Here is a 115,343-nt window from a genome sequence, read left to right on the forward strand (position 1 = left end):
GGTAAAATTCTACGGCTTTTTGTATCGATTCTTTTTATCCAGTGGATAATTAGCGACAAAAACAACAAACGCCCCTACTTCGAACGGGGTTTTCTTTTTTACTATCAATATTTTAGAGGAAGGTTATGGTAACCATTCGTTTATCTCGTGGCGGAGCTAAAAAACGCCCATTTTATCAAATTGTCGTTGCAGACAGTCGTTGCCCACGCGACGGCCGTTTCATCGAACGTATCGGCTTCTTCAACCCAATCGCTTCTGGTAAAGCAGAGCGTTTACGCATTGACTTAGATCGCGTAAATGACTGGGTTAGTAAAGGTGCATCTTTATCAGATCGTGTTGCATCTTTAGTTAAAGAAGCACAAAAAGCAGCTTAATTTTGTAAGCAATAGGTGGCGAGAATGGAGCAGCAAAAAATCGGTGTCGTAGGTAAACTTGGTTCGACTTATGGTATTCGTGGTTGGTTGCGTGTTTATTCTTCTACCGAATATGCAGAAAGCATTTTTGATTATCAACCATGGTTTTTGAACATTAAAAACCAATGGCAACCTGTAGAAATTGAGAGTTGGCGTCATCATAGTCAAGATTTGATTGTGAAATTAAAAGGGGTTGATGATCGTGAGCACGCACAGACGTTAGCCAATATTGAAATTGGCGTGGATTTGAATCAACTACCTGAATTGGACGAAGGTGATTATTACTGGCATGATTTAATTGGTTGCCAAGTGATCAATCTACAAGGCTATCAATTAGGCAAAGTTACCGAATTGATGGAAACGGGTTCCAACGATGTATTAGTGGTTCAAGCCAATGCAAAAGATGCTTTCAGTAAACAAGAACGGTTAATTCCGTACATTGATACAGTAGTTAAAAGAGTAGATCTCAGCACCAAAATAATTGAGGTGGACTGGGACGCTGGTTTCTAACCTCAGGTAATCCTGTTGGCTTAATGAACATTGAGGTATCCATATGTGGATTGGGGTAATTACACTTTTCCCAGAAATGTTTAAAGCTATTACAGAATTTGGGGTAACAAGTAGAGCCATAAAGCACAATCTTCTGCAGGTAACTTGTTGGAATCCGAGAGATTTCACTCATGATAAGCATAAGACAGTAGATGACCGTCCTTATGGTGGTGGTCCAGGTATGCTGATGATGGTGCAGCCATTGCGAGATGCGATTCAGGCAGCAAGAGCAGAAGCTGGGGCTGGTGTAAAGGTTATTTATCTCTCTCCACAAGGGCGTAAATTAAATCAAGCAGGTGTTGAGCAGCTTGCACAAAATCAGAAAATGATTCTAGTGTGTGGGCGTTATGAAGGCATTGATGAACGCTTGATTGAAACCGAAATTGATGAAGAATGGTCAGTTGGTGATTACGTCTTAACAGGAGGAGAATTACCTGCCATGACGTTGATTGATGCCGTATCACGTTTTGTGCCAGGAGTGTTGGGCAAGCAGGCTTCTGCTGAGGAAGATTCTTTTGCAGAGGGATTACTGGATTGTCCGCACTATACTAGACCTGAAGTGCTTGATGGTATGACTGTACCGCCAGTATTGATGTCTGGCAATCACGAAGAAATTCGTAAGTGGCGATTAAAACAGTCGCTAAAACGAACGTGGTTACGCAGACCTGAGCTATTAGAAAGCCTAGCTCTGACTGACGAACAAAGGTTGCTGTTACAACAGGCTCAACAAGAGCAAAAACAGCAAAAATGATAGATTCAGTTACATCTAGGAATAAAAGGTAATTTTATGAGTAACATTATTAAACAACTTGAACAAGAACAATTAAAACAAGACGTACCTAGCTTCCGTCCAGGGGACACATTAGAAGTTAAAGTATGGGTTGTTGAAGGTAGTAAAAAACGTCTGCAAGCGTTCGAAGGCGTGGTTATTGCAATTCGTAACCGTGGCTTGCATTCAGCATTTACCTTACGTAAAGTGTCTAACGGTGTTGGTGTTGAGCGTGTATTCCAAACTCACTCACCAGTTATCGACAGCATCACTGTGAAACGTAAAGGTGCCGTTCGTAAAGCTAAACTTTACTACTTACGTGAACGTAGTGGTAAGTCTGCACGTATTAAAGAACGTTTAAATTAATTTATACTCAAATAATAAACCCTTGCTTTGGCAAGGGTTTTTTTATGGGAGTAATTGATGATTTATACTTGTAAGCAGAATGTTACTGGACCGTCATTAGTTAATGAAACCTGCATATCTGCTGCGAACTTCCCAGTTTGTACTGGCACGGTTTGGCGGCATTTTTCAATAAAATAGTGATAGAGTTGTTCTGCTAATTCTGGGCTGCCTGAGCGACTAAAACTAGGACGTAAACCCTTTTTAGTATCAGCGGCTAAGGTAAATTGCGAAACCACCAATAACTCACCTTGTACTTGTTGTACATTGAGATTCATCTTGCCATTTTCATCACTAAAAATACGATAATTTAGTACTTTCTCGATTAAGCGATCAGCTTTACTTTGATCATCTTCTTGTTCGACGCCAAGTAGTACTAAAATACCTTGTCCAATTTGCCCAATCATTTGTTGATCAACAACGACATTCGCTTGGGTAACACGTTGAATAAGTGCGATCATCTTTTTTCTCCAGAGAAAGTTTTGGTGATGAGTTTTTGATAAAAAGAATTTAAGTCAATATCTTGTGATTCATCACGATGAATCCGTTGTAAATCATCAAGCACCGCCGTGAGTTGAGCGCCAAGTAAAACAAAAGTCCAACTAAGATGAATCCACAAAATCATAATTGGTAAGGTTGCTAATGCCCCATAAATCAGTTGGTAAGAGGGGAATGCTTGCATATACCAAGTAAAACAGGCTTTGCCTAATGTGAAGAAAATGGCGGCGATTAATGCCCCACAAGCAGCGTGTTTGATGTTGACTTTAGTATTGGGAACAATAGTATAAATACAGGTAAAAGCTAGCCAAGCTAATAAAAATGGAATAAAGCTGAGGAGTTTTAAACCAAAGGGAAGTCCTGTTTTATAGGTAAAAAGGCTGCTTGAAAAAAGATAAGAGCTTACTCCAATACTGGTTGCCATAAAGATAGGACCAAGCGTCAGAATTAGCCAATAAATCGAAAAAGAGTAAAATGCAGGGCGTTTTTTACTATTTGCCCAAATATCATTGAGCGTTGTATCAATCGATTTAATCAACATTAATGCCACAATAATTAACCCAACAATACCGATTGCACTCATCTTTTTGGTATTGGCAATAAACATTCGTATATAGTGTTCAACTGTGCTGCTGACAGAGGGAGCAAAATTGGTAAACATAAATTGCTCAAGATCTTTAATTAGATCATTAAATACAGGAAAAGCGGCAAAAAAGGCAAAAATGACCATAAATAGCGGCACGATTGCTAACATCGTACTATAAGTGAGAAAACCAGCCGCTTGCGAAAGTTTATTTTGTTTAAAACGGAATGCAAAGATTTTAATCAGAATGGTTAAATTCTGTATAAATTTTAGTGCAAGTTTTTGCATTAATTACCTCGAAACAAGTCAGGGCGAATGGCTAGCCAATTACGCAATAGTGTTTCGCCATATTCAGTCATAAAAGATTCTGGGTGAAATTGTACTCCATAAATAGGGAGATGACGATGTTGCATTGCCATAATCACCCCCTCTTCACATTCTGCCGTGATGTCTAATTCTGCAGGAAAATCTTGTTTTGCCACTGCCCAAGAGTGATATAAACCAATTTGGCTTTGTTGTGGAATATTGTGCCATAAAGGTGAGTTTGCCGTTTGATGTAATTGTTTATTTTGCCCGTGGCGAACATCGGTCAAATTATAGAGTGTCGCACCGAAGTATTGACAAAGTGTTTGATGACCAAGACAAACGCCTAATATGCTCATTTGATGTTTTGCTTGCTCAATCAACGAAAATAATTGTGGATAGGCACTTGGGACATCAGGACCTGGAGAGAGTAATAAGTGCGAATAAAGATCTAATTTATCAAAAGGTATCTGTTCGTATTGCACAACCTCAAATGCAGACAAGGGCAATAGTTTACGTAATAAATCGACGAGGTTGTAAGTAAAAGAGTCGTGGTTGTCGATCAGTAATAACATAGAATTTTAACGATCAAGATAAAGAACATTATTTTAATCTTATCTGTGGAGAAAACAAAATAGAGAACTTTGTGTAAAAATTAGATAGTATGAATATATTCCAGTCGAGAGAGCAAAAAATGAAAGATAGACATAATTTAATATTAGATATTCTAAATCAACAGGGTGCAATACGTGTCAATGAGTTAGCGGAAGTGTTAAATGTTTCTGTGGAAACAGTTAGGCGGGATCTCTCTTTATTATCAGATCAGAAGCGTTTATATCGGACTCATGGTGGAGCATTAAGTAAACAAACTAATGATATAGGTAGTTCTTTTCAACTTAGGCAAAAGAATAATGCAGATGCGAAAAAAAGCATTGCCGAACAAGTGATAGAGTATATTTATGAGGGGGCAGTGATAGGACTAGATGCAAGTTCTACTAGCTGGTATGTAGCACAATTATTACCAGATATTCCGTGTTCTGTGGTAACAAATTCTATGCATAATATTACAGCGTTAGTGAATAAACCAAATGTGAAAACGATTGCTACTGGTGGTGTATATTCAGCAAAATATGATGCTTTCTATGGTCCTTTATCTGAATATTTACTTTCACGCTTGCATATACATATTGGCATTTTTTCTTGTGTTGGCGTTGATGATAGCGGTTCTATTTGGGAATCAAATGAATTGAACGCTGCAATTAAACGAAAAATGATGGACGTATCTGGACAAAAATTATTATTAGTTGATCCATCAAAATTTGGTAAACAAAATTTAATTCAATTAGGCAATGTATCGCAAATTGATATGTTATTTACTCAAGGAAAGGTTCCTGAAAAGTTAGAGCAGTATTGTATAAAAAATAATGTAACTATTTTCGGATAAATTGACCGAATTGACCGTTTGTTTTATTTTTTCTCTAAAATCAGTCATATTTTCATCTATTATTGGCTAAAATTTGCCTGTTTTATGTGATTTTCCTCACAAAAATTTATTGAAAATCAAAAAAATCTTTTTACTTTTTCTTCACTGATAGATGATTTTCTTTAGCTAAAAAATGAATTTGAAATCATTTTTCAAGTTTGTGAAATATTTCAATCTAAAGGAGACATCGTTATGCAATCAACAAAAATTAAAATTGGTATTCGTCCTACTATTGATGGTCGCCGTATGGGCGTGCGTGAATCACTGGAAATTCAAACCATGAATATGGCGACCTCGGTAGCGCAGTTATTACAATCGGAGGTTCGGCATACAGATGGGGAGTTTGTAGAGTGTGTGATTGCTGATACCTGTATTGGTGGTGTAGCGGAAGCAGCTGAGTGTGCGGAAAAATTTAAAGCAAATAATGTGGGGCTGGTGATTACGGTTACACCATGCTGGTGCTATGGGTCTGAAACGATTGATATGGATCCGCATATGCCAAAAGCAATTTGGGGATTTAATGGGACAGAAAGACCTGGTGCGGTTTATTTAGCGGCTGCTTTAGCAGGGCATACTCAGATGGGCTTACCTGCTTTTTCTATTTATGGTACTGAAGTTCAAGAGGCGAACGATACAACAATCCCTAGTGATGTGAAAGAAAAATTACTCCGTTTTGCAAAAGCTGGATTAGCGGTTGCTACTATTCGTGGTAAGTCCTATTTATCAATCGGATCAGTGTCAATGGGAATAGCTGGTTCGATTGTAGATCAAGGATTCTTCCAACACTATTTAGGAATGCGCAATGAATATGTTGATATGACAGAAATTAAGCGTCGTTTAGATCGTCAAATTTATGATCCTGAAGAAGTGGAATTAGCGTTATCTTGGGTTAAACAATATTGTAAAGAAGGGGTTGATACCAATAAACCAGAGTTTCAGCGTTCGGCAGCCGAAAAAGAAGAACTTTGGGAAAATGTGGTGAAAATGACGATTATTGCCCGTGATTTAATGGTGGGCAATCCAAAATTAGCTGCATTAAATTTTGGTGAGGAAGCGTTAGGGCATAATGCGATTGCTGCAGGTTTTCAAGGGCAACGTCATTGGACAGATCATTTACCAAATGGCGACTTTATGGAAGCAATCTTGAACTCAACTTATGATTGGAATGGTGTTCGCCCACCATTCATTATGGCGACCGAAAATGATTCGTTAAATGGCGTTACCATGTTGCTCGCTCATCAATTAACAGGACAAGCTCAGATTTTTGCCGATGTACGTACTTACTGGAGTGAAGACTCCGTTGAAAGAGTAACAGGATTCCGCCCAGAGTCTGGTTTTCTACATTTATTAAATTCAGGATCAGCTGCACTCGATGGTACAGGACAACACATTGATAGTAATGGCAATCACTTGATTAAACCTGTTTGGGAAATAACAGAAGAAGATGGTAAACGTTGTGTTGAAAATACACGCTGGTGTGCGGCTGTACATGAATATTTCCGTGGTGGTGGCTTATCTTCACAATTCCTGACCAAAGGTGGATTACCATTCACAATGAGTCGGATTAATTTAGTGAAAGGTTTAGGACCTGTTCTCCAATTAGCAGAGGGGTGGTCGATAACGTTACCTGAGAATGTTCACGAAACATTAAGTAAACGAACAAATGAAACGTGGCCTTGTACTTGGTTTGTACCTCGTCTGACTGGCAAGGGGGCATTTAAAGATGTGTATTCTGTCATGGCGAACTGGGGAGCAAATCATTGTGTAGTAAGTTATGGGCATATCGGTGCAGATTTAATCACGTTGGCATCAATGCTACGTATTCCAGTTTGTATGCATAATGTTGATGAACAAGCTATTTTCCGCCCAAGTGCATGGAATGCCTTTGGACAAGATCCAGAAGGGCAAGATTATCGTTCCTGCCAAAATTTTGGACCTTTATATAAATAATTTTTACCAAGAGTGGCTTCTCAATTTTGTTTGGGAAGCCTTATATAAAGGAGAAAGTTATGGCAACTGTACTTATTTTAGATTGTGGTGCGACAAATGTACGCGCGATTGCAATGGATCATCAAGGGCATATTCTTGCATCACATCATCAATCTAACCAAACACTTGTCGATCCACAAAATTCACATTATCAGCTTTGGGATTTTGCACAAATTATGCAAAAACTATTTCATTGTAGTAAGCAGGTAATTGAACAACTGAATCAGCAGGAGATCATAATAGAGGCGATTGGTGTAACGACATTTGGGGTAGATGGTGCGCCATTTATTGGTGGTGAGCAGTGTTATCCAGTGATTTCTTGGAAATGTCCTAGAACAATTCCTATTATGCAAAATCTTGCAACAGAGTTTGATGTTCAACAACTGTATCAACGGAATGGTATTGGGCAATATAGTTTTAATACTTTATATAAATTACGTTGGTTACAACAGCATGAACCCTCTCTTTATGCAAAAATCGAAAAGTTTGTCTTTATTTCATCAATGTTGACCTACCACTTAACTGGGGTAATGACCACTGATCGCACGATGGCTGGGACATCAATGATGACCAGTTTACAAACAGAGCAGTGGGATCCAACAACGTTATCACTTCTTGACTTAACACCTGAACAATTCCCGCCTATTGTCCAAGCAGGTGAACAAATCGGAACGTTATTACCTGAAATTGCCAAAGAATTAGGGTTGTTGGCAGGTATTCCTGTGATTTCTTGTGGTCATGATACGCAATTTGCCATTTTGGGTTCAGGGGCGGGGTTAAATCAACCTGTTCTGAGTTCTGGAACTTGGGAAATCTTAATGGCGAGAACGCAGCAAGCGATGGTAGAACAGGACTATCAAAAGCAAGGTTTAACGACGGAATTTGATGCCGTAGCAGGCGTTTTTAATCCTGCCGTCCAATGGGTGGGATCTGGTATTTTAGAGTGGATTGGGCAGTTACTCTTCAGTGATTGTTATCACAAACCTGAATATTACCAAACGATGATTAGAGAAGCGATGGCTGTGAATGTTGAAACGAGCCAAGCGTTACTCCAAGGAGAATTTACTTTTAATGATCAACAATTTGGATTAGGGCAATTTTCAGGATTATCGATTCATACCACGAGAGGCGAGCTATATCGAGCCGCACTTGTTTATATGGCAAAAAAATTAAAATCTGGTTTAGCACTATTACAACAAGTGGGTGATTTCAAAGCAGAAAAATTAATCTGTGTTGGTGGTGGTTCAAAAAATACATTCTGGAATCAATTACGTGCCAATGAAATTGGAATACCTATTGATGTAGTACAAGTTGCTGAAGCGACAGCATTAGGTGCTGCAATGACAGTGTTTACTGGAATTGGTGTTTATAGTGATCTTCAGGTGGCACAACACGCAATGCAAGCGACGTGTAAGCGTGTCATGCCACAGAGTTAATACAAAGGAGGAAATAATGTTAAAAGGTATTCAACCCGCTATTTCACCCTCATTACTCAAAGTATTAGCAGAGATGGGGCATGGCGATGAGTTGGTATTAGCAGATGCTCATTTCCCTGCTCATCAACTACATCAAAATGTATTAAGAGCTGATGGAGTAATGATCGATACATTGCTTACAGGGATCAGCGAATTGATTGAATTTGATCAGTATGTTGATGCTCCGTTGGTGATGATGCAAGCCGTTACAGGAGATCAGCTAGATCCTCAAGTAGAAGTGAAATATTTGGCAGCAATTTCACAATCTATTTCACCTGTACCAAATTTGATTCGTATTGAGCGTTTTGCTTTTTATGAACGAGCAAAGCAAGCTTTTGCCATTGTGGTAACTGGCGAAACAGCAAAATATGGAAACATTTTAATTAAAAAAGGGGTTACCCCGTTTAAGGATAAATCATGAATAGAGAACAACTTTCAGAAAAAATTATTGCCACTTGCTTAGAAATGACACGTCTAGGCTTAAATCAAGGAACCGCAGGGAATGTGAGTGTTCGTTATAAAGAGGGAATGTTAATTACTCCAACTGGGACACCATATGACAAGATGACCATTGATAGCATTGTCTATGTTGATAGTGAAGGACATTATGAACAAGGAAAACTACCTTCTAGTGAATGGCATTTTCACTTAGCAGTATATAAAGCACGCCAAGATGTTAATGCGGTAGTACATAATCATGCCGTAAATTGTGCAGCGGTTTCGATTTTAGAAAAATCTATTCCAGCAATTCATTATATGATTGCCGTAGGAGGAACAGATCATATTCCATGTGTTCCTTATGCAACATTTGGTACCCATCAATTAGCTGAATATGTTTATCAAGGTATTCAAACGTCAAAAGCGATTTTGTTAGCTCATCATGGATTAATTGCCACCGAACAAAATTTAGATAAAGCACTATGGCTAGCTCACGAAGTTGAAGTATTAGCGAGTTGGTATATGAAATTATTAGCGACAGGCTTACCGATTCCAACCTTATCAACAGAAGAGATGGCAGTTGTATTAGAAAAATTTAAATCATACGGGCTGCGAGTTGAAGAATAGATCAATGCAATCTATTACATAAAAGGAGACAAATTTATGAAAGCAAAAGTATTAGAAAAACAATATGTTATCCCCTTTATTTTACTAACTTCATTATTTGCATTATGGGGATTTGCAAATGATATTACTAATCCTATGGTAGCTGCTTTCCAGACGGTGATGGAAATTCCAGCATCAGAAGCGGCATTAGTTCAATTCGCTTTTTATGGCGGATATGGCACGATGGCAATTCCTGCTGCTTTATTTGTGAGTCGTTATAATTATAAATATGGTGTGTTATTAGGTTTAGCACTTTATTGTATTGGTGCGTTGTTGTTCTATCCTGCTGCGAAATATGAGATGTTTTCATTCTTTTTATTTTCACTCTACATCTTAACATTTGGTTTGGCTTTTCTAGAAACAACAGCCAACCCTTATATTTTATCTATGGGCGATCCACAAACCGCAACACGCCGCTTAAATTTAGCACAGGCATTTAACCCATTAGGATCTATTTTAGGAATGTTTGTTGCTTCACAATTTGTATTAACACATTTAGATTCAGATAAACGAGATGCCGCAGGAAATCTTATTTTTCCGACACTTTCTGCCGCCGAAAAGACAGTGATTAAAACACATGATCTTGCCATTATCAGAGATCCTTATGTCATACTAGGTTTTGTTGTCTTAGCGATTTTTATTTTGATTGCTCTGTATAAAATGCCAAAAACAAAAACAGAAGAACAAGCAAAAATTACATTTGGTGAAGCAGTGAAACGTTTAGTTGCTCGAGCGAAATATCGTGAAGGAGTGATTGCTCAAGTATTTTATGTTGCAACGCAAATTATGTGTTGGACATTTATTATTCAATATGCAGAACGTTTAGGTTTTACTAAAGCGGAAGCACAACAGTTTAATATGTTAGCAATGGGATTATTCATTATTAGTCGTTTTGTCAGCACTGCATTAATGAAGTATTTAAAAGCAGAATTGATGTTAATGTTGTTTGCATTAGGTGGTTTGCTAGCTATTCTTGGTGTGATTTTTATTGATGGCGTATTAGGTTTATATTGTTTAATTCTTACCTCTGGTTTTATGTCATTGATGTTCCCAACGATTTATGGAATTGCCTTGCATGGATTGAAAGAAGAATCTACTTTAGGTGCGGCAGGTCTTGTGATGGCGATTGTTGGCGGTGCTTTAATGCCTCCACTTCAAGGGGCAATTATTGATATGGGAGAAGTAGCAGGGTTACCAGCAGTTAATGCTTCATTTGTATTACCATTGATCTGTTTTATCGTGATTGCTATTTACGGTTATCGTTGTTGGAAAGTTTTAGAATAATCTAACAGATAAGAGGTATAGTAGTGCTGTTGACTACTATACCTATCAACTAATCAGCAATAATGACTTGAATGCCTTTCTCTATCATAGCTTGGTGAAATTTTGGATCTAACAAGTTGTCAGTAATCACAATATCAATTTTTTCTAATGGACAGACAATATTTGGGCTTCTCCGCCCAAATTTAGACGAGTCGGCTAATACAATAATTTGTCTTGCTGCATTTGTCATTGCTTTGCTAACACCATGAACTTCATTAAAAGTCGTTAATCCGAGTTCTAAGTCAAAGCCATCTGTACCAATAAACAACTTATCAAAAGAAAATTTATCAAAAGTTGATTCCGCTAAAATGCCATGAAATGAGGCTGATCTGGTTCGATAAGTTCCGCCACACATCAATAATTCGTGTTCCTTTTCTATCGCAACTAAATTATTAATGATATGTAGGCTATTGGTCATAATCGTTAAATTATTAAGTTCAGCCAACAAAGGGATCATTTGTAGAACCGTACTACCAGAATCAATAATAAGAGAATCACCATCTTTTAATAATTTCACTGCGGCTTTAGCAATTTTCTTTTTTTGCGGCAAATTAATGAGCGTCTTATTAGTCATAGGTAATTCTGTATCGACATCTTTTTCATGATCAACCAGAACAACACTCCCATAAGTTCGTAAGACTTTTTTGTCGGCCTCTAGTGCGGTTAAATCTTTTCGAATAGTTGTACCTGTGGTGGAAAAATACTCTGCTAACTGATCTACGGCAGTTTTTCCATGGGATTGTAAATAATCTAGAATAGCAAGTTGTCTTTCTTTTGGTTTCATAATAAGTCCGTATGAGAGGATTTATTGCAATCGAATTGCTTCCATTAAGGCTTCTTGACTATGCCGATCATTAGGGAAAATAGCCTCTGGTACAATTTCATTGTGCAACAATCCTTGTAATTTTGTAATTGTTTTAGGACGAGAGAAAACGGTCAGTCCTTTTAAAATGATAGAATTTACAACACGATGATTCTGATCAAAAGCGATGGCAATGACTACTTTTGGTTTAAATCGCCCTTTTGTACGACCAATACCTACATTCCCTTGCTTACATAATTTCTCAAATTCTTGATTAAATTTAGTTACTTGCCACCAACCTAAGATGATTTGTAATAGCCAAGCAATAATTGCAACCACAATGAGAGAATTTGTTATATTTTGCATAAATTATTCCATATTTAAAATGTTTTTATTGCACTATTTGAAAGAATTAAAATAAAGTTTGATGAAAAGCACTGTTCCAATCTTGTTCAAATTGATCAATAGCAGCAAAGACAGCAGGATCAGATAAAAACGCTTGGGCAATTTCTGGAGTAACAGTAATTGCTTTGCAACCAGTTAGCATTGCGTCTAGTACTTGACGAGGAGTTTTAAAGCTGGCTGCAAGAATTTTTGCCTCGGTACGATGTAAATCAAGTAATGTTTGTAATTCTTGTACCACTTTAACGCCATCACCACCTTGGCTATCAATACGATTAACATAGGGCGCAATATATTTTGCACCTGATAATGCCGCTAAGAATCCCTGAGCAGAACCATACACAGCAGTACCTAACGTCGGGACATTTTGTGCAGTGAGGTGTTTAATTGCGGTTAATCCTTCCAAGGTAACAGGAATTTTAATCACCAATGTAGGAAACTTTTCTCGTAACTGGAGGGCTTGTTCTATCATTTCTGTATGGCTTTTGGCTAAGACCTGAGCAAAAAGTTGTCCTTGCTCACCGAAAATATCTTGTAATGCTTGTAATACATCAAATAATGGTTTTCTTTCTTTGGCGATAATACTGGGATTAGTCGTTACCCCAGCTAAAGGTAATGAAGCGTGTAATTTTTTAACGAAATCGATATTTGCTGTATCAAGGTAAAATTCCATGATATTTCTCCTACAAAAATAAAAGGTACAAGATAATGTACTTGTACCTACTATGTTATTAAAACATCACTTGTCCACCAGTAATATTAATGGACTGACCTGTACAATATTCAGCTTTATCGCTAGCATAGAAGAGTAAAATATTTAAAACATCTTGATACTCACAACCACGCTTTAATGGTACTTTGTCGATATAAACTTGCTCGACCTGATCTTCAGGAATACCTAATTTTTGTGCATATTGTGGAATTAATGATTGGAACATAGGTGATTTTAATAAATTTCCTAACATCAATGAATGTACGGTAATACCATGTTCAGCAAGATCTAACGCAAGCGATTGAGTTAATCCTACGCCACCAAATTTTGCTGCACTATAACCTGAGTTATGTTTACTACCGACTTTACCTGATTTTGAATTGATTTGAATAATGCGTCCTGCAATATGATCGCGAATCATTAATTTGGAGAACTCTCTTGCACATAAGAAATAGCCAACTAAATTGACTTGTAATGAAGTGTTAAAATCATTCATTTGAAATTCTGTGATAGGTGCAGCTTTCGCCATACCTGCACTATAAACTAATAGATCAACACGACCAAATACGTTATCAATATTTTGTGCTAACGCTATAACACTTTGTTCATCTGTGGCATCGACTTGGAAACCTTGCGCCACTTGTTTTCCTAATTTTTGATTAATTTCATTAGCAGTGTTAATCGCGTTGTCGCCATTTAAATCTGCTACCGCAACACAATAGCCATTATCGGCTAACCCTGCACATAAAAATGCCCCTAAAGTTTGTCCTCCACCAACGACAACAGCAACTTTTTTTGTCATTTTTGATACCTCTTAATTTCTAATAATTGTTAAAACACTATTTACATCAATTTGTTGTGGAACCTCTCCTTGTAGGTGAATAGTTCCTGGATATTCTGCTTGGGTTGCACTATCAAAACGAAAAGTGATATGACCTAATTGTTTTAAATTGAAAGATGCAACCTCACCAATAGCAGTAATGATAAATTCTGCTTGATCGATTTTGACGATATCTCCAACATTTACATCATCTTGAAGTTCACCATGGGAGTGAATAAAACAGTAATCTTCAAGATCTACTGGTGCTCCCTCTTTAAACGTGATGAGCATATTGTCTTCTAACGCTTCTCGAGCAAAACGACCGATTTTTTTGAAAGTGGTTTGATAAAGTAATGTCATCATCAGTTCCTATTTTTGAGTTGTGCGACAAGCATTGCCGCACGATTTAATATGGTTAATAAATAAAGGCAGAAACGAACCAAGCAATAAGCACTGTTGGCGCACCAGTTAAGAAACGGCTAACGAGGACTGATGGGACACCAACACGAACTGTATCTTGTTTGGCTTCAGCAAGGGATAAACCAACAGGAATAAAATCGCACGCCGCTTGAGCATTAATAGCGAAGAGTGCTGGTAATGCTAAGTGAGGTGGAATATTACCTAACCCGATCTGTACCCCAACTAATACACCAATCACCTGTGCAATTACGGCACCAGGTCCTAAGAATGGCGATAAAAAAGGGAAAGAACAGATAAGTGCTAAAATAACGAGTCCAACAGGGCTACTTGCTAATGGCGTTAATCCATGAGCAATCCAATCACCTAAACCAGATGCAATGATGATTCCAATGAGTGCAGAAACGAAAGCCATAAATGGCAGAATTGTTTTTAGGACGGTATCAATCGTATCTCGACCAGCTTGGAAAAAGACCGCCACAATAGATCCCATACCCATTCCGATTTTTGCTAATAAACCATCACTTTGTTCAGTAATCTTTTTCGATGAGTCGTAGTCTTTTGCTAACGTTACAGTATTATTTGCTTTAGCCTCTTCAGTGCTTGGTAGTGCTTGATCAATTAAACGAACGTTATTTTCTTTTACGGCAGAAACATAAATATCTTCTACGATAAACTCTGCTAATGGTCCCGATTTCCCTGTTGCATGGATATTGATTGTTGGAATACGGCGTTTTGGATAGAGTCCACAACGTAAGACACCACCACAGTCAATAATTGCGATCCCAATTTCTTCTGTTGCTGGTTCGCCTTGTTTAAAGCCATCTATTGCTTCCCAACCAGTTAAATTTACAAGGTGATCAACAATACTTGGACGTGTTCCCGCTGTCATATAAAGAATTTTTTTGCCAGGAACGACAGGAACAGTAAGCGGTCCACCCCAACCACCATTACCTTTTTCGATATAAATTGCATTAGCCATAGTATTTCTCCTTTTTATAAGTGGACTTCACGTTCAAGTTTGATACCCATACGTTTTTCAAATAACGCTGTGGTAAAGTCTGTAACCCAGCCACGGAAAAAGTTTGTTACCATTCCTACGAGTAAATAACTTACGGCAAGCGGGGCGAGTGGGACACCAAGAGTGGTTAAACCATTGGCAATGCCTAAATAGACAAACAGTTCACCTGGATTAATATGTGGAAATAAGCCGTTCATGGAATGACAGCTATAAGAGGCAGCTGCATAATAGCTTGGTTTGTAACGTTCTGGTAAGAATTTACCTAAGCTCAGCGTCATTGGATTACAGAAAACGAATGTTCCAATAACGGGAAGAATTAAATAACGAGAAATTGGATTGCCCGCACTACGTTGAGCAAGGCGCTCGATTCTTTCTTGACCAATAAATTTGATCAGCGCATTCATAACGACTAACAGTGAAATTAATAGTGGAAGAATACCTGTTACCATACTGACAAAGGTTTCCCCACCTTTTTGAAATAGTCCAATGAACCATTCTGCACCATGTGTAATAAATTCCATATTTACCTCTCAAAATGAAAGTTTTAAGTTTTGTTTCTGACTAAATGATTAATCATTAGAATAAATAATATTTTATTTTGAAAGATTGATATGTGATTTTGATCTCATTTTTAATAAAAAGTTTTAAAGTAAAAGAAATTTTGTTTGTTTTGAAATTTTATGTGTAGAGTAGTGGAGTGGTAAGTAAAAGAAATTTTATATTTTTCAATAGTATAAGTTAATTGATGAAGATAATAAATGAGTTAGCATTTTAAGTTTGGATTAAACAACTTATCCTTAATTTATTTTTGTTTTTATTTTAAAAGTTTTGCTAAAAGAAAATTTAGATCGTGCATTCAATTCGTCAATATATGCTCAAGTTCACAAATTTTTACATTAACAGTTGTTTTACATTTTATTAATATTAAGATAATTGCCGATGTTATTGATATAAAGGTTATTATTATGATTACGATTAATGTAGGAATGTTTCAAACACTCGCGCTATCAGTGATTGCTATTTACGTTGGGGAGTTTATTCGCAATCAATTCCCAATTTGGAAGAAGTATTGTATTCCTGCTCCTGTTATTGGTGGGACATTGTTTGCGATTATTACCACTTGTTTATATTCATTTGATTTATTTTCCTTTCAGTTTGATTACAAAACCATAAATACCTTTTTTTATAATGTTTTCTTTGCGGCAATGGGGTTTGCGGCTAGCTTTGCGTTATTAAAGAAAGGTGGCAAGTTAGTGATTATATTTAGTATTTTGGCTGCGGTATTAGCGATGTTGCAGAATGTGCTTTCTCTTGGTTTGGGCGTGCTTCTTGATATGAATCCATTAGTTGCTTTAATGTCAGGCTCAATTCCATTGACGGGCGGACATGGAAATGCGGCGGCTTTTGCACCTATTGCAGAACAAATGGGCGCAAGTGGGGCGATTGAGGTAGCGGTTGCTGCGGCAACGTTTGGTTTGATTGCAGGCTGTATTCTTGGCGGACCACTCGGCAGAGGGTTGATTAAAAAACATCGGCTCAATGAGCAATTAGTTGAAGAATTATCGCAAACTGAAATAGAAAAAGAGGCATTACCAAAGATTAGTTACCGTCGTTCTAGCCAAGCAGCATTTTTATTATTACTGGCGTGCGGTATCGGGCAGACCTTATTTTTACTGAATAAAGCAATTTTTCCTCAAGTAAATATTCCAATTCATGTGATGAGTATGTTAGGCGGGTTAATTCTTCGCCTGATATTAGATGCAACAAAACGCGATCATCAGGCACTGTATGAAAATATTGGTATCATTGGCGAGATTTCTTTAGCGGTTTTTGTTTCTATCGTGATTGTTACGATGCAATTATGGAAGTTAGCGGATTTAGCGTTACCACTGATTATTATCCTCACCTTACAAGTCGTTCTATGCTATCTGTTTTGTGTCTTTATTACTTTCCGTTTATGTGGTAAGAATTATGACTCTGCGATTATTGCAACAGGGCATTCTGGTTTTGGTTTAGGGGCGGTTCCTGTCTCAATGGCAACAATGACCGCGGTGTGTTCTCGTTATCATTATTCAAAGTTAGCCTTTTTTGTGGTTCCGTTGATTGGTGGGTTTATTAGTAATATTAGTAATGCGCTGATTATTACGTTATTTTTGAATATTGCGCAAGGAATGGGCTAACCATAATCTTTCATTCTAAAAGACAACCGCAAGAAATTGCGGTTGTTTTAGTTTGAAGATAAAGACATATCAATTAATCTTTAGTTTATTTTTCCACTCACATTGAGATTTAGGTTTCGCCCTAAAGGGCGACCCACTATTATTCACAAGTTCGCTCGGCTCACATGCTCACTCTTCGGGTCGCTGCAAGCGGCGCTCAAAAAGCTATTGCTTTTTGTTTTGTTCGTGAAAAAAATTAACGGAACAGGAAAAGGTTCCCTTGTGCCTTGCCCGAAAAATCTTGACGGAATGAGGAAATAGCAAGGCACTAGGGCGTGTTTTTTTGCCCACTTTTCTTTGCACGAGCAAAAAAAGTGGGTCGCCCTTTAGGGCGAAACCTAAAGGTACTATTTTAGCAAAAAACAAATTAATGTGATTTTGCCTGCAAAATGAAACAACCGCAATTTCTTGCGGCTGTCTTTTAGAATGAAAGGTTATTGTTCTGCAATCATCTTGCCATCAACAAAACTAATCTCAATCGTTTTTTCTGGTAATAACGCACCAGATAAGATTTGTTGCGCTAATGGATTTTCTACCAAGTTTTGAATGGCGCGTTTTAATGGTCTTGCACCATACACAGGGTCGTAACCCACATTACCTAAGTAATCCAATGCTTGATCACTGAAATGTAAGTGGTAACCATGCGCTTGCATACGGTTGATTAAACGACCTAACTGGATCGACGCAATCGCACGAATATTTTCTTTACCGAGAGGGTGGAAGACCACCGTTTCATCAATACGGTTAATAAATTCAGGGCGGAAGTGTTGCCCAACCACTGACATCACTAACTCTTTCATTTCTCCATAGCTAAGTTCCTCAGTGTGTGATTGAATTAAATCGGAACCAAGATTTGAAGTCATAATCACCACAGTATTGCGGAAATCAACCGTGCGCCCTTGCCCATCGGTTAAACGCCCATCATCTAAAACTTGCAATAAAATATTGAAAACATCACGATGTGCTTTTTCCACTTCATCTAATAAGATAACCGAGTATGGACGACGACGAACTGCTTCAGTTAAATAGCCGCCCTCTTCATAGCCAACATAGCCTGGAGGCGCACCGACTAACCGAGAAACGGAATGTTTTTCCATAAACTCAGACATATCAATACGCACCATCGCCTCTTCGCTGTCAAACATAAAGTTTGCTAAGGTTTTACAAAGTTCTGTTTTCCCTACTCCAGTTGGTCCTAAGAATAAGAATGAACCAATCGGGCGATTAGGATCAGCTAGCCCCGCACGACTACGACGGATCGCATTAGCCACGGCTTCAACTGCTTCATTTTGCCCAATCACCCGTTTGTGCAATTCCTCTTCCATACGCAATAATTTTTCTTTTTCCCCTTCCATCATACGCGCAACAGGGATACCTGTGGCACGAGAAAGCACTTCGGCGATCTCTTCGTCGGTAACACGATAACGCAACAAGGTCATCTCTTTTCCCTCAGAAGATTCTGCTTGTTCGAGTTGTTTTTCCAAATTTGGAATGGTGCTGTATTTTAACTCTGACATTTTGGCAATATCGCCTGCACGATACGCCTGTTCCATTTGCGTTTTAGCATTATCCAATTCCGCTTTGATATGCTGTGCGCCAGAAAGGGCAGCTTTTTCGCTTTTCCAAACTTCTTCTAATTCAGAATAGGCTTTCTCTTTTTCGCTTAACTCTTTTTCCAACATGGCTAAGCGTTTTTGGCTCGCTTCATCTTCCTCTTTTTGCAAGGCTTGTTGTTCCAGTTTTAATTGAATAATGCGGCGTTCCAATTTATCCAACGGTTGTGGTTTTGAATCAATTTCCATACGGATACTTGATGCGGCTTCATCAATTAAATCAATCGCTTTATCGGGTAACTGACGATCAGAAATATAACGATGAGATAAGGTTGCCGCGGCGACAATCGCTGGGTCAGTAATTTGTACATGGTGATGAATTTCATAACGTTCTTTTAAACCACGCAAAATGGCAATCGTATCTTCCACGCTTGGTTCATCAACCAATACTTTTTGGAAACGGCGTTCTAAGGCAGCGTCTTTCTCAATATATTGACGATATTCATCTAACGTTGTCGCACCAACGCAATGCAATTCACCACGCGCGAGAGACGGTTTTAATAGGTTTCCTGCGTCCATGGCGCCATCGGTTTTTCCTGCGCCCACCATCGTATGAATTTCATCGATAAAGAGAATGATACGCCCCTCTTCTTTCGCAAGTTCATTGAGTACTGCTTTTAAGCGTTCCTCAAATTCACCACGATATTTTGCGCCAGCAATTAATGCGCCCATATCTAAAGAGAGGACGCGTTTATGGCGTAAGCCCTCAGGCACTTCACCGTTGACGATGCGTTGCGCTAGCCCCTCGACAATCGCGGTTTTCCCGACCCCTGGTTCCCCGATTAATACAGGGTTATTTTTGGTACGACGTTGTAAAACTTGAATGGTACGGCGGATTTCATCATCACGCCCAATCACAGGGTCTAACTTGCCGCTTTCTGCTCTTGCGGTTAAATCGATTGTATATTTTTGTAATGCTTGGCGAGTTTCTTCTGCGCCCGCATCATTGACGTTTTCACCACCACGCATTTTATCAATACTCGCGGTTAAATTTTGTTTCGTCAGTCCACTTTTCTTTAAAAGATCACTCAGTTTGTCAGAACTTTCCAATGCAGCAAGTACAAACAATTCCGATGAAATAAATTTGTCATTCCGCTGTTGGGCAAATTTATCGCAGAGATTTAACATTCTGACTAAAGCAGGGGAAACTTGTACATCACCACCATTACCCGATACTTTCGCTAAACGGGCGATTTCTTGCTGAATGGTTTGGCGTAATGCCGCCACATTAACATTTGCCGCGGTTAACAGTGGGGCGATGGAGCCACCCTCTTGGTGCAATAGCGCACTCATCAGATGAAGCGGTTCAATATATTGTTGATCATTACCGATCGCTAATGATTGTGCTTCCGCTAAGGCTTGTTGAAACTTCGTGGTAAATTTTTCGATATTCATAAACTCCTCCTCGACGATCATTCGTCATTCACGAGGCATAAAATGGGTACCGCTTAATCACTTTCAAGGGTGAAATAAAAAAATTATATGCAAAAAGTTGAATATAAAAGAGGAAAAGGTTTAGCTAGATTCAGCATATAAAACATGGCGTTTACGCTAAAAAAGCAGCTATTTGTGGGTAAGCGTTGTCGCTAAAAAATTTGCGCGGAGGGTTACTGCGTTGTTGCGCAACTTAAATTACGGTCAATTTATTTTTACGTCAATAAGTAAGATTAATGTAAATTTTGATTTACATTAATATGTAAACAAAGCTAAATTTTTCTGATTTTTTGCATAAAACACGCATTTATTACTTCTTTTTGATTGTTTATTGCACATTGATTGTTTTTTGTTATTTTATTAATAGGTTTTAACATTGTTGAAATTTGATCTAGATCACTTCCCCCCCCCCCCATAGAGATTTTATATACTTTGCGCTCCGTTTAACTTAAATAAGGAAACTTTACAAAAATGAAAAAACTAATTTTAGCAACGCTTATTTCTGCGGGGGTGGGTTTTGCAGCGCAATCTGCAATGGCAGAGAGTGGTACAGGTGCTACTGGTTCCAAACAAGGTGGGACTATTATTTTTGAAGGGCGTATTGTAGAAACAACTTGCCGTATCAAAGATAACGAAGGAAATAAACGTGTAACCTTACCAACAGTATCTACAAAAGCATTTTCTCAGGCAGGAAGTACTGCTGGCATGGTTCCGTTCACGATTGATTTAGAAGGCTGTACGCTTACAGGCAGTGGACCAAAATTCATTAAAGCTTATTTCACTGTTAATGAAAAAGTTAATGCTCAAGGACGTATTAAAAATGTCTATAAACAAAATACTACTGCGACTGCGACAGAGCCAGCTATGCAAGATACTGCTTGGAATGATGCAATGCCTAATCCTGCATCAACATTAAATGATACCATTGCACCAGCGGCAGCAACAGGCGTTGATTTACAACTACTTGATCTAGATGGAACAACTCCACTTGTTATTACTGGAGACGGGCATAATACAACTGGTCAAGCTGGACAATATGTTGCTCTACCAACAAATAAATTACGTTATGCAGTTCGCTACTATGCAACTGCAGCAAGCGTTACTGCGGGCGGCGTACGTGGTTATGTAGATTACATTCTTTCTTATAAATAATTGATATTTACATACTTATCGAACGCATTGCCGTTCGATAAGTTATTTTTCGCTTCACTCGTTGCAAGGTATTATGATGTTCCGTTTTATCCAAAAGTTTGTTTACCTTATCTTACTTTTCACTCCCTATTTTATTGCTCAGGCGTCGGCAAATGTGATTATCATTGGGACACGCATTATTTATCCCGCAGATCAACAAACAGTAAGTGTACAATTAACCAATCAGGATCCATTACCTGCGTTAATTCAAGCATGGATTGATAATGGCGATCCAAATGTTCCTCCTGAACAAGTCAAAACCCCGTTTGTGATTACGCCACCGATTTCACGGATTGAGCCGAATAAAGGGCAGACATTACGCCTCACCTATACTGGCGAGCCATTACCAAATGATCGTGAAAGTGTATTTTATTTTAATTTATTAGATATTCCGCCAAAACCAACGGCGCAACAACAAGCCGAACACCCAAATTATTTACAAATTGCGTTTCGTAGTCGCATTAAATTATTTTTCCGCCCGACTTCGTTACCGATGGAGCTGGACGAAGCTTATACAAAAGTTAAATTTCATTTAAGTAGTGAAAAAGGGAAAAGTGTCATTGTGGTGAATAACCCTACCCCTTATTACATCACCTACGCCACGTTAGAGGTACAACAAGGTGGCAACAAAGCCAGCGCTAAAGAATTTGATATGGTTGCGCCATTCTCACAAGTGAGTTACCCGCTGTCAAAAGCGATTAAAGGGAAAGCTGTCGTTAATTGGTCGATTATTAATGATTATGGCGGCACCCAAAAAGGTATGAGCCAAACGCAATAGTTAGAGATACTGATTAAGGAAACATATGAACAGCCCTCATCGCGACATCATTTCGCTGCCAAATAGCTTAATAAAAAGAACATTACTGAGTATTGTGGTGGCGTTAACCTTTTCTGCCGCAAGCCAAGCAGATGATTTTGCGGAATTTGATGCTGAATTTCTCAGTGGTAATGTGAAAGAGTCTATTGATATTAGCCGTTTTAGTTACGGCAACCCAATTCCAGCAGGGAATTATGTCGCTGATGTGTATATTAATAATCAGTTGCGAGGGCGTACTAATTTGCGCTTTGTCGATTTTCCAGAACAAAAGCAAGCGTCGCTCTGCCAGCAGGATAGCTTGGTAACCTTGTTAGACTTAAAATCTGAGGCATTGGTGGATATGGAAAAATTGTCGCATGAGAATTGCCAGCCGTTGCAGTTAGTCCCCGAAGCGAAGATGAATTTTGATATTTCAACGTTACAACTGGATATTGATATTCCACAAGCCTTTGTGGAACAACGTCCGCTAGGTTATATCTCACCAGCGCAATGGCAACAAGGGGTACCCGTCGCCTTTGTTCGTTATGATGCTTCACACTATCGTTATCGTTATGACGGCGAGCAAGATCAACAAAGTAATATCAGTATTGATGCGGGTGTGAATTTATTTGGTTGGTCAATCCATCATCGAGGTTCACAAAGCTGGCATAACCAAAAACGGCAAGATTATCAGCGGATTGCAACCTATGCGCAACGTGATGTGCCGTTTTTACGTGCGCAGCTGACAATCGGTGATTTTTATACACGTGGTGGGTTATTAGACAGTTTGCCACTGCGTGGGGCGCAATTAACTTCGGACGATCGTATGTTGGCAACCTCATTACGTGGTTATGCGCCAATTATTCGAGGGGTGGCAAATACCAACGCTCATGTGATTATTCGTCAAAACGGTAATATCTTGCGAGAAGTGAATGTGCCACCAGGGGCGTTTGAGATAAACGACCTTTATCCAGCAGGGTACGCAGGGGATATTCAGGTAGAAATTTTAGAAGCCAATGGTGAGCGTCGCAGTTTTGTGGTGCCTTATACGGCAGTCGCCGAACTGGTGCGTCCGGGGTATAGCCGTTATCAACTCTCTGTTGGGCGGTTTAAATATGATAATAAATTGTCGAAAAATAATGTGGCACAAGCCATTTGGCAATATGGATTAACGAATAATATCACCCTCAACCTCGGGGCAAATTTAGCTAAACAGTATCACGCAGAGTTAGTGGGGCTTTCTTTTAATACCCCAATCGGTGCCTTTGCGACTAATGCGATTTTCTCGAATGCACAATTTGTTAATTCTGGGGTGAAAAAGAAAGGTTATAGTCTCTATGCCAGCTATAACACCCATATCGAACCTACTAATACTAATGTAACCTTTGCCGCTTATCGTTATTCATCAAAAGATTTTTATAGTTTGCAAGACGTATTAAGAGCAAATGATAGTGAAGATATTGATGAGGTATTTATCGATTTTGGGGTATTTAATTATCGTCCAAAACACCAATTCCAAGTGTCGATTAGCCAGCCGTTTAAAAATGGTTGGGGCGCAGCGTATGTAATCGGCACAACACGTACCTATTGGCAAACAAATCTCCGCCAAAATGAGTATCAAATTGGGTACGGGAATCAGTATAAACGACTAAATTATAGCCTTTCTTTTACACAGACTCGGGATAGTAATGGCAATAAAGATAACCAGTTTTATCTGAATTTATCCCTGCCATTAGGCACGAAAAATCCTGTTTACCTATCACAGAGTGTAACCCATAGCAAATCGTACGGTTATACCAGTAACACCTCGTTGTCAGGTTCATTAGGTGAAGAATATCGTTATAACTATAACGTTAGCGTTACTAAACAAAAAGATTATAGCAACTTCTCGTTAAGTAATAGTTATTACGGTTCGTTAGCGCGCATTGGCGCATCGTGGAGCCAAGATAATCAACAAAACCAACAAATGTCGTTTAATATGTCGGGCGCAGTGGTGGCGCACCAAAAAGGTGTTACGCTAGCAAATGATTTAAGCGACAACTTTGCGATTATTCACGCCAAAGGGGCGAGAGGCGCAAGAATCAAAGGTTCGGTTGGTAATGAACTCGATTATTTTGGTAATGGCATTGTGCCATATATTGAGCCATATGCGATTAACTATATTGGTATTGATACTAGCAAAATTCCTGATCGTGTTGAGCTTTCTTCTACGGAGCAGCAAGTTATTCCACGCGCGAATAATGCAATTTTAGTCGAGTTTTCGACAAAAGTAGGTAGCGTGGTGTTCTTTGAATTGCAAAATCTTGACAGCTATCCGCCATTGGGCACAGAAGTGTTTGATCAAGAGAATCAGTCTGTGGGGATTGTCTCGCAAGGTGGGCGTATTTATACCCGTGGGGTAGCTAATAAAGGTACATTACGTCTTAACTGGGGTGATAAACAGTGCCAATTTGATTATCAAATCTCAAGTGATAAAGACAATGGGCAACCGATAATTATGCCTGTGCAGTGTCAAGTGAAATAAAGGGAATAAGATGAAAAAAGTAAAAAGAATAATTGCAATAGGGATACTCGGTTTTGTGGTAAGCCAACAGACGTTGGCTGCCCAACAATTTATGGAAGTAGAAAAACTAGTAGGGCAAAGACAAGAAAATGGAGAAATTGTTTTTATAGGTAAAGTTAAATATCCAGAACGAGCTTGTAATTATTCTGGAGATTTCCCATATGCACTTAGATATAAAGGAATTAATCCAAATTATGCTTCTTACTATACACTAAAATTCGAGGCTTCAAGCCCAAGATCTCCTAGTTTTACCGAAATACAAGGAAATAATTCAGGCAGACCATTGGTTTGGGCTAATGGTGATAGTTACCTGACCCTAAAATTAACATTCACGCCTAAGGGAACAGGATCATATCAAGATAACATTATAAGAGCAGGAGCAAATCCAATAGATGGTGAACTTCATATTTATTGTCATTTTACAGGTTCGGCTGCTGAGTATGGTCTTTGGGGAGCTGTAAATTTAGGAACTGCTAATGACGTCAAGATCGATGAAACCTGTTCATTAGCTTTAGACGCAGATAGAACCGTAAGATTAGAAGATATTTACTTATCTAATTTAATCAGCAATGGACAAGTACATGGCGCAGATTTCCCAATTCAACTACGTTGCCCAAATAATGCGACCGTGAAAACGGCTTATATTGGTTATAGCGATGGTGGTTCGCCAAGTAATACAGGGCAAATTCTCTCCACCGATCAAAGTGTAACGGGTGCCGCACAAAATGTTGGGCTAAAAATTTATGACCAAGCTTCTCCTGCCACGCCGATTACTTATGGGCAATTACCAACCACCCAGTTTTTTACGCCAACGGGGAGCAATATTACCACTTTTGCTAGTGTTAGAGCGGGACAAACCTACACGAAAAACTATAAGGTTTATTACGTTAAAACGAATAATGCACCAACTGCTGGCTCGGTAACAGGGAAACTGAAATATAATATTTATTATCGTTAATGAATGGATAAAAATGTCGGAGAAATCCGACATTTTTATTTGGTTTAGGTTTAGATTTAAGTTTAGGTTTAAGGTTTAGGTTTCGCCCTAAAGGGCGACCCCATTTTCTTTGCTCACCCAAAGAAAATGGGGGAAAAGAAAGGGTGCCCTAGTGCCTTGCTATTTCCTCATTTCGTCAAGATTTTTCGGGCGGCAAAAAACTGATATTTTTCTTCGCATAGCTCAGAAAAATTAGACGTTTTTTGCCTAAAAATCTTTCCTGCATTCGGGCAAGGCACAAGGGAACCTTTTCTGTTCCGCTAATTTTTTTACACGAGCAAAACAAAAAGCAATAGCTTTTTGAATGTTGCTTGCAACGGCTCATTAGCGTCAGTAAGATTGCCCACAAAAAAGTGGGTCGCTCTTTAGGGCGAAACCTAAATCTAAACCCTCTAAAAAGATAATCCTTTATATAACTTTTTCAATAAACTTATATCAGTTATGATCCCCGCTATAATTTCATCACACTAACATACTATGACGGAACCACAGCTACGCCATTTACACCTACAAGTTAACCGAAAATTATCGCAATGCTTGCAATTAGCAGAACAGCATTTTCACTGCCAATTCCCACGCCCTACAATTAGCTATAAGTTACGTGGCGTCAAAGCAGGCGTTGCCTATTTGCAACTATGGCAGATCCGTTTAAACCCGATATTGTTATTGGAAAATCAGCAGGTATTTATCGATCAAGTGGTACCTCATGAATTGGCGCATTTGTTGGTTTATCAGCAATTTGGACGAGTGAAACCTCATGGGCGAGAATGGCAAATGGTGATGACTCAGGTGTTTGGCGTTCCTGCGGAAACAAAACATCAGTTTGCGGTACAGCGGGTGCAAGGAAAAACATTTCCTTATCGTTGTGCTTGTCAAATTCACCATTTAACCATACGCCGACATAACAATATTATGCGAGAGGGAATAGAGTATTTTTGTAAGAAGTGTAAGACAAAATTATTTTTTGTGGAAAGTCAGGATAGTACTGTTAATTTAGAATAATCGTGCTATATTTTTGCGGATTTTTTTAATCACTTATAGGAGAAAAATATGAAAAAGCTTTTTGTTATTGCGTTAGGTGCATTAGCTGTCGCTTCAGTAGCAAGTGCAGAAGTATATGTACAAGGTAATTTAGGCTATTCAAAGCTTAAAACAACAGGTCTTGATTATAGTGATTTTAATAAAAGTAATTTACAACCGAGTGTTGCCGTTGGTTACAAAATGGGAGATTGGCGTGCTGCGCTAGATTATACGCATTATGGTAAAGCGAGCAGCAGCTATCAAGATGATGACGTAAAAGGTCAAGCAAAACTTAAAGCGCAAGGGGTAGGGCTTTCTGCTATTTATGATATTGATGTTAATAGTGTAGTGAAACCTTATGTCGGTGCACGTGTATCAATTAATAGTGTAAAAATCACAGATACATATGTTAAGAATAATGTAAATTATCATGTTACAGAATCTGCAACTAAATTAGGCTACGGTGCAATGGTTGGTGCAAATTACGGTTTAGCGCCAAATTTAGATCTTGATGCTGCGTTAGAATATAACCGTTTAGGTAATTTTGAAGGGGTGAAATTAAACCAATATGGTTTAAAAGTAGGTCTTAAATATTCATTCTAATATTTTTTAAACGTCTGTATATAAAGTGCAAACTTAGCGGTTTGCACTTTTTTCTTGCCTAAAATCTTGAAATTTCTTTTTTTACACCTATTTTACCCAACCGATATTTGGCGATAATTGCCACGATGTAGTTTGATAATCAAAAGGGAAAATATATGAGTAAGAATCAAGAAACGAGAGGCTTTCAATCAGAAGTGAAACAGCTTCTGCAATTAATGATCCATTCACTTTATTCAAACAAAGAAATTTTCTTAAGAGAGTTGATCTCTAATGCGTCAGATGCGGCTGATAAATTGCGCTTTAAAGCATTATCTGCCCCAGAGTTATATGAGGGGAATGGTGATTTAAAAGTTCGTATTAGTTTTGATGCGGATAAAGGGACATTAACCATTAGTGATAATGGGATTGGAATGACCCGTGAACAAGCGATTGAGCATCTCGGTACGATTGCGAAATCAGGTACGAAAGAATTCCTTTCTTCATTAGGAGCAGAACAAGCAAAAGATAGCCAACTTATTGGACAATTTGGTGTCGGTTTCTATTCTGCGTTTATTGTGGCGGATAAAGTTAACGTAAAAACGCGTGCTGCGGGTGTTAGCGCTGATCAAGGTGTGTTATGGGAATCTGCTGGAGAAGGTGAATTTAGTGTTGCAGATATTGAGAAGCAAGATCGTGGTACAGAAATCACCCTCCATTTACGTGAAGATGAAAAAGAATTCCTCAATGAATGGCGTTTGCGTGAAATTATCGGTAAATATTCAGACCATATCGGCTTGCCAGTTGAAATTTTAACGAAAGAGTATGATGAAGAAGGGAAGGAAACTGGCGTTAAATGGGAAAAAATTAATAAAGCGCAAGCACTTTGGACACGCTCAAAATCAGACATTAGTGATGAAGAATATAAAGAATTTTATAAGCATTTAAGCCACGATTTTGCCGATCCAATGTTATGGGCGCATAATAAAGTAGAGGGAAATCAAGAATATACCAGCTTACTTTATTTACCAGCGAAAGCGCCTTGGGATCTTTTCAATCGTGAACAAAAACACGGTTTAAAACTTTATGTGCAGCGTGTGTTTATTATGGACGATGCTGAACAGTTTATGCCGAATTATTTACGCTTTATCAAAGGATTAATTGATTCCAATGATTTGCCGTTAAATGTTTCACGTGAAATTTTGCAAGATAACAAAGTTACTGCCGCATTGCGTAAAGCGTTAACAAAACGTGCGTTAGGTATGCTAGAAAAATTAGCCAAAGATGAAGATCAAACTAAATATCAACAATTCTGGCAAGAATTTGGCTTAGTCTTGAAAGAAGGTCCAGCAGAAGATCCTGCGAATAAAGAGGAGATTGCTAAATTATTGCGCTTTGCCTCAACGCATAACGATAGTAGTGAACAAACGGTTTCCTTGCTAGATTATGTTGCCAGAATGAAAGAGGGGCAAAAAGCCATCTACTATATTACGGCAGATAGCTATATGGCAGCGAAAAATAGCCCACATTTAGAGATCTTTAACAAGAAAGGTATCGAAGTTTTATTACTTTCTGATCGTATTGATGAATGGATGTTGAGCTATTTGACAGAGTTTGACGGTAAAGCGTTACAAACGATTACGAAATCAGATCTTGATTTAGGTGATTTAGCTGATAAAGAGGAAGAGGATAAGCAAAAAGAAGAAGCACAGGAATTTGCCTCTTTTATTGAACGTGTGAAAACATTATTAGGGGAACGTGTGAAAGATGTACGTTTAACCCACCGTTTAAGTGAAACACCTGCGATTGTTTCAACGGATAATGATCAGATGACAACACAAATGGCAAAATTGTTTGCTGCAGCAGGACAAAAAATGCCAGAAGTAAAATACACATTTGAACTCAACCCTGAACATCGTTTAATTAAGAAAGTCGCTGATATTGCAGATGAGCAACAATTTGCAGAATGGGTAGAACTCTTGTTTGATCAAGCATTACTTGCTGAACGAGGTACGTTAGAAAATCCAGCAGCGTTTATTAAACGTATTAATCAGTTGTTAGCATAATAAGATGTTATAAACCCACCGTTTGGTGGGTTTAGTTTATTAATACAGTTTTTTAATCTGTTTTTTGTGTGGATTGAGATTTAGGTTTCGCCCTAAAGAGCGACTTCATTTTTTTGCTTGTGCAAAAAAACGAAGCAAAAAAAGCACGCCCTAGTGCCTTGCTATTTCCTCATTTCGTCAATATTTTTCGGGCGGCAAAAAACTGATATTTTTCTTCGCAAAGCTCAGAAAAATTAGACGTTTTTTGCCTAAAAATCTTTCCTGCATTCGGGTAAGGCACAAGGGAACCTTTTCTTTTCCTTTATTTTCTTTGGGCAAGCAACGATAAAAAGCGATCGCTTTTTGAGTACTGCTTGCAGCGACCCAAAGGGTGAACAAGTGAGCTGAGCGAACTTGCGAATAAAAAGTAGAGAAAATAAAAATACTCCCTACCCCATTAAACCCTCTTCACAAAATGAAAAAACTTTATTCTTACCAACAATTAAATGATCTAATACCTTAACATCAATTAATTGGCATATATTTTTAATTTCTTTCGTTATTTCAATGTCTTGTGTGCTGGGTGTAACAATGCCTGAAGGGTGATTATGAGACAGAATTAGCGCAGCAGCATTATGTTGTAATGCCGATTTAATAATTTCTCGTGGGTGAATTTGCGTACTATTAATAGTTCCCTGAAATAATACTTCTTTTTGGATAAGGTGATGTTGATTATCTAAAAAGAGAACCACAAATATCTCTCGTTGCTGCATACTTAGTTCACTTTGCATATACAGTTTCGCAAATTCGATATTATTAAACACAGGTTGTTGCTTTAATTCTTCTGATAAATAACGTTTTGTCATTTCAATACAGGCTTGTAGTTGAATATATTGAGTAATGCCCAACCCTTTGACTTGGCAAAATTCTATTTCTGATGCACTGAGTAATTCACGTAAAGATCCAAAATGTGTTAATGCTTGTTCGGCTAATGCCATGACAGAACAATTTTTAAATCCAGTACGTAGAAAAATAGCGAGTAGTTCTTGATCGCTTAAACTTGTTGCACCTTGTTGTAATAATTTTTCACGAGGCATTAATTTAGACATCATAGATCCTTATAAAAATGGATAAAAAATAAATGTAGGTGAAGCTAAATTGTGTGAGGTAGAGATAAACTTTTTTTTGTGAAGAGGATCGTAAAGTTGAAAAAAATCATATTTTGTTTGAATAACCCCCGCAGTAAATTGGCAGGTTAGGAAATATCCAGTAGAATGGCTTATCTTTTGTTGATTTTTCTAGAGGTTATCAACGCGTGGATAATTATCTCCAACAGAAACGTATTCTTGTCGGTATTACTGGTGGAATTGCGGCTTATAAAACGATTGAATTGATTCGTTTGTTACGCAAGCAAGATGCAGAAGTCAGAGTCGTTTTAACTGAAGCCGCTGCGCATTTTGTTTCCCCTCTTACACTACAAGCGATTTCAGGTAATGCGGTATCGCAATCACTTTTTGATCCACAAGCTGAGTTAGCAATGGGACATATTGAGTTAGCTAAGTGGGCTGATGCGCTCATCATTGCTCCTGCGACAGCCGACTTTTTAGCACGTTTAAATTTAGGCTTGGCGAGTGATCTCTTAACGACATTATGTTTAGCGACTAAAGCGCCGATTTTTATTGCACCTGCAATGAATCAACAAATGTATGCACAATCAGTGGTGCAGCAACATTTAGCTAGTTTACGCCAACGAGGCATTAATATTATTGGTCCGAATAGTGGTGAACAAGCGTGTGGTGATGTTGGTGCTGGTAGAATGTCAGAACCAGCTGAGATTTTTGCTGCATTATCTGCAAGTTTTGTTACAGCAAAACCATTATTAGGATTAAAGGTGGCGATTACCGCAGGTCCAACACAAGAAGCGATTGATCCTGTTCGTTATATTTCTAATTATAGTTCTGGCAAAATGGGATATGCGATAGCAGAGGCGTTTGCAAAACAAGGGGCGATAGTAACGTTGATTAGTGGACCAGTAAATTTAACTCCACCTCAAGATGTGAATGTCATTAAGGTAACAACCGCACAACAGATGTGGGAACAATCAATGAGTGCAGCAGTAACACATCAGATTTTTATTGGTTGTGCAGCGGTCGCAGATTATCGGGTTGCAGATATTGCCCCTCAAAAAATTAAGAAGAGTGGTGATGAAATAACATTAAAATTAGTGAAAAATCCTGATATTATTGCCGACGTTGGTCATCTTACTGCACAACGTCCATTTACTGTTGGGTTTGCTGCAGAAACACAAGATGTTGAAAACTATGCTAAAGATAAGTTAGTTCGTAAACGTTTAGATTTAATTTGTGCGAATGATGTATCGATTGCGGGGCAAGGCTTTAGTAGTGATCATAATGCGTTACAGCTCTTTTGGGCAGATGGTAACGTTAGTTTACCGTTAACGGATAAACAGCACCTCGCAGAACAATTAGTCAACCTTATTATTAATCTCTATCAAAAAACAAACCATAATGATGAAAAAAATTGATGTCAAAATTCTTGATGCACGTATTGGCAACGAGTTTCCGTTACCAAGTTATGCAACTGAAGGATCGGCGGGTCTTGATTTGCGTGCTTTAATAGATGAAAAAATTATTTTACAACCAGGGGAAACTCGCTTAATTCCAACTGGACTCGCTATTTATATTGCGGATCCAAATTTAGCAGCAGTGATTTTGCCTCGTTCTGGATTAGGGCATAAGCACGGTATTGTATTAGGCAATTTGGTCGGATTAATTGACTCAGATTACCAAGGTCCTTTAATGATTTCAGCATGGAATCGTAGTGAGCAACCTTTTACGATTGAAGTAGGAGATCGTATTGCACAGCTTGTTTTTGTGCCAGTAGTGCAAGCCGAATTTAATATTGTAACTGATTTTGAACAAACAGAACGAGGCAATGGTGGATTTGGTCATACAGGAAAATAAACCGAAAAAGACAGTTGAAAAACGTTCTTTAGCAGCAAGGCGACAACAAGTATTAACGATTGTTGCCCATTTGCTCCATTCAGAACAAGGTATGGAGCGAATTACAACGGCAAAATTAGCAGAAGCTGTCGGTGTATCTGAAGCCGCACTATATCGTTATTTTCCGAATAAAACAAAAATTTTTGAGGCATTGATTGAGCAAATTGAAACTGTATTGTTGCAACGTATTACGCAGTCAATGAAGATGCAGACGGATACCAAAATGCGTGTACACGATATTTTGCAGATGGTATTAACTTTTGCTCAGAAAAATCCAGGATTAACTCGTATTTTAACTGGGCATGCCTTGATGTTTGAAGATAAGTCGCTGCAACTAAGAGTTGCTGCTTTTTTTGATCGTTTGGAATTGCAATTAGTCAATGTATTGCAGATGCGTAAGTTACGAGAAGGACGAGGATTTAACGTTGATGAACGAGTTATCGCAGGGCATTTAGTATTGTTATGTGAAGGGCAGTTTATGCGTTATGTCCGTTCTAATTTTCGCCATTCTCCAAGCCAAAATTTTGCAGTACAGTGGCAATTAATTGAACCGCTTTTTGATTAAGTAAAAATGATTATTCCTTGGGAACAGCTAAGCGAAACGGCGTTGCGTAATATCGTACAAAGTTTTATTTTACGTGAAGGTACGGATTATGGGGTACGAGAGTTGAGTCTATCTGAAAAAGAAGGGCGATTACTCAAACAGATTAAATCTGGTCAAGTTGTGATTGTGTGGTCTGAGCTACATCAATCACTAGACCTTAAAGAAAAACAGGTATTTTTAAGACAAGCTGAGAAAAATATGCTATAAAAACAGAGTTTTAAAGTTTTATTTAATTTCAATAGTGTTGGTGGTATGGATATGAAAGAAGAAATTGAAATGCAACATGATGATACAGGAATTACTCATGCAAATGATCCAACGTTAGAATGGTTTTTATCTCATTGCCACATTCACAAATATCCCTCAAAAAGTACCCTGATCAATGCAGGTGAAAAAGCAGAAACACTCTATTATTTAATCAAAGGATCGGTTGCGGTTTTGGTAAAAGATGATGAAGGCAAAGAGATGATCCTTTCCTATTTAAGTCAAGGGGAGTTTTTTGGGGAACTGGGGTTATTTGATGAGGTGAAAGTTCGTACTGCATGGGTAAAAGCGAAAAGTACCTGTGAAGTTGCGGAAATTTCTTATAAGAAGTTTCGCCAATTAATCCAAGTCAACCCAGAAATATTGATGTATTTAACCGCTCAGTTAGCACGCCGCTTGCAAAATACCTCTAAACAAGTGAGTAATCTTGCCTTTTTAGATGTAACGGGCAGAATTGCACAGACATTATTACACCTTGCTAAAATGCCAGAAGCAATGACCCACCCAGAAGGAATGCAAATTAAAATTACTCGGCAAGAGATAGGACAAATTGTTGGTTGTTCTCGTGAAACGGTTGGACGTATTTTGAAAATGTTAGAAGATCAAGGTTTGATCTCTGCGCATGGTAAAACGATAGTTGTTTACGGTACAAGATAAAAGAGGATTGTGTTTATCTAACAGTAAGGAAATATTGATGAAAAAAGATGAAATAGGCCATAATTTTTTAGCTCGCTTAGGTAAAACACGCCTCCGCCCTGGTGGTAAGCAAGGGACTGATTGGTTAATTGCAAATGCTGATTTAAATCAAGACAAAAAAGTACTTGAAGTTGCTTGTAATATGGGAACTACTGCTATTGCATTGGCAAATCAATTTGGTTGCCAGATAGAGGGTGTCGATTTAGATGAACAAGCATTAGCGAAAGCACAGAAACAAATTACAGAAGCAAAATTAGATCATTTAATTCATGTACAACGAGCAAATGCGATGAAATTGCCTTTTGCAGATAATTCGTTTGATGTGGTGATTAATGAAGCAATGTTGACGATGTTGCCGTTAGAAGCAAAGCAAAAAGCAGTTGCCGAATATTTTCGCGTTTTGAAACCAGGTGGCTTTTTATTAACACATGATGTGATGTTATTAGAACAAAATGTTGATGAAATTTTGGCAACATTGCGTAATGTGATTAATGTTAGTGTAACACCTTTGACCAAAGAAGCTTGGAAATCATTATTTAATGATGCAGGTTTTAGTAATGTTGATACCTATTCGGGTGAAATGACATTATTATCGCCAAAAGGTATGATTCACGATGAGGGGGTGTTAGGAACACTAAAAATTGTGCGTAATGCCTTGAAATCAGAAAACCGAGCGACTTTCCAAAAGATGTTTAAGTTCTTTAATGATCCGCAAAATAAACTACATTTTATTGTAGTATGTAGCCAGAAATAAATGCAGAGAAACGGTCTTGATTATTCAAGACCGTTTTACTACTAACAAACCTAGATTTAAGTAAGATCTTTATAAAATACTCAAAGGGTTCCCTTGTGCCTTGCCTGAATGTAGGAAAGATTTTTAGGCAAAAAACGTCTAATTTTTCGTAGAAAAATATCAGTTTTTTGCCGCCTGAAAAATCTTGACGGAATGAGGAAATAGCAAGGCACTAGGGCGCCTTTTCTTTTCCTTTATTTGTTGCGAGCAATGACAAAAAGCAATAGCTTTTTGAGCGCTGCTTGCAGCGACCCGAAGGGTGAGCAAGTGAGCCGAGCGAACTTGCGAATAAAATGAAGTCGCCCTTTAGGGCGAAACCTAAAGATACAATTTTAGTGAAAAAATAAACTAAAAATTAATTAAGATGGCTTGTGTCAACAAACTAGTGGTCTTGATTATTCAAGACCGTTTTACTTTGTAGTGTTAGCCAAAGAAACAACTTCAATGATCTGTGCTGAATACATTCGCCATTGAATATTAATATCCCACAATGTCATTCCATAAATTCTGTCTGTTACTTGTGTTCTTTGATAAGCAGGACGAGGATCTTGTTGTAATACTTCCGTAATTAATGCTGGCAGTGTAGGGTAATGCTCAATGAATACACTAAGTTGTTGCTGAGCTTTAGGCGTGAAATTGACATCTAGTAATCCCTCTGGTTTAGTTTGGGCAAAACCAGACTGAGCAAAAGGTTCGCTATCTGCATAGGTAAGGTAGGGTTTGATATCAAAAATAGGGGTGCCATTCACGAGATCAACACTGCCTAAATGTAATAAGACTTTATCTTTGTTAATTTCAATATGATCTAAACGTACTTTGGAAAGCCCCAGTGGATTGGGACGATGTGTCGCACGAGAAGCAAACACACCAATACGTTGATTACCGCCTAAACGAGGTGGACGTACGGTTGGCGACCATTTGCCTGTCGGAATACGATCAAATTGAAAGATGAGCCATAAATGTGAAAATTGTTCTAATCCTCTCACACATTCAGGCACATTGTAAGGCGGAATCAGTTCTAAAATACCCGTACCATGTTTAACTAATTCAGGTTGCCGTGGTACAGAAAATTTTTCTGTATAGGGCGTATGAATAATAGCGACAGGTTGTAATTCAAGCGACATATCTGACCTCTTATGCCAATAAATAAGTAGTTATCGTAAATCTCATTCTAACCTGAATTGACTTACTTTCTTGCGTTTGGGATTTGTTCGGAATTCACTATACAATCCAATCAATTAGGGTAAAATGACCAACTTGTTTTATGGAACACTTTCCTTTTGCGTGCAGAGGCGCAACAAGATTAATAAGTTTAGAGAAATGAATGAAATCGAGCAAATGTAAAATGTGGTTTGAAACCGCAAGACCTAAAACGTTGCCTTTAGCGATAGCCTCTATTGTTACAGGTTCTGCATTAGCCTATCATCATCAACATTTTAATGGAATGGTTGCTTTATTGGCATTACTTACGGCAACATTACTACAAATTGTATCTAATTTTGCGAATGATTATGGTGATCATATCAAAGGCTCGGATACAGAAGAGCGTATCGGCCCATTAAGAGGCATTCAGCAAGGCGTGATCAGTTTTGCCCAATTACGAATTGGATTAATTTTGGTAACGGCAGCAAGTATGGTGTCTGGATTAGCATTAATTTTTGTGGCTTGTCAGACATGGAATGATGTTATTGCCTTTGCATTACTTGGTGTACTAGCGATTATTGCTTCTATTACTTATACCGTAGGGAAGAAACCATATGGGTATATGGGATTAGGTGATCTTTCTGTTTTTATCTTTTTTGGGCTGCTTGGGGTGGGGGGAACCTATTATTTACAAGCTCATCAAGTGAGTAGCAGTATGTTTTTGCCTGCAATGATGTCTGGTTTCTTAGCGGTTGCTGTGTTGAATATCAATAATTTGCGTGATGTTGAGCAAGATAAGAAAGCGGGTAAAAATACGTTAATTGTGCGTATTGGAGCGAAATATGGTTGTTATTACCATGTTGTATTATTAGCTTTAGCAGCAATTTGTGCATTAGTATTTGCAGTTAATCATTTTAAACATTGGTATAGTTTCTTGTTTGTGGTGATATTACCATTACTTGTTAAACACGCTATTTTTGTGTTACGTCATAAACAAGCATTAGAATTACGCCCAATGCTTGCACAAATGGCTAAATTAGCACTATTATTTAACATTATTTTTAGTTTAGGGCTTTGTTTTGCGTAACTTAGCTCACAATGAAAGAAAAGGAAAATACAATGAGAATTGACACATCAGAACTTTGCGATATTTACTTGGATCAAGTCGATGTGGTTGACCCAATTTTTTCAAGCTTCGGTGGCGTTTCGGCGTTTTCAGGTAAAATTACCACAATTAAATGCTTTGAAAGCAATGGTTTAATTGCTGAAGTCTTAGATGAAGATGGACATGGGCGAGTATTATTGATTGATGGTGGCGGCGCAGTTCGTCGCGCGTTAATTGATGCAGAGTTGGCACAATTAGCAGCAGATAATGGTTGGGAAGGCATTATTGTGTATGGTGCAGTACGTCAAATTGATCAATTAGAAAATATTGATATTGGTATTCAAGCACTTGCACCAATTCCTGTGTCGGCTGATGACCAAACCGTTGGAGAGGTTGATGTGCCAGTGAATTTTGCAGGAGTTTCTTTCTTGCCAGAAGATTTTGTGTATGCCGATTTAACGGGAATTATCTTATCGCCAGAACAACTTGATATTCCAGAAGATGACGAATAGGACATAAGAAAGCTAAAACCTCATCATTTGATGAGGTTTATTTTTTGTTTAACGGAGAGGTAAATATCCACTGCAAATTGAAATTCTTTCCATACCATAATAGCCACTAAACGCAGGTATTTACCTACGGATACACTATAAAACGGCGACAATTAGTTTTATTATTTCCCCACCCCAGAGATATTGCTAACAAATAAAGTGTGTAAAACATTTGTTATAAAGGTGTAATTAAATATACCTTTATGGGTAATTGTTTTTAGTTTATGAATACCTTAGTATTTTAGTCGGATATTTTTAGTGTACTAAGGAGAAATTTATGATTGGAATCGTTGAACAGGATACCCCTTTTTCTGCTCAGGAAATTGCGCATTGGAAGACTGCTACTTATCAAGATATTATTAATTTTGTTGAATCAGGCTATCACACTCGCCATCGCCAGCAATTACCAGCCCTTATTGAATTAGCGCAAAAAGTAGAAAGTGTGCATAAAGATAGCAGTGCTTGCCCAGCTGGTGCCGCAGCAATTTTACAAAAGATTTATCAAGATCTTGAAATACATATGCGTAAAGAGGAACAAATCCTGTTTCAAATGATTCAGGCTGGGCAATATGCAATGGCGAGAATGCCAATTCAAGTGATGTTGTCTGAACATGATGAAGCAGAAGAAGATCTTAAAACATTGCTCGTCGTAACACGTAATTTAGTTTTACCAGAAGGTGCGTGTGGTTCGTGGCAGGCATTATATAAAGGAATCGCAACGTTTATTGCAGATCTAAAACAGCATATTTATTTTGAAAATGAGATCTTTTTTGCAAGAGTTGTGGCAGAGAGTTAAGTTAATCAGAATAATGCCTGTTATATCAGGCATTATTCTTGCTATGAGATTAAATTAAGTTTTTCCTACGAAGTTCTTTTGTAATTCGAATAGCCGTTTCTGTTTCACAACCGGTATATTCTGCTATTTCTCGGTTTGTCCAGTTGTATTCTGGAAAGTTTTCATTGAGAAAACAGATGCTATCAATAATGCGATCTAAGCTTTTTAGATAAGCACTTTTCGCTAATCTGTTTTCTGCATCTTTTAATTCATTTGCAAGAATTTGAAACAACATTTGAACTGCACTTGCATTTTCTGCAAAGAAACGATCGATGTTTTGCGGGGTAATTCTGATTATTTCTGATTTTTGTAAAATTCTGGCGGTGCAGTGATATTGTCCATTACCAAATAACGTCCTGAAACCGAAATAATCTCCTTGTTTATAAATACGAACTAAACTTTCTTTGCCATTTTCTAACATATGGTATAGACCGACTAACCCTTTCTCGACAAAATAAAATTCATGTGAAGCATCACCTTGTTCATATAAGGGCGTTCCTTTTGGCAGTGTATGTAAATGCGTGTATTGACAGCTTTTTAATTGCTGAGGGAGTAGTATGTTGGCGTTTGTTATCATAAGTTATTCATTCTATTTGTCGTGATTATCAAAATAAACTTGTATCCAGTTTATATATTTTATCATAGTGCCTATTCTATGAATTAAATAGCTATCAAGTGGCAGTATAAGTAGAGAGTATTTTAATGACTATGACAATGATCATAAAGACTTGATATAGAGTTAATTCATAATATAAAAAAATATTACGATAGAAATAGCATATGACAATATCAATTATTATCACCTTAATTATTTGTGGTCTGCTGGCGAATCTGATGTCTGCGTTATTTGGAATTGGTGGTGGCGTACTGATGGTCCCAGTATTACATACGTTGTTCCCAGAGATCCCTTTACAGATGATTGCAGCAACTTCATTGACCATTGTTATGGGAACAGCCGTCATTAATCTTATCTATTTTATTAAACAAAAAATTCGGATTGATATTAGAAAAATGATTTTTTGGTCATTAGGTATGATTTTGGGCGTACAAATCGGTTTTTCTCTCAGCTTTGCTGTGTCAGATTTTATTATTGTGCTAGTGTTTGTGCTAACGTTGACATCATTGGCAATTAAAACGTTTATTGACATAAAAGTACAAAGAATTAGAAACAATGATCATCAGAATGAAAATGATACAGTCAAAGGTATTTTCGCTTGTTTCTTTGGTGGCGGGATTGCTGGTATAACAGGTATTGGTGGTGGTTCAATTATGTCCCCGTTAATTGCACAACTACCCAGTGTGAGTATGCGGCAAATTGCTGTTTATACTAACTATATGATGGTTATTGGGGGAATAGGGAATTTTTATAGTTATTTATCGAAGTCGCCAGATATTGTTATTCCCAATTCGTGGCAGATTGGCTATGTGAATTTTAGTATTGTAACGATTGTTGTATTAAGTTCTTTTTTTATGAGTTTTTTTTCGATGAAAATTAGAGGAAAACTTAAACCAACATTATCTAAAAAACTCTTAGGATTGACATTATTTGTTATTGCTATATATATGTTATTGTTACAATTTATTTAGTTCTTTCTTTAGCCTCTATTCGTTATTGGTGTTTTTATGTCTGAAGTCAATCAAACCTATTTTAATTTGATGGCAAAGCCAAGTAGCTTCCATTGCAATATTAAATGTGAATATTGCTTTTATTTACAAAAAGAGCAAGTGTTAACACATAATGTACGATTAATGACAGAATCTACATTAGAAAACTACATTAAAAACTATATTAATTCATTTTCTGGTAGTCGTGTCGATTTTGCTTGGCAAGGCGGTGAGCCAACACTTTTAGGTATTGATTTCTTTAGAAAAGCCATTGAATTTCAAAAAAAATATGCAAATGGAAAACAGATTAATAATAGTTTTCAAACAAATGGAATTGCATTAAACCAGCAATGGGCAGAATTTTTTAAAGCAAATAACTTCTTATTAGGTATTTCTATTGATGGATTAGCCGCTATTCATAATAAATATCGCATTTCTATTAATGGGCAGCCAACGTTTGAACGTGTTAAACACGCAATTGAATTATTAAAAAAATATCAGGTTGACTTTAATACGTTAACGGTTGTAAACGATCAAAATTGGAATAAAGGAAAAGAGACCTACCTTGCGTTAAAAGAGTTAGGTTCAACATTTATGCAATTTATTCCTATTGTTGAAGTGGCGAATTATGCAGTACAACGTTCAGACTATAATCCAAGTAAGAATTATAAAATGACACCATTTTCTGTACCACCAGAAGGGTACGGACAATTTTTATTAGATATATTTAATGAGTGGGTAAAACAAGATATTGGTCATATTTTTGTGATTACATTTGATAATTTATTAGGGCAATGGCTAGGTTATCCTTCAAGTAGCTGCGTACATAGAGAAACTTGTGGGCAATCTATGGTATTAGAAGCCAATGGCGATGTGTATTCTTGTGATCACTTTGTCTATCCTGCGTATAAAATAGGTAATGTCAATCATCAGTCATTGGCTCAAATTGTGAATAGCAAGAAACAGATTAATTTTGGACAAGCAAAACGAGAAACCTTGACTAAAAAATGCCAAAAATGTGAGGTACGACATCTTTGCTATGGTGGTTGCCCAAAACATCGAATTGTTCCATTGAAAGGCGAACAGTTTAAGCAAAATTATTTATGTCCTTCTTATCAATTATTTTTTCGTCAAACAGCGCCAATCATGGCACAGATGCGGAATATTATTCACCGAGGTGGAACGGCTAGCGATATAAAGCACTTTATGTAGATAATTTAAATATTTATCTTTTAGATTTAGATATTGTATGACAAGTGTAGATACCGTCCTAAAAGATACACTTTTTTGGACGGTATCGTTTTAAACCACTTTTTAGTGATCATTTTATTGCTACATTCATTTGTTTTTGTAACAAAATATTTTGGTTTGACATAATAAATATCTATTCTGAAGTTATGATTCCAGAATAGATAGGAATAAATTATGCCTATTTATGATAATGTGGATTTGGTTCAGGAATACGAGCACCAACATCTTGCTTCCACTTATCTAATTTCTTCTTCAGCTTTTGCACGACATCTGGATATTGCTCACTTACCTCATAATGTTCTCCAATATCTTTATATACATTATAAAGTTCTAGTTTTCCGTCCTCAAAAAACTCAAGTAACTTCCATTCACCATCACGAATAGAACAGCCAGGAGTACAACCTTGATTACTGTAATGCGGATAATGCCAAAATAATGCTCTTTCAATCGTTTTTTGTTGCTGCATTAAAAGAGGAAGAATGCTAACACCATCGCAATGTTGCATTGGGCGTAAAGGTAATCCAGCGGCTTCTAATAATGTAGGATAAAAATCAGTTGATGTTACAGGTGTTTCTAACAGGATATTTGGCTCAATTTTGCCCTTCCAGCGAATGATTAATGGTTCTCGAGTACCTCCCTCATACATCCACCCTTTTCCCTCACATAACGGTTTATTTGTTGTCGGCGATCCTTCAGCAGTGGCAAGCCCTCCATTGTCGCTATAAAAGATGACAATCGTATCTTCTTCTATCCCATTTTCTTTCAAACAATCAAGCACTCGGCCAATATTCCAGTCTAGATTTTCTACCATCGCCGCATAAACAGGATCACTTTGGATTGTGCGTCTTAGCACATATTCATCTTGTTTATGTAGGCAAGGAAACTGTTCCCCTTTTTCAAAAGGGTCTATTTGATCAAGCCCTAAACTACGTGCTTTAGCTCGATATTTCTCTACGAGATGTGTATGGCATTGGATTGGCGTATGAACGGCATAATGAGATAGATACATAAACCAAGGCTTATCTGTATCACTACTATTATTAATTAATTTTATCGCTTCATCAGTTAAACGATCTGTAAGGTATTCGCCCTCTGGTCCATCTTCGAGAGTTTCAATTCCATAAGGAGAAAAATAACCTTTAAATGGGTGTCCCCAATCACATCCGCCAATATTGACATCAAATCCATGTTTTTCTGGATAAGTTTCAAAACGCTGTTCATTATGCTTGCTTAAATGCCATTTTCCGACATGCCAAGTATTATAGCCTCCCTCTTTTAATGCTTTCGCTAGAGAAAATTCTTCAGTGCTAAGGTGATCAATATAAGGCACATCAGCCAATTTTCCTTCGGAATATCCACCTAACCACTGTGTCATTCCTAATCTAGCAGGATATTTTCCTGTTAAAATACTTGCCCTTGTCGGAGAACATACTGGGCAGGCCGCATAGGCATCAGTGAAGCGAGCTCCTTCTTGGGCAAACTGATCTAATCTAGGCGTTTCATAAAATGAGCTACCATAACAACCAGTATCAGACCAACCATAATCATCAAGTAAGATAAAAAGAATATTTGGTTTTTTCTGCATAATTTATTCCTTATTATTCGTGGTGCTATTATATCGAGTATGGATATAACGATTATAAATAGGCTGTACTTTAATATGCAGCCAGATACAAACTAATACGCATAGAGCTAAGGCACTGATAAAGTAAGTCCAAAAATCAGGAGAAACAACACCTTGATCATAAGCTAATCCAACTTTCGAAAATAAAATATAAATTAGCGATGCAATAGAAATGAGAATTCCACTCGTTAATAATGAATAATTCCATGCTTGCATATCTATTTTTGATCTATTTACAGTGAGCTTAATTTGATTTTTATTCGGTTTGATGATTCCCCATAAAATTAAAATAATGATTTCTGCAACAAATAATAATCCATACACGTGCATCCAATGGATATGAATATATTTCTTTAAGCCAAAGACAAGTAAATAATAGATGATGACATGAAAGATAATAATAAATTTTGCAGCTAACTCTGGAATGCGAATGCGTTTTCCAAATAATCCTAATAATACTAGGCTAACAATTGGAATAGCGATAAACCCAGTAAATTGTTGCAAAAAGATAAATAATCCTTGTGGAGCATAAAATAAATTAGGGGCAATAATAATAGTTAATATTGAACAAATAATTCCAAAAATTTTTGAAATATAAATGACCCTTTGATCACTTGCGTTTGAGTTAATTACGGCTTTATAAATATCTACTGCAAATAATGTAGAGGCAGAATTAATCAGTGAGTTATAAGTTGAAAAGACAGCACCAAGTAATGCTGCAATAAAAAGCCCTAATAAAGGTGCAGGTAGAACATTAGAAACTAAAGTAGGATAAGCTAAATCTTTGCTTTCAAAATTTTCTCCATATAAGTGGAATGCAAGTAACCCAGGAAAAAGTGCAATAAAAGGCACTATCATTTTAAAGAAACCTGCAAGCAATAGACCTTTTTGTCCAGAGCGTAAACTTTCTGCACCTAATGCACGTTGAATAATGAATTGATTTGTTCCCCAGTAGAAAGTGGCGAGTACCATTAAACCAGTAAAGACAGCAGCAATTGGAATAGCATCTAATTGCGATCCTGTACCAATAGCATCAAGTTTTTCAGTATGTGTTACCGCAATATAATGTAATGTTTCCAGTAAATTACCTTGTATTTTGTCGCCTAATGCAAGTAAACCAAAAATAGGAACAAGGCAACCAATAACTAAAAGTCCAATCCCGTTTAACGTATCTGAAATTGCAACAGCTTTTAATCCTCCAGCAACGGCATAGATTGCACCGATCACGCCGATAACAATCGTACAAAGCCAAAGTGCTTCCATTTTAGATAAGCCTAAATAGGATTCGATATTTAGTATCTTCATCAACGCTAGTGCACCGCCATATAAAACCGTTGGAGACCAGACAAATAAATAACCAAACATAAAAAGATAAACGATAAGTTTTCGTGTACCTTCTCCATAATGTGAGCTTAAAAATTCGGGCATAGTAGAAAAAGCACCACCGAGATACATAGGGAGGAATAAAATTGCCAATAGTATAATCCCTCGAATGGCCCAAATTTCCCACGCTAGTGCTGTCATATTTCCAGCATAGGCGACACCACTTTGCCCTACTAATTGTTCAGTTGATATATTTGTTAATAGTAATGATCCTGCTATAAATAATGCTCCTAATTTATTACCTGCAAGAAAATAACCATTAGAGGTTGATATTGTTCCTTTTGTTTTATACCACGAATACCAAGCCACAAAGGCCATAAAGGCAATGCAGCTAAAGAATGTAAACATAGTTTCTTCCTCCTTTATTTATGGATTGAAATGTGAATATAAGAAATAGCAAAGGGTATGATATTAATCATAATAAATTTAAACTTGTTGTTACCTTCTGCAATTAAAAGTAATTAGGATTATAAGGAGGAATAAAGAGGAATAAGTATGATCATTGTTATAAAACAACTGTGATTCGAATCACAGATTTAGATATTTTATTAAACGTCTATATCAAAAAATATGACTTTATCAATTATTAGTTTTTGAGTTATTTACTTATATTTTAAATTTGTGATCTTTCTCACATACCTCCTATGATTATTATCATAATAGAAAAGCATTAGAAGCCATTATGCTACAAAGAGATATTTAATTTATAAATATCAAGTAAAAAGAGTACAGGAGGCAATATGCTATTAACAATTCTTAGTTTTTTACTGGTTACGGGTGGTGTCGCGTGGATTTCGTGGCTAAAAACAAAAAATGATGATTTATCCACTTCAAAAGGGTATTTTCTTGCAGGTAGAGGTTTAAGTGGGTTTGTAATTGGTTGTTCAATGATTTTAACTTCCTTATCAACAGAACAAATTATTGGTGTAAATGCAAACTCTTATGCAGGAAATTTTTCTATTATTGCGTGGACAGTACCAACTGTTATTCCATTGTGTTTCTTAGCACTATATTTATTACCAAAGTATATTAGAAACGGATACACTACTATTCCAGAATTTTTTGAAAATCGATTTGACCGACAAACACGTTTAATTATGTCAGGTCTTTTTTTAGTTTTTTATCTTTTTATTGTTATTCCAACAGCCCTCTATACTGGTGCTATTGCTTTTAATAAGATTTTTAATTTAGAAGCCACATTTGGGATTAGTTATGGAGAATCTATTGTTTATACCATAATGGCAATTGGTGTTGTTGGTGCTGCATATGCGATCTTTGGTGGATTAAAAGCAGTTGCCGTGTCGGATACAATTAATGCAATTATTTTAGTTATTGGAGCGATTCTTGTGCCAATTTTTGGCTTGATTTATTTAGGGAATGGAAGTTTTTCAGAAGGGTTACATATTATTGGTACAACACACGTAGAAAAGTTTAATGCGATTGGTAGTGCGACTGATGCTGTACCGTGGCCAACAATATTTACTGGTATTATGTTGGTTCATTTCTTTTACTGGACAACGAACCAAGCGATTGTACAACGTGCTTTAGGTGCTAAAGATCTAAAAGCAGGGCAAAAAGGAATCTTAATTGCAGCACTATTTCTCTTACTTTTACCGCTAATCTTAAATGTGCCAGGATTATTAAGTTTCCACATCATTGGAGAAGGATTAAATCCTATTGATTTATCTTATCCTGAATTAGTTAATCGAGTATTACCAACTGTATTACAAGGTTTTTTTGTGGCGGCACTATTTGGTGCGATATTAAGTACCTTTAATTCCTTCTTAAATTCAGCAGCAACTATTTATTGTAAAGATTTATTACCTTCAATCACGAAAAAGACATTTAGTGATAGAGAGTTAATTACTTATGCGAAAAAAGTTTCTGCTATTATGGCGATTGTGACTATTATTATCGGACCATTACTAATGTTTGGTACTGATGGTATTTTCTTAATTACAAAACGATTTGCAGGTTTTGTGAATATTCCGATTGTTGCCCTGTTTGCAGTTGGATTATTTAATAAAACAGTTTCTGGAGTAGCTGCTCGAATTGCTTTGTTATTACATGTTGTTTTATATTTCCTCATTGTATGGGTGTTTAATGTAAAAATTAACTTTGTATACGTTATGGCTGCTTTGTTTGTTTTTGATGTGGTTGTGATGTTAACTTTAGGCATTTTCTTAAGACGAGCCACTCCGTATCAAGATAATACCGAAAATAAAAGTAATGTTGACCTAAGTAATTGGGAATATGTCAATATTACTGTTGCCTCATTAATTTTAGGTTTAATTGCGCTTTATACACTTTTATCTCCAGTTGGATTAGCTTCCGCAGAGGGCAAACCGCTATGGGTCATAGGCGGTTATTTAGTATTGCAAGCTGTTTTATTAGTTGTTGTAGGTAAAAATAAACAGAAGGCTTAAATATGAGTAATGTGATTTATATTTTATTAGACCAAGTAAGAAAAGATATGCTAGGCCCGTATGGGCATAGCATTGTGAAAACACCCAATATAGATAGATTAGCGAAAGAAGGGGTATGTTTTGACAATGCGTTTACACCTGCATCAGTGTGCGGACCAGCAAGAACATCACTGTTTACAGGATTAATGCCCTCTTCGCACGGCATTATTAGAAATGGTGAAAAAGGGGGAACGGGGGAAATTAGCCCAGAAGCACCGAATATCTCTAATTTAGCAGGTTATAACTGCTATGTTGCTGGAAAGTGGCATGTTGGTACAAAATCTGTACCTGCTGATTACGGAATACGAGGACATAATTTTGATGGTTATGGTTACCCAGGTAGCCAAGTTTATAAGGATCTTGTTTTCAATCAACCGCCTACACATTCTAATCGCTATAAAGAATGGTTAGTGGAAAATCAATTAGACATTCCAAGCGTAAGCAAAGCCTATTTTGGGGATAATCCACATTTACGTGTGCAAGAACTATGTGGGCTTTTATCTGGCTCCAAAGAGCAAACAATCCCTTATTTTATTATTGATGAATCTAAGCGATTTATTCAGGAATCATTAGATGAAGGAAAACCATTTTTTACTTGGATAAACTTTTGGGGACCACATACACCTTGTATCGTACCAGAGCCTTACTACTCAATGTATGATCCAAAAGATGTTGTGCTTGATAAGAGCTTCTTTAAGCCATTAGAAGGTAAACCTGGACATTATAGAACAATCTCTAAAATGTGGGGAATGTGGGAAGCGAGTGAAGAACATTGGCGAGAGGTAATTACAAAATTCTGGGGATATATCACGCTCATTGATGATGCAATAGGAGAATTATTTAAATTTTTAGAACAAAAGGGATTATATGAGGACACCTTTATTGTAATTACTGCTGATCATGGTGATGCGATGGGGGCGCATAGAATGATCGAAAAAGGTGAATTTATGTTTGATAGTACATATAACATTCCGTTGATTGTTAAAGATCCACTTTCAAATAGGATTAATCAACGAGATGACAATTTAGTGTATCTACATGATTTAACCTCTACTGTATTTGATGTCGTAGAGCAAACAATACCGCCTTGTTTTGAAGGACAAAGTATTTTACCTATTGTTCGTCAAGGTAAAAATAATGATCGAAAGGGCTTATTAGCACAATTAGCGGGGCATTTTGTTTATTTTGAACAACGAATGTGGCGACGTAAGGATTATAAACTGGTTTTCAATGCGAGTGATGTTTGTGAACTATATGATGTGAAAAATGATCCAGAAGAAATGGTAAATCTTTTCTATGATGATGCCTATTCAGAGATAAAGAAGACAATGTTGCTAGAGATGCATTCTGAAATGAAGAAAATTAATGATCCATTAGAGAATTGGGTATATCGTATTATTGATGAATTATAAGTTCTCATTTTCTCTATTAGGAAAGTTAAAATACCTGCTTATTACGAGCAGGTATTTTTTATGAAATTACAGTATAGTCATTAAGAACTTTTTCACCTCCATAATGTCAAACCCCCGCTTTTATTGTATAGCTTATGGAGATAATTCATTTATGCGAATAGCGTCATTCTCATTACGTTCGACAACGTTAATTAGTTTGGTTTCACTCTATTTCACATTAGTATTAAATTATGCGTTTTATGCCAAAGTCTTAAAACTTCACCCCTTTACTGGTGAAACAGAAGATTATTTTTTAGTAACTGTGCCATTTTTTGTCTTTTTTGTACTAAATGCTGTATTTCAATTATTTGCCTTACCCGTTTTGCATAAAATAATAATGCCTGCGCTACTGATGATCAGTGCAGCAGTGGGGTATAGCGAAGTTTTTCTAGATGTCTATTTCACAACAGATATGTTGGAAAATGTGTTGCAGACAAATTTTGCTGAAGCATCACGCACGGTTACATTACCTTATATTTTATGGATTCTTGGTTTTGGTGTTTTTCCCTCATTGCTTTATGTGTTGGTGAAAGTAGATTATCGTCGTTGGTATAAAGAAATTGCCTATCGTATTGCCATGATTTTGTTATCTGTTGTGGTGATAGCGGGTATTGCGAAAGGATTTTATCAAGATTATGCCTCTTTTGTGAGAAATAATAAGAGTGTCCCCGCTTTGATTGTGCCATCGAATTTTATTAGTGCTGGAATAAACGAAGTTAAGCGTATTCAACAAGCCAATATGCCCTATACTGAGTTGGGCTTAGATGCAGCACAAGAAAAGCCTGATGATTATCTTCATCTGACGGTATTAGTTGTGGGAGAAACAACCCGAGCGCAAAATTGGGGATTGAATGGTTATCAACCACAAACGACACCATTATTAGCAGCACGTGGTGATCAAATTATCAATTTTAAAAATGTTACCAGTTGTGGAACATCAACGGCGGTATCTGTACCTTGTATGTTTTCAGGTATGGGGAAAGATAATTATGATGCAGTGAAAGCAGCTCATCAAGATAATATCCTAGATGTATTACAACGTGCAGGTGTGGAGATTTTATGGATTGATAACAACAGTGATTGCAAAGGCGTGTGTTTACGTGTACCGAGTAAAAATATCGTCTCGTCAACGGATCCAAAATACTGTCAAGATGGTGAATGTTTGGATAATATTTTATTAGATCATATTGATGATGTGCTGCGAAATCTTAAAAAAGATACCGTGTTAGTTTTGCATACGATTGGTAGCCATGGACCAACCTATTATGAGCGTTATATACCTGAATATCGTCGTTTTACACCAACGTGTGATACCAATGAAATTCAAAAATGTACCAATGAACAGTTAGTGAATACCTATAACAATGGAATTCTCTATATTGATCAATTCTTAGATAATGTAATTGAGAAAGTGTCTGCACATTCTGAATTAGAGGCAGCTGTTTACTATTTGTCTGATCATGGCGAATCATTGGGTGAAAATGGAGTATATTTGCACGGGACACCATATGCGATTGCACCAGCACAACAAACACATATTCCAATGATTATGTGGTTTTCGGATCGATTTAAAGAAAATGAAAATATTGATTTTGACTGCTTACGGAAAAATGCAGCTCAACAATCTTATTCACAAGATAATTTGTATAGCACCCTGTTTGGCTTAATGGATATGAATCCAAATACATCGGTATATCAGGAAAAATTGGATATTATTGCGCAGTGTAAGCAGAAGTAGGCGGATAAAGAATGTGCGACCTAATGTCGCACATTTTGTTCATTTTATATGGAATTAATGCTCACTTAAAAAACCACCACTTTGATGTTTCCATAATTTGGCATAAAGTCCATTTTTTTCCAACAATTCAGCGTGAGTGCCTTGTTCTACAATTTGTCCTTTATCTAACACAATCAAGCGATCCATCGCCGCTATGGTAGAGAGGCGATGAGCAATAGCGATAACGGTTTTATTTTCCATCATTTTATCTAGGCTTTCTTGAATTGCCGCTTCAACTTCAGAATCTAATGCACTGGTCGCTTCATCTAATAATAGAATTGGAGCATCTTTTAGCATCACACGTGCAATTGCAATACGTTGGCGCTGACCACCAGAGAGTTTGACGCCTCGTTCACCAACGTGTGCATCATAACCACGGCGACCTTGAGCGTCGCTAAGCGCAGGAATAAAATTGGCTGCTTCGGCTCGTTCGGCGGCAGAAATCATCTCTTCTTCAGTAGCATCAGGGCGACCATAGATAATATTTTCTCGTACAGAACGATGTAGTAATGAGGTATCTTGTGTTACTAATCCAATCTGACTACGCAAACTTTCTTGGCGAACATCACAAACATTTTGTCCATCAATCGTAATGTCCCCTTGATTAGCTTCATAAAAACGGAGTAAGAGATTAACAATGGTTGATTTTCCTGCACCAGAACGTCCAATTAACCCGACTTTCTCTCCAGGCTTAATAGTTAGGTTAAATTTAGAGAGCAGAGGTTTATCGCTTTCATAAGCAAATTGTACATTAGCAAATTTAATTTCACCTTTAGTTACCGTAAGATCAGTAGCATTGCTTTTATCCACGATGGTATGTGGTTTAGAAAGTGTATGCATACCATCATTCACTGTACCAATATTTTCAAATAAACGTGCTGCTTCCCACATGATCCAACGAGAAAGATTATTAACACGTAATGCCATTGCTATCGCAGTGGCAATCGCACCGACACCTGTTTTTCCTGTACTCCATAACCATAACCCCAATAAAGCTGTGCTAAGAGTGAGTAAGATATTAGTGAAATAGGTTAGTGCTTCAAGCGAAGTTGCTAAGCGCATTTGGGCGTGGACAGTTACCATAAACTCTTGCATAGATCGCTTGGCGTAACTCGCTTCACGAAAACCATGTGAAAATAGTTTAACGGTCGTGATATTAGAATAAGCATCAGTTACACGTCCTGTCATTAATGAACGTGCATCAGCTTGTCGTTCAGCGGTATAGGCTAATTTTGGGATAAAGATTTTTAATATAATTGCAAAGACTACTAACCAGATAATAAATGGTAATACAAACCAACTATCTAAAGTCATTAATACCGCACCAGACGTAATAAAATAGACGATAACATAGGTCATCACATCAGAGATAGCGAGTACAGTATCGCGAACGGCGAGAGCAGTTTGCATCACTTTTGCAGAAACACGACCAGCAAATTCATCTTGGTAGAAACTTAAACTTTGCCCTAGCATTAAACGGTGGAAATTCCAGCGTAAACGCATTGGAAAAACACCTTGTAATGTTTGCAGATGAATATTAGAAGCAATGAAAGACCAAACAATACTAAATAGTAATAATCCAGCCATACCAAGTAATTGCAGCTGTTTTTCTTGCCATAATTGTTGAGGTGAATAGTTTGTTAACCAGTCAACGAGGGTTCCCATAAATTGGAACAATATCGCTTCCATTGCACCAATACCTATTACCATAATGGTAAGGAGTAAAATCCAGCCCCGCATACCTTCTATACAAGACCAGATAAATTTAAGTAAGCCTTGTTGTGGTACAGTTGGTAGATCATCAGGATAAGGATTAAGACGTTTTTCAAACCATGAATAAATACGAGCAAACATAGCTAAAAGTTATTCTCCTTGTTTTTCTTGTTGTTTAACTTGATTCCAGAGTAGATCCATTTCGCTGAGAGAGGCTTCCTTTAAATGGCGTCCAGAACTCACAATGGTTTGTTCCACTTGGCGGAATCGTCGTTCAAATTTAAGATTAGCTTTGCGTAAAGCCTCCTCTGGATTGATATGTAAATGACGGGCGACATTGACTACTGCAAATAACAGATCGCCAATTTCCTCTTCAATAGTAGTTGGATTTTGTGGCAATTTATCTAATTCATCACGAACTTCTTGTAGCTCCTCTTCCACTTTTTGTAAGGTAAGTGCTGTTTCAGACCAATCAAAACCGACTTTAGCACAGCGCTTTTGTAATTTTGTCGCACGTAACAAAGCAGGTAATGCAGCTGGAATATTGTCGAGAATAGAAAATTGCTGCTTATTGTGGCGTTCTTGTTGTTTAATCTTTTCCCAATTTTTTAACACCTCTTCACTAGTGTTGGCTTCAACTTCACCAAATACATGTGGGTGGCGACGAATAATTTTATCCGTAATACCATGAATAACATCATTTAATGTAAATGCATTCTCTTCTTTCGCTAATTGGCTTAAAAAAACAACCTGCATTAATAAATCACCAAGTTCTTCTTTCAGATCTTGACGATTGTCCTGATTGATAGCTTCAACCACTTCATAAGCTTCCTCTAAAATATGAGGCGGCATCGTTTGATAACTCTGTTCTAAATCCCAAGGGCAACCTTTTTCAGGATCACGTAATTGAGCAATTACTTCTGCAAATTTTTCTAATGTTGTTACCATTTTTTGCTCCATTTTAGATTTAATTTTGATTTGTTTTTAATAGCGTGATCAACCGCAAATTTTTTCCTTATGTTTAGTGCTAATATAATGACCAAGCTTATTCGATTAACTGATTATAAATGGAGGAATCATTATGTATAAGCATGTTCTTGTCGCAGTTGACCTTTCAGAAGAAAGTAATATTTTATTAGCAAAAGCGGTGCAAGTTGCTAAAAACAATAGTGCTAAATTATCCATTATTCATGTCGATGTTAATTTTTCCGACCTTTATACTGGGTTAGTCGATGTAAATATGTCTTCTATGCAAGATCGTATTTCCGATGAAACTCATGACGCATTGGTTGAACTGGCGAAACAAGCAGGTTATCCAGTTACAGAAACGCTTTGCGGTAACGGTGATCTTGGTACGGTATTATCAGATGCCGTAGATAAATATGATGTTGATATCCTTGTTGTAGGGCATCACCAAGACTTCTGGAGTAAATTGATGTCATCAACTCGTCAAGTCATGAATAATATTGATGTTGATATGTTAGTTGTACCATTAAAAGACGAAGATTAATTATAGCGCGAAAAAACCTCTGCGTCTGCGGAGGTTTTTTAACTTTTTTATTATCAATAATGTGGTGGAGGTGTTTCCTCTGCAGCAGTTGCAATATTTGATGGCTGCATATCTTTTAATTTTTGTGCAAGATAGCGTAGCTGCAACTGCATTTTTTCAAGAGTAAATTGCTGTTCAATAATAGATTGGTTAAGTTGTTCAATCGTATTTTCTTGAAAGGCAACTTTCATTTCCAATTCATCTATACGTTGTGAGAAAACGGTATCTTCGATAGTCATTGTGTATCCTTTATCGCATTGATAATAACAGACGGAATTGCTATTAAGTTTTCAGTATTGTTAAAAACGTAATAATTTGGTTTAAATAGAAATAAATATTGTATATTTTTAAAAATCATTTTACCCTATTCATTCAAGTTACAGCACTAATAATCTATTCTTTTTCTTATGGAGAACAAACAATTATGCGTTCTATTCACAAAGCAACGTTTCTTTCTGGATTAATTTTTTTAGCTGTTAGCAACCAAAGTTTAGCAGAAGATTCTCAACTAAAAGATAAAAAATTCATTGATGATTCTTCTTATGCGATTGGTGTGTTTATGGGAAAAAATATTCAACAATCATTAGAATCGCAAAAATCTTTAATTAAATATGACAGTGCTAAAATTTTAGACGGGGTAAAAGATACATTAACTGGAAAAACTACACTTTCAGATGAAGCATTACAAAAACAACTACAAGCTTTAGATGAAGAACTAACTAAAGCAACACAAGCGCAATTAGAGAAAATTGCTAAAGAAAATGAGAAAAAAGGGAAAGAGTATCGCGATAAATATGCTAAACAAGAGGGCGTGAATAAAACGGCTTCAGGTATCCTGTATCGTATTGAAAATGCTGGTGAAGGAGAATCACCAGATCCAACAGATACAGTAAAAGTGAATTATCGTGGAACATTAATTGATGGAACAGAATTTGATAGCTCATATAAACGTAATCAACCGATTGAATTCCAATTAAATCAACTTATTCCTGGTTGGGTTGAAGGTATTGGATTAATTAAAAAAGGCGGTAAAATTCAATTAGTATTACCACCAAATCTTGCATATGGTGATCAGCAAACAGGACAAATTCCGCCAAACTCAACTTTGATTTTTGATATCGAATTATTAGATGTGAAATCAAATAATAAATAGTGAGAGTTAAAGCAAAAAAGAGAACGAGCAGCAATGTTCGTTACTCTTTTTTAATTTGGAGTGGTTATGAATTTAGATGATGAGATCTTTTTACAAGAAGAACAGCCATTTAGTAAAGAAGATCATGATATTTTGCAGTCATATATTCCCGTGGTGAAAGGCATTGCGGCATTAATAGGAGAGCATTGCGAAATTGTATTACATTCTTTAGAGAACTTAACAAATTCTGCAATTTGTATTGCAAATGGACATAACACGAATCGTAAGGTAGGTTCACCTATTACTGATCTTGCATTACGTTCTTTGCATCAAATGAAAACAGATAGTGTTTCTCAACCCTATTTTACTCGCGCAAAAAGTAATGGATTGATGAAATCAATTAGCATCGCAATTCGTAACTCACAACAACGTATCATAGGATTACTTTGCATTAATATGAATTTAAATGTGCCTATGTCTGAATTTATTCAAGGTTTTTTGCCTACACATGAGCAGGAAGAAAGCTCGTCAGAGGTGAATTTTGCTTCTTCAGTTGAAGAGTTGGTTGCACAAACAGTAGAGCAAACTATTGAGGACGTTACCAATGATCGCAATGTTTCTAACAATAATAAGAATAAACAAATTGTGGTTTCATTATTTGAAAAGGGGATTTTTGATATCAAAGATGCCATTAATCAAGTGGCGGAACGTTTAGGTATTTCGCGTCATACCGTTTATCTTTATATCCGTCAAATTAAGCAGGACGAGCAAAAATAATGCGTTATGTACTGTCTGTTACTCAACCAGTTTATGGTTCAGAAGCGAGTTTTTTAGCCTATCAAGTTGCACGAGCATTGTTACAGGCAGGGCATATCATTGATCAAGTCTTCTTTTCTCAAGCAGGAGTTAGTCATGGTAATGGCTATGTTTATCCTGCCAATGATGAATTTCATTTAGTCAAACAATGGCAGCAACTATCAGCGCAGCATCATTTTCCACTTTATCTTTGTATTGCCGCAGCGCAAAGGCGAGGGGTGGTAAATGATGAAACGGCATTTGCTAAAGAACAGAATAATCTTGCATCTGGCTTTGTTTTAGCTGGTTTAGGTGAGTTTAGTCAGGCAGTTTTAACCGCTGATCGTGTGATCACTTTTTAAGGTGTGTGAAATGAAAATTGCATTTGTTTTTACGCAAAGCCCTTATGGTAATAGTAGTGTTAGGGAAGGCATTGACACATTATTAGCAATGTCTGCTTACTGTGATGAGCAAGATATTGCAGTTTTCTTTTTGCATGATGGCGTGTTAAATCTTTTAACAGGACAGCAAGCTGAAGTGATTCTACAAAAAGAAACAGCAGCAATGCTTAAATTATTGGATTTATATGAAATAAAACAATGTTTTGTGAGCCATGAAGATCTTGTTCGTTATCAATTAACTCACCAACCATTATTACTTCCTGTTACAGTATTAAAAAAGGCTGAATTTATTCATTTACTCAAACAAACAGAAAAAGTGCTCACTTTTTGATTGGATTTTATATGTTTTATACTTTTTCTCGTAGCGAATATGATTTACAGCAATTAGAAGAATTAGTTGCTCAGATAACAGAGCAAGATGCCATTCTACTTTGGCAAAATGGTGTGTTATTACCACTAAAATATCCAATGCTTTTTCAAGATACTCATTATTATGTTTTAGAAAATGACGTGATAGCACGTCATTTGCAGCATTATTTCTCTCCTGAGAATACAGCTTTTTCTTTGATTAGCCTGACCGATTTTGTCAAATTAACTGAAGAATATTTCCCACAAATTAGTCTATAACAATCGAGGCGGTAAAGCCTTGACATACCAATCGTTAAAGAATAGAATGCGTCGTCCATTCTTTTATGGAATGGGATTAATTTAACATTCAATAGTGAATTATTTTTTATTTAAACTGGAGCTTTTTAATGGCAACTATCAACCAGCTAGTACGCAAACCGCGTGTGAAGAAGGTTGTAAAAAGCAACGTTCCTGCACTAGAGGCTTGCCCGCAGAAACGTGGCGTGTGTACTCGTGTGTACACTACTACACCTAAAAAACCGAATTCAGCACTACGTAAAGTATGCCGTATTCGTTTAACTAACGGTTATGAAGTAACCTCTTATATCGGTGGTGAAGGTCATAACTTACAAGAACACTCCGTTGTATTAATTCGTGGCGGTCGTGTTAAAGACTTACCAGGTGTGCGTTACCACACCGTACGCGGTGCATTAGACTGCGCAGGCGTAAAAGATCGTAAACAAGGTCGTTCTAAATACGGCGTGAAGCGTCCTAAAGCTTAATGGTTCTCCGTTAAGTAAGGCCAAACGTTTAATTTAGAAAACATAGATAGCATACAAGACTCCAGAAATAGAGTTTTGGATAACCTGAAGATTTAATATACGGAGAAAAAGCCATGCCACGTCGTCGTGTAATTGGTCAACGCAAGATCCTTCCAGATCCAAAGTTCGGATCAGAATTACTTGCAAAATTTATTAATGTTTTAATGGTAGATGGTAAAAAATCTATCGCTGAGAAAATTGTTTATACTGCTTTAGATACATTGGCACAAAGAACTGGTAAAGATCATTTGGAAGCCTTTGAAGCAGCATTAGAAAATGTTCGTCCAACTGTAGAAGTTAAATCTCGCCGTGTTGGTGGTTCTACTTACCAAGTACCAGTAGAGGTTCGTCCAGTTCGTCGTAACGCATTAGGTATGCGTTGGATTGTTGATGCAGCTCGTAAACGCGGTGATAAATCAATGGCATTACGTCTTGCAAATGAGTTATCAGATGCGGCAGAAAACAAAGGTGCTGCAGTTAAGAAACGTGAAGACGTTCATCGTATGGCAGAAGCTAATAAAGCATTTGCACATTACCGTTGGTAATTTATTTTATGCAGCAAGTCTTATGATTAAGGCTTGCTGGTTTATCTTTTTAAGCCTAGCGAGAGGAAATAATCGTGGCACGTACTACTCCAATTGAGCGCTATCGTAATATCGGTATTAGTGCTCACATCGACGCAGGTAAAACAACTACCACAGAACGTATTCTTTTCTATACCGGTGTAAGCCATAAAATCGGTGAGGTTCATGATGGTGCAGCTACCATGGACTGGATGGAACAAGAACAAGAGCGTGGTATTACCATTACTTCTGCGGCAACAACTTGCTTCTGGCAAGGTATGTCAAAACAATTCCCACAACACCGTATCAATATTATCGATACTCCAGGACACGTGGACTTCACTATCGAAGTAGAACGTTCAATGCGTGTACTTGACGGTGCGGTAATGGTTTACTGTGCGGTAGGTGGTGTTCAACCTCAATCTGAAACTGTATGGCGTCAAGCGAACAAATATGGTGTTCCACGTATTGCATTCGTGAACAAAATGGACCGTACAGGTGCAAACTTCTTACGTGTGGTTGAACAAATTAAAACCCGTTTAGGTGGAACTGCTGTACCAATTCAATTACCAATTGGCGCAGAAGATAACTTCAAAGGTGTTATCGATCTTCTTAAAATGAAAGCAATCAACTGGAATGAAGAAGATCAAGGTATGACATTCACTTATGAAGATATTCCAGCTGAATTAAAAGATTTAGCTGATGAATGGCATCAAAACCTTATCGAATCAGCAGCAGAAGCGTCTGAAGAGTTAATGGAAAAATACCTTGGCGGTGAAGAATTAACTGAAGAAGAAGTTAAAGCAGCATTACGTCAACGTGTATTAGCAAATGAAATTATTCTTATCACTTGTGGTTCTGCATTTAAGAACAAAGGTGTTCAAGCAATGCTTGATGCGGTAATTGATTATTTACCAGCACCAACAGACGTTCCAGCAATTAAAGGTATCAACCTTGATGAAACTGAAGGTGAACGTCATGCAAGTGATGAAGAACCATTCTCAGCATTAGCATTCAAAATTGCAACTGACCCATTTGTGGGTAACTTAACCTTCTTCCGTGTTTACTCAGGTGTGGTAAATTCTGGCGATACTGTAATGAACTCAGTAAAACAAAAACGTGAGCGTTTTGGTCGTATCGTTCAGATGCACGCTAATAAACGTGAAGAAATTAAAGAAGTTCGTGCAGGGGATATTGCCGCAGCGATTGGTTTGAAAGAAGTAACTACAGGAGATACATTATGTGATCCTGATAAACCAATTATTCTTGAGCGTATGGAGTTCCCTGAGCCAGTAATCTCTGTAGCGGTTGAGCCAAAAACTAAAGCTGACCAAGAAAAAATGGGCTTAGCATTAGGTCGCCTTGCACAAGAAGATCCATCATTCCGTGTGCATACTGATGAAGAATCTGGTCAAACCATTATCTCTGGTATGGGTGAGTTACACTTAGATATTATCGTTGACCGTATGCGTCGCGAATTTAAAGTGGAAGCAAACATTGGTAAACCACAAGTTGCTTACCGTGAAACAATCCGTACTCGTGTTAATGATGTTGAAGGTAAACACGCAAAACAATCTGGTGGTCGTGGTCAATACGGTCATGTTGTGATCGATCTTTACCCATTAGATCCAGAAGGTCCAGGATACGAGTTTGTCAACGAAATCAAGGGTGGTGTGATCCCTGGTGAATATATCCCAGCAGTTGATAAAGGTATTCAAGAACAGCTTAAAGCAGGTCCGTTAGCAGGCTATCCTGTAGTGGATCTTGGTGTTCGTTTACATTTCGGTTCTTACCATGATGTAGACTCATCAGAATTGGCGTTCAAATTAGCAGCATCAATCGCATTTAAAGCGGCGTTTGCTAAAGCGAACCCAGTATTACTTGAACCAATTATGAAAGTGGAAGTTGAAACCCCAGCTGATTATGTGGGTGATGTAATTGGCGATTTAAGCCGTCGTCGTGCACTTGTTAATGGTCAAGAAAGCAATGAATTTGTTACTAAGATCAATGCAGAAGTACCATTATCAGAAATGTTTGGTTATGCAACAGATCTTCGTTCACAAACACAAGGTCGTGCTTCATACTCAATGGAACCATTGAAATATGCTGAAGCACCAGCTAGCGTAGCAACTGCAGTAATCGAAGCTCGCAAAGCGAAATAATTGTAACAACTGCAACTCACTTATATAGTGAGTTGTAGATTTTAATTAAAAAAGGAAATTATCGTGTCTAAAGAAAAATTTGAACGTACAAAACCGCACGTTAACGTGGGTACAATCGGTCACGTTGACCATGGTAAAACAACATTAACAGCAGCAATCACCACAGTATTAGCGAAACACTTTGGTGGAGCGGCACGTGCATTTGACCAAATCGACAATGCACCAGAAGAAAAAGCGCGTGGTATCACCATCAACACCTCACACGTTGAATACGATACAGCAACACGCCACTATGCACACGTAGACTGTCCGGGACACGCTGACTATGTAAAAAACATGATTACTGGTGCAGCACAAATGGACGGTGCAATCTTAGTAGTAGCCGCAACAGATGGTCCAATGCCACAAACACGTGAGCACATCTTATTAGGACGCCAAGTAGGTGTACCATACATCATCGTATTCTTAAACAAATGCGACATGGTAGATGATGAAGAGTTATTAGAATTAGTAGAAATGGAAGTGCGTGAACTTCTATCTCAATACGATTTCCCAGGAGATGACACACCAATCGTACGTGGTTCAGCATTAAAAGCATTAGAAGGCGATGCAGAATGGGAAGAAAAAATTCTAGAGTTAGCAAACCACCTAGATACTTATATTCCAGAGCCACAACGTGCAATCGACCAACCATTCTTATTACCAATTGAAGACGTATTCTCAATTTCAGGTCGTGGAACAGTAGTAACAGGACGTGTAGAGCGCGGAATCATCAAAACAGGTGAAGAAGTTGAAATTGTTGGTATCAAAGAAACGACAAAAACAACAGTAACAGGTGTAGAAATGTTCCGTAAATTACTTGACGAAGGTCGTGCAGGTGAGAACATTGGTGCATTATTACGTGGAACAAAACGTGAAGAAATCGAACGTGGTCAAGTATTAGCGAAACCAGGTTCAATCACCCCACACACAGATTTCGTATCAGAAGTATACGTACTATCAAAAGAAGAAGGTGGACGTCATACGCCATTCTTCAAAGGATACCGTCCACAGTTCTACTTCCGTACAACTGACGTAACAGGAACAATCGAGTTACCAGAAGGCGTAGAGATGGTAATGCCTGGCGATAACATCAAAATGACAGTAAGCTTAATCCACCCAATCGCGATGGACCAAGGTTTACGTTTTGCTATCCGTGAAGGTGGCCGTACAGTAGGTGCAGGCGTGGTAGCGAGCATTATCAAGTAATTGATAAGAAACAGAAAAGAAGAAAAGACCCGTCTATTTAGGCGGGTCTTGTTTTTTATCAATCAATAAAAAATTATACAATCATAATTAGATACTCATGTTATTTCATAGTATCTTATGTGTCTTTGCATGATATAAATTTAGTTCCTGATGAAACTCAACAAACAACAACAACAAGCCGTTACAACAGTTGATACACCTTGTCTTGTTCTCGCTGGTGCTGGTTCAGGTAAAACAAGGGTGATTATTAATAAAATAGCTTATTTAATTGAGCAGTGTGGGTATTCGCCAAAACATATTGCAGCAGTAACTTTTACAAATAAGGCAGCTCGTGAAATGCGAGAACGTGTTGCCCATTCTATTGGCAGTCAAAAAAGTAAAGGTTTAATCGTTTCAACATTTCATACATTGGGCTTTGATCTGATTAAGCGTGAGCATAAGGCGTTGGGCTTTAAAGCAAATATGACATTGTTTGATGAATATGATCAGAAATCGTTATTGAATGAATTAACAGAAACAGTTTTCTTGGGCGATAAGGATAAGATTAGCCAGTTAATTAACTATATTTCAGCGTGTAAGAATGATCTTATCTTACCAAAACAAGCATTACAGTTAGCCAAAACGCCACTAGATCGTACCTTTGCAGAATGCTATCAATTATATACAGAACAAATGCACGCCTATAATGCACTGGATTTTGATGATTTAATTATGTTGCCAACACTTTTGTTGCGCCATAATCAAGAAATAGGTGAGAAGTGGCGGAAAAAAATTGATTATTTGCTTGTTGATGAGTATCAGGATACAAATACAAGTCAGTATGAATTGATTAAATTGTTAGTTGGGCAGCGTGCAGGGTTAACGGTTGTTGGTGATGATGATCAATCAATTTACTCTTGGCGTGGTGCAAAACCAGAAAATATCGGGCGGTTGCGAGATGATTTTCCTAATTTATCCGTGATTAAATTAGAGCAAAATTATCGTTCAACGCAGCGGATCTTACATTGCGCCAATATTTTAATTGATAATAATGATCACCTTTTTGAGAAAAAATTATTTTCTCAATTAGGGCAAGGCGAACCACTACAGGTTATTGAAGCGAAGAATGAAGAGCATGAAGCAGAACGTATTGTTGCTGAATTAATTACGCATCGCTTCTTGCATAAAACAGCCTATCGTGATTATGCGGTTTTGTATCGAGGTAATCATCAATCTCGATTGTTAGAAAAAGTATTAATGCAAAATCGTATTCCTTATAAAATTTCAGGTGGAACCTCTTTTTTTTCCCGCGTAGAAATTAAAGATGTCATGGCTTATTTGCGGTTGTTAGTCAATCAAGATGATGATTCTGCTTTTATTCGTATTGTAAATACGCCAAGACGGGAAATTGGTACGGCGACTTTAGAAAAGTTAGGGACACTAGCAAAAGAAAAACACTGTTCTTTATTTGCTGCAATTTTTGATTTTGAGTTGTTACAACGCATTACACCGAAAGCCTATACAGCTTTACAAATGTTTGCTGACTGGATCGTTAACTTATCGGATCAAGTGGAACGCAGTGATCCTCAGCAGGCAATTCGAGAAATGTTTGCCCATTTGCAATATGAGACTTATTTATATGAGCAGGCAAATAATCCGAAAACGGCAGAAATACAAAGTAAAAATGTCGCCATGTTGTTGCAATGGGTCCATGATATGTTAGCTGGAGATGAATTTAATCCACCGATGACATTAGCTCAAGTGGTATTACGGTTAACGCTACGTGATATGTTAGAGCGTAATGAAAATGAAGAAAGTGATGATGAGGTTCAATTAATGACCCTACACGCTTCGAAAGGGCTGGAGTTTCCTTATGTTTATTTAATTGGTATGGAAGAGGGGATTTTGCCACATCAAAATTCAATCGATGATAATAATATTGAGGAGGAACGTCGTCTGGCGTATGTCGGTATTACACGAGCGCAAAAGGAATTGACTTTTTCGCATTGTAAAACACGTCGACAAATGGGGGAGATTATTCATACGGAACCAAGCCGTTTTTTATTAGAATTACCACAAGATGATTTAGTTTGGGAAAAAGATAAAGCCCCATTAACAGAACAGCAAAAACAGCAACAGCGACAAGAGGGGTTTGCTCGATTAAAAGCATTATTAGCAGATAATTAAAAGTAAGGATAGCGGGAAAATAAGGTAAGTATGGTTATCAAGGTTTTATTTTGATGATAATCCATTCAATCAAACGCAAAAACTGTTTTTTTCATAAAAAAGCGTTGACTTATTCTCTAAAATCCATATTATAGCGTCTCAACCAAACGTGGTGAGATGGCCGAGAGGCTGAAGGCACACCCCTGCTAAGGGTGCATAGGGCTTAAAACTCTATCGAGGGTTCGAATCCCTCTCTCACCGCCATTTATTCGACGCATCCGTAGCTCAGCTGGATAGAGTACTCGGCTACGAACCGAGCGGTCAGAGGTTCGAATCCTCTCGGATGCGCCATTTACTTATACTCTAAGGTAAATTAGCGAATAAAGGTAAGATTGGTGAACAATTCTATTTTCAACGCATCCGTAGCTCAGCTGGATAGAGTACTCGGCTACGAACCGAGCGGTCAGAGGTTCGAATCCTCTCGGATGCGCCATTTCAAATCAATTAATTCTTTTTTCTCCATAGTTAAGTTTTGATAATTTGCCATTTGCCATTTGCCATTTGCCATTTGCCATTTGCCATTTGCCATTTGCCATTTGCCATTTGCCATTTGCCATTTGCCATTTGCCATTTGCCATTTGCCATTTGCCATTTGCCATTTGCCATTTTTTTCTAATTGTTATTGACATTAATTCTTATTTGCCATAATTTAATCAAATAGAGATGAGATTTATTTTTATTTATGTTCTGTTATGGGGTAATTTATGTCTAAGTTTAAAAAATTTGCATTAGCAACAATCATTTCATCTACCGTTCTTTTTTCTAATTCTCTCCTTGCTGCACCTGTTGATTTGTCTAAAGAAACTAAACAATATCAAGAATTTGTTGTTGAACAAATTGATGCGTTAGTGAAAGGGACAACACAATTTGTTGCGGATTTAAAAGCTGGAAAGTTAGAAGAGGCGAAAAAAGCGTATCCATTAATCAGAATGTATTATGAACGTTCAGAGCCGATAGCGGAGAGTTTTGGGGATTTAGATCCTCGTATTGATGCACGCGAAGCGGATTTAGAAAAAGATCAAATCTGGACAGGTTTCCATAAAATTGAAAAAATCTTATGGACAGAAAATACCACCAAAGGCACAGAAGAGATTGCGGATCAATTACTTAATGACGTGAAAGAATTACGTGCTAAAGTACCAACCGTAGAGGTTACAGGTGATTTAATGGTTCAAGGTGCGGTGGATTTATTAAATGAAGTGTCCACCAGTAAAATTACAGGTGAAGAAGAGATTTTCTCGCGTACCGATCTTTATGACTTTAAGGCCAATGTGGAGGGTGCGGAAAAAATTTATCAAATCCTTAAGCCAAGATTGGAAAAGAAAGATGCTAAATTAGTGAAAGAGTTAGATAAGCAATTTGCTAATGTGAATGGTTTATTAGATAAATATAAAGTAGGTCAACATGATTACAAAGCTTATACAGAACTGTCAAAAGAAGATACTCGTATTCTAGGTGAAGCGGTAAACAAATTAGGTGAGCCGCTTGCGCAAATGGGAATTCTCCTCGATGAAAGTCATTAAGCTTAGTTGATTTTAAATATTAACCACTGTTTTTCGGAGCAGTGGTTTTTCCTTTTTGGGATAAATGAAAAATAAAAATATTTAGGGGTAATACGATGAATAATGCACGACGTCAATTTTTAAAAAAATCAGGAGTAATGATTGGGAGTGGAGTTGCAGGATTAAGCCTAACAGCACAAGCAACAGCAGAAGTAAATAAAGTAGGAGAGAAGCATTGTCTATCTGATGTGCAATATCCATTTTATGGTGAACATCAACAAGGTATTCTTACCCCGCAACAGACCTATGTGTATTTCTTAGTTTTAGATTTAGCAACGCATAATTTAACTGAAATTCGAGAAATGTTTAAAACGTGGACAACCTATGCAGCCCGTTTGACACAAGGTAAAAATGTTCAAGATTATGCTAAAAATCATTTTGTTCCACCAACCGATACAGGTGAAGCAGATGATTTATCCGCATATGGTTTAACCTTAACGTTTGGTATTTCGCCAACATTCTTACAAAAATTAGGATTACAAGATAAAGCGCCAAAAGAATTTACCGACTTACCATTATTCCCACGTGATCAATTAAAAGCAGAATTTACGGGTGGTGATATTTGTATTCAAGCGTGTGCCAATGATGCACAAGTTGCGTTTCATGCGGTGCGTCAATTAGTGCGGGTAGCACGTTCCAATATCTCGATGAAATGGAGCCAATCAGGTTTTATTTCTGCGGATAAATCAACAGATACGCCAAGAAATCTATTCGGTTTCAAAGATGGGACAGCTAATGCAAATACGCTAACAGATACGGCACAGCATGTTTGGATCGATCAACCAGCGTGGTTGAAAGGGGGGAGTTATTTGATTGTGCGTAAAATCGTGATGCACTTAGAAACTTGGGATCGCACCAGTTATAAAGAACAAGAGCGTACATTTGGGCGTCATCGAGATACAGGTGCACCGATTGGTGAAAAAGAGGAATTTGCCCCATTAGATTTAGCGAAGAAAAATCATCATGGCAAACCAATGATTCCAGAAGATTCACATTCGGCATTAGCACATAAAACAGGCAAACAGATGTTGCGTCGTGCATATTCTTATTCCGATGGTATCAATCCTCGCACAGGACAATTTGATAGTGGCTTACTGTTTATTTGTTACCAAAAAGATCCAGAACAATTTATTACGATTCAAAATGCGTTAGGCAATGTAGATCGTTTAAATGAATATATTACCCATATTGGCAGTGGATTATTTGCCTGCTTCTCAGGGGTGAAAGAGGGAGAATTTATTGGTCAAGCATTATTAGGAGCATAAGATGAGAAAGCGGCTTTTCTCGGCTTATAAACTAGGATTACAAGGATTAATCTGCTGTTTTCTGCTATTTGCTATGACGGCAATGGCAGATACTAAATTTAATTTAAGTCCACTATTTATTCAGCTTTCTGATGCGATGAGTGCCGTGAAAGAGAGTAATCCTGAACAAGCGAAACAAGATATTGAGCAAATTAAGCAGCAATTTTTGGCTATTCCTGAACATACCTCACCAGCAGGACGAGTTGTTCTAGAAAAACTCACTGATGCATTGGAAACGACAAAAATAGAACAGTTTAATGCGCTGTCTTCGGCGATGTTGGCGTTTGATAAGGAGCAACACCCATTAGATGTGAACGAGCAAAAACAACGTTTTAAAAAGCGCATTGTGCCAGCATTCACGCATTGGCAAACAGTCGTTGCTGAAAATAAAGCACAACCTGATGTTGTAATTTTAAAACAGCAATATCGTTTATTTAATAGTGTTTGGACAAAAAATGAACGTTTAGTGCGTGATGTGGATATGAGCTATTATGGCAAAATTGAAACATCACTAGCATTACTACGGGTAGCGATTGAAACGGAGCCCTTAGATTATCAACGTGTAGAACAACATACGCAAAAAATTGCTGATCAATTTACTGATTTTCTTTCAGGAAAAACAACAGAAGCGGTTACGAGCAATTATCAATTAAGTGATGGTATAGCTCTTTTACAAGAGGGATTACAGGCTTTCCAACAACAAGATAATACGACTGCTCAAGCAAAACTCACGACTTTTATTGAAATCTGGCCAAGTATTGAGGGCGAAGTGAGTACCAGAAATGGTTCACTCTATACCCGAGTTGAAAGTGAAATTCCTGTGATTTTAGCGAAAGGACAAGAAGTTAAGCATCAAGCTAATTTGCAGCAAATTATCGATCAATTAGCACAGATTAATCCAGCAGCAAGCTATACAGCATTAGATGCGATGCTGATTTTATTGCGTGAGGGGCTAGAGGCATTATTGGTTGTGATGGCATTAGTGAGTGCATTGCGGGTAGCGAATCGTCCTCAAGGTTATAAATGGGTGAGTGGTGGCGTAGTAGCAGGATTACTCCTCAGTTTAGTGGCCGCTTTTGCTTTACAGCGTTTATTCCCAACAACCAGTTCAGGAACTCATCGAGAAATTATTGAGGGTGGGGTGGGGATTGTTGCGGTACTTATGATTTTAACCATAGGTGCGTGGTTACACAGTAAATCTTCATTGAAAGCATGGCAGGCTTATATTAAAAAACATATGAGCAAAGCTTTAACCACAGGTAGTTTTGTTTCCTTATTTGCGTTAAGTTTCTTATCTGTTTTTCGTGAGGGAGCCGAAACCATTTTATTTTATGTCGGGATTTTGCCAAATATTAGTACAGAATCTTTTGCCTTAGGCGTGGGGATTGCTGTTGTTATTTTGGCAATTTTATCCGTCGTTATTTTAAAAACTTCGGTGAAATTGCCTGTTCCGACCATGTTTAAGATTCTAACTGTTGTGTTATACGTTTTAGGCTTTAAGATTCTTGGTGTTAGTGTTCATGCCTTACAATTAACCAAGGTATTGCCAACAACGATTCTTGATGGGGTGCCAAATGTGGAGTGGTTAGGTTTTTATGCAACGTTAGAAACAGTCATTGCGCAATTTGTTTATATTGGGGTAATTTTGTTGTTGCAGAGATGGTTACAGCATCGGCATGAAGCGATCACAGTGTAAACATAATAGATAAGGGAGCTTTGTTAGCTCCCTTTGCTTTTGGTCATTCTCATATTCGTTTACAATGTTGTGTGTTGCTCTAAAGGTAGGAAAAATTATGTTTACGGTCTATTACGCAAATCAGTTGGAATATCAAAAACAGTTATTAATTCATTTATTAGAAGTACAGCCATTATCCGATCCTTTTGCTAGCAATATTATTTTAGTCCAAAGCCCTGGCATGGCGCAGTGGTTACAAATCCAATTAGCTGACCATTTTGGCATTGCGGCAAATTTTTCTTTTCCAATGCCCTCAAGTTTTATTTGGTCATTGTATAAAGAGAGTATTCCGAGTGTAGGTGAACAAAATTTATTTAGCAAAGAAGCGTTAGTCTGGCGCTTAATGCGTATTCTACCTGCTTTATTAGATTTGCCTGCCTTTAACAGTTTGCGTGATTACTTAGGTGATAATTTTTCACAATTAAAACTGTTTCAATTAGCGGAAAAAATAGCTGATCTGTTTGACCAATATTTGGTATATCGACCTGATTGGATCAACCAATGGGAAGCAGGCGAAACTGCATCGTTACAGCAAAAAATAGCCGAGCAAATTGCCGCACGTTATCAACCCATTTTATCCTCTATTATGCAAGATTTTGCATGGCAGACGATTTTATGGCAAAAACTGGTAGCAGATATTCAACAGAGTAGTGAGAGTGAGGTGGTTTGGCACCGTGCAAATTTATATCAAACCTATTTGCAGCAACTCTCTCAAGGTTATCGTCCGAAACATTTACCAAAACGTATTTGTGTTTTTGGTATTTCAGCTCTTCCTCCAATGTTCTTAACGTTATTGAAAGCATTAAGCGACTATACTGATATTCATCTCTTTTTTAATACTCCAAGTCGTTATTATTGGGGAGATCTGCTAGATCATCGCTATCTGGAAAAGTTAAAAATTAAGCAGTTAAAACAGACTGATAGCAAACAACAGATAATAAAAACAATCTATGATGAATCACTGACCGTTGGACATTCTTTATTGGCATCTTGGGGGAAACTTGGACGAGATTTTTTATATTCATTGACTCAATTAGAACCGCAAGAAGTTGAACTCTATCTTGCTCCTGAGGGCAATGGATTATTACAACAATTACAACGAGAAATTTTAGAATTAAATTATACAGATGCCAGATCCTTACATTATCAACTGGGCGATAACTCGTTAAGTTTTCATGCTTGTCATAGCCCAATGCGCGAAGTAGAAGTTTTGCATGATAATTTATTAGCCATGTTTGCGGAAGATCCGCATTTAACGCCAAAGGATATTGTGGTGATGGTGGCGGATATTGATCGTTATACACCCTATATCCAAGCTGTTTTTTCCCAATATCACCAAACCGATAAGCGCCATATTCCATTTGCGATTTCTGACCGAAAAATCACCGAAAGTGATGTCGTGATTGCCACATTCTTGCAGCTTTTTACCTTAAAAGAATCATTGTTTTCAGTGGAAAATGTGTTGGCATTATTAGATGTAGAATGTATTCGTCAACGTTTTGCACTGGAACTTGAAGAGCTTAATACGATTCGCGAGTGGGTAACTCAGGCAGGCGTGCGCTATGGTTTGACGAAACATGAGCAAGAAGCAACAAACTATAACGCATGGCAAAATGGAATTGAGCGCTTGCTATTAGGCTATGCGTTAACTAATGAATCTGGCGTATGGCAAGATAGTGTTGGCTTTGATTATAGTAACGGTTTACAGGCGAAAATAACGGGGAAATTAGCAAATTTTATTGAAGCATTACAAGCATGGTATCAACAATTACAACAGGAGTTATCGCTTGAACAGTGGCGAGAGGAGATTATAGGTTGCATTGAAACCTTTTTTACGACAAGCGAAACTGGCGTTGTGGCATTATTAAAACAAACGGTTCATCAAGTGCTAGATACCGCATTACAGAATGGTTATCAAGATCTGTTAGATGCGGAAGTGATTAGTGAATTGTTGCAAACAAAATTAAATGAACAAGAAAATAGTGTGCATTTTTTGATGGGGCAACTCAATTTTTGTACATTATTACCAATGCGAGCAATTCCGTTTAAAGTCATTTGTTTGTTGGGCATGAATGAGGGGGATTTTCCTCGCCAGTTATCAAGTAACAGTTTTGATGTGATGCAATATCAACCACAAAAAGGCGATCGTGTTCGGCGGGAAGATGATAGTTATCTCTTTCTTGAAGCTTTGTTATCAGCAAGAGAGAAACTTTATATCAGCTATGTGGGTTATTCTATAATAGACAATACAGCTTATGAACCATCGGTATTGGTAGGGCAACTATTAGATTATTTACAACATCATTTGGCGCAGCCTGACGCGCTGGATCAACTGAAATTTACTTATCCAGCGACTATTTTTAGTGCAAATAACTTTACCGCCCCACATTTTTCATATTCAAGAGAATGGGCGGCAGTGGCGCAAGCACAAAGAGCAAGTAAACAACTGACGCCATTTATTACTGCTTTGACAGAACAGATTGAGGAAGAACGATCAGTAATCACCATCGACTTGGAGAAGTTAATTCAGTTTATCATTGATCCACAACGTGATTTCTTTGAAAAAAGATTAGGCGTTTATCTTAATCAGCAATATGACAACTTGGCAGAAAGTGAACAATTTGTTTTAGATAATTTATCGCAATATCGTTTAAAAGAGCGCTTGTTACAGCAAGAATCAACCCAATGGGAAGAGGTATTTGCCAAAGCCATGCGAGAAGGCATTTTACCTCGAGCAGGATTTGCCTTTTTACAACAAGCAGAACTTGAACAGAGCTGTGCGGCATTATGGCAAGTTATTGCTGAATATCGCTCATCTCCAGCAACTTCACTGCATATTGAACACACTTTTACGGTTGGACAACAAGAGGTAATCTTACAAGGACAGATTGATTCATTGTATCAACAGCAATTTGTTGATTGGCGTGCTGGAAAAATCCGAGCAAAAGAACAGATTCGAGTTTGGATTTATCATTTACTCTTATCTATTGAGGGCATTGAACAACCCACTCTCTATTTTGGTTTAGATAAGGGAGCGGTGTGTTCCTTAACATTAACGCCATTATCTGCTGAAGTGGCATTAGAACAATTACAGATTTATATCCAAGACTATCTTGCTGCGCAACAACAAATTTGTTTAGTGCCAACCCATGATTTAGTAACATTACAAAAATTATTTAGCGGGGAACCTGAACAGGTTGACACCTTAATAGATGAATTAAATAAAGTGGATCAATACAATAAAAAATATCCATATTGGCAACGCTTGTTAGTCCAAACACCTACATTAGATTATGCAGCGATTAAGACACAGTTTGCCCGTTGGTTTACATTATTACTTAACTGCCTCGATACAAAATAGGAAAAGAGAAGCCCTATGGAGAATATAGGGCTTTGGGCGAATAAATTTTATTGTGAGTGATGGCAATTATTATATTGGAAGCCTGCTGTGTTCAGCGTGATACGATATAAACTATTGGTCGCAGTGATATATAACTGGTTCTGTTTTTGCCCCCCTAAAGTACAATTAGAAACCGTTTTGCCAAGATAAATTTTGGCAATATATTCTCCCTGCGGTGTAATAACGAGAACGCCGTTATCACAACTACAATAGATTAGCCCTTGCTTATCAACACAGAAACCATCAGGGATACCTGGCGAAATTTCACATATTGTGCGGCGATTTTCTAGGGTATGTCCAACGACATCAAAGGCAACTAAGTGATGTAGCCCTTGTTGAGAAAATTCAACACTAGACATATCTGCTACATAAAGTGTTTTTTCGTCAGGTGAGAAAAACAGTCCATTTGGACGCATGGTGTTAAAAGTGGCAAGATAGGTGGTGTTATCTTGTGGAACATAGCAATAAACATAGCAACCAATAATTTCGCTTGGCGCTTGATAGCCTTCGTGGTTGCTTAAAATGCCATAAGGTGGGTCAGTAAACCAAATCGTACCATCAGATTTTACAACAACATCGTTAGGCGAGTTTAAGCGTTTTCCTGCGAAGTTATTGGTGAGTATAGAGAAATTCCCTTGTGTATCGGTATGACTAATTGCTCGGCTGCCATGTTGACAGGTAACTAATGAACCATCAGGTAAGATAGCATTACCATTAGCAAAATCTGAGGGTGAACGGAATAAAGATGTCCCCAGATTTTCTTGCCATTTATACATACAATTACCTTTCACATCACTAAAGATAACGGCATTTTCTTTCGGTATCCAGACAGGACCTTCTGCCCAAATGGCTTGATTGAATAATTCTTCTATCACAACATTATCAGGAAATAAATGTTTGTAGGCAGAATGATAAAGTTCAATACGCATTGTTTATCTTTCCATATGAGAAAAGGGTTACATAGGCAACCCTTTAATGATTACATTATTTCACACCCCAAATTGCTTTGTAGGCTTCTTTATAGCCATTTTGTGGGTCATACATATTTTTATCCCCACCGTCATAAGAAATATTTTCTTTGGTAACGAGATGAACAGGGGTTACATAACCCGATGGTTTTTGTCCAGCAAATGCACGATTTAATTCATCAACTAATTGCCAGCCGTGGAGATTTAATGGTTCTGGTACAGTCGCAATTTGGTACTCACCATTACGAATTCGTTGATAAGCGGTTACTGATCCATCACCAGCAGAAATATTATGTGGATACGCTTCACCTTTTATCCCAGCAGTACGCAAAGAAGGGGCCATAAAATCAAAATAAAGATCATTTATTGCGAGGGTATATTGGAAATCATCTTTATATTTTTGCAATGTACTGAATGTCAGGCTAGGCATACGACTGGACGTGTCCGCTAATGGTGTATCAATAAATTCTAACACTTGACAAGTTTTGCATTCCTCAATGGTTTCTTTCATCACATTAGCTTTGCGTAAGGCAATTTCATATAAAGAGTCCGTTAGAATGACTACTTTTGCTTTCCCATTAGATTGGGCAATCGCTAATAAGGCAGATAACTTCGCAATTTGGTCTGAATCAGAAGTAACATTGTAGAAAATATTATATTTGTCAATTTCACCTGGTTGAGGCGTAGCGTGCCAAGCCACTAAGGTGATACCTTGCTGAGACGCTTTTTTCAATGGATTACGCGCAACATTTGGATTCCAACCTCCAATGACAATCGCGTCAGGTTTCTTCGCAATCGCCTGATTAAGTGAGGCTAATTGGTTATTTACTGATCCTGCACCATCTAGTACGTCTAATTTCCAACCAGCAACTTCCGCTGCTTCTTTCATACCATCTAATACGCCTAAAACCCCTCCATTCTTCATATCAGAGGCAATGAAAATTACGGTTTTATTCTGTTGTAGTACTGGACCTGTTGTTGGACCGTCCCATGTCGTTTGTGGTGCGGTTGCTGCTGCAATGGTTGCTTTTGCTTGAGCAAGAAAATCATCTTCAGCAACACTGTATTGGCTAGTGAAAAATAACCCAGCTGCGACTAAGCTTGCAGTAATACTTTTTGGTAAAAATTTTTTCATATGATATTTCTCCTATGGCGTTATTTGGCTTGTTGAGTAGTTGAGTTTTGTTCAGGTTGAGCTTTTTTCTGCACTAATTTTTGATTTGCTAAACGTTTACGTTGAGCATATCCAGCAATCGTAATCGATAATAATAAGGTTGTCCCATTGAAGAGCGGCTCGACCCAGAATGCACCGCCAAATTGTTGGATACCTGAAATACCGATTGCCAAAATTGCAATACCAACAATCGTTCCCCAAACGTTAACGCGTCCTGGGCGGATAGTGGTACTTCCTAAGAAAGCCCCGACTAAAGCAGGGAGAAGATAGTCCATACCAACGCTAGCTTGCCCAACTCCTTGTTGTGCAGCAATCAGCACACCTGTAAAGGCAGTTAAGGTACTGGAAGCGATAAAGGCACAAATTGTATATTTTTTGATAGAAATACCATTTAGCCGCGCGGCAGTAGGATTACCACCAACTGCATACATACAGCGTCCGATAGCGGTATGCTCAGTAATGATCCATAGTACAACAGCAACAATTAAGACATACAAAGCAGAAATAGGTAATCCAAATAATTCAATACCATTTAGATCATAAAAGCCATCAGGCAGATCGCCGACGATTTGGCGACCACCAGAGTGCCAAAGTGCGATAGCGTAGAGTACTGTGCCAGATCCTAGCGTTGCCACAAAGCTATCAATATCGGCTAAGGCAACTAAAATTCCATTAAGTAAACCATATATCGCAGCTATGGCGAGAACGATTAAAACGGACATTTGCCAAGAAAAGCCAAATTGCACTTGTAATGTAATGGCGAGGATATGCCATAACACGATACCGAAACCGACATTTAAATCGATTTTACCGACAATCATCGTGATAGTCGCAGCAAGGGCTAATAAAGCTATTTTGGATTTGGTTTCTAAAATTGCATTTAGCGTTAGCATAGATGCAAAGGTTGGGGTGGTTAATGAAAAGAGAATAATGAGTAATACACATAGCCAAAGCAGCCCATAACGGGTAGCTTGTTGTGATAGCCATGGCATAAACCCATCATGGCGGATTGATACGGCTTGTTCTAAAGCGGTCGATTTTATAGATGTCTGTGCCATAATAAAAGATCCTTAATTAGAATGACTTAAATTGGTATTGCTAGGATTTACAGGTGTTGGACTAGCAGAGGAAAGCGCTAATAGGTTTGCAAATGTAATTTCATCATTCAATAATTCACCAACCACACTGCCGCGGTTAAAGACTAATGCGCGATTACAAAGATGAGCGATTTCTTCAAAATCAGTAGAAATAACAATAATAGAAATGCCTTGTTCTAAGGTTTTATTCAAAACATCATAGATCTCTGCTCTCGCACCGACATCAACCCCTGCAGTTGGATCTTCAAGAATAATGACAGGCGTATTGAGGTGTAACCAGCGAGCCATGACAATCTTTTGTTGATTTCCGCCAGAAAGCGCACTGACCTCAATAAACATATTTTTAGGGCGAATATCAAATAATTGAAATTTAAACCAACTCTCCTTGAGTTCTGCAACTTTGTTATACCAATGCCATGCAGAACCTTGCTTTATAATTGGATTTAAAAATAAGTTTTCGGTTGTGGTCATAGACATCACTAGGCTTTCATTTGTTCTATCTCCAGCCACTAAAGAAATGCCTTGTTGAATGGCATCTTTAGGGGATAATGGGGAGTAGCGTTGTCCTAATAATGTAATTTCTCCTTGATCGAGATGGCGTAAACCAAAGAGTAACCGACCAATTTCTTCTTGTCCTGCACCACGTAATCCTGCAAGTGCAATCATTTCCCCTTTTCTCAAAGAAAAGGAAACTGGTCCAGTATCGCCAACAGACACATTATTTAGATTGAGAACGACATCATTATGTTGCGGTAAAGGATAACGTTGCAATTCTCGGGTTTCCTCTCCAACAATGACCTCAACTAATTGTTTTACATCGTAATCAGTGGTTTTGCCTTCAGCAACAGGAATACCATCACGCATAACGTAGATTCTATCCGAAATTTCAATGACTTCATCAAGTCGATGGGTAACATAAATCATGCCTACCCCTTGCTGGCGGAGGTGATTTAAAACAGTAAACAAGTGTTTGACATCACTGGCAGGCAGTGATGCAGTGGGTTCATCAAGAATGAGTATTTTTGCATTAACCGCAATGGCTCTCGCTATAGCTAGTAAGGCTTTTTCGGTACGAGAAAGGTCAAATACACGGGTATCTGGATCTAAATCGATACCCACAGAGGATAACGCTTGTTGTGCTTGATAGCGTACTTTTCGCCAATTTACTACGCCAAATTTAGGGTGAGGATAACGGGGAAACCCCATCACAAACGCCATATTTTCTGCCACAGTCATCCACTCAATTAAGCCTAAATCTTGATGGATAAATGCAATAGGTTGTTCGTAAGTAGTTTTGAGAGAAAGGGCAGACGTAATAGCTTTATTTTCAAAGAAAATTTCGCCACTATCATAAGGATAAATGCCTGCAAGAATCTTAATTAATGTTGATTTTCCCGCACCGTTTTCTCCTAATAAGGCTACAATTTCTCCAGCATGGATATTCAAACTTACATCGTTGACTGCAATATTCCCACCGAAACGTTTAACGATATGCTGCATACTGAGTATAGGCATACCTAAATCAGATGACATATTGACATTGTATTGCATAAGTCTATCCTTCTTCGGGTGTTCAATTTATAATCATTTCTTATTATGAAATTTTATTTTGTTTTTTGAAATTTAAAAAAGTGAAATTTGTGATGAAGTTCAAAAAATATTTATTGTTATGAATAGTAACTACTTATAAAAATAGATATGTGGTAATAATTAAGAAATGTAGATGTGGCTTTTTAGAAAATCTAAATAGAAATAAGCACTTAGTTAATAGAATAAGTGCTATTTAGGTCTAGGGAAGAGAAAAAGCTACTTATCTACGGAGGTGGGATCTGACCAACCAAGTTCCTCGGATATGCCTTGGGCGGCTTCCTGTAAGGCGTTTAAAATATGTGTATGCCCTAATTGACCTAATTTAATCGTAGAAAGTGAAACAGAAATAGCATATTGGATTTTGTTGTGTAGATTAAAAACTGGTACGGCGATACAAGAGATGCCAAGTTCGTTTTCTTCTCGATCCATTGAAAAGCGGTTTTGTTTAATAATTGTTAGTTCTTGTTGCATAACAGATAAGTTTGTAATCGTGTTATAGGTTAATTGTTCAATAAATTTCTGACTGCGTTCCCAATAGTCGGTAAGCTTAATGGAATCATCATAAGCAAGGAATAATTTGCCCATTGCAGAACAGTAAAGTTGCATATATTGCCCTATATGGGAGCGCGTTCTGATCATGCCTGTAGTGGGTTCAAGTTTATAAATTAGAATCACTTGATCACTTTCTCTATATGAAAAATTGACAGTTTCACCTAATGTTAAATTTAATTTTTCTAAATAAGGGGCGGCAATATTGATGATATTCATTGAGGATAGCACTTTTTGTCCTAATGCGAGGCATTTAGTGGATAGGCGGTAACTACCAGCAGCAAGCGCAGGTTTCACAAAGCCTGCAGATTGTAAACTTTGCAGCAAACGATGGGTTGTACTTTTATTCAGTTGGGCAATTTCCGCGATACTTGCCAAAGGGCAGCCATTCGGGTAATTACTAAGAATATCAAGTAGATGTAATCCTCTAACTAAACTCTGACTACCTGTAATTTTTTCATTCATATTTAAGTATCCTACTAAATATCCAAAATGTTGTTTATGCGCATAAATTTGTTTAGCAAATTATATTACTATGCCTTTTGGTAATTTTTATCTTAAAACTTTAGCAATTAATGAGAGATAGATCACAAATCTAAAATAGATAATTGTTGAATAATTGACTAATTTATCGGTAAGTTTATTATGCGAAACATCATTTCACAATATGAAATATGGAGTTAAGTTATGAGAGTCAGTTATCAAGAGTTAAAAGCAGAATTTAAACGTGTTTTATTAGCTAGAGGTGTAAGAGAAGAAACTGCTGAGGCCTGTGCTACTATGTTTGCTGATACCACGCAAGCAGGGGTATATTCTCACGGGGTAAATCGTTTTCCTCGTTTTATTCAACAATTAGAAAAGGGGGATATTAATCCTGAAGCAGAGCCAACAAAAGTTTTATCTCTTGGTGCTATTGAACAGTGGGACGCACATCAAGCGATTGGTAACTTAACGGCGAAAAAAATGATGGATCGTGCGATGGAGATCGCTGATGAGTTTGGTATTGGTGTGGTTGCTTTAAAAAATGCTAACCATTGGATGCGTGGTGGTGGTTATGGCTGGCAAGCGGCGGAAAAAGGCTATATCGGTATCTGTTGGACTAACTCAATCGCGGTAATGCCACCTTGGGGCGCAAAAGAGTGCCGTATTGGAACCAATCCTCTAATTATTGCGATTCCAAGTAATCCAATCACTATGGTTGATATGTCTTGTTCAATGTATTCATATGGTATGTTGGAAGTAAATCGTTTAGCGGGTCGCCAAACCTTTGTCGATGCAGGTTTTGATGATGAGGGGAATTTAACTCGCGATCCTGCAACAGTTGAACGTAATCGTCGCTTATTGCCAATGGGATTCTGGAAAGGTTCTGGTTTATCGATTGTATTAGATATGATTGCAACCTTGTTATCTAATGGTCTCTCTGTGGCAGAGGTTACCGAAGAAAAAGATGATGAATATTGCGTATCTCAAGTATTCATTGCGATTGAAGTAGATAGATTAATTGATGGTAAAACCAAAGATGAAAAACTTAATCGCATCATTGAATATGTGAAGACCGCAGAGCGAGCCGATCCAAATGTTGAGGTAAGATTACCAGGACATGAATTTACAACATTATTAGCGGATAACAAAGCAAACGGTATTCCTGTAGATGATACTGTTTGGCAAAAACTGAAATCACTATAACGTTATAAATTGCTAATTTACGAGGAGGTGCAAATGTTTTTTGGGCATATTAAGCAAGTGGAATTAAAGCATTATCCCGTCGCTATTCAGAAAGCATTGACGTTTCTACAGCAAACAGATTTTGATACTTTACCAGCAGGGCGATATTCAATAGATGGGGAAAATATTTTTGCCCAAGTATTGGATTTAGTTACCCAAGAAAAAGAATCTATCTTGCCAGAAGCGCATAGACGCTATTTAGATGTGCAGTATTTGCATCGTGGAAACGAGTTAATTGGTGTCTCGGTTAACCCACCTCCGAGTGAAATTGCAAAACCTTATGATCCAGATCGAGATATTTTGTTCTATCAATCTGTGAGTGAAGAAACGATGTTAGTGATGAATCCTGGGAGTTTTGCGGTTTTCTTTCCTCAAGATATTCATAGACCAGCCTGTATTTATCAAGAAGCTTCACCGATAAGAAAGATTGTCGTAAAAGTTGCAATAGATCTCTTAAAGTAAGGAATCGCTATGAATCAGGTTAATTATTTTATTAAAAAACTGCTTGAGATAGGTGCAGCAGTCATGCTGGCAGTGATGTCCTGTTTAGTTTTTTTGAATGTTGTGCTTCGTTATGGTTTTAATACTAGTTTTACTATGACTGAAGAACTATCACGTTTTCTTTTTATTTGGGTAATTTTTTTAGGGGCAATTTTAGCCTTTATGGAGAATGCGCACGTTAATGTTGCGGTATTAGCAGATAAATTATCATTAAAAGGGCAACAAATTCTTACATTGGTAACAAATAGTATTATGTTAGTTTGCTGTTATCTTATTTTTGTCGGGAGTTATCAGCAAATGGTGATAAATTGGCATAATTATTCGCCAATTTCAGAGATTCCAACAGGGATCAGCTTCTTAGCCAGTGTGATTATGAGTGGATTTATTGCTATTTTGATTAGTTTACGCATTATTATCACGGCAGCATTACTCGTTAAAGGAGAAAAGGTATGACGATTTTAATTTTTCTCTCCGTATTATTAGGCAGTATCTTCCTTGGTATTCCTGTTGCCTTTTCATTAATCGTTTGTTCAATCGCGTTAATGTTTCATTTAGATGTGTTTGATCCGCAAATTTTGGCATCAAATTTAGTGAGTGGTGCAGACAGTTTCTCTCTTTTGGCGATACCTTTCTTTGTATTAGCGGGAGAAATAATGAATGAAGGGGGCTTATCTAAACGGATTATTGATTTGCCGATGAAATTAGTTGGGCATAAAAAAGGGGGATTAGGCTTTGTTGCTATTATTGCTGCGATGATTATGGCAAGTCTATCAGGCTCAGCCGTAGCGGATACGGCTGCTGTTGCCGCAATGTTGATTCCAATGATGAAAACAACAGGCTATCCGATTAACCGTTCTGCTGGATTGATTGGTGCCGCAGGTATTATTGCACCGATTATTCCACCCTCTATTCCTTTTATTATCTTTGGCGTGAGTAGTGGCGTATCTATTACTAAATTATTTTTAGCAGGGATTTTTCCAGGTATCTTGATGGGGCTATGTTTAGCGGCACTTTGGGCTTGGCAAGCAAAACGTCTTAATTTGATGACATTTTCAAAAGCGTCGAAACAAGATCTTTGTATCTCCTTTAAAAATAGTATTTGGGCATTATTGTTACCAGTGATCATTATTGGTGGTTTCCGTTTGGGAATCTTTACGCCAACAGAGGCAGGTGCTGTTGCAGCATTCTATGCACTCTTTGTTTCTTTATTTATCTACCGTGAGTTAAAAATTAATCGACTTTATAAAGTTTTAGTTGCCTCAGCGAAGACAACAGCTGTTGTTATGTTATTAGTTGCCGCAGCACAAGTATCAGGGTGGTTAATTACGATTGCTGAATTACCTCAACAAATTACGGAGTTATTAGAACCTTTATTAGACTCACCGACATTATTGCTATTCGTTATTATGATCGCAGTATTTGTCATTGGTATGGTGATGGATTTAACCCCAACAGTTTTGATCCTCACACCTGTATTGATGCCTTTGGTTGAAGAGGCTGGGATTGATCCTGTGTATTTTGGCGTGTTATTTATCCTCAATACTTCTATCGGTTTAATTACGCCACCGATTGGAAATGTATTAAATGTGATTACTGGGGTGTCTAAATTACCATTTGATCAAGCTGCAAGAGGAATTTTGCCTTATATGTTTATGTTATTGGGACTATTGATACTGTTTATCTTATTCCCTGCAATTATTTTAGAACCGTTCCATTGGCTACAACCTTAATTTAAGGAGAATCATATGAAAAAATTAACCGCATTTTTTGCTAGTTTAACTTTAGTTGCTGCAGCAGTCAGCGCTCAAGCAGCCACTACATTACGCTTTGGTTATGAAGCGCCAAGAAGTGATACTCAACATTTAGCAGCGAAAAAATTTAATGATCTATTAAAAGAAAAAACCAAAGGAGAGGTAAAACTTTCACTTTTTCCTGATAGCACACTAGGTAATGCACAAGCGATGATCAGTGGTGTGCGTGGTGGAACGATTGACATTGAAATGTCTGGTTCGCCTAATTTTAGTGGCTTAGTGTCTAATTTGAATGTGATTGATATTCCATTTATTTTTCAAAATAAAGAACACGCATATCGTGTTTTAGATGGAGAAATAGGGCAGGGATTATTAAAAGAGTTAGAAGAAAAAGGACTGAAAGGACTTGCTTTCTGGGAAGTGGGTTTCCGTTCAATGACAAACTCAAAACAGCCAATTCATAAACCAGAAGATGTGAAAGGATTAAAAATTCGTACTAACCAAAATCCAATGTACGTGAAGGCATTCCAATTATTAGGGGCAAACCCAGTACCGATGCCATTGTCTGAGTTATATACGGCATTAGAAACCCGTGCGGTAGATGCACAAGAACACCCAGTTGGTATCGTATGGTCAGCAAAATTGTATGAAGTGCAAAAACATTTATCGTTAACAAACCACGGTTATACACCACTTATTGTTGTGATGAATAAAGCTAAATTTGATGGTTTATCACCAGAATTACAGAATGCGATTCTTGATTCAGCGAAAGAAGCAGGTCAATATCAACGTGAACTCAATGCGAAGAAAGAAGCGGAAATCTTAGATAAGATGAAAAAAGCGGGCGTAGAAGTGGTTGAAACAGTGGATATGAAGCCATTTAAAGAAACTGTTGAACAACCAGTTCGCCAATTCTTTATTGAGAAAAATGGTGATGCCTTAATTAAGGCTGTTGATGCGTTAGCAGAATAATGTAAATCAAGAGAAAAAATTATGGGGGAATAATTCCCCCATATAGGAGTAGTGAGTAATGGCGTTTTGGCTTGGAATAGATTGTGGTGGTACCTTTATCAAAGCGGGCATTTATGATGATAAAGGTCAGGAGTACGGCACGTTTAGACAAGGGCTGGCGGTTATTAGTAGTCAGCCTGGGTGGGCAGAAAGAGATTTAAATGAATTATGGCAGAGTTGTATTGATGTGATTAGTGGTGTGATAAAGAAAAGTCAGATTGCACCAGAATTTATTCAAGGCGTTGGTATTTCTGCACAGGGAAAAGGTCTGTTCCTGTTAGATAAACAGCGTAAACCATTAGGTAATGGTATCCTATCTTCCGATCAAAGAGCCTTACAAATTGTCAAACAATGGCAGGCAGAACAGATTCCACAACAACTCTACCCAACTACTCGCCAAACATTATGGACAGGACACCCTGTTTCTATTCTACGTTGGATAAAAGAACATCAAGCAGAGCGTTATCATAATATTGGTGCAGTAATGATGTCGCATGATTATTTGCGTTTCTGTTTAACTGATCAAATTGCCTGTGAAGTTACTAATATTTCCGAATCTAATTTATATAATATGCAAACGGGGCAGTATGATGCCGCATTAGCAAAATTACTCCAGATTGAAGAGGTGCTGCCAGCCTTTCCACCTATTATTCAGTCATCTGAGATAGCAGGTTATATCACGGAGTCCGCCGCAAAAGCGACAGGACTTTGTGTTGGTACGCCTGTGATGGGAGGATTATTTGATGTTGTTTCAACGGCATTATGTTCAGGGATTTCTTGTGAGAAACAAGGTGAAAAAACAGCATTAAATGTTGTGTTGGGAACTTGGACAGTGGTCAGTGGCATTACTGATTATATTGATCAGCAACTCCCTTTTGTTTATGGACGTTATGCAGAAAAAGGGCAGTTTTTAGTGCATGAAGCAAGTCCAACCTCAGCAGGGAATTTAGAGTGGTTTACCCAACAATGGGCTGATCTCAGTTATGACAAAATTAATGAAATGGTAGCTTCTTTACCTAAGGCAGAAAGTAGTGTGTTATTTGTGCCATTTTTATATGGTTCAAATGCAGGACTTGGCGTAAGAGCTGGCTTTTATGGTTTACAAGCGATCCACACACAAGCTCATCTCTTGCAAGCGGTGTATGAGGGGGTGATTTTTAGCTTAATGACACATTTAGAACGTGTATTACAACGTTTTCCTAAAACAGATGTATTACGTGTAACAGGCGGACCTGCGCGCTCAGAAGTTTGGAGACAAATGTTAGCAGATTTAACAGGGCTGCCGATAGAGGTGCCATTAGTTTCAGAAACGGGGTGCTTAGGGGCTGCATTAACAGCGATGGTTGGAAAGGGTATCTATGACGATTTCACTACAGCACAACAGCAATTACAACATGATGTTTTATCTATTTCACCAGATTGGTCTGCACATCAAAAATACCGTGAGAAATATCAACGTTATACTCAGTTTGTTAATGCGATCAAAATGTTAGAGCAGTAAAATTTTATATTAGTAAGAGAGAATAGTTATGACAAAACCATTATTACAACTAGCACTTGATTGCCAAGATATGGATACGGCTATCCAGAGTATAGAACGCGTTAAAGATCAGATTGATATTATTGAAGTGGGAACAATCCTTGCCTTTGCTCAAGGTATGAATGCTGTTAAAACATTAAGTGAACGTTATCCAAACCATATTATTGTGTGTGATATGAAAGCAACAGATGCAGGGAGTGTATTAGCGAAGATGGCATTTGAGGCTGGGGCAAATTGGATTACAGTTTCTGCTGCTGCACATATTGCCACGATTGAAGCAAGTAAAAAAATTGCTGATCAATGTGGAGGAGAAATCCAGATTGAGTTATATGGACATTGGACATATGAAGATGCAAAACAATGGGTAGATTTAGGGATTAAACAAGCGATTTACCATCGCCCTAGAGATGCGGAGTTAGCAGGCATTGGCTGGACAGAAGCCGATTTTGAGAAAATTAAAAAATTATCAGCATTAGGTTTGCAATTATCGATTACTGGTGGTATTACACCTGAATCGTTATCATTATTTACCCCATTTAGTGTAAAAGCCTTTATTGCAGGTAGAGGGCTTACAGGGGAAAGTGGACAAGAGATGGCGATTAGCTTTCAACAATCAATAAAAAATAATTGGTAGTAAGTAATCATTATGACTAAAGGATACGTTATGAGAAAGCATAAACTAGGTATTTATGAAAAAGCCTTACCAAAACAGCTAAGTTGGCGGGAACGTTTGGCGATTGCCAAAGCGTGTGGATTTGATTTTGTCGAGATCTCCATTGATGAAACAGATGAACGATTAAGTCGTTTAGATTGGAGTAAACAAGAGCGTATTGATTTTGTGAAAGCTACGATTGAAACAGGGATCACTGTTCCATCAATGTGTTTATCAGGGCATCGCCGTTTTCCATTTGGTAGTCATGACGAGAAAATTCGCCAACAAGCTTATGAGATTATGGAAAAGGCAATTCAATTAGCGGTTGATCTTGGTATTCGTACTATTCAATTAGCGGGCTATGATGTCTATTATGAAGAACAAGATGAGGGGACGATTGAACGCTTTGCTGAAGGCTTAGCGTGGGCAGTTGAAAAAGCAGCAGCAAATCAAGTGATGTTAGCAGTTGAGATCATGGATACAGAATTTATGAACTCAATTACTAAGTGGAAAGCTTGGGATAAACGTTTTGCCTCACCATGGTTTACCGTTTACCCTGATGTTGGTAATTTAACGGCTTGGGGGAATGATGTTCCTCAAGAGCTAGCCTTAGGAATTGATAAAATTGCCGCGATTCATTTAAAAGATACTTATGCTGTAACTGAAACCTGCAAAGGACAATTCCGTGATGTACCTTTTGGCGAAGGTTGTGTAGATTTTGTTAAGGTATTTGAAACATTACAGGCACTAAATTATCGTGGAGCATTTTTGATTGAAATGTGGACGGAAAAGGCGGAAGAACCGATTGCCGAAATTATTAAAGCAAGACGTTGGATAGAGAATAAAATGCAAGAGGGAGGTTTTATATGTTAGAACAATTAAAACAACAAGTATTTGAAGCAAATTTAGATTTACCAAAATATGGTTTAGTTACTTTTACTTGGGGGAACGTTAGTGGTATTGATCGAGAGTCAGGGTTAGTTGTGATCAAACCATCGGGTGTTGATTATGATGTTATGACAGCCGATGATATGGTGGTGGTTGATTTAGCAACTGGAAAAGTCGTGGAAGGCAATAAAAAACCGTCCTCAGATACACCAACGCATTTGGAACTCTATCGTCAATTTCCTACCCTCGGTGGAATTGTTCATACGCATTCTCGTCATGCGACTTCATGGGCGCAGGCTGGATTAGACTTAAAAGCTTTAGGTACCACACACGCTGATTATTTTTACGGTACGATTCCTTGTACACGCAAAATGACAGATGCAGAAATTCAAGGTGAATATGAATTAGAAACAGGAAAAGTGATTGTTGAAACGTTTCGTACTCGAGGTATTGAAGCAAAAGATGTTCCTGCCGTGTTAGTGAATTCACATGGACCTTTTGCTTGGGGAACCGATCCTCACAATGCCGTACATAATGCAGTTGTACTAGAAGAAATTGCGTGCATGAATCTTTTCTCTTATCAACTTAATCCACAAATTGATTCTATGCAACAAGTCCTACTTGATAAGCACTATTTGCGCAAGCATGGTAAAAATGCTTATTATGGTCAATAATGATGCGAAGTAGAGTGGAGAATATCCATTCTACTTTTTCTTTTTTACACTTTATTTTCCATTCATCATATTTTTATCTTCATTTGATACCTTTCTTTTTTGCGTTATAAAATGTGATTTGTATCACATTTTATAGATTCTCTTCGCTTTTTTATTTGCCATTGGGAACGTTCCCATTATCATATATTACGATAAGTCAAAAACATAATTGAGGGGAATATTATGGCTAAACAAAAAATTGATCCACAAGCTGTGGATAAACTGGTGGAGTACATCGGTGGGCGTGAGAATATCGCCACTGTTACCCACTGTATTACCCGTTTGCGTTTTGTGTTAAACGATGAGAGCAAAGTTGATGCTAAAGCCATTGAGCAGTTGCCAATGGTGAAAGCCAATTTTGCGACAGGTGGGCAATATCAAGTCGTTATCGGACAGGAAGTCGGGGATTATTACAAATTATTATTAGAAAAAACAGGGCTTGCCAGTGTGGATAAAGAGCAAGTCAAAGCGGCAGCGCGCCAAAATCAAAAATGGTATGAGAGCCTTATCTCGCATATGGCGGATATTTTTATTCCGTTGTTGCCTGCGCTTATCAGCGGTGGTTTGATTTTAGGTTTCCGCAATGTGATTGGCGATATTGCGATGATCGACGGCAAAACGCTCACCCAAGTTAGTCCATTCTGGAACAGTGTGCATTCGTTCTTATGGCTGATTGGCGAGGCGATTTTCCACTTCTTACCAGTGGGGATTTGTTGGTCGATTGCCCGTAAAATGGGTACTTCGCCAATTCTTGGGATCGTACTTGGGGTTACGCTGGTTTCGCCACAGTTGATGAACTCGTACGGTTTAGGCGCACAAATTCCTGAAAGCTGGGATTTCGGTTGGTTACAAATTGAGAAAGTAGGCTACCAAGCGCAGGTCATTCCTGCAATTATGGCAGGGTTGGCGCTCTCTTACATTGAACGTTTGATGAACAAAATTGTGCCAGATTTCTTAAATTTGATCATCGTGCCAGTGGTATCAATTATTTTAGCAGTATTCTTAGCGCACACCATTATCGGGCCTATCGGACGTGAAATTGGTAACGGCGTGGCATTTGTGGTACGCAATGCGATGACAGGCGATTTTGCCCCAGTTGGTGCGGCATTATTTGGTTTCTTATATGCGCCGTTGGTGGTAACTGGGGTTCACCAAACTTCACTCGCCATTGATATGCAGATGATCCAAAATATGGGTGGTACACCAGTATGGCCGTTGATTGCATTATCAAACATTGCGCAAGCCTCTGCGGTGGTAGCAATCATCATTATGAGCAAAAAAGCCAGCGTGCGTGAAGTGGCAGTGCCAGCCGCACTTTCTGCCTACTTGGGCGTTACCGAGCCTGCAATGTATGGGATCAACTTAAAATACCGCTTCCCAATGCTGTGTGCGATGATTGGTTCTGCCTGTGCGGCGCTCGTGTGTGGGCTGGCTGGCGTGTTGGCAAGCAGTATCGGCGTAGGTGGCTTACCGGGTATTCTTTCCATTCAGCACCAATTCTGGGGAACGTTTGCGGTGGCAATGGTGGTGGCAATTGTTGTGCCAATTCTCTTAACCGTGATTGTGTATAAACGCAAAACCATTAATGGTACTTTAGATTAATACTTTTTATTTTGCCCTCTATTGTTGGAGGGCTTTACTCTTTCAAGGAAGCAAAATGATGAATAATTGGTGGAAAAATGGGGTGATTTACCAAATCTACCCGAAAAGTTTTCAGGACACAACAGGCTCTGGCACGGGCGATATTCAAGGGATCATCAAACGCCTAGACTACTTGCAAACATTGGGGGTTGATGGTATTTGGATCACACCGATGTATGTTTCGCCACAAATTGACAATGGTTATGATATTGCCAACTACCGCGACATTGACCCCAGCTATGGCACAATGGCGGATTTTGAGCAACTGATCGACGAAGCGCACAAGCGCAATATCCGCATCATTATGGATATGGTATTTAACCACAGCTCAACTTTCCACGAGTGGTTCAAGCAGGGTGAAGATCCACAAAGCGAGTACCACGACTACTACATTTGGCGTGAAAGCCCAACCAATTGGAAATCAAAATTTGGTGGCAGTGCGTGGAAATGGTCGGATAAAGCGCAAAAATACTACCTGCACCTATTCGCCCCTGAACAAGCGGACTTAAATTGGGAAAATCCTGCATTGCGTGCCCAGCTGTACGATATTTGCCGTTTTTGGGCAGAAAAAGGCGTGGACGGCTTGCGTTTAGATGTGGTGAATCTGATTTCTAAACCTGCCACCTTTGAAGATGATTTTGAGGGCGACGGCAGACGTTTTTATACCGATGGCCCGAAAATTCATCAATATTTACAAGAACTAAACCAACAAGCGCTTACCCCATTTCAGCTAATGACGGTCGGTGAAATGTCTTCCACCAAGCTGGAGCATTGCCAGCAGTACGCCAATCTTAAGGGTACAGAACTTTCAATGACTTTTAATTTCCACCATTTGAAAGTCGATTACCCTAATGGGGAGAAATGGACGTACGCCAAGCCTGATTTTGTGGAGTTAAAATCGATCTTCAATTACTGGCAGCAGGGAATGCACAACCGTGCGTGGAATGCGCTGTTTTGGTGTAACCACGACCAGCCACGCATTGTTTCCCGCTTTGGCGATGAACAGGCGCTCAGAACGATCTCTGCCAAAATGCTGGCAATGCTCCTGCACGGAATGCAAGGCACGCCGTATATTTATCAAGGTGAAGAGATTGGAATGACCAACCCGAACTTCAGCGATATTCACGCCTACCGTGATGTCGAAAGCCTAAATGCTTATGCAGAATTGAAAGAAAAAGGGGTAGAAGAAGCGTTGATCATCAAGATTTTAGCACAAAAATCACGCGATAACGGCAGAACTCCTGTACAGTGGGATAGTAGCCCGAACGCAGGCTTTACCACTGGCACACCGTGGATTGCAGTTGCGGAGAATTTTACCCAGATCAACGTGGAACAAGCACTGGCAGATAAAAATTCCGTTTTTTATTGTTATCAACAACTGATTCAATTACGCAAACAGTATGGGATTTTTATCAATGGTGATTATTTAGATCTTTGCCCTGAAAAGCACGAAATTTGGTGTTATATCCGTCAAGATAAGAATGAAAAATTACTTGTCTTAGCAAATTTAACCGCACAAACTCAAACAATGAATCTTTCTGCATGGTCAAATTCATCTTGGCAATGCCTAATGAATAATTATCAGGATATATTTGAGCTGAAAGATGAGATAGAATTAAAGCCTTATCAAGCGGTGTATCTTTACCAACGTTAAAGATTGATTTATGTGAAAGATGCCGATTATCTATTATCACCACCCTCTAAGCGGTGATGATAGAAAAAGGTTTGTTAATTTTATGAAGTATACAATAAAAGATATTGCTCAATTAGCAAAGGTCAGTAAGTCAACGGTTTCTCGTGTTTTAAACGATGATCCTAAAGTGAGTGAATCAACCCGCCAATTAGTGCAACACATTGTTAAACAATTAAATTTTCAGCCAAACCAAAGCGCCAGAGCTATGCGTGGCGCAACGATGCCTGTTATAGGTATCATCGTTACACGTTTAGATTCAACGGCTGAATCACAAACGTTAAGGGCAATATTACATGAGCTCTATCAGCAACATATTACGCCACTAATTGTAGAGAGTCAGTTTCAAGTTGCCTCAGTACAACAACATTTCCAATTATTTGAAAAACGAAATGTTGATGGGGTGATATTATTTGCCTTTTCGAAGCTTTCTGAGAATATTGTTAAACAATGGAAAAAATCTTTAGTTACAGTTGCTCGTCAATATCCCAATATTTCTTCTGTTTTTTATGACGATAAAAATGCGATACAAACACTATTGTTACATTTCTATCGTCAGGGTTTAAAAAATATTGCTTATTTAGGGATAGATGATCATGATGAAACAACAGGTTATTTACGTAATCAAAGTTATCTGGCATTTTGTCAGCAATATCAAATCGTACCAAATTTAATTAAAACGCAGCTGGAGATGGAAAGCAGCTATCAAGATGCACAAAAATTATTTACGCAATCCGTTGATGTTATTGTGTGCGCTAGTAGTCGTTTAGCATTAGGCGTATTTAAATATCTACAAGAAAAGCAATTAAATATCCCTATTGCTTGTGTTGGGGGAAATGCCTTATTGCAGTTTGTGGTACCTAATTTGATTTATCTTGATTTTGGTTATCACCAAGCAGGAAAATGGGCGGCGGAGATGTTATTAACTCAATTAAAGCAGCCGTCAACGATGATAGAACAGCGTTGTGCACCTTTTCGATTAAATAAGGGATAGCGGTTATCCGATATAAAATTGCCCTACATAATAGGGCAATTTTTTGAACGATTGGGTTGGCATAATGATTAATTCACTACCACAATACGTTTCATATCTTTCATATAGCCACGAAGTTTTTGCCCCACTTTTTCAATCGGGTGGTTACGAATGGCTTCATTCACATCACGTAAGGTAATGTTATCAATTTCCACAGTAGGAGCTGCTTCGCCTAAATCACCTTTTTGTAATTGCGGTACAAGTTTTTCACGCATAATTGGCGTTGCCACATTAGCAAAGAGATAGTTTCCGTACTCAGCGGTATCTGAAATTACCACATTCATTTCATATAAACGTTTACGCGCGATAGTATTGGCGATTAACGGTAATTCATGAAGTGATTCATAATAAGCAGATTCTTCAATAATACCGCTGGAAACCATAGTATCAAATGCAAGTTCAACCCCTGCTTTCACCATCGCAATCATTAACACGCCATTATCAAAGTATTCTTGTTCTTTGATTTTGCCTTCATATTTAGGCGCATTTTCAAAGGCAGTTTTGCCTGTTTCTTCACGCCAAGTCAGTAAGTTTTTATCGCCATTTGCCCAGTCAGCCATCATGGTGGCAGAGAATTCACCACTAATAATGTCGTCCATATGTTTTTGGAATAGCGTGGTTAACATGCCTTTGATCTGTTCAGAAAGTTCAAACGCACGTAATTTTGCATTATTAGAGAGGCGATCCATCATGAGAGTGATACCCCCTAATTTCAACGCTTCAGTGATAGTTTCCCAACCGTATTGTACTAATTGTGCGGCATACGCAGGATCTTTCCCATCAGCAACCAGTTTGTCATAACAAATTAATGAGCCTGCTTGTAACATTCCACATAGGATAGTTTGTTCACCCATTAAATCAGATTTCACTTCAGCCACAAATGAAGATTCTAGTACACCAGCACGATGTCCACCAGTTGCCGCAGCCCAAGCTTTAGCGATTGCCATACCCTCACCTTTTGGATCGTTTTCAGGGTGAACAGCGATTAAGGTTGGTACACCGAAGCCACGTTTATATTCTTCACGCACTTCTGTACCTGGGCATTTTGGCGCAACCATAACCACGGTAATATCTGGACGAATTTGCTCGCCGACTTCGACAATGTTTAAACCATGTGAATAACCTAATGCAGCACCTTGTTTCATTAATGGCATGACTGCTTGTACAACGCTGCTGTGTTGTTTATCTGGGGTAAGGTTAATCACTAAATCTGCTTGTGGAATGAGATCTTCATAGCTACCTACGACAAAACCATTTTCTGAAGCACGTTGGAAAGAGGCACGTTTTTCTGCAATCGCTTCTTTACGCAATGCGTAACTGACATCTAATCCAGAATCACGCATATTTAATCCTTGGTTTAAACCTTGTGCCCCACAACCTACGATCACCACTTTTTTGCCTTTTAGAAAGTTTGCTTCATCTGCAAATTCGCTGCGATCCATAAAACGGCAACGACCTAATTGATCTAATTTTTGACGTAAGTTTAAGGTATTGAAATAGTTAGCCATAAATACTCCTATGAGTGGTTATCAATAAATTGTGTTTACTAAATTGTGATAAGGTGAGTATAAGACTTTTTTTTATTGCGTAAATTGATATTATTGAAATCCATGCTTGCATAATGTGCAATATTTTTAACAAATTCTCTTTTTGGCAGGTAATCATGGATTTCCAACAACTAAAATTATTTTTACACCTTTGTGAAAGTAAAAACTTTGCGAGAACAGCGACGCTAAACCATCTCAGTCCCTCCACGCTTTCTCGCCAGATTCAACGACTAGAAGAAGAAATGGAAACGATATTATTTTGGCGAGATAATCGTTCAGTTGAATTAACCCCAGCAGGCGAACAGTTTTATTTGTTTGCTGAGAAAACATTACAGGAATGGCGGTTGTTACAGCAACAATTACAACCTAATACCATGGATTTAGCTGGAGAGATTCGGTTATTTTGTTCGGTAACGGCGAGTTATAGCCATTTACCAGAGATTTTAGCCACATTTAGACAGAAATATCCAAAAGTCGAGATTCAACTAAAAACAGGCGATCCTGCATTAGCCGTACAACAAGTACAAAGTCGGCAAGTGGATCTTGCGATTGCGGGGGAACCTGAACAATTACCAGAAAATGTCATTTTTCATCAGATTGATAGCTTGCCATTCTCATTAATTGCCCCAAAAGTGGCGTGTGTTGCCAACCAGTTATTACAGCAACAACCGATTAATTGGCAAGAGATTCCCTTTATCGTCCCAGTGGAGGGACCAGCTCGCCAAAAAATTGGGCAATGGTTTACACAAAAAGGCATTAAGCACCCAAAAATCTATGCTACGGTAGCTGGACATGAAGGCATTGTACCAATGGTAGCAATGGGGTTTGGGCTGGCATTATTGCCAGATGTTGTGATTGCGCATAATCCTATGAACACACAAATTACCTATTTAAATATCCAACCCAATATTGATTCCCTTGCGTTAGGCATTTGTGTAAATCAAAAGAACCTACATAACCCAGTAGTGAATGCGTTTTGGCATAGTTGTAGGAAATAGTACTCTAATACTATGTAGGATAATCTTTTAATCTATATTTTTGTTTCTTATATTAATAAGAGTTTTTGTTATGTTTATTTAATTTTATTATCGTATAAATTAGAGAATGATATTAATTATAATTTAATTGGTTTAATTCAACTGCCTTTTTTATAATTGGTAAGTTTTTTCTATATCTATTCATATAATCTTCATATCCTTGAATAAGAGCTTTATCTGGTTGCATAACCGAAATATCTGTATTAGTAAAAATTTTATTGTCTAAATAATATTCTAGAGATACTCTATTTTCATTGATATAATTTGCTAATAATGCTATTCCCCATGCTCCCCCTTCACCAGCTGTATTCATTGTTGCAATAGGGGTATTTAGCGCTGAAGCAAGAATTTTTTGTGCTACGCCTGCAGTTTTAAAAATACCGCCATGACCAAATATTCGATCAATATTGACATTCTCCTGTTTTTGTAAAATATCTATTCCTAATTTCATTGCAGCAAAAGCAGAATAAATATGACTTCTCATAAAATTGGATAGGTTGAAATGAGAATTTGTTGGGTGAATAAATATAGGGCAGCCTGATGTTAATCCTAAATTATGCTCACCAGAATAAAATCCATAAGAAAGTAAATTTCCACAATTATTATCTCCTTTTAATGCTTGCAGAAATAATGCCTCATATAACTCCTCAGAATAAATGTTGACACCAAATTGCTGTAAACATTCTCCAAATAAAGATATCCATGCATTAATGTCTGATGTACAGTTGTTTGAATGAGCCATTGCAACTAATTTGCCTGTAGGTGTAGTAACCATATCTAACTCTTCATATACTTTAGAAAGCTGATCTTTTAATACAATCATTGTAAAAGCTGAGGTACCTGCAGAAATATTACCTGTTTTTTCTTTGATACTATTTGTTGCAACCATTCCTGTGCCAGCATCACCTTCAGGAGGACAGAATGGAATATTAGAATGTAATTTACCAGAAGGGTCGAGTAATTTTGCTCCTTCTTCTGTTAATCTTCCAGCAATATCACCTGCAACCAGAACTTTAGGTAAAATTTCTTTAATTTTCCAAGGGTATTTTTTATTTGAGATATATTCCTCAAAGAGATTTAACATATTTTCATCATATGATTGTTTTTTTATATCGATAGGAAACATTCCTGATGCATCGCCAATACCTAATACTTTTTGATTTGTTAGTTTCCAATGAATATAACCAGATAACGTTGTAATATAATCAATTTCGTTAAGATGAACCTCATTATTTAATATTGCTTGATATAAATGAGCTATACTCCATCGTTGTGGAATATTATATTGAAAAAGTGTAGTTAATTTTTTCGAAGCCTCTTGAGTTATATTATTTCTCCAAGTTCTAAAATCAACTAACTGTTTACCTTTATTGTTAAATGGTAAATAACCGTGCATCATGGCGCTAATCCCAATAGCAGATAAGTTTTCAATATTTATTTGATATTTTTCTTTTACATTATCACTTAAATTGAGATAAGCAGACTGTAAACCAGACCAAATTTCGTCTTGATGATATATCCATATACCTTGTTTTAAATGGTTTTCCCAATCAAAAATACCTGTTGCTAAAATAGTACCTATGTTATCAATAAGAACTGCTTTTATACGCGTTGAACCGAATTCAATACCTAGAACAGCTTCCCCATTCTCAATAATACTTCTTGCTTTTCTCATATTTGTAAACCTCTATCAATTATGCTTGCTAAAAAATTTATTTTTTTGTAGAAAAATGAAGAAAATAAGTAAAACTCCCCATAGTATCTTAGTAATATAGCTGCTAATGCCTAACATATTTAGACCGCTTTCAATAATTTGTAATAGAACTAAAGCAAGTATAATTCCTATCAATTTTCCTCTACCACCATCTGGATTAACCCCACCTAAAACAGTTGCTAGAATGGACGTTAATAAATAAGAATCACCATAAGAAGCTTTCGCAGAATTTAGCTTGGCCATCATTAAAATTGCGGCAAAAACACATAATACAGCAGATAATATATAGATATAATTTATTGCTTTTTTTGTATTGATGCCTGAATAAAATGTTGCTTTCTCATTGTTTCCAATAAAGTAAATATATTTTCCTAATGTGGTTTTTTCTAAAATAAGCCATATTATTATGGCTAAAATTATGAATATAATAATAGGTAAAGGTACTAAGATAATACTTTCTGAATTAAGAAGTAGGATCGATGAAGGAAAGTTTGCAATAGTTGAGCCGTTAGTAACTAAAACGTTTAATCCATTAAGCAAAGTCATTGTTCCTAAGGTAGCTAATATAGGAGATACTTTTATAGTGGAGATAAGGACTCCATTAAATAACCCTATAGCAATAGCACAGATAAAGCTGAATAAAATACCAATGAAAAGATAAGATAAGCTATTATATTGGGTCGCATAATAGGCAATGATAAGACTGCAAGTATTCATTCCTGCAATAATAGATAAATTAATTCCTCCAGATAACATTGTAATGGCCATAGCTAGCGTTAATATTCCTAAAATAGGAATTTGAGACGCCATGGATTGAAAGTTAGAAATAGACCAAAATATATCTGGTATAAGAATGCTGAAAATAATTATTGAAATAACAAATAGAATAAATAAATATTTAATTGAGTTATCTAATTTATTTTTCATTCTATACTCCTTGTTGTTTGCGTTGACCTAAGGCTGTGGCACTAACACTTAGAATAATAATTATTCCTGTTACAACTGTTTGCCAATAAGATGATATATTTAAAAGATTCAACCCATTTTGGATTATTGCTAATAAAGTAACGCCCATAATAGTGCCTGATAATGTACCTTTCCCTCCAGATAAACTTGCTCCACCAAGCACAACAGCGGCCAGAACAGTTAATTCATATCCAAGTAGTGAATCTGGTGCAACAGATTGAACGGTATAAGATTGTACAACACCAGCTAAACCAGACATTAGCCCCATATAACCATATGTGAATAGATGCAGTTTTAAAATATTAAAACCTATTCTAGATGCAGCATCTTTATTTCCACCTAACGCATATATTTTCCGTCCGATGCTAGATTTTCTTGTTATTATCCAAGTTAATAAAATAGCAATTAGTGCAACCATAGCCTGGAATGATAAACCATATTCAAAACCATCTGTATTAACTGTTTTAAATAAGATAAATTCTTGTTGAAACCAAGATGGGTAATCGTAAAGCCATACCCCTTTAGTAATATAAAGTAAAGCACCATAGAAAATATTAAGTGTCGATATGGTAATGATAATTGATGGTACATTAAGTTTGTTGACAATTATGGCATTAATAAAACCAAGTAATATTCCTATAATAATAGAAATTGAAAATACGCCTAATAATCCTATATTGTGATCGGATATGAATGAGATCATTACATATTGTGCGATGATGGTAATAGCTGGAAAAGAAATATCTATTCCACCAGAAAGTAAAACAACAAATAAACCACAAGCTAAAATCATTAGCATAGAGTAATTGTTAATTACATCATAAATATTTTCTATTGTTGCAAAATCATTTGTTGTTAAGGTTAGTACTATAGCTAATATAATAATAGTAAGTAGTAAAATTTTATTACTAAGTGTTTTCATAAATAATCTCCGAAATTTTTTTCTCTGTAGAATGTGATGGGATTATTTCATTAGTAATTTCTCCTCTTTTCATAATTAGGATTTTATGGCTATTATAATAAGCTTCTTCTACTTCATCTGTAATGAATATAATAGAAATACCTTGTTCTGCCATAGACTTAATGATTTGAAATATTCCCTCTTTATTCGCGATATCGACCCCTATGGTTGGTGAGTCTAAAATAATGATTTTAGGTGATATGGCTAACCATTTTGCAATAGATACACGCTGAGCATTACCTCCAGATAATGTATTAACCGGAACATTAGAATTAGCAAGTTTTATATTTAGCTGTTGTATTAAGTTATTACTTTTTGTATATGATGTTTTATTATTTATCATGCCAATCTTATTAGATATTTTTTTGAAAATAGTAGATATAATATTATTGTGTATACTTTCTGACATAATTAAACCAATATTCATTCTATCTTCTGAGACATAAGCTATACCAGATTGAATAGCATCTCTATTGGTTCTAAATTGAATTTCTTTACCATTTAAAAGAATCTGCCCAGATGAGGGACGAGTAATGCCAAATAGGCTTAAACATAATTCAGTTCTGCCTGACCCTAATAATCCAGTAATTGAAATTATCTCACCCTCTCTTAGTGAAAAGTTGATATTTCTATATTGTGGAGATAATGTTAGGTTTTTAACTTCTAATATTGTTTTCTTTTTAGTGAAATCTATGTCTGGCAATTTTTTCTGAATAATTTCTAATCCAGTCATTAGAAATCCTAATTGTCTTTCAGTTATTTCAGAAATAGGGTATTTACCTATCATATTGCCATCTTTTAATACAAGTACACTGTCAGATACTTGCATTACTTCAGCAAGTTTATGACTAACAAATATAATACTTATTCCTTTACTTTTTAATTTAAGAACAAGTTCTAATAAATCATTTACTTCCTTAGCAGTTAGCGAGGCTGTGGGTTCGTCCATAATAAGCAGTTTAGCGTTTTGAGCTAAAGCTCTACAGATTGCAACTAATTGTTGTTGCGCGATGGGTAATGTTTCAAGAGTCGCATCAAGATCTAAATCTGCATTGATGCTATCAATAACTTGTTTTGCTTGTTCTCTTTGTGCATGCTGGTTTACCCAGCCTAATTTTCTATAATTATTAATTGTGATATTTTCAGCGACAGTTAAATTAGGAAATAAAGCTAAATCTTGGTAAATAACTTGAATTCCCTTTTTTATAGATTCTTCAGGGGTAAGTTTAGTATAACTATGTGCACCTATTTGAATTTCAGCTCCTAAATCGGGAGTATATACTCCCGATAAAATTTTTATTAGAGTTGATTTTCCACACCCATTCTGCCCAGCTAGACAAAGCGCTTCACCATAATTTAATGATAATCCAATATTATTTAATGCTTTAACACCATAGAATGTTTTGCTTATTTTTTTCATAGTAATAAATGCCATATTACTTACCTCTTATTTAAGAAATGGCTCTAATAATGAGCCATTATTTAGGGGGGGATAAAATTAATATAAGGTATTGATATTGTCTTTTGTTACTTTAAGTACATTATGGAATTGGATTAGTTTTCTTTCTATATCTACTTTGGCTTTACCAACACCTTTAACTTCAAGTCCATCTTGAATGGGTTCTCCTTGTAAAACTTTAGAAGCAACAGTTGTTAGTGCATACCCTGAGTCTGCTGGATCATATGTAATTCCCATAGTAATATTTCCAGATTTTATTAAAGAGGCTGCTTGTGAAGGAATCATCATACCAAATACATTAAGTTTATTTTTTAATCTTTTTTCTTTAACTGCTAAGCCTGCACCAATAGGGCCCTGAGAACCAAACGAAATAACTGCTTTTAAATCTGGATGTGCTTTTACTAAATCAATAGTTGTTCGGCGGGCATCATCAATATTTTCTGCAACAGGCATTCGATTCGTAACTTCATACATTTCTGGATAATGTTGCTTTTGATATTTAATAAATAGGTCAGCCCATAGATTGTGTTGTGGTACAGTTAAGCCACCGACATAAATAACATATCCTCCTTTATTACCTATTGCTTTAGCAACTTCTTCAACATAATCAGCGGCAAATTGTGCATTATCTATAATTTCAATATCCCAATCTGCACTTGGTTGTCCTACAGATTCGTTAGTTAATACTACGATACCATTCTGTTTAGCTTTTTGTAGCACAGGCTCTAAGGCATTGGCATCATTAGGAACGATAGAAATTGCGCTGACTTTTTTGGCAATTAAATCTTCTATTAATTTTACTTGTTGAGGCGCATCAGTATTAGATGGTCCAACTTGATATGCCTTGATATTATTGTCTTTACCTGCTTGAACGACACCTTCAGCCATACGGTTAAACCAAGGCATACCATCAATTTTTGAGATATTGACAATATCACCAGCTAAGACAACATTAGAACAGCTAAAAGCTACAATACTGGTGAATAGTAATTTACTGAGTTTACTGAATGTGTTTTTTTTCATCGGAAATTCCTCATATGTTTAGTTACCAGTGTTCCTAAAAATAGAATTTTCTTTTCTAAGAACGACTCAATCATATTAGAGAATAATAAGTGAAAGATATGTAATTTTTAGGTGTTTATATGGAATATTCTGCACCTGTAGGAGAAGTGAGATCTATCTCACATATTTCTTATTTTTCTCGATTTCTCTCGATTTCTCTATATTGAGAAGGGGAGAAACCAGTATTCTTTTTGAATACTTTAGAAAAATATAATGGATCATCATAGCCTAAATTCTTGGCTAAAGTATTAATGCTGATATCAGAAAAATAGAGAAATTTTTTTGCTTCAGTAATGCGCTCTTGTTCTCTCCATTGAGTAATACTAATGCCTAGAGAATGTTTAAATAATCTTGATATTCTTGAGGGAGATAGAAATACCTGTTTAGCTAAATTATCAATACTGGTATTGAGGGATAGGTCATTTTTAATGAGTTGGCAAATAGTAATGATTCTTTCATCAATAACTTGAGTGGGCTGTATATTTTCTAGCGTCATGCATTTGAGTAATAGGTGGTTTAATAAGCTATAACTCATTTCTTCCCTAAAATTGTTATGTGATTTATATTCAATCTCTATTTTAGTAAAGAGTTGACTAATTTCTTGGAATAAGTATTCATCATTAATAGTAATTTTTCCAATACCATTTTTTGTATTAGACCATATCAGCCATTTATCCCATTGAGGATTTGGTAAAAAATATATCCATTTATAATGCCAGTATTGATTTTTAGGGTGGCGAGAACATTTATAGAATGATTTTGGAGAAAATAGCAGTAGCTCTCCTCGAGAGGTGGAAAAATATCTTTCTCCATCAAAAATATATCCTTTTCCAAATGTAGTGAGTTGTAATATATAACCTTGAAGTCCATCTGGTTTAGATATTTCAAAATCAAACCTATTACCTTTTTCTATTCGTGTTATTTCACCGATTAATTTGTTTCCTAAAAGGAGATTTGTTGATGATTCTTTAAGACGGTTTATTAACATATTAATGTAATAGATGGATAAGTTAATGAAAGGTTATTATTTCACAAAGGACTCTCAATCTGCAATGCTTCATTAATATGTAAAATTGAAAGGATTAAATAAGAACGGATCATTTTTTCCCAGCGGATAATTTTTACTTGATCGAGTAGAGAGTCAGAAGAATTTTGTGTTGGTAGAGGATCTTTAATAAATAACGATTCTTTAATGCAATGGAGCTGCTGGATAAAATTGAAGAACATCGGATCGCTAAAAGATGCCTCTTGTTCTTGATTATTAATGGTATCTTTTAATTTAATAAAAGCATTAATATCTTCAAAAATTTCTTTTGAAATCACGCCTAACCCTAATAAGACTTTTAGGCGGATTTTGAAATCAAATAAAGGGCCTGAATGTTCAAATAAAGATTCAATAACAGACTCGACAACAAAATCTGTTTTACGGAATACGCGATTGATTAAATGATCAATGGCTTCATCAAAGATAGTTACTGCTGCGATAATTAAACCGCGTGCAGTTGTAACCTCATTCAATTTTTCTTCGATCATTAGACCCTTTTACCACATGAAAAAAGTTAGTTGTTTAATACTGCATACGCTTGTGCAATTTCTGTCAATATTGCTTGATCTTCAAGTCCAGTATATTTGGCTAAGGTTGCCATTACACCTTCAGTCGCTAGTGTTTGTTGTAATTCAACGGCTTGTGGATCATTTGCATTGGTATAACAAAGTGCTGCAGCAACAGCTTTACAAATCATTGTATGTGGTAATTGATATTCCAATGTGCCACGCAATGGTTTGATGAGGCGGTCATTATAGCTGAGTTTGCGTAAAGGTTCACGCCCAACACGATCAACATCATCTTGTAAGTAGGGATTGGCAAAACGTTTTAAGATTTTTTCAATATAGGCTGCATGGGCGGCTGGGGCGAAATGATAGCGTTTGATTAAAACGGAACCACTTTCTTGCATAACCGCTTTGACTTGTTGTTTGATATTTTCATCATCAATCGACTGCTTGACGAATTGGTAGCCAGCAAGTTTGCCGAGATAAGCAGTAACTGCGTGCCCTGTGTTTAGCGTAAATAATTTACGTTCAATAAATGCCATTAAGTTATCTGTCTGTTCCATACCAGGAATGTTTGGAATATCGCCTTTAAATTGAGTTTCATCAACAATCCACTCACTAAACTCTTCTACGGTAACTTGTAACGGATCTTCTGCGTTGGCTTCTACTGGCGGAACAATTCTATCCACCGCAGAGTCCACAAAACCAACATATTGGCTTATAAGTTGTTGTTCTTGTTCGGAAAGATGGCTAAAAATATGTTCTTTTAGATTTGTTGTGCCACGAACCATATTTTCGCAGGCAATAATATTTAATGGTTGGGTATTCCCTTGTTGAATACGAGCAAGTAAACCTTGTGCTAAGGGTTTTGCAATGATTTTAAGTACACCTGCACCGATAGCAGTAGTAATAAGATCGACTTGTTGAATTTTCGCTAGTAATTCATCTTGATTAACAGAATTTAAACCATCAACATTGTTAACAATTTCAATATGATTTGCACCATCACCAACGATTTTTACTGAATAAGATTGTTGTTTTTTCAATAAATTAATCACGGTTTCGTTAATATCGGCAAATGTAACGTGGATACCTGCATCAGCAAGTAATTTACCAATAAAACCACGTCCAATATTGCCAGCGCCAAAATGTAATGCTTTCATTATAAATCTCCTAAATAAAAAAGAACGTAGTGATAACACCACGTTCCCTACAACTATTAACCTTTCAGTAATGTGAGCACTTTTTCGACATCACCTGTAGTGGTCAGTGTATTGATTGCTGCTTCACTATCCAGTGCGTTGGTAATTGCAGATACAACTTGGATATGCTCATTATTACGCGCTGCAATACCGATCACTAATTTAGCTATGCCATCATCTTCATCAGTGAAACGAACACCATCAGGATACTGACAGAATACAATACCTGTTTTTAATACAGCCTCTTTTGCTTCAATCGTTCCGTGCGGTACTGCTACGCCCTCGCCAAGATAGGTTGATACCAATTTTTCACGTTCTAACATTGCTTCAACGTAACTTGGTTGAACAAAACCACCTTTCACTAATTGCTCACCTGCAAAACGAATAGCTTCTTCTTTATTGGCGGCAGTTAAGCCTAAAAAGACTTGGTTTGTTGCTAAGGAAAAAGTGCCTGTATTTTGGTTTTCGTTAGACATGACTTCCGCTTTTTGAGTATTAAGTTCTGCTTTCAGTTCATTGACTAAATTGTCGTAGAATTTATTATCTAAGAAATTAGTTAATGAAAGGTGAATTGCATTTGGAACTTGTTGTTTTGCACGCAAAGTTAAGTCTTGGTGAGTAATGACTAAACGTGCATTTTCTGGTAAATCATTAATTGCGCAATTTGCGACTTCAACTGGTAAACCTGCATCATTGACTTTTTTGCGTAGCATACTTGCACCCATTGCACTTGAACCCATACCCGCATCACAAGATACAAAGATTTTTTGCAAGCCTGAATAATTAATTTCAACGTTGTTGACATTCACAGCTGAACCCGATTTTAAGCTTTTTACTTGTGCAGTAGCTTCTTCTAGTGAACCTTCGGTTTTTTGTAATTTCAAGAAGAATGAAGCGATGACGAATGACACCGCGCAAGCAATTAATACAGCAAGAATAACACCAAACATAGAGGCTTTTGGGGTCATTAATAGCACAGCAAAGATTGAACCTGGAGAAGCAGGCGCAACAAGCCCTGATTGCGTTAAAGTGAGTGTTAAAACACCAGATACACCACCAGCAATAACAGCAAGAATTAAACGTGGGTTCATTAATACATATGGGAAATAAATTTCATGAATACCACCTAAGAAGTGGATAATTGCTGCCCCACTTGCAGTTTGTTTTGCTGAGCCTTTGCCAAAAAGCATATAGGCTAATAATACACCTAAACCTGGACCTGGGTTTGCTTCAATTAAGAAGAAGATGGATTGACCAAATTCTTGAGATTGTTGAATTCCCAATGGTGAGAAGATGCCGTGGTTAATGGCATTATTTAGGAATAAGATTTTTGCTGGTTCAACAAAAAGAGAGGTTAATGGTAATAAGTTAGCTTGAACCAGTACATCTACGCCTGCAGCTAGTGCAGTAGAAAGGGCTTTTACTGCTGGACCGATAGCTAAGAAAGCGATTAATGCACAGATCATACCGATGATACCAGCCGAGAAGTTATTTACTAACATCTCGAAACCGCTTTTAATTTTACCATCTACCCATTTGTCAAATTTTTTGATAGCGAACCCACCAAGTGGACCAGCGATCATTGCACCTAAGAACATTGGAATATCAGAACCAACAATGACGCCCATAGTCGTGATAGCTCCAACAACAGCACCTCGATCACTGCCGACTAAACGCCCACCTGTATAACCAATTAATAGGGGTAATAAGTAAGTAATCATAGGACCAACAAGTTTGCCTAATGTTTCATTAGGTAACCAACCAGTTGGAATGAAGAGTGCGGTAATAAATCCCCAAGCGATGAATGCCCCAATGTTAGGCATCACCATATTGGAGAGAAAACGACCAAAATTTTGTATGCGTAATTTTGTTTGTGTGGAAATCATAATTTTATCCTCAATAATGGAGAAGAAATTTCGTGCAAAAATTAACACATAGTTTAAAAAACGAGAAATTTTTGATCGCAAAAGTGTGATGTAGTTCAAATAAAATTTTTATATTGGATTTTGATAAGTGTGATATATATCACAAAAAATATATTTCCATTTTATTTTTGTGATTTAAATCACATTTTTTGGTGTGATTCTGTACGTGGCATAAAGTGAGAACAGTAAAAGTTATGTTAATAAAAATAAGTTAGGATAAAAAAGCAGCTTGAAATGGGAGGGGGAATTTATGTTAACAAGAGGTAGCAATTATTCTGAACTATTACCACCTAGGATAAGTTTTTGTAAAACTATTGAACAGTGTCTTATAGGTCTACCGAAATATCATAATCTTTCGAATAAAACGTATAAAACCATTGGGAAGAATATGGGTGAAATTACTTTGTACAAATACTCTATAGTTTGCAATAGTAGTATGAAATATGTTAAAAGAAGATTAGTAAATGTAATGTCTAATGGAATAGTTCAGAATAAGATGCAAGAAATATGTGTTGCATCTGTTGTAGAACCGACTTTAGAATCTAAGTTGATTATTAAAGTGGATAAAACGAAAAAATCTTATATTGAAGGTTTTGTAAAAGAAGTTAAAGAAGAAAAAATATGATATAAGAAGGGTGAAGAATTATCTTCACCCTTCTGTTTTACATATTTTAATAGCATCGTCGTAATAACAGTATTTATTATATATCAATATATCAATTTTATTAGTATATTCTAATATAATAAAACAACCTTTAGGTCTATTTAAAACGATTTCCTTTATGACGTCAACTAAAGAAGTATTATCTCTATAATAATTGATAGCGTTATCATTATACCTGATATCAGTTAATTCTTCATATCCTTCTCTAAAAAACTTATCATCATTGTAAATAGCCACCAGGTGATCTGTCTTCAATTTATTTATTTTATCAAAATCTAAATCATCTAATGTCATTGGGTATTTGGCTCTTTCTTCAGTTAATATAGTTGCAGCACCCATAGCGCTATATAAACCTATAGTTTCCATTATATACCCGTAAACGAATTTAGTATTCATATTTTCAATCTCCTATATTCAAGGTTAGTGGATAATCCATTAGAAATGATTCCAGTAGATCCTTTATTATTTAGATTATATAAGTTTATAAAAATAATCTATTTAATCTAATTTTATTTTGCCATGGAATAAATACTAGAAAGAATAAAAGAGGTTGAAATCGGAATTAAGAGAAGCGTAAATATTATAGCTAGTAATTCAGATTTATTTTTATTAATACTAATATTTTTAGTAATCTTAATAAATTGTCCATGATCTAAAAAAATACTAAAATATATTAATATAATAAAAATAGTAACAAAAAGAATAAATAAAATTAATGAAAAGATAAAGAAAAACATAAATACTCCTTTTAATTATTAATGGATATATACAAAAAATATAACTGAGTTATATAGCCTCTTATTATAATGTTTTATTTGTAAAAATATTAATAATTATAACTTAATTTAAACATATTTCCCGTATGGTTTTTCCATACGGGAAATATGATGTTTATTACTGTTGATGTTCCATACTTGATACGATAGGATCTCTACTATCATCTCGGTTAAAGTCATCAATGTTAATTTTATTAATTTCCATTTCAAGTAAGATAACATCGTTAGCAATACTTGAAGGTGTCAAGTCTTGATTACGAATACGTTGGTAAATACGATTAATGATTTCGTATTTTAATAAACCATAACGTTTAATGCGTTCTAGTAATTCACGGTATTTCGTAATAACAGGTTCACTTGCGCCTCTACCCGCTATACGTTGCACTTCAATCGGGATATCAATTACAGTCGTAGCTGGATTATGGTTTGGATCTGAATCGATTTCAGGATCTGACGGATGTACTACGACCCCTGATTCAGAAATATCCATAAACATCATTGGTGCAGCCGCCAATTGTAATTCCATATTACCATCTACCCGATGGAATTGAATTACAACCCCATAACCATCTTCAGAACGAGTAGGAACTGTTAATGTAGTATTCCATGCTCGTAACGGATACGTTGCCCTTACATCATTAATTAATAATGTAAAGTGAGTTGGTTTAGGTGCACGTTTCTCACTAAAGACATCGTATAATGGCATGCTACGATAATATACACGTTCTAACCATTCATCTTCTGTTTTAGCTCCACAACTGATATCTAGTTTAGAGCTATTAGGTGCTAGACCAGGATCAGTGATTGATTTACAAATGATGTTTTGACCATATGGCGGATCTTGATCTTTTTCATATAGGAGTAAAAGATCGCCATAAAAACAAAGTATTATTATGCTGTTTAAGATGCTTTTAGGTTTAATAAAGTAAAAATTAAAAAAGGTTGAATTTGCTATTCAACCTTTTAATTTTTATTTGAAACGTCAGAGAAAGCAGTTATTCATCTAAGAAACTACGTAATGTTTCTGAACGACTTGGGTGGCGTAATTTTCGCAATGCTTTAGCTTCGATCTGACGAATACGTTCACGAGTAACATCAAATTGTTTACCGACTTCCTCTAAAGTATGGTCGGTATTCATATCAATACCAAAACGCATTCTTAATACTTTTGCTTCACGAGGTGTTAAGCCTTCTAATACCTCATGAGTAGCAACTTTCAGACTTTGCGCCGTTGCTGAATCGAGAGGTAGTTCCAAAGTATTATCCTCAATAAAATCACCTAAATGTGAATCATCGTCATCACCAATAGGGGTTTCCATTGAAATTGGTTCTTTGGCAATCTTTAAGACTTTACGAATTTTGTCTTCTGGCATTCCCATACGTTCAGCCAGCTCTTCTGGAGAAGCTTCACGTCCCATTTCTTGTAACATTTGACGAGAAATACGATTAAGTTTATTAATCGTTTCAATCATATGCACGGGAATACGAATTGTACGTGCTTGGTCTGCAATAGAACGGGTAATTGCTTGACGAATCCACCAAGTCGCATAAGTAGAGAATTTATAACCACGACGATATTCAAATTTATCTACTGCTTTCATCAAGCCGATATTTCCCTCTTGGATAAGATCGAGAAATTGTAATCCGCGGTTGGTATATTTTTTCGCAATAGAAATCACCAAACGTAAGTTAGCTTCCACCATTTCTTTTTTCGCACGGCGAGCTTTTAGCTCTCCTTGAGAGATTTTTTCACCGATTTGGCGAATTTGGGTAATGGTTAAACCACTATCTTGTTCAATCAGTTTTAGTTGTTCGATTGCTAGACGAATATCGTTTTCATATTCTTTAAGTTTATCCGACCAGTTTTTGCCAGCAGCGAGCGCTTTTTCAATCCAACTATCATTGGTTTCATGACCAATAAAAGCTTTTTGGAATGTACCTTTTGGCATTTTGGCATACTCAACAGCAAGGCGTTGGATTTGTCTTTCTTGGTTGCGAATGCGTTTCATCATATCACGCATAGATAAAACAAGCAGATCAAACTGTTTTGGTACTAAGCGGAATTGTTGGAAAACATCGGAAAGTGCGCTAATTTGTTCTTTTGCTTTTTTATTTCCCCGACCATATTTAGCAATCGCATCGACTGTTTTTTGATGCTGTTCTTTTAATGCCGTAAATTTTTCACGCGCAACTTCTGGATCAATGCTATTGTCTGAATCGCCTTCTGAGCTGTTATCAGATTCATTTTCACTCTCATCATCGTCATCGCTATTAGCCTCATTATCAGAAGAGGTAATGCTATCTTCATTCTCATTAACATCATCTGTCATAAATTTAGCATAATCTTCTGCATCTACAGCATTAGGATCAACGAAGCCAGTAATAAGATCAGAAAGACGAACTTCGCCTTTTTCAACTAGCTCATATTGTTTTAGTAAGTGATCGAGTGATTGAGGGTATTCTGCTGCTGCACACTGAACTTCATTGATCCCCTCTTCAATTCTTTTCGCAATGTCAATTTCACCTTCACGGGTAAGTAATTCAACACTTCCCATTTCACGCATATACATTCGTACAGGATCTGTTGTACGACCAATTTCAGATTCTACACTAGAGAGGACTTGAGTCGCTTCTTCAACGACATCTTCATCAGTAACATTTTCATTCAACATAAGATCATCAGCGTCAGGGGCAGTTTCTAAAACTTGGATACCCATGTCGTTAATCATCTGAATGATGTCTTCTATTTGATCGGCATCAACGAGGTCTTCTGGTAAACTATCATTGACCTCTGCATAGGTTAAATAGCCTTGTTCTTTACCTTGTGCAATTAATTGTTTTAACTGTGATTGTGGATTTTGATCCATATTTTGACATCCAATAAGTGTTGATTAGCAGAAATCATTCTTCATATTGTTATGAAGAAGAGACCGACGCTAGCAATTTTCGACTGTTTGCCAGCAATTCTATCAGTTCTTTTTTTTCATCTAGCGATAAAGTATCTGTTCGATCTTTCGCTTTTAACGCTTCAATGCGTTTTTCCATTACTTTAGAATGTAAGTATTTTAGATTACCATAAAAAGTCGCCTCAATGTTATCATCTTTTATCAGATGATCCCAGATAGCTAGTTTTTCAATAATTTTTTCTTCTTGCTTATTACGCCAATGTTCGAGTAGTTGCCCAGTCGTAATGCCACTTTTCTCAATACAAAGCTGATAAATTTCGAGGAATAGTGATAACCCAGGTAAATTTAAATCTTGTAATACTTGTGGACTACTTAATAAAACACGGGTGATTGGTTTGTCCGCAAGCTCAGGATTTTGTAATAAGAGAGCAATCAACAAACGTATAGGTGTTGCTTTTAATGTTGTACGGTTTTCAGATGCGTTTTCTGTTGCACTTTCAATCAAAGTAGGCAACATTTTTTCTAATAAAGTCGCATCAAGAATACCGAGTTTTTGTCCTAATGTATTACGCAGATATAAACGTAATGTCTCCCCTGGAATTTTATTAATTAATGGTACTGCTAAGGCGGCTAATTTACTTTTCCCGTCTTTGGTACTGAGATCGACTTGTTCTAGCAAATGTTGAAATAAAAAATCACTCATTGGCATTGCATCAAGTAAAAAATCTGCAAATTTTTCTTTGCCTATTTGCCGAATAAATGTGTCTGGATCTTCCCCATCAGGTAGAAAAATAAATTTTAATTGGCGTCCATCATGGAGATGCGGTAAAGCATTTTCTAATGCACGCCAAGCGGCACTACGTCCTGCATTATCACCATCATAGCAACAAATAATCTGTTCAGTTGCCCGAAAAGCAATTTGAATTTGTTCGCCTGTCGTCGCAGTGCCAAGTGAAGCCACGGCATTAGTAACACCAAATTGTGCTAAAGCAACAACGTCCATGTAGCCTTCAACGACAAGTAAATAATCAGGATTGTCATTCTGTTCAAGGGCTTCATATAAACCATATAGCTCATTGCCTTTATGGTAAGTTGCCATTTCAGGTGAGTTTAAATATTTTGGCTTTTCATCGCCTAAAACGCGCCCACCAAAAGCAATCGTTCTGCCACGTCTATCCCGAATGGGGAACATAATCCGCTGACGAAAACGATCGTAGGTTGTGCCACTATCATTTTGACTAATCATGCCCGTATCAAATAATTTTTGGCGATCTTCAGTAGATTGACCAAAATGGCGAAGTACTGAATTTGTACCAGCAGCAAAACCAATCGCAAAACGTTCGATGACTTCACTTGATAAGCCACGTTGTTGTAAATAAGCTTGTGCTGGTAGGGCTTGGGTTAATTGTTGTTGATAGAATGTGGCAATATCTTGCATTAATTGATGCAGATCTCGCTTGCTTTTATAGCTTTGGCTTGCTGAATATTGGTTATTTGATGTGGTTTCTCGCGGGACATCTACCCCTTGTAACGCAGCTAATTCTTCAATCGCCTCAACAAATTCTAGTTTGTCATAATCCATCAAAAATGAGATTGCATTCCCATGTGCGCCACAACCAAAGCAATGATAAAACTGCTTTTTGGCACTCACCGTAAAAGAGGGGGTTTTCTCATGATGGAATGGACAACAGGCTTGATAATTTTGTCCTGCTTTTTTGAGTTTAATCCGAGAACTAACAACATCAACTATGTTGGTACGCGCTAAGAGTTCATCAATAAAAGTACGCGGAATGAGTCCTTTCATCGTATCTACCTTTAAGCTGTTAGCCAACAATTCTGCGGGTTAATAAGAAAGAAATAACCGTGCTCCTATCATAGCAGCACGGTTTTTAAAATATCGTTTAAATCAAAAGAATCGATTAATATAAACGAGTATGACGTGCATTCTCGCGAGCTAATTTCTTAGCATGACGTTTAGCAGCAGATGCTTTTTCACGTTTACGAATAGTTGTTGGTTTTTCGTAGAATTCACGGCTACGAACTTCTGCTAAGATTCCCGCTTTTTCGCAAGAACGTTTAAAACGACGTAATGCAACGTCAAATGATTCATTTTCACGAACTTTAATTACAGGCATGAGCCAATCACCTCAATGAAATTTATACACTTTTAGGGTTATATAACATAACCTTTACTCAATAAAGGTCGCAATTTTAATCTATTTCAAGATAAAAAGTAAAGAGAGGATTGTGCTTATTTTGTGTCATGTATGATTGTTAACTAGAGAACAGGTAAAAAAAAGAGTAAAATGCCGAGCAATTTTTAGTGAGATAAAACAAACAGATGAAAGTTTTAGGTATTGAAACCTCCTGCGATGAAACAGGAGTTGCAATTTATGATGAAAAACAGGGTTTGATAGCAAATCAACTCTATACACAAATTAGTTTACATGCCGATTATGGTGGTGTTGTACCTGAATTGGCTTCTCGAGATCATATCCGTAAAACAGCACCATTAATCCAAGCTGCTTTAGCTGAAGCAAACTTAACAGCGAAAGAGATTGATGGAGTCGCTTATACTTGTGGTCCAGGATTAGCAGGAGCATTGTTGGTGGGATCGATGGTTGCTCGTTCATTGGCTTATGCGTGGAATGTGCCTGCATTAGGTGTCCATCATATGGAAGGGCATCTATTGGCACCTATGTTAGAGGAGCGTGTCCCTGAGTTTCCTTTTTTAGCCTTATTAGTATCAGGCGGACATACCCAGTTAATTCGTGTGAATGGTGTGGGCGATTATCAATTATTGGGTGAATCTATTGATGATGCTGCTGGAGAAGCATTTGATAAAACGGCTAAATTACTTGGATTAGATTATCCTGGTGGTGCGGCACTTTCACGTTTAGCAGAAAAAGGGAATCCTGATCGTTTTGTTTTTCCTCGTCCAATGACAGATCGCCCTGGGCTTGATTTTAGTTTTTCAGGATTAAAAACGTTTGCTGCCAATACGGTGGTGCAATTCCCACAAGATGAACAAACGCGTTGTGATATTGCTTATGCGTTTCAAGCTGCTGTCGTTGATACCTTGGCGATTAAATGTCAAAGAGCATTGAATGAAACAGGTTTGAAACGATTAGTGATTGCAGGTGGAGTGAGTGCGAATAAACAACTCAGACAACGCTTAGGTGATTTGATGAACAAGTTGGGGGGCGAGGTGTTTTATCCCGCACCACAATTTTGTACCGATAATGGTGCAATGATTGCTTATGCAGGTTTTTTACGACTAAAAACAGGAGAACAAACCGATCTTGCTGTTGAGGTTCGTCCTCGTTGGCGAATGAGTGAACTAGCGAAAATTGGCTAATAAGTATTTGCTCCGTTAGTGTGTAAGCTAACGGAGTAAGGCAAATTTATTCATTTCGCCACTTTTCTAACACTTCTTGTTTTTCCAACCATTCTATTTCAACCATTTCCAGTTTCTTTTTGAGATCTGCTTGTTGAGTTAATAACTGGGTTAATTTTTCTTTGTTTTCAGCTAAATAGAGATCATTGTCAGCTAATGCCGATTCAATTTCTGCCAGTTCAGTAGAATACTGGTCTAATTGTTTCTCTAATTTTTGAATTTCCTTACGCAATGGTGCGGTTTTTTCACGAAACTCAGCCTCTTTCCGTTTTTGTTCTTTACGCTGTAAAAATTCATTTTCCTTAGGTGGCGTTGATGTTGCAGGTTGTAGTGGTTCGCTTGGTTCTAAACTGAGCAGCCATTTTTGATAATCTTCGAGGTCGCCATTAAAGCTATCCACTTTATGATCATGGACCAGATAAAACTCACTCACAGTATTACGCAGTAAATGGCGGTCGTGTGAAACAACAACTAATGATCCCTCATAATCCATCAAGGCTTCAGTTAATGCCTGACGCATATCAAGATCAAGGTGGTTTGTTGGTTCATCAAGTAGTAATAAATTAGGGCGTTGCCAAACAATGAGGGCTAAAACCAAACGTGCTTTTTCACCACCAGAGAATGAATGAATAGCTTGTTTTACTTTATCGCCATGGAAAGCAAAACCACCTAAATAATCGCGTAACTCTTGTTCAGTTTTAGTTGGTGCGAGTTTTTGTAGATGCCATAAAGGACTTTCTTCTGCTCGTAGAATATCTAATTGATGTTGTGCAAAATAGCCAAGTTGTACACCTTTAGCGAGTTGAATCACCCCAGTTTGCGGTGCAAGATCACCAGCAAGTAATTTAATGAGGGTTGATTTGCCAGCACCATTTTTGCCTAATAATCCAATGCGTGAACCCGGAACAAGATTTAATTTTACCTGTTGTAAAATAGTTTTATCACCATAACCTGCACTGACTTTTTCCATAGAGAGAAGTGGATTAGGCAAAAATTCTGGTTCAGGAAAATAGAATGAAAATGGGCTATCAATATGTGCAGGCGCAATTAATTCCATACGTTCAAGTGCTTTAATTCGGCTTTGAGCTTGTTTTGCTTTAGTCGCTTTTGCTTTGAAACGATCAATAAACTTTTGTAGATGGGCAATTTTTTGTTGCTGTTGTTGATAAAGGGCATTTTGTTGTGCCAACTTGGTTGCTCTTAACAGCTCAAATGAGGAATAATTGCCTGTATATTCTTGTAACTGTTGCTGTTCAATATGCACGACTTTATTAATAATAGGATCGAGAAAATCACGATCGTGTGAAATTAATAATAGCGTGCCTTGATAGCTCTTTAACCAATTTTCTAACCAAATTACTGCATCAAGATCAAGGTGGTTTGTTGGTTCGTCTAGCAATAATAGATCAGAACGACATAATAACGCTTGTGCCAAATTTAATCGCATTCTCCAACCACCAGAAAACGATTTTACAGGTTGTTGTAATTGTGCTTCTTCAAAACCTAATCCATGTAAAAGTGTCGCTGCTCGAGAATGAATTGTCCAAGCATTAATCGTATCAAGTTGAGAATGTAGGGAAGCAATTTGATAGCCATTGTTTTGCTGATTAGCGAGTTCTAATTCTTGTTGTAAACGACAGTATTCACGATCACCTTGAATGGTATAGTCTAAAGCAGAGATTTCTAGTGCTGGTGTTTCTTGATTTACCCAACTGATCTCCCAATTTTTCGGATAAGTAATATCACCCTGTTCAGGTAATAATTTTCCTCTAATTAAGGCAAATAGAGAGGATTTTCCACAGCCATTTTTTCCCACCAATCCAACTTTTTGTCCAGGAATAATAGTTGCATGGGCATTTTCAAGTAAAGTGGTAATGCCACGTTTCAAAGTCAAATTTGTAAAAGTTAACATTTTTAGGTATTCTCTTGATAAAGTTTATTATTTTTAAATTTTAGGATTATTTAATGTTTGATTCTTTTTTAGTTCAATTTGTTGTTTTATGGGCAGTTATCGATCCTATTGGTTCTGTTCCTGTTTATCTTACCAAAACTATAGGCCTGCCTGTGGCAGATCGTAAAAAAATTGCACGTAATGCAGTATTAATTTCGACAGGAATTCTGTTTTTCTTTTTAGTAACAGGGCAATTCTTATTAGAAGCAATGCAAATTCCACTTACTGCATTCCAAGTTGCTGGGGGGTTAGTTTTATTATTATTTGCTTTGACAATGGTGTTTAGTGAAGGAAAAGCAGAACAAGAAATGCGTTTGTCTTCCAATATTAATGAACTAGCGGTTTATCCGTTAGCTGTCCCATCGATCGCTTCGCCAGGTGCAATGATGGCGATTGTATTGTTAACAGATAATCATCGTTTTAGTTTTACCGATCAAATTGTGACAGCGGCAATTATGGCATTAGTATTATTAATTACCTATCTATTATTGTTAGCAGCAAATCGTATTCAACGTTTAATCGGCACGACAGGTGCAGCAATTGTAAGTCGTGTGATGGGATTAATTTTAGCAGCAATCGCTGTAAATCACATCTTAAGTGGAATTAAAGCCTTTTTTATGGAAGTGATGCCAACTGTAACTTAGTTGTTAAAGAGAGTTTTCTCTTTAGAGAACTAATCAGAGAGAAAAAGTGGTAAAATACTGCCATTTAAATGTCAAGAGAATCAGTTATGCTTTTAGGGAATTTATATATTATTTCTGCACCTAGTGGTGCAGGAAAATCGTCATTAATTTCTGCATTATTACAACAACATCCAAGTTACGAAATGCAGGTGTCTATTTCTCATACTACTCGTAAACCACGTCCAAATGAGGAAGAGGGCAAACATTATTATTTCATTGATCATACGGAATTTGAGCGTTTAATTGCTGAAGATGCGTTTTTGGAGTATGCCGAAGTGTTTGGGAATTATTATGGGACATCGTTATTGATGATCGAACATTCTTTAAAACAAGGCATTGATGTATTCTTAGATATTGATTGGCAGGGGGCTCAACAAGTACGTAAAAAAGTGCCGAGTGCAAAAAGTATTTTTATCTTGCCTCCATCAATTCAAGAACTGGAACGTCGCTTGATCGGACGAGGACAAGACTCAGAAGAAGTGATTGCTGGACGTATGCAAAAAGCGATCAGTGAAATGAGTCATTATGATGAATATGATTATTTAATTATTAATGATGATTTTGATCAGGCTTTAAATGAAATTAAGGTGATTTTGAAAGCGGAGAAATTAAAAGTTGGACGGCAAGTACAACGTTATCAATTATTAATGTCGCAACTACTAGCGAAAAAAGACTAGCTCTAGTATCATATTCAACCTTTTTCTTGATTGATTATTGAACAATTTAACAAAATTTTTTGGAGAGAATTATGGCACGTGTAACCGTTCAAGATGCTGTAGATAAAATTGGTAACCGCTTTGATTTAATTTTAACCGCTGCTCGTCGTGCTCGCGAATTGCAACTTCATGTTCGTGAACCATTAGTCCCAGAAGAAAATGATAAACCAACTGTTATTGCATTGCGCGAAATTGAAGAAGGGTTAATCAACAACGATATTATGGACGCACAAGAGCGTCATGATGCGTTAGAACAAGAACACGCAGAATTACAAGCGGTGTCTTTATTAGCTGACGTAGAATAACCACATTTAACAACCTGAAGAACGAGTTATGTATTTATTTGAAAGTTTACATACTATCATTAAAAGTTATTTGCCTGAGGATCAAATTGAATTAGTGAAACGTGCGTTTGTCATTGCACGGGATGCACACGAAGGGCAAACTCGTTCTAGTGGTGAACCTTATATTACCCACCCTGTTGCAGTCGCTTCAATTATTGCTGAAATGCGTCTTGATCACGAAGCCGTGATGGCGGCGTTGTTGCATGATGTAATTGAAGATACACCTTATACAGAAGAAGAATTAACTGCAGAATTTGGTAAAAGTGTCGCTGAAATCGTAGAAGGGGTTTCTAAATTAGATAAATTAAAATTTAGAACTCGAAAAGAAGCTGAAGCAGAAAACTTTCGTAAGATGATTTTAGCGATGACTCAAGATATTCGCGTTATCCTTATTAAACTTGCTGACCGTACGCATAATATGCGGACGTTAGGGGCATTACGCCCTGATAAGCGTCGTCGAATTGCGAAAGAAACGTTAGAAATTTATAGCCCATTAGCACATCGTTTAGGGATAGAGCATATCAAAAATGAGTTAGAAGATTTAGGTTTTGAAGCGTTACATCCACATCGTTATCAGGTATTACAAAAAGTTATCCAAAATGCACGTGGTAATCGGAAAGAGATGATCCAACGGATTACTGATGAAATTAAAGGTAGACTTGATGATGTAGGTATCAAAGCGAGAGTTTTTGGGCGTGAAAAACATCTTTATTCCATTTATCAAAAAATGAAAATGAAAGAACAGCGCTTTCATTCAATTATGGATATTTATGCGTTTCGCACGATTGTACAAGATGTGGATACTTGCTACCGTGTTTTGGGGCAGATGCATAGTCTATATAAACCACGTCCAGGGCGAGTAAAAGATTATATTGCCGTGCCAAAAGCCAATGGTTATCAATCATTACATACCTCAATGATTGGGCCAC

General features: G+C 37.2%; 107 protein-coding genes and 3 tRNA genes (1 of these 110 only partly in view). 69 read left to right on the forward strand and 41 right to left on the reverse strand.

All coding sequences use genetic code 11. The features are described from left to right. Positions 1-125 precede the first annotated feature (125 nt). From rpsP to rplS, 4 genes are read left to right on the forward strand one after another with little or no spacing between them, the layout of a single operon-like run. Positions 126-374, forward strand: a complete 249-nt coding sequence (rpsP, locus tag ACFFHK_RS03870) for a 30S ribosomal protein S16 (protein ID WP_382369642.1) — start codon at positions 126-128, stop codon at positions 372-374. Between the two features lie 24 nt (positions 375-398). Further along, positions 399-923, forward strand: coding sequence for a ribosome maturation factor RimM (gene rimM / locus ACFFHK_RS03875; protein WP_382369645.1), 525 nt, complete (start codon positions 399-401; stop codon positions 921-923). A 43-nt stretch (positions 924-966) separates the two neighbouring features. Beyond that, complete coding sequence (gene trmD, locus ACFFHK_RS03880; RefSeq protein WP_382369648.1) at positions 967-1,713, forward strand: tRNA (guanosine(37)-N1)-methyltransferase TrmD; 747 nt, start codon at positions 967-969, stop codon at positions 1,711-1,713. Positions 1,714-1,749: 36 nt separating this feature from the next. Then, complete coding sequence (gene rplS / locus ACFFHK_RS03885) at positions 1,750-2,097, forward strand: 50S ribosomal protein L19 (RefSeq protein ID WP_382369651.1); 348 nt, start codon at positions 1,750-1,752, stop codon at positions 2,095-2,097. A 62-nt stretch (positions 2,098-2,159) separates the two neighbouring features. Here rplS and dtd read toward each other — a convergent pair whose 3' ends face one another. The 3 genes from dtd to ACFFHK_RS03900 are packed head-to-tail and all read right to left on the reverse strand — an operon-like array spanning position 2,160 to position 4,092. Next, positions 2,160-2,594 (reverse strand): D-aminoacyl-tRNA deacylase, encoded by a 435-nt coding sequence (gene dtd / locus ACFFHK_RS03890; protein ID WP_382369654.1) that lies wholly within the window; start codon positions 2,592-2,594, stop codon positions 2,160-2,162. Continuing rightward, positions 2,591-3,502, reverse strand: a complete 912-nt coding sequence (locus ACFFHK_RS03895) for a virulence factor BrkB family protein (protein ID WP_382369657.1) — start codon at positions 3,500-3,502, stop codon at positions 2,591-2,593. The genes dtd and ACFFHK_RS03895 overlap by 4 nt, the downstream gene beginning before the upstream one ends. Further along, complete coding sequence (locus ACFFHK_RS03900; protein ID WP_382369660.1) at positions 3,502-4,092, reverse strand: anthranilate synthase component II; 591 nt, start codon at positions 4,090-4,092, stop codon at positions 3,502-3,504. The genes ACFFHK_RS03895 and ACFFHK_RS03900 overlap by 1 nt, the downstream gene beginning before the upstream one ends. A 119-nt stretch (positions 4,093-4,211) precedes the next feature. Here ACFFHK_RS03900 and ACFFHK_RS03905 point away from each other — a divergent pair, with 119 nt between their 5' ends. From ACFFHK_RS03905 to fucP, 6 genes are all read left to right on the forward strand, one after another. Further along, on the forward strand, positions 4,212-4,961 hold the full coding sequence (locus ACFFHK_RS03905) for a DeoR/GlpR family DNA-binding transcription regulator (protein ID WP_382369663.1): 750 nt from the start codon (positions 4,212-4,214) through the stop codon (positions 4,959-4,961). Positions 4,962-5,192: 231 nt separating this feature from the next. Then, entirely contained in the window at positions 5,193-6,950 is a 1,758-nt protein-coding gene (gene fucI, locus ACFFHK_RS03910; protein ID WP_382369666.1) for an L-fucose isomerase, read from the forward strand. 59 nt (positions 6,951-7,009) lie between these two features. Continuing rightward, complete coding sequence (gene fucK / locus ACFFHK_RS03915) at positions 7,010-8,425, forward strand: L-fuculokinase (RefSeq protein ID WP_382369669.1); 1,416 nt, start codon at positions 7,010-7,012, stop codon at positions 8,423-8,425. Positions 8,426-8,441: 16 nt separating this feature from the next. Beyond that, positions 8,442-8,885: an L-fucose mutarotase gene (fucU, locus tag ACFFHK_RS03920; protein WP_382369672.1), complete on the forward strand. Its 444-nt coding sequence runs from the start codon at positions 8,442-8,444 to the stop codon at positions 8,883-8,885. Further along, positions 8,882-9,529: an L-fuculose-phosphate aldolase gene (gene fucA / locus ACFFHK_RS03925; protein ID WP_382369675.1), complete on the forward strand. Its 648-nt coding sequence runs from the start codon at positions 8,882-8,884 to the stop codon at positions 9,527-9,529. The genes fucU and fucA overlap by 4 nt, the downstream gene beginning before the upstream one ends. 36 nt (positions 9,530-9,565) lie before the next feature. Continuing rightward, on the forward strand, positions 9,566-10,852 hold the full coding sequence (fucP, locus tag ACFFHK_RS03930) for an L-fucose:H+ symporter permease (RefSeq protein ID WP_382369678.1): 1,287 nt from the start codon (positions 9,566-9,568) through the stop codon (positions 10,850-10,852). A 49-nt stretch (positions 10,853-10,901) separates the two neighbouring features. On the opposite strand, the gene srlR is transcribed toward fucP, so the two are convergent. From srlR to srlA, 7 genes are read right to left on the reverse strand one after another with little or no spacing between them, the layout of a single operon-like run. Beyond that, the gene (srlR, locus tag ACFFHK_RS03935) at positions 10,902-11,675 is read right to left on the reverse strand and encodes a glucitol operon DNA-binding transcriptional repressor SrlR (RefSeq protein ID WP_382369681.1); all 774 of its coding nucleotides are present in this window, start codon (positions 11,673-11,675) and stop codon (positions 10,902-10,904) included. A 21-nt stretch (positions 11,676-11,696) separates the two neighbouring features. Then, the gene (gene gutM, locus ACFFHK_RS03940; protein ID WP_382369684.1) at positions 11,697-12,059 is read right to left on the reverse strand and encodes a transcriptional regulator GutM; all 363 of its coding nucleotides are present in this window, start codon (positions 12,057-12,059) and stop codon (positions 11,697-11,699) included. Between the two features lie 46 nt (positions 12,060-12,105). Beyond that, positions 12,106-12,768 carry a fructose-6-phosphate aldolase gene (fsa, locus tag ACFFHK_RS03945; protein ID WP_382369687.1) on the reverse strand — a complete coding sequence of 221 codons (663 nt, stop codon included), beginning with the start codon at positions 12,766-12,768 and terminating at the stop codon, positions 12,106-12,108. A 58-nt stretch (positions 12,769-12,826) separates the two neighbouring features. After that, positions 12,827-13,609 (reverse strand): sorbitol-6-phosphate dehydrogenase, encoded by a 783-nt coding sequence (srlD, locus tag ACFFHK_RS03950; protein ID WP_382369690.1) that lies wholly within the window; start codon positions 13,607-13,609, stop codon positions 12,827-12,829. 12 nt (positions 13,610-13,621) lie between these two features. Then, complete coding sequence (gene srlB, locus ACFFHK_RS03955) at positions 13,622-13,987, reverse strand: PTS glucitol/sorbitol transporter subunit IIA (RefSeq protein ID WP_382369949.1); 366 nt, start codon at positions 13,985-13,987, stop codon at positions 13,622-13,624. A 55-nt stretch (positions 13,988-14,042) separates the two neighbouring features. Next, a complete protein-coding gene (srlE, locus tag ACFFHK_RS03960) occupies positions 14,043-15,026 on the reverse strand; it encodes a PTS glucitol/sorbitol transporter subunit IIB (RefSeq protein ID WP_382369693.1) in 984 nt (327 codons plus the stop codon). A gap of 14 nt (positions 15,027-15,040) precedes the next feature. After that, positions 15,041-15,586 (reverse strand): PTS glucitol/sorbitol transporter subunit IIC, encoded by a 546-nt coding sequence (gene srlA / locus ACFFHK_RS03965; RefSeq protein ID WP_382369696.1) that lies wholly within the window; start codon positions 15,584-15,586, stop codon positions 15,041-15,043. A gap of 444 nt (positions 15,587-16,030) precedes the next feature. Between srlA and ACFFHK_RS03970 the strand changes: the two genes are divergently transcribed. Beyond that, positions 16,031-17,245, forward strand: coding sequence for a sodium/glutamate symporter (locus tag ACFFHK_RS03970; protein WP_382369699.1), 1,215 nt, complete (start codon positions 16,031-16,033; stop codon positions 17,243-17,245). Positions 17,246-17,718: 473 nt separating this feature from the next. Here the strand turns inward: ACFFHK_RS03970 and clpB are convergent, their stop codons facing one another. Then, the gene (gene clpB, locus ACFFHK_RS03975) at positions 17,719-20,292 is read right to left on the reverse strand and encodes an ATP-dependent chaperone ClpB (RefSeq protein ID WP_382369702.1); all 2,574 of its coding nucleotides are present in this window, start codon (positions 20,290-20,292) and stop codon (positions 17,719-17,721) included. Between the two features lie 510 nt (positions 20,293-20,802). Here clpB and ACFFHK_RS03980 point away from each other — a divergent pair. The 7 genes from ACFFHK_RS03980 (at position 20,803) to htpG (ending at position 29,543) form a co-directional block, all read left to right on the forward strand. Further along, complete coding sequence (locus ACFFHK_RS03980) at positions 20,803-21,483, forward strand: fimbrial protein (protein ID WP_382369705.1); 681 nt, start codon at positions 20,803-20,805, stop codon at positions 21,481-21,483. 73 nt (positions 21,484-21,556) lie between these two features. After that, positions 21,557-22,300, forward strand: a complete 744-nt coding sequence (locus ACFFHK_RS03985) for a fimbria/pilus periplasmic chaperone (protein WP_382369708.1) — start codon at positions 21,557-21,559, stop codon at positions 22,298-22,300. 25 nt (positions 22,301-22,325) lie between these two features. Then, positions 22,326-24,842: a fimbria/pilus outer membrane usher protein gene (locus tag ACFFHK_RS03990; protein WP_382369711.1), complete on the forward strand. Its 2,517-nt coding sequence runs from the start codon at positions 22,326-22,328 to the stop codon at positions 24,840-24,842. A 10-nt stretch (positions 24,843-24,852) separates the two neighbouring features. Next, a complete protein-coding gene (locus ACFFHK_RS03995) occupies positions 24,853-25,839 on the forward strand; it encodes a fimbrial protein (RefSeq protein WP_382369714.1) in 987 nt (328 codons plus the stop codon). 516 nt (positions 25,840-26,355) lie between these two features. Further along, on the forward strand, positions 26,356-26,880 hold the full coding sequence (locus ACFFHK_RS04000) for a SprT family zinc-dependent metalloprotease (protein WP_382369717.1): 525 nt from the start codon (positions 26,356-26,358) through the stop codon (positions 26,878-26,880). A 48-nt stretch (positions 26,881-26,928) separates the two neighbouring features. Further along, positions 26,929-27,501 (forward strand): opacity family porin, encoded by a 573-nt coding sequence (locus ACFFHK_RS04005; RefSeq protein WP_382369720.1) that lies wholly within the window; start codon positions 26,929-26,931, stop codon positions 27,499-27,501. A 155-nt stretch (positions 27,502-27,656) separates the two neighbouring features. After that, positions 27,657-29,543, forward strand: a complete 1,887-nt coding sequence (gene htpG, locus ACFFHK_RS04010) for a molecular chaperone HtpG (protein ID WP_382369723.1) — start codon at positions 27,657-27,659, stop codon at positions 29,541-29,543. 428 nt (positions 29,544-29,971) lie between these two features. On the opposite strand, the gene radC is transcribed toward htpG, so the two are convergent. Then, the gene (gene radC / locus ACFFHK_RS04015) at positions 29,972-30,634 is read right to left on the reverse strand and encodes a RadC family protein (protein ID WP_382369726.1); all 663 of its coding nucleotides are present in this window, start codon (positions 30,632-30,634) and stop codon (positions 29,972-29,974) included. 203 nt (positions 30,635-30,837) lie between these two features. Between radC and coaBC the strand changes: the two genes are divergently transcribed. From coaBC to ACFFHK_RS04045, 6 genes are read left to right on the forward strand one after another with little or no spacing between them, the layout of a single operon-like run. Beyond that, entirely contained in the window at positions 30,838-32,067 is a 1,230-nt protein-coding gene (coaBC, locus tag ACFFHK_RS04020) for a bifunctional phosphopantothenoylcysteine decarboxylase/phosphopantothenate--cysteine ligase CoaBC (protein WP_382369729.1), read from the forward strand. Next, the gene (gene dut, locus ACFFHK_RS04025; protein WP_382369951.1) at positions 32,054-32,506 is read left to right on the forward strand and encodes a dUTP diphosphatase; all 453 of its coding nucleotides are present in this window, start codon (positions 32,054-32,056) and stop codon (positions 32,504-32,506) included. Before coaBC ends, dut begins: the two co-directional genes overlap by 14 nt. Continuing rightward, complete coding sequence (gene slmA / locus ACFFHK_RS04030) at positions 32,478-33,110, forward strand: nucleoid occlusion factor SlmA (protein WP_382369732.1); 633 nt, start codon at positions 32,478-32,480, stop codon at positions 33,108-33,110. Before dut ends, slmA begins: the two co-directional genes overlap by 29 nt. Before the next feature lie 6 nt (positions 33,111-33,116). Further along, entirely contained in the window at positions 33,117-33,356 is a 240-nt protein-coding gene (locus tag ACFFHK_RS04035; RefSeq protein ID WP_382369735.1) for a YheU family protein, read from the forward strand. A gap of 45 nt (positions 33,357-33,401) precedes the next feature. Further along, on the forward strand, positions 33,402-34,070 hold the full coding sequence (gene crp / locus ACFFHK_RS04040; protein WP_382369738.1) for a cAMP-activated global transcriptional regulator CRP: 669 nt from the start codon (positions 33,402-33,404) through the stop codon (positions 34,068-34,070). A 37-nt stretch (positions 34,071-34,107) separates the two neighbouring features. Beyond that, the gene (locus tag ACFFHK_RS04045; protein ID WP_382369741.1) at positions 34,108-34,863 is read left to right on the forward strand and encodes a class I SAM-dependent methyltransferase; all 756 of its coding nucleotides are present in this window, start codon (positions 34,108-34,110) and stop codon (positions 34,861-34,863) included. 449 nt (positions 34,864-35,312) lie between these two features. On the opposite strand, the gene tsaA is transcribed toward ACFFHK_RS04045, so the two are convergent. Further along, positions 35,313-36,026 carry a tRNA (N6-threonylcarbamoyladenosine(37)-N6)-methyltransferase TrmO gene (gene tsaA, locus ACFFHK_RS04050; protein ID WP_382369744.1) on the reverse strand — a complete coding sequence of 238 codons (714 nt, stop codon included), beginning with the start codon at positions 36,024-36,026 and terminating at the stop codon, positions 35,313-35,315. A gap of 200 nt (positions 36,027-36,226) precedes the next feature. Here tsaA and ACFFHK_RS04055 point away from each other — a divergent pair, with 200 nt between their 5' ends. The 3 genes from ACFFHK_RS04055 to ACFFHK_RS04065 all read left to right on the forward strand — a co-directional run bounded on the left by ACFFHK_RS04055 (position 36,227) and on the right by ACFFHK_RS04065 (position 38,497). Beyond that, complete coding sequence (locus ACFFHK_RS04055; RefSeq protein ID WP_382369747.1) at positions 36,227-37,132, forward strand: 1,4-dihydroxy-2-naphthoate polyprenyltransferase; 906 nt, start codon at positions 36,227-36,229, stop codon at positions 37,130-37,132. A 32-nt stretch (positions 37,133-37,164) separates the two neighbouring features. Continuing rightward, positions 37,165-37,662: a ribonuclease E activity regulator RraA gene (rraA, locus tag ACFFHK_RS04060; protein ID WP_382369750.1), complete on the forward strand. Its 498-nt coding sequence runs from the start codon at positions 37,165-37,167 to the stop codon at positions 37,660-37,662. Positions 37,663-37,978: 316 nt separating this feature from the next. Continuing rightward, positions 37,979-38,497, forward strand: coding sequence for a hemerythrin domain-containing protein (locus tag ACFFHK_RS04065; protein ID WP_382369753.1), 519 nt, complete (start codon positions 37,979-37,981; stop codon positions 38,495-38,497). 49 nt (positions 38,498-38,546) lie between these two features. Here ACFFHK_RS04065 and ACFFHK_RS04070 read toward each other — a convergent pair whose 3' ends face one another. Then, on the reverse strand, positions 38,547-39,113 hold the full coding sequence (locus ACFFHK_RS04070; RefSeq protein WP_382369756.1) for a Crp/Fnr family transcriptional regulator: 567 nt from the start codon (positions 39,111-39,113) through the stop codon (positions 38,547-38,549). 203 nt (positions 39,114-39,316) lie between these two features. Here ACFFHK_RS04070 and ACFFHK_RS04075 point away from each other — a divergent pair, with 203 nt between their 5' ends. Together ACFFHK_RS04075 and ACFFHK_RS04080 are read left to right on the forward strand one after the other, a co-directional pair. Then, entirely contained in the window at positions 39,317-40,123 is an 807-nt protein-coding gene (locus ACFFHK_RS04075) for a sulfite exporter TauE/SafE family protein (RefSeq protein ID WP_382369759.1), read from the forward strand. Positions 40,124-40,159: 36 nt separating this feature from the next. Continuing rightward, positions 40,160-41,353 carry an anaerobic sulfatase maturase gene (locus ACFFHK_RS04080; RefSeq protein ID WP_382369762.1) on the forward strand — a complete coding sequence of 398 codons (1,194 nt, stop codon included), beginning with the start codon at positions 40,160-40,162 and terminating at the stop codon, positions 41,351-41,353. Between the two features lie 217 nt (positions 41,354-41,570). Here the strand turns inward: ACFFHK_RS04080 and ACFFHK_RS04085 are convergent, their stop codons facing one another. Both ACFFHK_RS04085 and ACFFHK_RS04090 read right to left on the reverse strand, forming a co-directional pair. Continuing rightward, complete coding sequence (locus ACFFHK_RS04085; protein WP_382369765.1) at positions 41,571-42,977, reverse strand: sulfatase; 1,407 nt, start codon at positions 42,975-42,977, stop codon at positions 41,571-41,573. Positions 42,978-42,980: 3 nt separating this feature from the next. After that, a complete protein-coding gene (locus ACFFHK_RS04090; protein WP_382369768.1) occupies positions 42,981-44,747 on the reverse strand; it encodes a solute:sodium symporter family transporter in 1,767 nt (588 codons plus the stop codon). Between the two features lie 392 nt (positions 44,748-45,139). On the opposite strand from ACFFHK_RS04090, the gene ACFFHK_RS04095 reads away from it, so the two are divergent. The 3 genes from ACFFHK_RS04095 to ACFFHK_RS04105 all read left to right on the forward strand — a co-directional run bounded on the left by ACFFHK_RS04095 (position 45,140) and on the right by ACFFHK_RS04105 (position 50,053). Further along, positions 45,140-46,825: a solute:sodium symporter family transporter gene (locus tag ACFFHK_RS04095; protein WP_382369771.1), complete on the forward strand. Its 1,686-nt coding sequence runs from the start codon at positions 45,140-45,142 to the stop codon at positions 46,823-46,825. Between the two features lie 2 nt (positions 46,826-46,827). Next, positions 46,828-48,276, forward strand: a complete 1,449-nt coding sequence (locus ACFFHK_RS04100) for a sulfatase family protein (protein ID WP_382369774.1) — start codon at positions 46,828-46,830, stop codon at positions 48,274-48,276. A 151-nt stretch (positions 48,277-48,427) separates the two neighbouring features. Beyond that, the gene (locus ACFFHK_RS04105) at positions 48,428-50,053 is read left to right on the forward strand and encodes a phosphoethanolamine transferase (protein WP_382369777.1); all 1,626 of its coding nucleotides are present in this window, start codon (positions 48,428-48,430) and stop codon (positions 50,051-50,053) included. 54 nt (positions 50,054-50,107) lie between these two features. Here the strand turns inward: ACFFHK_RS04105 and ACFFHK_RS04110 are convergent, their stop codons facing one another. Next, positions 50,108-51,946 (reverse strand): ABC transporter ATP-binding protein, encoded by a 1,839-nt coding sequence (locus ACFFHK_RS04110; RefSeq protein WP_382369780.1) that lies wholly within the window; start codon positions 51,944-51,946, stop codon positions 50,108-50,110. A 9-nt stretch (positions 51,947-51,955) separates the two neighbouring features. Further along, complete coding sequence (gene mazG / locus ACFFHK_RS04115) at positions 51,956-52,753, reverse strand: nucleoside triphosphate pyrophosphohydrolase (RefSeq protein ID WP_382369783.1); 798 nt, start codon at positions 52,751-52,753, stop codon at positions 51,956-51,958. A gap of 133 nt (positions 52,754-52,886) precedes the next feature. Here mazG and uspA point away from each other — a divergent pair, with 133 nt between their 5' ends. Continuing rightward, positions 52,887-53,315 (forward strand): universal stress protein UspA, encoded by a 429-nt coding sequence (uspA, locus tag ACFFHK_RS04120; protein ID WP_382369786.1) that lies wholly within the window; start codon positions 52,887-52,889, stop codon positions 53,313-53,315. 53 nt (positions 53,316-53,368) lie between these two features. On the opposite strand, the gene ACFFHK_RS04125 is transcribed toward uspA, so the two are convergent. Continuing rightward, entirely contained in the window at positions 53,369-53,593 is a 225-nt protein-coding gene (locus tag ACFFHK_RS04125) for a SlyX family protein (RefSeq protein ID WP_382369789.1), read from the reverse strand. Between the two features lie 185 nt (positions 53,594-53,778). Here ACFFHK_RS04125 and fkpA point away from each other — a divergent pair, with 185 nt between their 5' ends. From fkpA to ACFFHK_RS04190, 13 genes are all read left to right on the forward strand, one after another. Beyond that, positions 53,779-54,507, forward strand: a complete 729-nt coding sequence (fkpA, locus tag ACFFHK_RS04130) for an FKBP-type peptidyl-prolyl cis-trans isomerase (protein WP_382369792.1) — start codon at positions 53,779-53,781, stop codon at positions 54,505-54,507. A gap of 66 nt (positions 54,508-54,573) precedes the next feature. Further along, a complete protein-coding gene (locus ACFFHK_RS04135) occupies positions 54,574-55,263 on the forward strand; it encodes a helix-turn-helix transcriptional regulator (RefSeq protein ID WP_382369795.1) in 690 nt (229 codons plus the stop codon). After that, positions 55,263-55,643: a sulfurtransferase complex subunit TusD gene (gene tusD / locus ACFFHK_RS04140; protein ID WP_382369798.1), complete on the forward strand. Its 381-nt coding sequence runs from the start codon at positions 55,263-55,265 to the stop codon at positions 55,641-55,643. Before ACFFHK_RS04135 ends, tusD begins: the two co-directional genes overlap by 1 nt. 10 nt (positions 55,644-55,653) lie before the next feature. Beyond that, entirely contained in the window at positions 55,654-56,013 is a 360-nt protein-coding gene (gene tusC / locus ACFFHK_RS04145) for a sulfurtransferase complex subunit TusC (RefSeq protein WP_382369801.1), read from the forward strand. Positions 56,014-56,024: 11 nt separating this feature from the next. Continuing rightward, the gene (locus tag ACFFHK_RS04150) at positions 56,025-56,309 is read left to right on the forward strand and encodes a DsrH/TusB family sulfur relay protein (RefSeq protein WP_382369804.1); all 285 of its coding nucleotides are present in this window, start codon (positions 56,025-56,027) and stop codon (positions 56,307-56,309) included. A gap of 128 nt (positions 56,310-56,437) precedes the next feature. Beyond that, positions 56,438-56,812, forward strand: a complete 375-nt coding sequence (rpsL, locus tag ACFFHK_RS04155; RefSeq protein WP_013745731.1) for a 30S ribosomal protein S12 — start codon at positions 56,438-56,440, stop codon at positions 56,810-56,812. 113 nt (positions 56,813-56,925) lie between these two features. Beyond that, positions 56,926-57,396 (forward strand): 30S ribosomal protein S7, encoded by a 471-nt coding sequence (gene rpsG, locus ACFFHK_RS04160; RefSeq protein ID WP_382369809.1) that lies wholly within the window; start codon positions 56,926-56,928, stop codon positions 57,394-57,396. Positions 57,397-57,470: 74 nt separating this feature from the next. Further along, positions 57,471-59,576, forward strand: a complete 2,106-nt coding sequence (gene fusA / locus ACFFHK_RS04165; RefSeq protein WP_382369813.1) for an elongation factor G — start codon at positions 57,471-57,473, stop codon at positions 59,574-59,576. A gap of 63 nt (positions 59,577-59,639) precedes the next feature. After that, entirely contained in the window at positions 59,640-60,824 is a 1,185-nt protein-coding gene (gene tuf, locus ACFFHK_RS04170; RefSeq protein WP_382369816.1) for an elongation factor Tu, read from the forward strand. Between the two features lie 150 nt (positions 60,825-60,974). Further along, a complete protein-coding gene (gene rep / locus ACFFHK_RS04175) occupies positions 60,975-62,990 on the forward strand; it encodes a DNA helicase Rep (protein ID WP_382369819.1) in 2,016 nt (671 codons plus the stop codon). A gap of 150 nt (positions 62,991-63,140) precedes the next feature. Further along, positions 63,141-63,233 (forward strand) — tRNA-Ser (locus ACFFHK_RS04180). A 10-nt stretch (positions 63,234-63,243) separates the two neighbouring features. Continuing rightward, positions 63,244-63,320: transfer RNA gene (locus tag ACFFHK_RS04185), tRNA-Arg, on the forward strand. 65 nt (positions 63,321-63,385) lie between these two features. After that, positions 63,386-63,462, forward strand: a tRNA-Arg gene (locus tag ACFFHK_RS04190). Between the two features lie 32 nt (positions 63,463-63,494). On the opposite strand, the gene ACFFHK_RS04195 is transcribed toward ACFFHK_RS04190, so the two are convergent. After that, on the reverse strand, positions 63,495-63,635 hold the full coding sequence (locus ACFFHK_RS04195) for a hypothetical protein (protein WP_382369822.1): 141 nt from the start codon (positions 63,633-63,635) through the stop codon (positions 63,495-63,497). Positions 63,636-63,733: 98 nt separating this feature from the next. On the opposite strand from ACFFHK_RS04195, the gene efeO reads away from it, so the two are divergent. The 4 genes from efeO (at position 63,734) to recC (ending at position 70,991) form a co-directional block, all read left to right on the forward strand. After that, positions 63,734-64,552: an iron uptake system protein EfeO gene (gene efeO, locus ACFFHK_RS04200; protein ID WP_382369825.1), complete on the forward strand. Its 819-nt coding sequence runs from the start codon at positions 63,734-63,736 to the stop codon at positions 64,550-64,552. Positions 64,553-64,647: 95 nt separating this feature from the next. Continuing rightward, positions 64,648-65,856, forward strand: coding sequence for an iron uptake transporter deferrochelatase/peroxidase subunit (gene efeB / locus ACFFHK_RS04205; RefSeq protein ID WP_382369828.1), 1,209 nt, complete (start codon positions 64,648-64,650; stop codon positions 65,854-65,856). Position 65,857: 1 nt separating this feature from the next. Then, positions 65,858-67,591: an FTR1 family iron permease gene (locus tag ACFFHK_RS04210; RefSeq protein ID WP_382369831.1), complete on the forward strand. Its 1,734-nt coding sequence runs from the start codon at positions 65,858-65,860 to the stop codon at positions 67,589-67,591. A gap of 97 nt (positions 67,592-67,688) precedes the next feature. After that, positions 67,689-70,991, forward strand: coding sequence for an exodeoxyribonuclease V subunit gamma (gene recC, locus ACFFHK_RS04215; RefSeq protein ID WP_382369834.1), 3,303 nt, complete (start codon positions 67,689-67,691; stop codon positions 70,989-70,991). Between the two features lie 47 nt (positions 70,992-71,038). Here recC and ACFFHK_RS04220 read toward each other — a convergent pair whose 3' ends face one another. From ACFFHK_RS04220 to ACFFHK_RS04240, 5 genes are all read right to left on the reverse strand, one after another. Then, a complete protein-coding gene (locus ACFFHK_RS04220; RefSeq protein WP_382369837.1) occupies positions 71,039-71,959 on the reverse strand; it encodes an SMP-30/gluconolactonase/LRE family protein in 921 nt (306 codons plus the stop codon). Between the two features lie 55 nt (positions 71,960-72,014). After that, complete coding sequence (locus ACFFHK_RS04225) at positions 72,015-73,133, reverse strand: ABC transporter substrate-binding protein (RefSeq protein WP_382369840.1); 1,119 nt, start codon at positions 73,131-73,133, stop codon at positions 72,015-72,017. A gap of 20 nt (positions 73,134-73,153) precedes the next feature. Continuing rightward, positions 73,154-74,230 (reverse strand): ABC transporter permease, encoded by a 1,077-nt coding sequence (locus ACFFHK_RS04230; RefSeq protein ID WP_382369843.1) that lies wholly within the window; start codon positions 74,228-74,230, stop codon positions 73,154-73,156. Positions 74,231-74,242: 12 nt separating this feature from the next. Beyond that, positions 74,243-75,769: a sugar ABC transporter ATP-binding protein gene (locus ACFFHK_RS04235; protein ID WP_382369953.1), complete on the reverse strand. Its 1,527-nt coding sequence runs from the start codon at positions 75,767-75,769 to the stop codon at positions 74,243-74,245. A 306-nt stretch (positions 75,770-76,075) separates the two neighbouring features. Next, positions 76,076-76,873, reverse strand: a complete 798-nt coding sequence (locus ACFFHK_RS04240; RefSeq protein WP_382369846.1) for an IclR family transcriptional regulator — start codon at positions 76,871-76,873, stop codon at positions 76,076-76,078. A 222-nt stretch (positions 76,874-77,095) separates the two neighbouring features. On the opposite strand from ACFFHK_RS04240, the gene yiaK reads away from it, so the two are divergent. The 12 genes from yiaK to ACFFHK_RS04300 all read left to right on the forward strand — a co-directional run bounded on the left by yiaK (position 77,096) and on the right by ACFFHK_RS04300 (position 89,514). Continuing rightward, a complete protein-coding gene (yiaK, locus tag ACFFHK_RS04245; protein ID WP_382369849.1) occupies positions 77,096-78,094 on the forward strand; it encodes a 3-dehydro-L-gulonate 2-dehydrogenase in 999 nt (332 codons plus the stop codon). Positions 78,095-78,127: 33 nt separating this feature from the next. Next, positions 78,128-78,595, forward strand: a complete 468-nt coding sequence (locus tag ACFFHK_RS04250) for a NanQ anomerase/TabA/YiaL family protein (RefSeq protein ID WP_382369852.1) — start codon at positions 78,128-78,130, stop codon at positions 78,593-78,595. A gap of 9 nt (positions 78,596-78,604) precedes the next feature. Next, positions 78,605-79,087 carry a TRAP transporter small permease subunit gene (locus tag ACFFHK_RS04255; protein WP_382369855.1) on the forward strand — a complete coding sequence of 161 codons (483 nt, stop codon included), beginning with the start codon at positions 78,605-78,607 and terminating at the stop codon, positions 79,085-79,087. Continuing rightward, positions 79,084-80,364 (forward strand): TRAP transporter large permease subunit, encoded by a 1,281-nt coding sequence (locus ACFFHK_RS04260; protein WP_382369858.1) that lies wholly within the window; start codon positions 79,084-79,086, stop codon positions 80,362-80,364. Before ACFFHK_RS04255 ends, ACFFHK_RS04260 begins: the two co-directional genes overlap by 4 nt. Positions 80,365-80,379: 15 nt before the next feature. Further along, positions 80,380-81,357 (forward strand): TRAP transporter substrate-binding protein, encoded by a 978-nt coding sequence (locus ACFFHK_RS04265; RefSeq protein WP_382369861.1) that lies wholly within the window; start codon positions 80,380-80,382, stop codon positions 81,355-81,357. A 58-nt stretch (positions 81,358-81,415) separates the two neighbouring features. Continuing rightward, positions 81,416-82,897, forward strand: coding sequence for an FGGY-family carbohydrate kinase (locus ACFFHK_RS04270; RefSeq protein ID WP_382369864.1), 1,482 nt, complete (start codon positions 81,416-81,418; stop codon positions 82,895-82,897). Positions 82,898-82,925: 28 nt separating this feature from the next. Beyond that, positions 82,926-83,570: a 3-keto-L-gulonate-6-phosphate decarboxylase UlaD gene (locus ACFFHK_RS04275; protein WP_382369867.1), complete on the forward strand. Its 645-nt coding sequence runs from the start codon at positions 82,926-82,928 to the stop codon at positions 83,568-83,570. Between the two features lie 30 nt (positions 83,571-83,600). Then, positions 83,601-84,461, forward strand: a complete 861-nt coding sequence (locus tag ACFFHK_RS04280) for an L-ribulose-5-phosphate 3-epimerase (RefSeq protein WP_382369870.1) — start codon at positions 83,601-83,603, stop codon at positions 84,459-84,461. Beyond that, positions 84,455-85,150 (forward strand): L-ribulose-5-phosphate 4-epimerase, encoded by a 696-nt coding sequence (gene araD / locus ACFFHK_RS04285; RefSeq protein WP_382369873.1) that lies wholly within the window; start codon positions 84,455-84,457, stop codon positions 85,148-85,150. Before ACFFHK_RS04280 ends, araD begins: the two co-directional genes overlap by 7 nt. A gap of 222 nt (positions 85,151-85,372) precedes the next feature. Further along, positions 85,373-86,791: a PTS trehalose transporter subunit IIBC gene (gene treB / locus ACFFHK_RS04290; protein ID WP_382369876.1), complete on the forward strand. Its 1,419-nt coding sequence runs from the start codon at positions 85,373-85,375 to the stop codon at positions 86,789-86,791. 58 nt (positions 86,792-86,849) lie between these two features. Further along, positions 86,850-88,484 carry an alpha,alpha-phosphotrehalase gene (gene treC, locus ACFFHK_RS04295; RefSeq protein WP_382369955.1) on the forward strand — a complete coding sequence of 545 codons (1,635 nt, stop codon included), beginning with the start codon at positions 86,850-86,852 and terminating at the stop codon, positions 88,482-88,484. 82 nt (positions 88,485-88,566) lie between these two features. After that, entirely contained in the window at positions 88,567-89,514 is a 948-nt protein-coding gene (locus ACFFHK_RS04300) for a LacI family DNA-binding transcriptional regulator (RefSeq protein WP_382369879.1), read from the forward strand. A 68-nt stretch (positions 89,515-89,582) separates the two neighbouring features. On the opposite strand, the gene ilvC is transcribed toward ACFFHK_RS04300, so the two are convergent. Beyond that, complete coding sequence (gene ilvC, locus ACFFHK_RS04305) at positions 89,583-91,061, reverse strand: ketol-acid reductoisomerase (protein WP_382369882.1); 1,479 nt, start codon at positions 91,059-91,061, stop codon at positions 89,583-89,585. 155 nt (positions 91,062-91,216) lie between these two features. On the opposite strand from ilvC, the gene ilvY reads away from it, so the two are divergent. Continuing rightward, entirely contained in the window at positions 91,217-92,098 is an 882-nt protein-coding gene (ilvY, locus tag ACFFHK_RS04310) for an HTH-type transcriptional activator IlvY (RefSeq protein WP_382369885.1), read from the forward strand. A gap of 112 nt (positions 92,099-92,210) precedes the next feature. On the opposite strand, the gene ACFFHK_RS04315 is transcribed toward ilvY, so the two are convergent. From ACFFHK_RS04315 to ACFFHK_RS04355, 9 genes are all read right to left on the reverse strand, one after another. After that, positions 92,211-93,812: a xylulokinase gene (locus ACFFHK_RS04315; protein WP_382369888.1), complete on the reverse strand. Its 1,602-nt coding sequence runs from the start codon at positions 93,810-93,812 to the stop codon at positions 92,211-92,213. A gap of 15 nt (positions 93,813-93,827) precedes the next feature. Next, entirely contained in the window at positions 93,828-94,778 is a 951-nt protein-coding gene (locus ACFFHK_RS04320; RefSeq protein ID WP_382369890.1) for an ABC transporter permease, read from the reverse strand. A 1-nt stretch (position 94,779) separates the two neighbouring features. Then, positions 94,780-95,739, reverse strand: a complete 960-nt coding sequence (locus tag ACFFHK_RS04325) for an ABC transporter permease (protein ID WP_382369892.1) — start codon at positions 95,737-95,739, stop codon at positions 94,780-94,782. Beyond that, positions 95,726-97,213: a sugar ABC transporter ATP-binding protein gene (locus tag ACFFHK_RS04330; protein WP_382369894.1), complete on the reverse strand. Its 1,488-nt coding sequence runs from the start codon at positions 97,211-97,213 to the stop codon at positions 95,726-95,728. Before ACFFHK_RS04330 ends, ACFFHK_RS04325 begins: the two co-directional genes overlap by 14 nt. A 63-nt stretch (positions 97,214-97,276) precedes the next feature. Next, positions 97,277-98,260 (reverse strand): autoinducer 2 ABC transporter substrate-binding protein, encoded by a 984-nt coding sequence (locus ACFFHK_RS04335; RefSeq protein ID WP_382369896.1) that lies wholly within the window; start codon positions 98,258-98,260, stop codon positions 97,277-97,279. A gap of 169 nt (positions 98,261-98,429) precedes the next feature. Beyond that, positions 98,430-99,287, reverse strand: coding sequence for an arabinose operon transcriptional regulator AraC (araC, locus tag ACFFHK_RS04340; protein ID WP_382369898.1), 858 nt, complete (start codon positions 99,285-99,287; stop codon positions 98,430-98,432). Positions 99,288-99,328: 41 nt separating this feature from the next. Then, on the reverse strand, positions 99,329-99,832 hold the full coding sequence (locus tag ACFFHK_RS04345; protein ID WP_382369900.1) for an MltR family transcriptional regulator: 504 nt from the start codon (positions 99,830-99,832) through the stop codon (positions 99,329-99,331). Between the two features lie 26 nt (positions 99,833-99,858). Beyond that, positions 99,859-101,013, reverse strand: a complete 1,155-nt coding sequence (locus tag ACFFHK_RS04350; protein WP_382369902.1) for a mannitol-1-phosphate 5-dehydrogenase — start codon at positions 101,011-101,013, stop codon at positions 99,859-99,861. Between the two features lie 56 nt (positions 101,014-101,069). Further along, a complete protein-coding gene (locus ACFFHK_RS04355) occupies positions 101,070-102,938 on the reverse strand; it encodes a PTS mannitol transporter subunit IICBA (RefSeq protein WP_382369904.1) in 1,869 nt (622 codons plus the stop codon). Between the two features lie 289 nt (positions 102,939-103,227). Here ACFFHK_RS04355 and ACFFHK_RS04360 point away from each other — a divergent pair, with 289 nt between their 5' ends. After that, the gene (locus tag ACFFHK_RS04360; RefSeq protein WP_382369906.1) at positions 103,228-103,602 is read left to right on the forward strand and encodes a hypothetical protein; all 375 of its coding nucleotides are present in this window, start codon (positions 103,228-103,230) and stop codon (positions 103,600-103,602) included. A gap of 24 nt (positions 103,603-103,626) precedes the next feature. Here the strand turns inward: ACFFHK_RS04360 and ACFFHK_RS04365 are convergent, their stop codons facing one another. The 5 genes from ACFFHK_RS04365 to rpsU all read right to left on the reverse strand — a co-directional run bounded on the left by ACFFHK_RS04365 (position 103,627) and on the right by rpsU (position 109,458). Beyond that, a complete protein-coding gene (locus ACFFHK_RS04365; RefSeq protein ID WP_382369908.1) occupies positions 103,627-104,037 on the reverse strand; it encodes a hypothetical protein in 411 nt (136 codons plus the stop codon). A 498-nt stretch (positions 104,038-104,535) separates the two neighbouring features. Continuing rightward, entirely contained in the window at positions 104,536-105,123 is a 588-nt protein-coding gene (locus tag ACFFHK_RS04370; protein ID WP_382369910.1) for a hypothetical protein, read from the reverse strand. A 289-nt stretch (positions 105,124-105,412) separates the two neighbouring features. Then, positions 105,413-107,284, reverse strand: a complete 1,872-nt coding sequence (rpoD, locus tag ACFFHK_RS04375; protein WP_382369912.1) for an RNA polymerase sigma factor RpoD — start codon at positions 107,282-107,284, stop codon at positions 105,413-105,415. 49 nt (positions 107,285-107,333) lie between these two features. Further along, positions 107,334-109,127 (reverse strand): DNA primase, encoded by a 1,794-nt coding sequence (gene dnaG / locus ACFFHK_RS04380; RefSeq protein WP_382369914.1) that lies wholly within the window; start codon positions 109,125-109,127, stop codon positions 107,334-107,336. 115 nt (positions 109,128-109,242) lie between these two features. Further along, positions 109,243-109,458 (reverse strand): 30S ribosomal protein S21, encoded by a 216-nt coding sequence (gene rpsU / locus ACFFHK_RS04385; protein ID WP_013745715.1) that lies wholly within the window; start codon positions 109,456-109,458, stop codon positions 109,243-109,245. Between the two features lie 206 nt (positions 109,459-109,664). Between rpsU and tsaD the strand changes: the two genes are divergently transcribed. After that, positions 109,665-110,681, forward strand: coding sequence for a tRNA (adenosine(37)-N6)-threonylcarbamoyltransferase complex transferase subunit TsaD (gene tsaD, locus ACFFHK_RS04390; protein WP_382369916.1), 1,017 nt, complete (start codon positions 109,665-109,667; stop codon positions 110,679-110,681). A 46-nt stretch (positions 110,682-110,727) separates the two neighbouring features. On the opposite strand, the gene ACFFHK_RS04395 is transcribed toward tsaD, so the two are convergent. Continuing rightward, a complete protein-coding gene (locus tag ACFFHK_RS04395; protein WP_382369918.1) occupies positions 110,728-112,632 on the reverse strand; it encodes an ABC transporter ATP-binding protein in 1,905 nt (634 codons plus the stop codon). Between the two features lie 53 nt (positions 112,633-112,685). Here ACFFHK_RS04395 and ACFFHK_RS04400 point away from each other — a divergent pair, with 53 nt between their 5' ends. The 4 genes from ACFFHK_RS04400 to spoT form a co-directional block, all read left to right on the forward strand. Next, on the forward strand, positions 112,686-113,315 hold the full coding sequence (locus ACFFHK_RS04400; protein ID WP_382369920.1) for a MarC family protein: 630 nt from the start codon (positions 112,686-112,688) through the stop codon (positions 113,313-113,315). A gap of 86 nt (positions 113,316-113,401) precedes the next feature. Next, positions 113,402-114,031: a guanylate kinase gene (gene gmk / locus ACFFHK_RS04405; protein ID WP_382369921.1), complete on the forward strand. Its 630-nt coding sequence runs from the start codon at positions 113,402-113,404 to the stop codon at positions 114,029-114,031. Positions 114,032-114,102: 71 nt separating this feature from the next. Beyond that, positions 114,103-114,375: a DNA-directed RNA polymerase subunit omega gene (gene rpoZ / locus ACFFHK_RS04410; protein WP_065234884.1), complete on the forward strand. Its 273-nt coding sequence runs from the start codon at positions 114,103-114,105 to the stop codon at positions 114,373-114,375. A 28-nt stretch (positions 114,376-114,403) separates the two neighbouring features. After that, positions 114,404-115,343 carry the 5' end (the start) of a bifunctional GTP diphosphokinase/guanosine-3',5'-bis pyrophosphate 3'-pyrophosphohydrolase gene (gene spoT / locus ACFFHK_RS04415; protein WP_382369923.1) on the forward strand. 1,202 nt of this gene lie beyond the right edge of the window, so 940 of the gene's 2,142 nt are visible here — the first part of the coding sequence; its start codon is at positions 114,404-114,406; its stop codon lies beyond the right edge, outside the window.

Source organism: Gallibacterium trehalosifermentans, assembly GCF_042433055.1.
GTDB classification, from domain to species: domain Bacteria; phylum Pseudomonadota; class Gammaproteobacteria; order Enterobacterales; family Pasteurellaceae; genus Gallibacterium; species Gallibacterium trehalosifermentans.

Coding starts and splice junctions, on each gene's coding strand:
- rpsP (WP_382369642.1), top strand. CDS start 126: ATGGTAACCATTCGTTTATCTCGTGGCGGAGCTAAAAAACGCCCATTT.
- rimM (WP_382369645.1), top strand. CDS start 399: ATGGAGCAGCAAAAAATCGGTGTCGTAGGTAAACTTGGTTCGACTTAT.
- trmD (WP_382369648.1), top strand. CDS start 967: ATGTGGATTGGGGTAATTACACTTTTCCCAGAAATGTTTAAAGCTATT.
- rplS (WP_382369651.1), top strand. CDS start 1,750: ATGAGTAACATTATTAAACAACTTGAACAAGAACAATTAAAACAAGAC.
- dtd (WP_382369654.1), bottom strand. CDS start 2,594: ATGATCGCACTTATTCAACGTGTTACCCAAGCGAATGTCGTTGTTGAT.
- ACFFHK_RS03895 (WP_382369657.1), bottom strand. CDS start 3,502: ATGCAAAAACTTGCACTAAAATTTATACAGAATTTAACCATTCTGATT.
- ACFFHK_RS03900 (WP_382369660.1), bottom strand. CDS start 4,092: ATGTTATTACTGATCGACAACCACGACTCTTTTACTTACAACCTCGTC.
- ACFFHK_RS03905 (WP_382369663.1), top strand. CDS start 4,212: ATGAAAGATAGACATAATTTAATATTAGATATTCTAAATCAACAGGGT.
- fucI (WP_382369666.1), top strand. CDS start 5,193: ATGCAATCAACAAAAATTAAAATTGGTATTCGTCCTACTATTGATGGT.
- fucK (WP_382369669.1), top strand. CDS start 7,010: ATGGCAACTGTACTTATTTTAGATTGTGGTGCGACAAATGTACGCGCG.
- fucU (WP_382369672.1), top strand. CDS start 8,442: ATGTTAAAAGGTATTCAACCCGCTATTTCACCCTCATTACTCAAAGTA.
- fucA (WP_382369675.1), top strand. CDS start 8,882: ATGAATAGAGAACAACTTTCAGAAAAAATTATTGCCACTTGCTTAGAA.
- fucP (WP_382369678.1), top strand. CDS start 9,566: ATGAAAGCAAAAGTATTAGAAAAACAATATGTTATCCCCTTTATTTTA.
- srlR (WP_382369681.1), bottom strand. CDS start 11,675: ATGAAACCAAAAGAAAGACAACTTGCTATTCTAGATTATTTACAATCC.
- gutM (WP_382369684.1), bottom strand. CDS start 12,059: ATGCAAAATATAACAAATTCTCTCATTGTGGTTGCAATTATTGCTTGG.
- fsa (WP_382369687.1), bottom strand. CDS start 12,768: ATGGAATTTTACCTTGATACAGCAAATATCGATTTCGTTAAAAAATTA.
- srlD (WP_382369690.1), bottom strand. CDS start 13,609: ATGACAAAAAAAGTTGCTGTTGTCGTTGGTGGAGGACAAACTTTAGGG.
- srlB (WP_382369949.1), bottom strand. CDS start 13,987: ATGACATTACTTTATCAAACCACTTTCAAAAAAATCGGTCGTTTTGCT.
- srlE (WP_382369693.1), bottom strand. CDS start 15,026: ATGGCTAATGCAATTTATATCGAAAAAGGTAATGGTGGTTGGGGTGGA.
- srlA (WP_382369696.1), bottom strand. CDS start 15,586: ATGGAATTTATTACACATGGTGCAGAATGGTTCATTGGACTATTTCAA.
- ACFFHK_RS03970 (WP_382369699.1), top strand. CDS start 16,031: ATGATTACGATTAATGTAGGAATGTTTCAAACACTCGCGCTATCAGTG.
- clpB (WP_382369702.1), bottom strand. CDS start 20,292: ATGAATATCGAAAAATTTACCACGAAGTTTCAACAAGCCTTAGCGGAA.
- ACFFHK_RS03980 (WP_382369705.1), top strand. CDS start 20,803: ATGAAAAAACTAATTTTAGCAACGCTTATTTCTGCGGGGGTGGGTTTT.
- ACFFHK_RS03985 (WP_382369708.1), top strand. CDS start 21,557: ATGATGTTCCGTTTTATCCAAAAGTTTGTTTACCTTATCTTACTTTTC.
- ACFFHK_RS03990 (WP_382369711.1), top strand. CDS start 22,326: ATGAACAGCCCTCATCGCGACATCATTTCGCTGCCAAATAGCTTAATA.
- ACFFHK_RS03995 (WP_382369714.1), top strand. CDS start 24,853: ATGAAAAAAGTAAAAAGAATAATTGCAATAGGGATACTCGGTTTTGTG.
- ACFFHK_RS04000 (WP_382369717.1), top strand. CDS start 26,356: ATGACGGAACCACAGCTACGCCATTTACACCTACAAGTTAACCGAAAA.
- ACFFHK_RS04005 (WP_382369720.1), top strand. CDS start 26,929: ATGAAAAAGCTTTTTGTTATTGCGTTAGGTGCATTAGCTGTCGCTTCA.
- htpG (WP_382369723.1), top strand. CDS start 27,657: ATGAGTAAGAATCAAGAAACGAGAGGCTTTCAATCAGAAGTGAAACAG.
- radC (WP_382369726.1), bottom strand. CDS start 30,634: ATGATGTCTAAATTAATGCCTCGTGAAAAATTATTACAACAAGGTGCA.
- dut (WP_382369951.1), top strand. CDS start 32,054: ATGAAAAAAATTGATGTCAAAATTCTTGATGCACGTATTGGCAACGAG.
- slmA (WP_382369732.1), top strand. CDS start 32,478: ATGGTGGATTTGGTCATACAGGAAAATAAACCGAAAAAGACAGTTGAA.
- ACFFHK_RS04035 (WP_382369735.1), top strand. CDS start 33,117: ATGATTATTCCTTGGGAACAGCTAAGCGAAACGGCGTTGCGTAATATC.
- crp (WP_382369738.1), top strand. CDS start 33,402: ATGGATATGAAAGAAGAAATTGAAATGCAACATGATGATACAGGAATT.
- ACFFHK_RS04045 (WP_382369741.1), top strand. CDS start 34,108: ATGAAAAAAGATGAAATAGGCCATAATTTTTTAGCTCGCTTAGGTAAA.
- tsaA (WP_382369744.1), bottom strand. CDS start 36,026: ATGTCGCTTGAATTACAACCTGTCGCTATTATTCATACGCCCTATACA.
- ACFFHK_RS04055 (WP_382369747.1), top strand. CDS start 36,227: ATGAAATCGAGCAAATGTAAAATGTGGTTTGAAACCGCAAGACCTAAA.
- rraA (WP_382369750.1), top strand. CDS start 37,165: ATGAGAATTGACACATCAGAACTTTGCGATATTTACTTGGATCAAGTC.
- ACFFHK_RS04065 (WP_382369753.1), top strand. CDS start 37,979: ATGATTGGAATCGTTGAACAGGATACCCCTTTTTCTGCTCAGGAAATT.
- ACFFHK_RS04070 (WP_382369756.1), bottom strand. CDS start 39,113: ATGATAACAAACGCCAACATACTACTCCCTCAGCAATTAAAAAGCTGT.
- ACFFHK_RS04075 (WP_382369759.1), top strand. CDS start 39,317: ATGACAATATCAATTATTATCACCTTAATTATTTGTGGTCTGCTGGCG.
- ACFFHK_RS04080 (WP_382369762.1), top strand. CDS start 40,160: ATGTCTGAAGTCAATCAAACCTATTTTAATTTGATGGCAAAGCCAAGT.
- ACFFHK_RS04085 (WP_382369765.1), bottom strand. CDS start 42,977: ATGCAGAAAAAACCAAATATTCTTTTTATCTTACTTGATGATTATGGT.
- ACFFHK_RS04090 (WP_382369768.1), bottom strand. CDS start 44,747: ATGTTTACATTCTTTAGCTGCATTGCCTTTATGGCCTTTGTGGCTTGG.
- ACFFHK_RS04095 (WP_382369771.1), top strand. CDS start 45,140: ATGCTATTAACAATTCTTAGTTTTTTACTGGTTACGGGTGGTGTCGCG.
- ACFFHK_RS04100 (WP_382369774.1), top strand. CDS start 46,828: ATGAGTAATGTGATTTATATTTTATTAGACCAAGTAAGAAAAGATATG.
- ACFFHK_RS04105 (WP_382369777.1), top strand. CDS start 48,428: ATGCGAATAGCGTCATTCTCATTACGTTCGACAACGTTAATTAGTTTG.
- ACFFHK_RS04110 (WP_382369780.1), bottom strand. CDS start 51,946: ATGTTTGCTCGTATTTATTCATGGTTTGAAAAACGTCTTAATCCTTAT.
- mazG (WP_382369783.1), bottom strand. CDS start 52,753: ATGGTAACAACATTAGAAAAATTTGCAGAAGTAATTGCTCAATTACGT.
- uspA (WP_382369786.1), top strand. CDS start 52,887: ATGTATAAGCATGTTCTTGTCGCAGTTGACCTTTCAGAAGAAAGTAAT.
- ACFFHK_RS04125 (WP_382369789.1), bottom strand. CDS start 53,593: ATGACTATCGAAGATACCGTTTTCTCACAACGTATAGATGAATTGGAA.
- fkpA (WP_382369792.1), top strand. CDS start 53,779: ATGCGTTCTATTCACAAAGCAACGTTTCTTTCTGGATTAATTTTTTTA.
- ACFFHK_RS04135 (WP_382369795.1), top strand. CDS start 54,574: ATGAATTTAGATGATGAGATCTTTTTACAAGAAGAACAGCCATTTAGT.
- tusD (WP_382369798.1), top strand. CDS start 55,263: ATGCGTTATGTACTGTCTGTTACTCAACCAGTTTATGGTTCAGAAGCG.
- tusC (WP_382369801.1), top strand. CDS start 55,654: ATGAAAATTGCATTTGTTTTTACGCAAAGCCCTTATGGTAATAGTAGT.
- ACFFHK_RS04150 (WP_382369804.1), top strand. CDS start 56,025: ATGTTTTATACTTTTTCTCGTAGCGAATATGATTTACAGCAATTAGAA.
- rpsL (WP_013745731.1), top strand. CDS start 56,438: ATGGCAACTATCAACCAGCTAGTACGCAAACCGCGTGTGAAGAAGGTT.
- rpsG (WP_382369809.1), top strand. CDS start 56,926: ATGCCACGTCGTCGTGTAATTGGTCAACGCAAGATCCTTCCAGATCCA.
- rep (WP_382369819.1), top strand. CDS start 60,975: ATGAAACTCAACAAACAACAACAACAAGCCGTTACAACAGTTGATACA.
- ACFFHK_RS04195 (WP_382369822.1), bottom strand. CDS start 63,635: ATGGCAAATGGCAAATGGCAAATGGCAAATGGCAAATGGCAAATGGCA.
- efeO (WP_382369825.1), top strand. CDS start 63,734: ATGTCTAAGTTTAAAAAATTTGCATTAGCAACAATCATTTCATCTACC.
- efeB (WP_382369828.1), top strand. CDS start 64,648: ATGAATAATGCACGACGTCAATTTTTAAAAAAATCAGGAGTAATGATT.
- ACFFHK_RS04210 (WP_382369831.1), top strand. CDS start 65,858: ATGAGAAAGCGGCTTTTCTCGGCTTATAAACTAGGATTACAAGGATTA.
- recC (WP_382369834.1), top strand. CDS start 67,689: ATGTTTACGGTCTATTACGCAAATCAGTTGGAATATCAAAAACAGTTA.
- ACFFHK_RS04220 (WP_382369837.1), bottom strand. CDS start 71,959: ATGCGTATTGAACTTTATCATTCTGCCTACAAACATTTATTTCCTGAT.
- ACFFHK_RS04225 (WP_382369840.1), bottom strand. CDS start 73,133: ATGAAAAAATTTTTACCAAAAAGTATTACTGCAAGCTTAGTCGCAGCT.
- ACFFHK_RS04230 (WP_382369843.1), bottom strand. CDS start 74,230: ATGGCACAGACATCTATAAAATCGACCGCTTTAGAACAAGCCGTATCA.
- ACFFHK_RS04235 (WP_382369953.1), bottom strand. CDS start 75,769: ATGCAGCATATCGTTAAACGTTTCGGTGGGAATATTGCAGTCAACGAT.
- ACFFHK_RS04240 (WP_382369846.1), bottom strand. CDS start 76,873: ATGAATGAAAAAATTACAGGTAGTCAGAGTTTAGTTAGAGGATTACAT.
- yiaK (WP_382369849.1), top strand. CDS start 77,096: ATGAGAGTCAGTTATCAAGAGTTAAAAGCAGAATTTAAACGTGTTTTA.
- ACFFHK_RS04250 (WP_382369852.1), top strand. CDS start 78,128: ATGTTTTTTGGGCATATTAAGCAAGTGGAATTAAAGCATTATCCCGTC.
- ACFFHK_RS04255 (WP_382369855.1), top strand. CDS start 78,605: ATGAATCAGGTTAATTATTTTATTAAAAAACTGCTTGAGATAGGTGCA.
- ACFFHK_RS04260 (WP_382369858.1), top strand. CDS start 79,084: ATGACGATTTTAATTTTTCTCTCCGTATTATTAGGCAGTATCTTCCTT.
- ACFFHK_RS04265 (WP_382369861.1), top strand. CDS start 80,380: ATGAAAAAATTAACCGCATTTTTTGCTAGTTTAACTTTAGTTGCTGCA.
- ACFFHK_RS04270 (WP_382369864.1), top strand. CDS start 81,416: ATGGCGTTTTGGCTTGGAATAGATTGTGGTGGTACCTTTATCAAAGCG.
- ACFFHK_RS04275 (WP_382369867.1), top strand. CDS start 82,926: ATGACAAAACCATTATTACAACTAGCACTTGATTGCCAAGATATGGAT.
- ACFFHK_RS04280 (WP_382369870.1), top strand. CDS start 83,601: ATGAGAAAGCATAAACTAGGTATTTATGAAAAAGCCTTACCAAAACAG.
- araD (WP_382369873.1), top strand. CDS start 84,455: ATGTTAGAACAATTAAAACAACAAGTATTTGAAGCAAATTTAGATTTA.
- treB (WP_382369876.1), top strand. CDS start 85,373: ATGGCTAAACAAAAAATTGATCCACAAGCTGTGGATAAACTGGTGGAG.
- treC (WP_382369955.1), top strand. CDS start 86,850: ATGAATAATTGGTGGAAAAATGGGGTGATTTACCAAATCTACCCGAAA.
- ACFFHK_RS04300 (WP_382369879.1), top strand. CDS start 88,567: ATGAAGTATACAATAAAAGATATTGCTCAATTAGCAAAGGTCAGTAAG.
- ilvC (WP_382369882.1), bottom strand. CDS start 91,061: ATGGCTAACTATTTCAATACCTTAAACTTACGTCAAAAATTAGATCAA.
- ilvY (WP_382369885.1), top strand. CDS start 91,217: ATGGATTTCCAACAACTAAAATTATTTTTACACCTTTGTGAAAGTAAA.
- ACFFHK_RS04315 (WP_382369888.1), bottom strand. CDS start 93,812: ATGAGAAAAGCAAGAAGTATTATTGAGAATGGGGAAGCTGTTCTAGGT.
- ACFFHK_RS04320 (WP_382369890.1), bottom strand. CDS start 94,778: ATGAAAAATAAATTAGATAACTCAATTAAATATTTATTTATTCTATTT.
- ACFFHK_RS04325 (WP_382369892.1), bottom strand. CDS start 95,739: ATGAAAACACTTAGTAATAAAATTTTACTACTTACTATTATTATATTA.
- ACFFHK_RS04330 (WP_382369894.1), bottom strand. CDS start 97,213: ATGGCATTTATTACTATGAAAAAAATAAGCAAAACATTCTATGGTGTT.
- ACFFHK_RS04335 (WP_382369896.1), bottom strand. CDS start 98,260: ATGAAAAAAAACACATTCAGTAAACTCAGTAAATTACTATTCACCAGT.
- araC (WP_382369898.1), bottom strand. CDS start 99,287: ATGTTAATAAACCGTCTTAAAGAATCATCAACAAATCTCCTTTTAGGA.
- ACFFHK_RS04345 (WP_382369900.1), bottom strand. CDS start 99,832: ATGATCGAAGAAAAATTGAATGAGGTTACAACTGCACGCGGTTTAATT.
- ACFFHK_RS04350 (WP_382369902.1), bottom strand. CDS start 101,013: ATGAAAGCATTACATTTTGGCGCTGGCAATATTGGACGTGGTTTTATT.
- ACFFHK_RS04355 (WP_382369904.1), bottom strand. CDS start 102,938: ATGATTTCCACACAAACAAAATTACGCATACAAAATTTTGGTCGTTTT.
- ACFFHK_RS04360 (WP_382369906.1), top strand. CDS start 103,228: ATGTTAACAAGAGGTAGCAATTATTCTGAACTATTACCACCTAGGATA.
- ACFFHK_RS04365 (WP_382369908.1), bottom strand. CDS start 104,037: ATGAATACTAAATTCGTTTACGGGTATATAATGGAAACTATAGGTTTA.
- ACFFHK_RS04370 (WP_382369910.1), bottom strand. CDS start 105,123: ATGCCATTATACGATGTCTTTAGTGAGAAACGTGCACCTAAACCAACT.
- rpoD (WP_382369912.1), bottom strand. CDS start 107,284: ATGGATCAAAATCCACAATCACAGTTAAAACAATTAATTGCACAAGGT.
- dnaG (WP_382369914.1), bottom strand. CDS start 109,127: ATGAAAGGACTCATTCCGCGTACTTTTATTGATGAACTCTTAGCGCGT.
- rpsU (WP_013745715.1), bottom strand. CDS start 109,458: ATGCCTGTAATTAAAGTTCGTGAAAATGAATCATTTGACGTTGCATTA.
- tsaD (WP_382369916.1), top strand. CDS start 109,665: ATGAAAGTTTTAGGTATTGAAACCTCCTGCGATGAAACAGGAGTTGCA.
- ACFFHK_RS04395 (WP_382369918.1), bottom strand. CDS start 112,632: ATGTTAACTTTTACAAATTTGACTTTGAAACGTGGCATTACCACTTTA.
- ACFFHK_RS04400 (WP_382369920.1), top strand. CDS start 112,686: ATGTTTGATTCTTTTTTAGTTCAATTTGTTGTTTTATGGGCAGTTATC.
- gmk (WP_382369921.1), top strand. CDS start 113,402: ATGCTTTTAGGGAATTTATATATTATTTCTGCACCTAGTGGTGCAGGA.
- rpoZ (WP_065234884.1), top strand. CDS start 114,103: ATGGCACGTGTAACCGTTCAAGATGCTGTAGATAAAATTGGTAACCGC.